A 96,009-nucleotide genomic window follows, 5' to 3' on the forward strand; every position below is an offset into this window, starting at 1 on the left:
GGAAACGCTGTTCCTGCCGCTCAAGGGCGAGCGCTTCGACGCGCATGATTTTATCGCAAAGGCGGTGGATAACGGCGCCGCGGCCGTGGTGTCGCACCGACAGAACGAAACCTATCCGGTGCCGGTTCTATATGTGGAGAACACCGCGCAGGCGCTGTTGGACCTGGCGGGCGGCTACCGCCGGCTGTGCGGCGGCAAGGTGGTCGGCGTAACCGGCTCGGTCGGCAAAACGACGACCAAGGAACTGCTTTACGCCGTGCTCAGGCAGCAGTTCTGCGCACAGAAAACCGAAGGCAACCTGAATAACGAGGTCGGCCTGCCCCTCACCCTGCTCCAAATGACTAGGAAAACCGAGGTCATGGTTGCGGAAATGGGCATGAACCATTTCGGGGAGCTGTCCCGTATGACCGCGGCCGCGCAGCCGGATATCGCGGTTATCACCAATATTGGCACCTCGCACATTGAATTCCTTGGCTCGCGCGAGGGCATCTGCAGGGCGAAGCTCGAGATTTTGGAGGGCCTCCGGCCGGACGGCTGCGCCGTGCTCTGCGGAGACGAACCGCTTCTCTGGGAGAAGCGGGACGCGCTGGGCTGCCGGACGGTTACCTATGGGATAGAAAATCCGGCGTGTGATTTAACTGCATACTTGCATGGAGACAGTGCATTTGATATAGTAAATAACGGTCTGCCGGCGGTCGAATTGCCGCAGGGCGGACGTTTTTCGGCAAAACTCAGCATACCGGGCGCGCATAATATACTTAACGCGCTCGCGGCGGCGGCGGTCGGCCTGCTGCTGGGCGAGACGCCGGAGCATATCGCCGCAGGACTTTCCTCCTATGAGGCAAGCGGCATGCGGCAGAACATTTACGAGCAGAACGGCTACTGCATCTTTGCGGACTGCTATAACGCCAGTCCGGACGCCATGGAGGCGGCGCTCAAGGTGCTCGGCGGCATGGCGGAAGGCGGGCGGCGGTTCGCGGTGCTTGGCTCCATGCTGGAGCTGGGCGGCTATGCGGAGGAGGGCCACCGCCGCGCGGGACGCGCGGCCGCGGAAAACGCCGACGCGCTGTATGCCTATGGGCCGGACGCGGACGCGATGGTCGCGGGCGCGAAGGAGCGCGGCATGGCCGCGGCGTATGCGTTTGACGACCAGGCCGCGCTTGTCGCGGCGCTGCGGCGAGATGCGGAAAAGGGCGACGCGTTGCTGTTCAAAGGTAGCCGCGGGATGCGGATGGAGCGCGCGCTCGCATGGTTCTTAGGGGAGGACGTGGAAGAATGACACCGATCAATATCCGGACTGCGCTGATTGTCTGCGCGGTCGCATTTGTGATCACAGCGGCGATCGGGCCGGCGGTGATCCGCTATCTGCGCAAGATGAAATTCGGCCAGAAGATATTGGAGATCGGGCCGAAATGGCATATGAACAAGCAGAACATCCCGACGATGGGCGGGTTTATGTTTATCATCGGCATTGCAGTGGCGGTTCTGGCGGGCAACACGCTGCTGGGAGGGGTTTCGGTCTCCTCGCTGGCGGTGCTGGGCCTTGCCGCAGCGTACGGCGCGGTCGGTCTGGTGGATGATTACGCTAAGATTCGCAAAAAGGAAAACGCGGGGCTGACGCCCAAGCAGAAGCTGGTGCTTCAAATTCTGGTGGCGGGCGCGTTCATCCTGGTGCTGTTTCTGGAGTCGGACGGACTGCCCGCCCTCTGGATCCCGTTTACCGCTGTGGCGATCCCGCTTCCCTGGCCGCTGTACATCATCTTTGCCGCGTTCGTTATCGTGGGCGCGGATAACGCGGTCAACCTGACCGACGGTATCGACGGACTGGCCGCGGGTGTGACCCTGCCGGTCGCCATTTTCTTTGTGTTTGTCGGCATTGCGCGGCAGGACGCTGGCGTGATGCTGTTCGCGGCGGCGCTCGCGGGTGGCTTGGCGGCGTTCCTGATCTATAATTTCAATCCGGCCAAGGTTTTCATGGGGGACACGGGCTCGTTGTTTCTTGGCGGCGCGGTGGCAGGTCTGGCGTTTGCCTGCGATATGCCGTTGATCCTGCTGCTGGTCGGGCTGATCTATATTATCGAAACGCTGTCTGTCATCCTGCAGGTAACATACTTCAAGGTTTCCGGCGGCAAGCGCCTGTTCAAGATGGCGCCGATCCATCATCATTTTGAGATGTGTGGCTGGGGCGAAAAGAAGATCGTGCTGATATTTTCCGGCGCGACCATTCTGCTCTGCCTGCTGGCGTATTATGTAGCGCTGGCGCCGGTTCTGTAAACTGTTTACAATTCAAAGCCCGTTCGGAGGTGTCCACATGGCAACGACAACCAGACAAGCGCGCACGGTGCGCAGGGTGACCGCAGGACCGCGGTATGCGAACCGTCCCGCCATGCGGGCGGAAGAGAGGGGCGAGACGGCGCTGCAGCCCTCCGACGGCCGGTTCCGCGAGCGGACGCGCGTGCGCGCCCATGCCTGGGACGCGGGTATTTTCTTTTCGGTCATGCTGCTGCTGGCGATCGGCTTGGTCGCGCTGTTTTCCGCGAGCTATTCGACCGGCTATTACAATTTCAAAGGCGATTCCCTGCATTTCGTTACGCGGCAGGGGATGGTCGCCGTAGCTGGCGTGGTCGCGATGATCGTTATTTCCAAGGTTAGCTATAAGCTGTACGCTAGGTTTTACAAGCCGTTTCTGGCGGTGTCGGTCGTGCTGCTGATTCTGGTTGCGATACCGGGCATCGGCACCTGGTATAATGGCGCGCGGCGCTGGCTGTTCGGTTTTCAGCCGTCCGAGCTGGCAAAGCTCGCCGTTATTGTGTGCTTCGCGTATTGGATCGCGCGCGACGCGCAGAGCGTGCGCAGCTTTAAGGGGCTGGTCCGGCCATACGGCTTCCTGCTTGCGGTATATGTTGTGCTGCTGGCGCTCGAGCCGCATACCTCGGCGATGATGATTGTCTGCGGCATCGGTGTGTGCATCCTCGTCGCGGGCGGCATGCGGCTGTGGTATTTCGTTCCGATCGGCGTGGTGGGCGCCGGAACGTTGACGGCGTTTTATTTCATGTTTTCCCATGTGCGGGATCGCTTCGCGGTATGGCTCGACCCGTTTTCGGATATGACGGATAAGGGCTTCCAAGGGGCGATGAGCCAGATCGCCATCGGCTCGGGCGGCTTTTTCGGCTTTGGGCTTGGGCAGGGACGGCAGAAGCACCTGTACCTGCCCGAACCGCAGAACGATTTCATCTTTGCCTCATGGTGTGAGGAAATGGGCTTTATCGGCGCGCTGCTGGTGATTCTGCTGTTCGCTTATCTGATTTACCGCGGGTTCCGCGTCGCGCGGGCGGCGCCGGATAAATTCAGCGCGATGCTGGCGACCGGCATTACCGCAAAGCTGGCGATACAGACATTGATGAACCTGTTCGTCGTCACAGGCATTATTCCGGTGACGGGTGCGGCGCTTCCGTTTTTCAGCTATGGCGGCACGGCGCTGCTCATGCAGCTCGGAGAAATGGGGATACTGCTGAATATATCGCGGTATATGCGGATAGACGCGCGCAACGAAGAATGAAGCGATAGGGGGAAATCAGGTTTGAAGCTGTATATCACTGGCGGCGGCACGGGCGGGCATGTGACGCCCGGGCTTGCCATCGCGCGGTATTTTGAGCAGAAGCATCCGGACACGGTTGTCCGGTTCGCAGGATCGGCGCGCGGTATTGAAAACAAGCTTGTCCCGAGAGAGGGGTATCCGCTGGATACCATTGAGATCATCGGCTTGTCCCGCTCCATGAGCCCGAAGGGGCTTGCACATAACCTGAAAGCGGCGCGGCTCGCCGTATCCGCGGTCGGCAAGGCGAAAAAGCTGCTGCGGGAGGCGCGGCCGGACTGCGTGATCGGCTGCGGCGGCTATGCATCGTTCGCGGTCGTTCGCGCGGCGCAGCAAATGGGGATACCGACCGTGCTGCTCGAGGTCAACGCACTGCCGGGCAAGGTGACGCAAATGCTGGCAAAAAAGGCGGACCGCGTGCTGGTCTGCTTTGAGCAGGCGGAAATGCTGCTCGGCGGCGGCGACAAGGTGGTCGTGACCGGTGCGCCCGTGCGCGGTGAAATTTTATCAGCGGACCGGAAAAAGGCGCGCGCCCGCTTCGGCCTGTCTGAGGACGATCAGCTTGTCGTCTCGTTCTGGGGCTCCATGGGCGCGAAATATATGAATGAGCACATGGCGGGTACGATCGCGCTGGAATGCAAAAACAATGTGCCGTACCGGCATGTACACGCATCGGGCGCGGCGGCGCGCGACTGGATGCCGCGGCTTGCGGAGGAGCAAGGCGCGGCTTTGCGGGAGCATCCCAATATCGAACTGACTGAGTATATTTATGATATGGCGGACCGCATGGCGGCGGCTGACCTGATCGTCTGCCGCGCGGGCGCGGCGACGATGGGCGAGCTGTGCATGCTGGGGCGGCCCGCGCTACTGGTGCCTTCGCCGTTCGTGGCGGAAAACCATCAGGAGAAAAACGCGCGCGCGCTCGAGCAGGCGGGCGGCTGCCGCGTGCTGCTGGAGAAGGACGCTTCGCCCCAGCGGCTGTACGACGAGATAGGGGAGCTGCTGTCCGATCGGGAACGCCTGCGGCAGATGGGGCGCGACGCGACGCGCCTGGCCGCGCATGACGCAAGCGAAAAAATTTACCGCGAGATCATGCAGGCTGTCCGCGAGCGGCAAAAATAAGGCAAAGGGGCGCTTGCATGAGACGCAGGAAGCGAAAACAGAAAACGCCGGAACAGATGAGGAAACGGGCGAACCGGCGGCAGCGGTTTTTCCATACGGTCGGCCGGCTGCTGTTTGTCGGCATACTGCTGTCGGCTGCCGTGCTCGCCCTGACGGTCTTTTTCAAGGTAGACACGATTTCCGTGGAAGGGTCCACCAAATACACGCCCGAGGAGATCGTCGCGGGCATGGATGTGAAAAAAGGTGACAACCTTTATCTTTGGAACAAGGTGAAAACGACAAATAGCCTGCTGGAGCAGTTTCCCTATCTGGAAACCGTGCAGATCCGGCGCCACTTGCCGGATGCGCTGGTCGTCACAGTGACCGAGTGCCGGGCGGCAGTGGCTGTTTCCACTAACGGCGTGTACTATCTGGTCAGCGCGCAGGGCAAAGTGCTGGAGCAGGCGGCGACGGATAACGGCCTGCCGGTCGTAGCCGGCGTGACGCTTGAGGCGGTCCGGCCGGGGCAGACGCTGGAGCCGGCTGCGGATGCCTATGTGGACGCTCTGCTGACCGTGCTGCAAACGCTGGACGCGGCGGACATGCTCTCGGAAACCGATTTCATCAACCTGCAGTCGCTCACCGATGTGCGCGTCGGCTATCTGGACCGGTTCGATATCCGCGTCGGCACGATGGAACAGCTTGCCTACCGGCTGCGCTTTGCGCAGACTGTGATCGATGGGCGGCTCTCACCCTCCGATATCGGGCGGCTGTACTGGGATGCGAAAAACAGGCTGCATTTTGTGCCGGATACTGCGGAAAATATCGCGCATTCCGCAACCGGACAGGAGACGGATGACAGCCCCATTGTCGATCCGGACGCGCTGGACGCAGCCGGCGGAGACGATGCAGGGGAAGCCGACGGCGGGGCGGACAGCGGCGCCGCCGGTTCGGAGGGTTCCGAATGACCGGCACGTCGCCCTGTCCCATTAAAAGATCGCAGCGCCCGCAAAAGGCTTTTTCACAGCGGAGGGATGCCGGATATTGGTGAAAAATACCGGCGCCGCCTTTGGTGGAAAGATACAGAAAAACTCAATATTTTTTTGAGGGATTCACTAATATGTGTTGCAAAATAGAACAAAAAGAGGTAAAATTAAAACAATAGGGGCTGTCTGTCCATTCTGCTTCCAGACAGGGACAGGCCGTTGATATTGTGTAACGAAGATAATCTGAAAGATTTTTTATCATAACGGAGGATGGCAACAATGGGTTTTGAGTTTGAACAGGGCTTGGATAATGTAGTAAATATCAAAGTCATCGGCGTGGGCGGCGGCGGCGGCAATGCGGTCAACCGCATGGTCGAAAGCGGCGTGCAGGGCGTTGAGTTTATCTCGATCAATACAGATATGCAGGCGCTGAACTTCTCTCAGGCCGGCACCAAGATCCAGATCGGCGAGAAGCTGACCAAGGGACAGGGTGCGGGCGCAAACCCGGAGATCGGCCGCAAGGCTGCGGAGGAGAGCAAGGAGCAGATCGCCGCGGCGCTGGCCAACACCCATATGGTGTTCATCACCGCAGGCATGGGCGGCGGCACCGGCACAGGCGCGGCGCCGGTCGTGGCGCAGATCGCCCGTGAAATGGGTATCCTGACGGTCGGCGTTGTCACCCGTCCGTTCGCGTTCGAGGGTAAGAAGCGTCTGGAGCAGGCGCTGGGCGGCATCGACGAGTTGAACAAGAACGTCGATTCGCTGGTCATCATCCCAAACGAGCGCCTGAAATATGTTTCCGAACAGAAGATCACGTTCAAGAACGCGTTTGAGATCGCTGACGGCGTGCTGCGGCAGGCGGTCGCGAATATTTCCGAGCTGATTACCGTGCCGGGCTTCATCAACCTGGACTTTGCGGATGTTACCTCGGTGATGAAAGACGCGGGCTATGCTCATATCGGCACGGGCCGCGCTGCTGGGAAGGACAAGGCGGCGGAGGCCGCGCGCATGGCGATTTCCAGCCCGCTGCTCGAAACCTCGATCGATATGGCGCACGGTGTTATCGTTTCTGTTATCGGTTCGGATGATATCGGCTTGGATGAGGTCGAAACCGCTGCGACGATGGTCCAGCAGGCGGCGCATCCGGACGCGCATATCATCTTTGGCGCGTTTATCGACGACACGATGGACGACGAGATCCGCGTAGTCGTTATTGCCACCGGATTCGACAACATCCCCAATTCCGCGAAGCTGAATATGGATGGAAAGGCTCCGGAGCCGGCGTCCTCCGGCTTGTTCACCGAGGCGTCGACCGCGGCGGCGGAGGACAAGTCCGCTTCCGCCAAGAGCAGCCAGTCGAACGAGCTTGGTTCGGACGACGCGGCGTTCGACGTGCTGATGCGCATTTTTGATAAGGATCACCGCTGATTCTGTTGGTGCCTGTGTAATCATGCAAAACAGCCCTGTAAAGGGCTGTTTTGGTCTGAAAAGGCCTTGTAAAGTTTGTGTAAAAGGAGTGTGATCACCGTGAGTGCGGACCCTCGAAGTATAAAAAAAATAAAAGCTCGCGGTGGCGCAGAGAGATAATTGCCGCCGCAGAAAGGCGGTAAGATATGGTAGAATTTTACAAGACGATCGACGGCCGCGTAACCGAGCTTTCGGGCTTTACGGAGGGCTGTTGGGTCAATATGGTGCATCCTAGCTCGGACGAGCTGGAGGAGATCGCGCGGGTGGCGCGGGTGGAAGAGGAATTTATCCGCGCGGCGCTTGATCCGGAGGAAAGCTCCCGTGTCGAGACGGAGGACGACCAGCTTTTGATGATCGTCGACATTCCGATGGTGGAGAAAAGCTCGGTCGAAGATGGCGGGCAGATGTTCAGCACCCTGCCAATGGGGATTGTAGTAGGGCAGAACGCGGTTATCACGGTCTGCCTGGACGACAGCATCATCCTGCGATCAATCGCGGAGGGCGCGGTAAAGGGCGTCCATACGGCGATGCGCACGCGGTTTGTGTTCCAGATCTTGCTGCGGGTGGCGGGCCGCTTTCTGAAAAACCTGCGCATGATTGAACGCGACTTCACCCGAATTGAAAAACGTTTGTATGATTCGCTTAAAAATGAAGAGCTGATCCAGCTTCTGGGCCTCTCCAAATCGCTGGTATACTTTTCCGCTTCTCTGAAGGGCAACGAAGTCACAATGGAAAAGGTGCTGCGCGGACGGGTACTCAAGCTGTATGAGGACGATCGGGATATCCTGGAGGATGCGCTGATCGAGATTAGGCAGGCGATCGAAATGGCCGGCATCTATTCGAGTATTTTGTCCGGCACGATGGACGCTTACGCGTCGGTTGTTTCCAACAATCTGAACATCATCATGAAGGTGCTGACCGTGTTGACCATCATCATGACGATCCCCAATATCATCTTTGGCTTTTATGGGATGAATATAGAGGGAGGACGGATACCGGGCGATTTTGTCTGGTGGATTCCGCTGGCGATCTCGGTTGGGGGCTGCTTTTTCGCCTGGTATATGCTGAAAAAGAAAAATCTGGATTAACCTATTGCGCCGCGGATGCGGCGCTTTTTCTTTGCTGGTTTGACGGATGGGTTCCGTCATTATATAATGAAAGGGCAGAGATAAAAACACGGTCCGGTTGGTAGTCCGGACGCGACGGGGAACCGCCGCCAGTAACCTGCCTCCTTTGGTTGTCCGTTCTCTGTGCGCAGAACCAATAAAGGAGGAATTTCTATGCGCACAGTCAATTGCCGTGTGACCGTGTATTTTGACGACCCGTTCTGGGCCGTGTTGTATGAGCGGGAGAGCGGCGACTGGTATGAGGCGAGCCGGACGGTGTTCGGCGCGGAGCCCAAGGATCACGAGGTGTATGCGTTCCTGCTGCAAAGCTGGCGGCGGCTGCGGTTCAGCCCGCCGATACCGGTGGGCGAGCGGCCGGCGCGGCCGGATAACCCCAAGCGCCGCCAACGCGCCGCCCGTCAGGCGGTGGAGAGGTCGGGAACCGGTACGCGGGCGCAGCAGGCGCTTGCCGCCCAGCGCGAACAGGGGAAAACCGCGCGCCGCATCCGCACGCGGGAGGAAAAAGCGAGGGAGGCTGCGGAACGCTATGAGAAGCACCGGCAAAAGCGCAGGGAAAAGCACAAGGGACACTGAACCGTGTCCCTTGTGCTTTTTAACGTTATAACTAGGACTCTTTTCATCACGATAACGGTTAAACGGCCCAATGTGACGGACGGCAGGGAAAAATACCAAAAAACTTAAGAAATACTTCATGGAATCCGTCTGGTTTTCTGCTATACTACAATAAATAATGTGACAGAAATACGACAAAAAAGTGTGATGAAAATTACAGAAAAAATATCTGGTTTTTTGTGCGAACAGTGAAAAATGCAAGGAGGTTGTGAATTTCCGGCAAAAACTTATTGCATAATACGGCAATAGTGCTATGATAGTACAAGAATTAGAGAGAGTAACTTTGCGAGTGGGAATGAAGGAGACGAGTTTTCGCCATGCTTCGCTTTTTAGAAAGTTTACATTTTGTTTTATTCATATTTTTTACCGCAGCCTATGCGTACCAAATCGTTTACCTGCTGATCGGCTTCTTCGGAAAAGGGAAAGGCGGGAAGCAAGCCCCCGCGCTGCACCGCTATGCGGCGATTATCGCCGCGCGCAACGAGGAGAACGTGATCGGCGACCTGATCAAAAGCCTTAAGAGGCAGGACTATCCCGCCGAACTGTTGGACGTGATCGTGATTGCGGATAATTGCACAGACCGCACGGCGGAGGTATCCCGCCAGGCGGGCGCGATCGTTTACGAGCGGTTTAACAAGGTGCAGGTCGGCAAGGGATATGCGCTCGATTATCTGTTCCGCCGCATTTTTGAGGACCAAGGCGAGCAGGCCTACGAAGGCTTCTTCGTGTTTGACGCGGACAATCTGGTTGACCCGCAGTTTGTGCGGGAAATGAACAAGATGTTCGACACCGGCGAATACGCGGCCCTGACCAGCTACCGCAATTCCAAAAACTTCTGCGACAATTGGATTTCTGCAGGCTATGCGCTGTGGTTCCTGAGGGAAGCGCGCTACCTGAACCGCCCGCGCACCCAGCTTGGGGTGAACTGCGCGGTTTCCGGCACCGGCTTCCTGGTCGCGGCGGATGTGATACGCGAGGATGGCGGCTGGCCCTACCATCTGCTGACCGAGGATATTGAGTTTTCTATTTCATGCGCGATCCGCGGCCGGAAGATCGGCTACTGCGGCACGGCCGTGATCTACGACGAGCAGCCGACCGCGTTCCGGCAGTCGTGGGATCAGCGAATGCGCTGGACCAAGGGCTTTTACCAGATCGACGCGCGCTATACCGGCGCGCTTCTGGGCGGCTGCCTGCGCGGCGGGCGCCACAGCATGTCCTGTTATGATATGCTGATGACGGTCGCGCCCGGCAACCTGGTCACGCTCGGCGTGCTGGCGCTGGCGCTGTTCGCCTGTCTGAGCAGCCTTGCGCAGCCGGCGTTTATCACATACCGCGTGCTGCGTATGCTGGGGTGGATTATTTGGATGACAATTAAGGGGATTTCGTTCAGCCTGTTCCTGTTCGGGGCGGTCACGATGCTATCCGAATGGAAGAAAATTGATGGTCCGGCATGGAAAAAGATTGTGTTTATGTTCACGTTCCCGCTGTTTATGCTGACGTACATACCGATCTCGCTTGCCGCCTTGGTGAACAAGGTGGAATGGAAGCCGATCCGGCATGGCTTGGCGGCCAAGGCGGAAAAAGGAAAAGAACGGGCATAAAGGCCCAAAAAGCCTGCTGCGGGGAACGCAGCAGGCTTTTATTATTCTTCGATGCGGTGCGGCCGGCCGCCGGCGTAAAGCTCCCTGCGGATCGCGGCGAACATGCGCTCGGCCATATCCAGATACCGCCGGATCTCGCGCTCGTCGATCTCGAAAGGGAGGTCGGTGGGATAGCGCGTTTCAATATAAAGGTCGTTGAGCGCCGCGCTTTCATCGAGGTATTCGGTAAACGTATCCGGATCGATGCGGATGGCCTGCCGGCACAGATAGGTGAGGTTGTGCCCGTCAAAGTGTCTGCCGGTGCGATAGAGCAGATAGCCCTTGAGCGCTTTTTCAATCGCCTGCTGGCAGTGGAACGCGGTGTTGTAAGGGTCGCCGCCATAGGTCAGAAGCAGGCGGGCGCACTGCAGGTCGCACAGCGCTTTGTCCAGCCATTTGTAATAGAAATGACTGTCGGAGGCCCCTTTACGTCGTCGACTCATAGATTACCTGGCCTTTCCGGGCGATCCAGGCGGCGTACGATGTTCCGTCGGCGCACAGATCTTCCCATTCCTCGGCGGTATACACGCTCAGATTGACCGGCACATCGGCCGAGATTGCAAGGTGCAGGCGTGGCCGCAGCTTACGGCAGTCCACGTCGTCCGGCACAATGACGCACAGGCTGAGCGCTTTGAGCTTGCCGGTCGCCATCGTGCGTTTTTCGGCAAAAAGGATGATTTTTTCCGGCCTACAGATCCGCAGGATATCGTCGGCCGTTTGCTTTATCAGATCGGTCATGCTTCAGGGTACCTGCCTTTCCAGAGGGGACATTGTGGCGAGCGCTTCAAAATGCGGTTTTCCATCTGCCTCGCCGCGGACGTAGCGGGCCGAGCCCACCGTGCCGCAGAGAAGTGCGAGCTGCTCGCCGAACGTGGTTTCCGCCGTGTAGTTGACCTGTAGCTCGGAGATAAAGCCCGGCTGCCGCTGCAGGTCGAGCGCGTCCGAGATCAGCTCGACGACGCGGACATTGTTGACATGGTTGTTGACATCCAGGTCGGAATATAGGACGGGGTGGACATGATGTGGTTTGACAGACGCGCAAGAGAGCTTGGGAAGCGGGTCGAATAACGCACCGCGCGCCGTATGTAGGTAATCCGCGGCCGCGGGGAAGCCGCTGGGCCGCAGGATGCGGTGGGTCTGCGGGTCAAGCGTCACCCACATGGACTGGGCCTCGCCGACCAGCTTTTCGTTGGCAAAAAACGCAAAGCAACGGTACCAGCTCGCGCCGCGGATGCCGGGACACCAGGTTTCGCAGCGGATGCGCTCGTAGGGCAGCAACGGTCGCAGGAGAGTGGCGCGCATCCGAGACAGTACCCACAGGATATGAAGGTCTGCGGGGCCGAGATGCAGGGCCTCCGCGTGTACGGTAGCCGCGTCCTGCATGATGTTCCACAGGAAAGACGGCTTTGCGATGCCGCGGTTATCAACATGGCTGTAATTGATCTCGTATTCACGGGAAAGCAGGTCGGCCAAGGGGATACGCCTCCAATCAGTTAATAAAACAGGCTGGTGATAAAGCGGGAAAGGATTTCCAGCAGGCTGCTGTGCTGCGCAGACTCGCCGGTGGCGTCTCCGGGCGGGACGCCGTCAATCTCGGTATAGTGTTTGGCCAGCATGGACGAGCAGTTGGCGGTATCGATCAGGGAGGAATAGCTGAAAAACACCTCGCCCTGCACATCGATGCTGCTTTCGATCATGTCCAACTGCCGTTGCAGTTCGGCCGTGCCATACCAGACATCGCCGGGCTGCGCCTCGGCCGCGCGGTACGCGCCGATGCCGATATAGAGGGCGACATCGCTGGTTGCCACAACGTTCTGCCACCAGTCGAGCAGGATCTCGAAGTCCGCGATCTCGTAGCCGATGGACCAGTAGAGCTGGGGGCAGATATAATCAACCGTGCCGGCCTCGATCCATTCGACCGAATCGCAGTATATCTCACGGTAGGAGGAGCGGCCGTTGGTTTCGCTGCCTTCGGGGTTGGAGGACTGGTTATCCCAGATACCGGCGGGGCTGACGCCGAAAGAGAGGTCGGGGTTAAGCTCATGCAGCGCCGTATCAAGTTCGGCGATCAGCGTGTTGACATTGTCGCGCCGCCAGTCCCCGATATCCTCAAAATCGCCGCCGTAGCGCGCGAACGAGGTGGCGTCGTTAAAATCAGGCCCTGGATAAAAATAATCGTCAAGATGGATGCCATCCACCTCGTAATTGCGGACGATTTCCTCCGCGCCGTCAATGACGAGCTGTTGCACGGCGGACAGGCCGGGGTCAAAATAGTAATTCCCATCGTACTGCACGACCCATTCCGGATGCTGCTTGGCCGGACTGCTTTCCGGCAGCGCGGCCCATTCCGCCTCGCCGTCCTTGGTGATGCGGTAGGGATTGATCCAGGCGTGGAGCTGTAGGCCGCGGCTGTGCGCGCCGTTTACCCAATAGGCGAGCAGGTCGAGGCCGCCGTCGGGCGCCTGGCCCGCCGTGCCGCTCACATAACGGCTCCAGGGGAAAAGTTCGGACTGGTACAGCGCGTCCGCGGAGGGGCGGACCTGAAAGAACACGGTGTTCAGGCCCATGGACGCAATGTTGTCCAAAATCGCGTCCGCTTCGCTTTTGAGTTCGTCCGCGGTCATGCCCTGTCGGGTGGGATAGTCGATATTATAAACGCTGGAAACCCAGACGCCGCGGATACCGTCCCTGGCCGCGCTGCCGTTTGCGGCCGAAGCGGTGGGCAGCAGCAGGGTAAGCAGGAAAAAAAGAGATAAAATACGTCGTTTCAGCATGAAAATACTCCTTTGGTAAATGCGCATAGCTTTATTCTTATTTTACCATTTTGGCCGGCGGAAAGCAAGGAACACGTCGCCCAGTTGCGTAAAGGAGCATTGACTTTGCCGGCGATCCATCGTATGATGGACAGGGAAAAGGATGTGAAAGGCTTTCATGCAAAAAAAAGTTTTGGCGCTGCACGACCTGTCCGGATTCGGGCGCTCGTCGCTCGTGCCAATCATTGCGGTGCTTTCCGCGGCGGGACATCAGTGCGTGCCGCTGCCAACAGCGGTGTTTTCCACCCACACAGCGATCCCAAACTGGGTGACGACCGACTTAACCGGCGCGATACAGGGAACAATAGAGCAGTACGACGCGCTGGGGCTGCGGTTTGAAGCGGTCTATGCGGGCTTTCTTGGCTCAGCGGATCAGATCGATCGGGTGCGGGAGGCGGCGCGGCGGCTGAAGGCCGTGGATGGGATCACCCTGATTGACCCTGTGATGGGCGACAATGGCAGGATATACGACACCTACACGCCTGAGATGTGTACCCGCATGCGGGAGCTTTGCGCAATCGCGGATATCATCACCCCCAATACGACCGAAGCCGCAATTCTGCTCGACCGCGATCCGTCCGGCAAGCCGCGCGGTGCGGAGGAGGCTTGGGAATGGATGCGCGCGCTGCGCGCGCGGTATGGCGCGCAGGTTGTGCTGACCGGACTGGATTTTGCGGAAAGGCGCATAGGCTCGGGCTGTCTGACGGCGGAGGGTGGCGCGCTGAGCCTGCACCGCCGCGTCGACCGGTATTACCCGGGAACAGGGGATCTGTTCGCCTCTGTGATGCTGGGCAGCCTGCTGAACGGGGAAAAGCTGGCTGCGGCGTGCGACCGCGCGGGCGAATATGTCAAGGACTGCATCGCCTATACGGCGGCGCAGCAGACCAATCCGATGCACGGCGTACAATTTGAAAAGCTGCTGTATCATTTGGTGGGAGGATGCGATGAAGCACAAGGAAGAACTGAAGGAGATCATTAAGGCTTACCGCGATCGGGGCATTACCTGTGACCAGAACGAGCTGATCCAGCTTTTGCGGGAGGTCCAGGCGCTGTTCGGCGGCGTCATACCGCAGAAAGCGCTGGAAAAGACCGCGGAAAAGCTGGAGCTGAAAATGACATTCATCGACGCGCTGCTCAAGCGGTATCCGTCGATACGAACGGAGGACGCACCGCATACACTGTCTGTCTGCGGCGGGAAAAACTGCGCCAAGCGGGCGGCGCTGTCGGATTTTGTGGAACGGACCTATGGCGTACAGGTGGGCGGCACGGCGGAAGCCGGCTTCCGCTACAAGGTGACGGGCTGCATGAAAAAATGCGGCAAAGGCCCCTGCGTCAAATGGGACGGCGATATCCATACAGGGATGACAGAAGAAAAGCTGCGCAAACTGATCGAGGGAGAACGTTAAAAGCGGGCGGCCTTTTCACAGGCCGCCCGCTTTTTGCGTGGAGCGAAACCGCGCGATGCCGAAAACAAAAACGCCTGTCCTTTGGACAGGCGTTTTTGTTTATTGGAGCGGCTGACGAGGCTCGAACTCGCTACCTCCACCTTGGCAAGGTGGCGCTCTACCAGATGAGCTACAGCCGCAGGCTATCGCGCTGGACTTACCAGCGCGATACTTATTATAGCAAAGACTGTACAAGCTGTCAAGAACAAATAATGAAAAAAGATGTTTTTTCATCCTGTTTTTCTGGGGCGGCACAGCACCAGCGTGACGCACAGGCATACCGCCACATACAGGGCGATTGGCACGCCTGCGAACAGTAGCACCCGTCCGAGTTGCCAGAGCGGCTGCGGCAGGCCGGTCCACAGGCGCGACAACGTCTCTTCAGGGATGAGCCGCAACAGCTGCATAAACGCGGAACAGGCCATGCGCACCGGCAGCAGCGCGACCATCCAGATATTCACGCGCCAGAAAGACCGGATAAAGCCCGCCCCCTGTATGGTGTCCGCACTGTTTTTCAAATACAGCCCGAAGCCTGTCGCTATGGTGATGGCGCAGATCTGTAAAATCATGCCGATAACCGAGGGGATCGAGCTTGCGGAAGCAAAACAGCCGTAAAACAGAAGCAGCACCCCGCACGCGCTCGCGCCCAGCGTCAGGCAGAGCAGCAGGGGAGCGCCCGCCCGCGCTTGGACGGGCGACATGTGCGCGTCCGTAACGGCATGTGTCTCGGGCGGCTCGATATCCCGCAGCAGCCAGTCGGTCGTGACGTTAAAATAGTCTGCGAGCGCGATTACCTTATCCGTGTCCGGCGTGGCGTCCTCGGTCTCCCATTTGGAAACCGCCTGCCGCGATATGCCGAGTGTAATGGCCAGCTCCTCCTGCGATAAGCCGCGCTGTTTGCGCAGGCTGATGATTTTTTCTCCAAGCGTCATGTTTGCTTACCTCCTTGCTTGATGGTCCTGATTTTACCGGAAAAAGCGGTTGCATGCCACCAAGCGGGGCTGGAAATTACGCAACCGGCGGTTGCGGACAGGAAAAAAGGCGCGTTTTTCGCAAAACGCGCCGGAAAGATCAATAGCCGAGCGGCTCGCCGATCAGCACGACCTCGCACTTTTCCATTTTGGTGGGCGGTCCCATGTGGATCACCATGGCGCGGCAGAGCTTTTCCACAATCTCCGGATCATCCTTTCCGGAAAGCCGTTTGGCGTTGAGGGGGGCGGCGACGTTTTTCGCGCGGTCGATCGCGCTTTCCAGATCGGGGCACAGCTTGTTGATGCCGCAGACAAAGATGCAGCGCTTCGGGCCGAACAGCGTACCCGCGACGCGGTTGCAGGTGCCGTCGATATTAACGATCTCGCCGTTTTCCGACAGGCCGTTGGCGGAGCAGAGATAAATGTCCGGCGTCTGGAAGAATTCACCCGGCTTGAGCCAGTGCCAGTGGACAGCGGTGTTTCCGGCAAAGGCTTCCGGAAAACCCAGCTCTTTGAGCGTCATTGAGCCGCCGAGAGAAACCGATTTGCCCGCGCAGGCGTCGGTCAGGTAGCGCTGTGCCTCCTGCGCGGTGGGGAAGTAAGTAAAGCCGAAGCCGCGCGCGGTGAAAGCCCTGCAGATCGCGTCTACCCCCGGCAAGCCGCGTTCGAACATCGGCAGCAATTCGGACGGGTCGCTTACCAATGCCTGCGCACCGGCCGCCTTTAGTTCCTCGGCCGGACGGAAGCCCCAGGTCACGCCGACAGCGGCCAGGCCGGCATTTTGCGCGGTCTGCATATCGACCGCGCTGTCTCCGATATAGAGGGCGGTCGCCGCGTCGCCGCCCAGCTCGCGCAGCAGTTGGAGCGCGCTGGTCGGATCGGGCTTGCGGGGGGTGTCCGGCCGCTCGCCGCAGGTGACCTGCACAAGATCACCGAAATAATGCCGGATCAGCCCCTTGGCGGCCAGATCGTATTTGTTGGAAAGCACGCCGACCGAAACACCGGCCTTTTTCAGCTCCTTGAGAAGTGGGAGGATGCCGTCATACGGTTGGGTGCGGTTCATCATGCGCTCGTTATAGGCGGTGCGGAAGTCGTCGAGACAGGCGTCAACCATGGCCTCCGTGCGTTTGTTTTCCGGAATGCAGCGCTCGACCAGCTTACGCACGCCGTTGCCCGCGCGCTGGCGCGTCTGCTCCTCGGTCACAGCGGGGAAGCCGCGCCGCATGACCGCGCAGTTGACGCTGTCGCACAGGTCGCCGAGGGTGTTGAGCAGGGTACCGTCCAAATCAAAGATTGCCGTGTTGATTTTCATGCTATCGCTATCCTTTTTATCTGTTTGAGTGGGCGCGGCTTCAGCCGCGCATATAGGTTTGCGTGATCTCGGCCAGCAGGGAAGAAACCGTCGGGTTGAGCGCCTCCCGCCGCACGCGCCAGCGCCAGTTCTTGCCGCCGATCGTCCCGGGCGTGTTCATATGCGCGTCCGCGCCGAGTGAGAGCAGGTCCTGCAGGGGGGTCATGGCGATGCGCGCGGGCGAGGCCCAGACGCTTTTGATCGCGCTCCAGCCCATGGCCTCGCTGTGCGAGGTGCGCAGGTACCGGTAGGCAAACTGCTTTTCCGGCTCGGTGCAGATATCCATGATCTGCTCGCATACGGTCTGGGAGTCGTGCGTGGAGGTGTAAACGATGCTGTTCGGCACGAAGTTATGCGGCAGGTGCTCATTGTCTTCGTCCGGCGTGAAGCCGAAGATCAGCACCTTCATGCCCGGCAGGCCGCTTTCCGTGAGCAGTTCGCGCACCTCGTCGGTCTGCACGCCCAGATCCTCCGCGATGAGCCGGACCGGACCGAGCGCCTGTTCGATGGCGCGGAGCAGCTCCATGCCCGGGCCTTTGCGCCAATGGCCATTGATCGCGTTTTCCGATCCGGCCTTGACCTCCCAGTAGGCCGCGAAGCCGCGGAAGTGGTCGAGCCGCACCACATCGAACAGCGCCATGTTGCTCTTCATGCGCCAGACCCACCAGGCGTAGTTCTCCGCGCGGTGTACGTCCCAGTCATACACCGGATTGCCCCAGAGCTGACCGGTGGCCGAATAGTAGTCGGGCGGCACGCCCGCGACCAGCTTGGGGCTGCGGTCGGCCTTGAGCTTGAACAGCGTCGGGTGCGTCCACACATCCGACGAGTCTGCGGAAACGTAGATCGGGATATCCCCGATGATCTGGATGCCTTTTTCATTGGCGTAGGCATGCAGCGCGTCCCACTGCTGGAAAAAGACATATTGCAGGAAGATGCGGAAGTCGATCTCGTCCCGCAGCTCGGCGGCCGCCTTTTTAAGCGCGGCAGGCTTGCGGTCGCGCACCGCCTTGTCCGGCCAAAGATAGACCGGCATATTGTGGTATTTTTCCTCTTTAAGCGCCATAAACAGCGCATAATCCGGCAGCCAGGCGGCATTTTTCTCACGGAACGCGGCGATCCTGGTGCGCAGCGTGTCGTCAACGCGGCGGTACGCCTTGCGGAACAGCGGCCAGCGGGTATCCGCGAGCTGTTCGAAATCCGTCTCGTCCGGCGATGCCTCGAAGTCGCCGGCCCTGACCTCGGCCACGGTCAACAGGCCGTCCTCCACCAGCAGGTCAAGGTCGATCAGGTACGGATTGCCCGCCGCTGCGGAAAAGCACTGATACGGCGAATCACCGAAACCGGTGTGGCCGAGCGGCAGGACCTGCCAATAGGTCTGACGGGCGGCGGAGAGAAAATCCACAAAATCATACGCGGCCTTGCCCATGGTACCCACGCCGTGCGGCGAGGGCAGAGAAGTGACGTGCGCGAGCACGCCGCTGGAGCGTTTGAACATACTGCGTTCCCCCAATTCAATATGACTCATTATAACACAGTTCGGCCGATTTCCCAAGAGTTATTCTTGCCGGCAAAGACTGGAAGCGGGCGAGGACAATAGGGGACCGCGCGGAATCCGCTTGCAAACGGCTGGCCGGCAGGCTATAATAAGAGGGCTGAAAACACAAAAAAGGGGAATATCAACGCATGAGAATGCGCAAAAAGAAAAACCTGGACGTTCGTTTTGCCGCGTGCGCGGATGTGATGGCGTTCGAGCCGAGGGAAAAGCGCGGCCGCTGGCGCGCGCTGTTCGGCAACGACCACCCGCTGCATGTGGAGATCGGCTGCGGCAAGGGGCGCTTTGCGATCGGCATGGCGGAGCAGTATCCGGAGATCAACTTTATCGCGGTCGAACGGGAGGAGGGCGCGCTCATCATGGCGGCGGAGCGCTGCCAGCAGCACCCGCTGCCCAACCTGCGGTTCGTATCCTTTGACGCGGCCGAGCTGCGCGAGGTGTTCGCCCCGGGCGAAGTGGACCGCATCTACCTGAACTTTTCCGACCCGTGGCCGCCTAACCGCCAGCGCAAGCGCCGCCTGACGTGGCGCGCGTATCTGGAGGTCTATGACGAGCTGCTGAAGCAGCAGGGCGATCTGTGCTTCAAGACCGATAACCAGCGCTTTTTTGAGTGGACGCTTGCGGAGGTCTGTCAGTACGGCTGGCTGCTCCAGAATATTTCGCTCGACCTGCACCGCTCGGATTTCGAGGGCAACGTGATGACCGAATATGAGGAGAAGTTCTCATCCGAGGGCGCGCGCATCTACCGGCTGGAGGCGCGTCGGCGGCTGCCGGAATTTTTAAGAAAATAGAGGGAGGATGAAAAGCGGCCGCAGGGCCGCTTTTTCCTATGGAAAATAAATGTTATTGACATATGCCGGAAAAGTGTTATGCTATACTTATAACCGGCATATGCCGAAAATAAAAAACGGAGGCGCAGCAATATGAAAATCGCAGTCACTTATGAGGATGGACAGATATTCCAGCACTTTGGGCATACCGCCCAGTTCAAAGTATATGAAACGGCGGACGGAAAAATCCTTTCCTCGCGGATTGTTGATACCAATGGCAGCGGGCATGGGGCGCTTGCGGGCTTCCTGGCGGCGCAGGGCGTGGATACGCTGATTTGCGGCGGCATCGGCGGCGGCGCGCAGGCCGCGCTGGCCGAGGCCGGCATCCGCCTGCTGGGCGGCGTGCAGGGCGGGGCGGACGAAGCGGTCGGGGCGTTCCTGGCCGGCTCGCTCCAGTATGATCCGGATGTCCGGTGCAGCCACCACGAGCATCACGGCGAGGGGCATGACTGCGCCTCGCACGGCGGCCACACCTGTGGCGGCCACTGCCACGGGTAAACGTGGATGCCAAGGCCGAAAAAGTGCCGCAGGGTATGCGGTCTGCCGGCCTGCCGGGAATTCGGCCCGCGCGGCATGGGCTGCGCGGGGGAGCCGGTTGTCATGGGGCTGGATGAGTACGAGGCGCTCCGCCTGATCGACCTGGAGGGCCTGCAGCAGGAGCAGGCCGCCGTGCAGATGGGGGTCGCGCGCACCACGGTGCAGGCGATCTACAACACTGCCCGCCGCAAGCTGACGGACTGCTTGGTCAACGGCAGGCTGCTGCGGCTCCAGGGCGGGGATGTGGAGGTCTGCGAGCGGCGCGCGCATTGCCCGAGAGCCGGTTGCTGCCTACGGCGAAGCTGCGATAAGGAAAGGCCGGAGGATTGATTCCCTCCGGCCTTTTTCTCTGGATGCGCCTGCGTTTGACAGACGGATGCCTCCACACGGGCTTACAGCTTGGTGTATCCGCGCGGGGTGACGATAGCGTCCAGCGGGACGCCGGCCGCGCACGCGGGGCAGTCCTTGCCGCGGACAAAATTATGGTAATGCGGGAAATCCTCGCCCGAAAACAGGCGGACGACCGGCTTGTCGTCCAACTCGGAAAGGTTGGAGAACAGCGCGGAATAGCCGGCGACCCGACCTCCGTAATATTCGATGCACTCGCGCGTCTGGGACAGGGTTTGACCGGTCGAGGCCGTGTTGACCAGCACCAGTACATTGCGGTTTTCGATCATGGGGCGGAGGTTGTCCGCGAACATGAACTGCCCGTTGACGTTGTTGTCCGGCTCGACAAGATAGACGGATTTGCCGGAATTCAGGCTGCCGATACCCGAGGAGGAAAGCTCGCGGGCCAGATAGGCGCCGATGTATTCCGTACCCTCCAGGCACAGGAGTGTGTCCACACTGACCGCGCTAAAGTGGAAAGCGATGCTGCGTGCCGCTTCAAGCGCCATGGACATATTGTGCTTGATTTCGGACATATCGACATAATAATTGATGTGCGAATGGTTTGTGGCGAAATGCCCGGGGATCGCATCCGCGTAAAGGCGCTTGTTGGCATGGGAGATGATTCGGATCGGCTGCTGCATAAGGAAACCACCTTTCTTGCGACAATATAAGAAATCACACCTTTATTATACCGCATTTTACTGTGCAGGGCAAGAAAAAGCCGAGCGCTTCGGACGGCGTTTCCAGGCGGGGGAAATAAAAAAGCAGCCGCACAGCGGCTGCCGTTCCATTGAAATGCGCGGGGCGCATGCGCCCGAAAGGTAATAAGCCCCGCCCTGCCGATGCGGCCCAATTAGTAACCTGCACGACTTGGCAGGTGGGTTTTCTGTTTGGCATGTCTGCGCTTCCAACATCCGTGTATACCCGGGAGGCCTGCTGCTCGATGCCAAAACTTTCCGAAATCCCGTACTAAAAATGTGGGTTAAAAAAAGGCCGCTGTCGCACAGGGCAGGGTGACATCCGGCAAAGCCTTGCCGGATGCCGGAAAGAAAAGGGGATCAGCCCTCTTCGTCCTCCTCCGCTTCCGCGCGTTCCATCACGATATTGAACACTGCATCCGCGATCTCGTCGTCCTCGACCGCTTCCAGCATTTCCTCGCCGTTTTCCTCTACGATCTGCATGATGACGACCTCCGCGTCTTCCTCAACGGCAAGCTCAGCCGGAATAAACGCCAGATAGGTCGTACCCTCATATTCCACGGTGTCGATGTGCTCAAACTCCACTTCGTTGCCATCCTCATCGATCAGCGTGACAAAATCGTTGCCGTACTCCTCGCTCATGGTTCCGGCACCTCCTTGTGTTTGGTTTCAGATTGGGGGAGGATTGCTCTCCCCGCTTTAAGCATAACAAATCGCGCCGGATTTGTAAAGCCAAATTATCGGGGCGGCGCCACTGTCATAGTATGCCGCCCATGCGAATTATCATACCAGCAGGAACGCAAGAAATAAAGCCTTGACTTTGCCTTTTATTTCTGCTATAGTAATACAGGTAACAAAGAAGAAGGCCGCGTCCTCACCCGCAGCGCTTGAGCAAACGGGTCAATCATTCTGCAAAGCCGCAGGGCAGCTTTGCGCTTTTGTGATGGAGGACGACCGTAAAGGGCCGGTCCTTTTTTCTTTTTGTATTTTAATCCGTTTTTGTTTGGAGGTGCTTACCAATCAGCAGCATGGAACATCAGATCAATGAAGAGATCCGCGACAAGGAAGTCCGCCTGATCAGCGACGACGGCGAACAGCTCGGCATCGTGCCTATCCAGCAGGCGCAGGACATCGCAGTGGAAAAAGGCATGGACCTGGTCAAGATCGCCCCGCAGGCAAAGCCGCCGGTGTGCAAGATCATGGACTACGGCAAATTCCGCTTTGAACAGGCCAAGCGGGAAAAGGAAGCGAGAAAAAATCAGCGTGTCGTGGAGATCAAAGAGATTCGCCTGACCCCCAATATCGATGTCGGCGACCTGAATACCAAGGTGAAAAATGCCTGCCGCTTCCTGAAGGACGGCGACAAGGTCAAGGTTTCGGTCCGCTTCCGCGGCCGTGAGGTCACCCATGCGTCGCTCGGTCAGGACCTGCTCCATCGCTTCGCGGAGCTGTGCGCGGAATGCAGCACGGTGGAAAAGCAGCCCAAGCTCGAAGGCCGTCAGATGCTTATGTTCCTGGCGCCCGCAAAAGACAAGTAAACCAAAAAGCGCGTTTTCAGCGCAAATTCAGAGAGGAGCAAACCCTTATGCCTAAGATCAAAACGCACAGCGGTGCAAAGAAAAGATTTTCCGTCACCAAGAACGGTAAATTCAAGCGCGGCCATGTTGGTAAGCGCCATCTGCTCAACGGCCACGGAAAGACCACCAAGCTCAAGCGCCACCTCCGCAAGGAAGGCTTTGCGGATTCCACCAATGTGGCGCAGCTCAAGCGTCTGCTGCCGTATAAGTAAGTAAAATCATATCTTTCATATAGGAGGCAATCACAATGGCAAGAGTTAAGGGCGCGATGATGACGCGCAAAAGAAGAAAGAAGATCCTCAAGCGTGCCAAGGGCTACTGGGGTGCGAAATCCACCCATTACCGCGTAGCCAACCAGGCGGTTATGAAGAGCCTGAAGTACGCGTATATCGGCCGCAAGCACAAGAAGCGCGACTTCCGCCGCCTGTGGATCACCCGTATTTCGGCTGCCGCCAAGTCCTGCGGCATGAATTACAGCCGCTTTATGAACGGCCTCAAGAAAGCCGGCATCGACCTCAACCGTAAGATGCTCGCGGACCTTGCGGTCAACGACAAGGCTGCGTTCGCCGCGCTGGCGGAAAAGGCGAAGGCGGCGCTTTGATCCCCAAAGGGTCGGAAGGCTCTGCGGAAACCGCTTGCTGTTTGTGAAAAAGGCCGTTTTACGGCCTTTTTCTTTTTTGGCGGCCGCGCGGCTGCGGCGGGGAACGGTGCGGCGTGTCGAAAAAATTGTTACATTTGTGTAACTTTACAGGAATTTTATTTGATTTTTTTGCATAATATGTTATACTGGATAACAGATAAATCAATAAGAGGAGGTGCAAAGGCTGATGAGACATATCCGAATCCCGCAAAAGCCCGACCGGCCGGACATCGATGATTTGATTTTCGGTGATGAGCATGAGACGCAAAGCGAAAAGTAAAACGCTTTATGGATTGGTCCACGCAGGGCGCGCATCGGGATTGAAATGCGGCCGCGTGGTTTTTTTATATTTATTTCCCGGCAATAAAAACAGGGGAGTTCCATTCTGAATATGAAAAACGCGTCTCAAAAGAAGTGATGCCCGAAGCGGTTTTCCGTTTCGGGCATTTTGTTTGTTCAATTTTCCGCCGGAATGGCCGCGCGCAGGCGGTCGAGCGCAGCCTGGAAGCGCGGCTCGTCCCGCAGGGGCGCGTACCGCTCGTCCTCCTCGATAGCACGGAGCGTCAGGCGGTGTGTTTCAATAATATCGTTCCTTGTAGGGACATGCGTCTGCACCGCGGCAAAAAACGGGTTATCACGGTAATCGAGCGTATAGGCAAGGCGCGTGTCGATATACTGCTCGAACAGGTCAAGCGCCTGCGCCTGGTCGCCCTCATCCTGCGCGAGCATGATGCCGAGCAGCAGGCCGTTCGACCGGTCAAGTCCGAACAGAGCATCGACCGCGCGGTAGGCGTCAACCAGACGGTGGGCGGCGGCAAACGCCTTTTGCCGGCGGGCGATGGTGGTCAGGCTCATCAGCGCGGTTGATACCTCGCCCACATGGGTCAGCAGCGCGCGGCGCGCAAGCTGCTCTGCCTCGGTCAGCTTTTCCTGTGCCAGGTAAAGGGACAGGCGCAGCTCATCCGAATCGATGCCCTGCTTTGGCGGCAGGCTGTCGATCAGCGCCTCGGCCTCTTCATAACGGCCCAGCATGGTGAGCATGCTGATGCGCAGGGAGCGGGAAACCTGCTTTTCGCCGGTTTCCTCGGATTGCTGTTCCCCCTGCTCAAACAGGGCGAGGCATCGCTCCGTAATATCGGACGCCGTCTGTTCCGTATCCTCCGCACGGTTGAGGGCTGCGGCGATGTAACGATAATACAGCGCGCCTGCGAGCAGCTTGATCGAGCCGCTGTGCGGGTATTCGCGCAGTACCGCCTCGACCGCCCGCACGCCCGCGTCAAAGCCCTGGTCGTCAAATACCTGATGCAGCCGGCTGGAAATGGCAAGCTGCTCCTCGCGCGCAGGGTCGCGGCGGAAATCGAGAAGTGCGTCCACGGACAGGCCGAGCGCGCGGGCCAGCGGCGGCAGCAGCGTGATATCCGGATAGCTTGCGCAGGTTTCCCACTTGCTGACTGCGGCGGCGGACACGCCTACCATGTCAGCGAGCGTTTCCTGCGTCATCCCTTTTTCGCGGCGTGTTTGCATAATGATTTTTCCAATTTGCAGTTCCATCAAGAAAACCAGCTCTCTAAAATAGGATCAAAGGGCTCTTTGTCATGCCTATCGTATCATATGACGCGCCGCCGCACAATGGAGGCGAAGTTTAACCAACGGTTGGATTATTCAACCGCTGGTTAAGCTGTGGCGCAGGCATGGGCGCCGAAGCGGGAAGGGGGACAGCTGTGTTACAGGCGAAGCCCCTTGACATCCTTGATGCGGGACAAGATAACGTGTGTTTTCACGCTGACCGTACCGTCCAGACGGTCGATTTCGTTCCGGATGAACGTATCAAGCTCGTCCTGCGAGGCGGCGACAGCATGCACATGAAGGCAGCAATTGCCGCTCATGCGGTAGATCTGGGTGACGGTGCCGCACTGATAAAGCCGGTCGATCACGGCGTTCAGTGCGTCGGGAGCCGTTTCGATCTCAAAGTAGCAGGATACAGCGCCGCTGATTTTCTGCGGGTTGATGATGGTCGTGTATTCCTCGATGATCCCCTTTTTCTCCAGCGCGTCGATCCGGCCTTTCACCGCGACGCGCGAAAGGCCGACCAGCTCGCCGATCTCGGAATAGGAATAGCGAGCGTTCTGTGTGAGCAGGGTGAGGATCTTTTGGTCGAGGGCGTCCAGACAGTCCAGATACATGGGGAAGCCTCCTTTTCAGGGTTGGATGATATAAGATAGTATAACACAGGGAAGGAACAAATAGAAATATATGATTGACGAATTGATAAAATATTGCTACTATAGTATTGCATAAAGAAAGATAATAATTACGTTTAGAAAAAAGGTGGACGTATGCGAGGCGATTTGACAGAGGGCGATATCACCAAAAAGCTGTTGCTGTTCGCCCTGCCGCTGATGGCGGGCAACCTGCTACAGCAGATGTATAACGTGGCGGATACGCTGATCGTGGGCCGCTTTCTGGGGGCGGACGCGCTGGCGGCGGTCGGTTCGTCGTATACGCTGATGGTGTTCCTGACCTCTATCCTGCTCGGGCTGTGTATGGGGAGCAGCGCGTTTTTCTCCATCCAGTTTGGGCGGAAGGATATGGAGCGGCTCCGGACCAGCTTCGCTCTGTCGTTCCTGCTGATCGGTGCGGCGGCACTGCTGCTCAACCTCCTCTCGTTTGCCGGGCTGGACTGGATCATCCGCGCCCTGCAGGTGCCGCGGGAGGTTGTCGGACTGATGCGGGAATACCTGTTCTGCATCTTTTTCGGCATTCCGGCGACCTTTCTTTATAATTACTTTGCCAATCTGCTGCGCGCGGTCGGGGATTCGGTCACGCCGCTGCTGTTTTTGGGTATTGCGGCGGTGATGAACATTGCGCTCGATCTGGTGTTCGTGATTGTTTTTCGCTGGGGCGTGGCGGGCGCGGCGGCTGCGACCGTCCTGTCGCAGTATGCGTCCGGCCTGGGGATATTGCTGTATTACCTGCTCCGCTTTCCGGAGCTGCGGGTCGCGCGGCGGCATATCCGCTGGGACGGCGGTATCGTCCGTGAGATCGCGGGCCTGTCGGTGCTGACCTGCGTGCAGCAATCGATTATGAACCTCGGCATCCTGATGGTGCAGGGCTTGGTCAACAGCTTCGGCAAGGTGGTGATGGCGGCGTTTGCCGCCGCGGTCAAGATCGATTCGTTCGCCTATATGCCGGTACAGGATTTCGGCAATGCGTTTTCCACCTTTATCGCCCAGAATTACGGCGCGGGAAAGGCGGAGCGGATCCGGCGCGGGATAAAAAGCGCGGCGCTGTCCGCGTTCGCGTTCTGCGCGGCCATCAGCCTTGCGGTATGCGCGCTGGCCCGTCCGCTCATGGGGCTGTTTGTCGACGCTGGGGACACAGCGATCATCGAGGCCGGCGTGGGCTACCTGCGGATTGAGGGGGCGTTCTATTTTGGTATCGGCCTGTTGTTCCTGCTGTATGGCTTTTATAGGGCGGTCAAGATGCCCGGGATGTCAGTGGTGCTGACGGTATTCTCGCTGGGTACGCGTGTGGCATTGGCTTACGCGTTGTCGGCTGTCCCTGCGCTGGGCGTGACCGGCATCTGGATGTCGGTGCCAATCGGCTGGGCGCTGGCCGATGCGGTGGGCGTGCTGTATTACTACAGAAACCGGACGAGCATCCTTGCCGGGGGATAGGGCGGGATGAAACACGGGAGGGCGGCATTATGCCGCCCTCCCGTGTTATTTATCGTCCGAAATAGCTGAAATGCATGTAGTCGCGCTTGCTCGACCAGGCGTTCCCACCCCATGAAAAGCCGTATTTCGTAAAAGCGTTGTATACATCCCCGCCCTCTGGGATGGAGTAGGGGTCCTCGTAGGGCGACCAGTGCGTGCCGGTGGTCGGGGTGAGCGAGCCGTCCGCGTTGATAGTAGCCTCCATGTTTTCCTCCCAGTTGATATCGATCGCGGTACCCTGCGAATGCTCGCCCGTGCGCCAGGAATAGCAGCCGACATTTTTGATCGGGAACTGCTCGTCGCCGTTATAAATTTCCTCAAAGATTGCCTCGTAAATCGGGGCGAGCGACTGATTGACCTCGATATACGCGGTGCTGGAGGTCTTGCTCCCGTCGGCCTGGAGCCGCCAGACCGGAACCGAGATCTCCACCATGTGCGCCTCGGCCTCCTCGGCGGTCTGATACTTTTCACCGCCCACACCGTAGACGAGCATCATTTTGTCCGTTTCCGTGGAGGGGAACATAAGGTCAGGATCGAGCCAGTAGTCAGGGACCGAAACAGCGCCCTCCTCGTCGGAAGGCTCCGCTTCAGGCTCCTGGTCCTCAAAGGCCTGGCAAAAGCGCTCCGCCATGATAAGGGCCTGCTCGCGTGTCGCCGTGCCGTTAGGCGCTAACAGCGTAGCCTCGTCCGCGGCGGAAATGCCGTTTACGATCGTATAATCGACCATGGTAATCATGGCGTTGACCGCATAATCGCTGATTTGCGGAACGTCGGGATAATCCTCCACGCAGGCATCGCCCGCGATGGCGGGGGCGTCGATGCCGGCGGCGTCCAGGATATTATACAGCATCACACAGAGGTCCTGCCGCTTGATGCTGGCGTCCGGATCGAAAATGCCGTCGCCGCGGCCGCTTACCAGGCCGAGCTCATATGCCGCGACCACATTGGGGTCGTCACAGTCGCGGAACGGCTTTTTGGCTGAAGCGAACACCGCCTTGCCGCTCACCGCCTTATAAGCGTTTACGGCAATGCCGCAGAATTCCGCGCGGGTGATCTCGGCCTTTGCGTTGAGCGCTTCGAGCGCGCTGGGCATCAGGCCGGCAGCCTGCGCGGCTGCGACGCCCTCCTCCGCCCAGGAGGAAATATTGGAAAGCGCGCCGGCCTGCTGGACGAACAACGCCGCTGTCAACGCCAACGCACCCGCCCGGCGGGCAAAGGGATGGGACATAGGGAAAGACCTCCTTGTGTCTCAATAAAGAGAATTAGGATATTTTATGGAATAGTTAAGCGCAAAAACCTGGGAAAAACCGTTGAAAAAGGAATTTATTCACAATACACACAGGCTTTTCCACAACCCGCCGCGCGGAAGTGGGTCAATCGGCGGCCGCACGGTCGAGCGTGCGGTACTGTAGGGCCTCGGCAAGATGCTCGGACTGGATGGACGCGCTGCCGGCCAGATCAGCGACCGTTCTCGCCACGCGCAGCACACGGTCGTGCGCGCGGGCGGTGAGGCCGAGCCGCTCAAACGCCGCCGCGAATATGCGGGAAGCGTCGTCGGACAGGGCACAGTACAGCGCCAATTGCGCGGGCGGTATTCTGGCGTTGCAGATACCGTCGCCCTGCCGCTGGTACTGGACCACGCGGGCGGCGCACACGCGGTCGCGGATCGCCGCCGAAGGCTCCTCGGCAGCCCGTCCGCGGGCAGCCAGCGCCGCATATTCGACAGGCTGTACCGCGATCTGCAGGTCGATGCGGTCGAGCAGAGGGCCGGACAGCCGCCGCAGGTACTGCTGCACGGAAGCGGGCGAGCAAGTGCAGCGGCCGCTTCCATACCAGCCGCATTTGCAGGGGTTCATAGCTGCGATTAATTGAAAATGCGCCGGATAAGTGACCTGCCCGGCAACGCGGGAGATCGTGATTTTTCCGTCTTCGAGCGGCTGGCGCAGGGTTTCGAGCACATCGCGGTGAAACTCGGGCAGCTCGTCCAGAAATAATACCCCATGGTGGGCCAGCGTGACTTCGCCGGGGACAGGGAGCCGCCCGCCGGCACCCGCGCCGCCCGCGACTGCGTTTGCGGAGGAGTTATGGTGCGGCGCGCGGAACGGCCGCTCCGCGCGGCCAACCGCTTCCTGGCCGCGGCCGACCGCCGACCAGACGCGGATGACCTCCAGCCGCTCCGCATCGGACAGAGGCGGCAGGATGGTGGGGAAGCATTTTGCCATCATGCTCTTGCCCGACCCGGGCGGGCCGGAGAGAATAATATTGTGTCCGCCCGCAGCGGCGATCTCGAGCGCGCGCTTGACCGCGTGCTGCCCCATGACGTGCGAGAAATCGAGGGGCGCGCTGCACGGCGGCGGCGCGGCAGGCGGGAGACAGGGAGAAAGCGGGCGGCGCCCGTTCAGGTGGGCGAGCAGGTCGTCCAGGCCGGCCGCCGGCAGCACGGTGACGCCGGCGGCATAGGCGGCCTCGGCCGCGTTCTGCTGTGGGACAAATACCGTTCGGAAGCCGGCGTCCCGCACGGCGAGCGCCATAGAAAGTGCGCCGCACACCGGACGCAGCTCGCCGGTCAGGGACAACTCGCCGAGAAAGACGGCGTCCTGCGGCAGGGGATCGATCTCGCCCGCGGCCGCAAGGATGGAAAGCAGAATCGGAAGGTCATAGGCGGCGCCGGCCTTTTTGGTATCCGCGGGAGCGAGGTTGACCGTCAGGCGGGAAACCGGCCAGTCGAAGCCGCGGGATTTGACTGCGGCGCGCACACGCTCCCCAGCTTCGCTGACCGCGCCGGTCGGCAGGCCAACGATATCCAAACGGGGCAGGCCGCTGGACAGAAAGCATTCGGCCGTGACGATATATCCATCGATGCCACGCAGGCCGGCTGAGAAGACACGCGATACCATGTTAAGCCCCTCCGAAACGCCAATTCTTACCGCTAATACTATACTACAAAATGTCAAATTCCGCAATGCAAAACGTCAAATGCAAACTAAATGTAATATTTATGGTACAAAAAGAGCAATTTGTTTCACGATATGAAATCGGTTCCGAAAAAGCGGAAATCGTTATGAATTTGTCATATTGGGTGTTTACAATTGGAGGGAGGAGTGCTAAAATAAATACGGTTGGTGAAGATCGCTTTTTCGGCGCAAAACTGGTGCGGAAAGGTCCTTTTTCACCCCTTCAGCATGTTATAACTGAATAGGAGGATATAAACATGGCAAGAAAGATGAAGTCCATGGACGGTAACACTGCGGCCGCGCACGTGTCGTATGCGTTTACCGAGGTCGCGGGTATCTATCCGATTACCCCGTCCAGCCCCATGGCAGACAGCGTTGACCAGTGGGCAGCCGCAGGTCAGAAGAACATTTTCGGTACAACCGTCAAGGTGATCGAAATGCAGTCCGAGGCGGGTGCTGCGGGTACGGTACACGGCTCCCTTGCGGCCGGTGCGCTGACCACCACCTACACCGCGTCTCAGGGCCTGTTGCTGATGATCCCGAATATGTACAAGATCGCGGGCGAACTGCTTCCCTGTGTCTTCCATGTTTCGGCGCGTACGGTTGCGTCCCATGCGCTGAACATCTTTGGCGACCATTCCGACGTTATGGCCTGCCGCCAGACCGGTTTCGCCATGCTGGCTGAAACCAACCCGCAGGAAGTGATGGATCTGGGCGCGGTCGCGCACCTGGCGACCATCAAGTCCCGCGTTCCGTTCATCAACTTCTTTGACGGCTTCCGCACCTCCCACGAGATCCAGAAGATCGAGGTTTGGGACTACGAGGACCTGAAGGAAATGTGCGACATGGACGCTGTCGAGGCGTTCCGCAAGCGCGCCCTCAATCCGGAGCATGCGATGATGCGCGGCTCGCACGAGAACGGCGACGTATTCTTCCAGCACCGCGAGGCCTGCAACAAGTTCTACGACGCTGTTCCGGAGATCGTAGAGGAGTACATGGGCAAGGTCAACGCCAAACTCGGTACTGACTATCAGCTGTTCAACTACTACGGCGCTGCCGACGCTGACCGCGTGATTATCGCGATGGGTTCGATCTGCGACGTGGCGGAGGAAGTGATCGATTACCTGAACGCGCACGGCGAAAAGGTCGGTCTTGTCAAGGTCCGTCTGTACCGCCCGTGGCGCGCGGACAAGCTGCTGGCCGCGATTCCGTCTACCGCTAAGAAGCTCGCGGTCCTCGACCGCACCAAGGAGCCCGGCGCGCAGGGCGAGCCGCTCTACCTCGATGTCGTCACCGCGCTGGCGAACGCCGGCATCACCGATAAGGTCGTTATCGGCGGCCGATACGGTCTCGGCTCCAAGGACACGCCTCCGGCGTCCGTCTTTGCCGTATACGAGGAACTGACCAAGGCCGAGCCCAAGCCCCAGTTCACCATTGGCATCACCGACGACGTTACCTACCTGTCCCTCGAGGAGAAGCCGGCGCCGAACACCGCGGCGGAAGGCACCATCGAGTGCAAGTTCTGGGGTCTCGGCGGCGACGGTACGGTCGGCGCAAACAAGAACTCTATCAAGATCATCGGCGACCATACCGACAAGTATGTTCAGGCGTACTTCCAGTACGACTCCAAGAAGACCGGCGGCGTGACCATTTCGCACCTGCGCTTTGGCGACAAGCCGATCAAGTCTCCTTACTATATCAACAAGGCGGACTTCGTTGCCTGCCATAATCCTTCCTATATCGTTAAGGGCTTCCCGATGGTCCGCGACGTCAAGCCGGGCGGTATCTTCATGATCAACTGCCAGTGGACCGACGAAGAGCTTGACCACCACATGCCGGCTGCTGCCAAGCGCTATATTGCTTCCAACAACATCCAGCTTTACACGATCAACGCGATCGACAAGGCGATCGAGATCGGCATGGGCAAGCGCACCAACACCATCCTGCAGTCCGCGTTCTTCACGCTGGCCAAGGTTATGCCGCAGGAAGAAGCGATTGGCTACATGAAGGATGCCGCTACCAAGTCCTACCTGAAGAAAGGCCAGGATATCGTCGATATGAACCACAAGGCGATCGACGTTGGCGCGACCGCGTTCCACAAGGTCGAGATTCCGGCGTCTTGGGCGAATGCCGCGGACGAAGCGGACAACCGCGACCTGCAGGGCCGTCCGGAAGTCGTCAAGATGGTCAAGGACGTTATGGAGCCCATCGGCCGCATGGACGGCGACTCTCTGCCGGTATCCGCTTTCGCCGGCGAGCATGTTGACGGTTCGTTCGAGCACGGCGCTGCCGCTTACGAGAAGCGCGGCGTAGCCGTTACCGTTCCGACCTGGAACGCCGAGACCTGCGTACAGTGCAACCAGTGCGCTTATGTCTGCCCGCACGCCACCATCCGTCCGTTCGCGCTGACCGAGGAAGAGGCTGCCGCCGCTCCGGCTTCTGCCAAGATCGTGGACATCAAGGCTGGCAAGGGCAAGGGCGTGTACAAGTACACGATGGCTGTTTCCCCGCTCGACTGCATGGGCTGCGGCGTGTGCGTAGGCGTATGCCCGACCAAGTCGCTCACCATGGTTCCGCAGGAGCAGGAAGCTGCCCAGCAGGATGCGTTCGATTACTGCGTAGCCAAGGTTGCCGAGAAGGCCGACATGATCTCGACTGCTTCCGTCAAGGACAGTCAGTTCAAGAAGCCGCTGCTTGAGTTCTCCGGCTCGTGCGCAGGCTGCGCCGAAACCTCTTACGCCCGCCTGATCACCCAGGTCTGCGGCGACCGTATGTATATCTCCAACGCTACTGGATGCTCGTCCATCTGGGGTGGTCCTGCTGCTACCAGCCCGTACACCGTTGACGCGAATGGCCACGGTCCGGCTTGGGCGAACAGCCTGTTCGAGGACAACGCGGAGCACGGCCTCGGCATGTACTATGGCCAGCTCGCCATCCGTGAACGCCTGATCTCCAAGCTCGAAGAGATGGCTGCGGCGGATGCGACTCCGGCCGAAACCAAGGACGCGATCGCCAAGTTCCTGGAAACCAAGGACAACGGCGCTGCTAACGCGGAGCCGGCCAAGGCTCTGGCCGCTGTGCTTGAGCAGGGCGCGGCTGCCGGCTGCGACGCCTGCAAGGAAATCGTTGCGCATAAGGAATACTTGGCCAAGAAGTCCGTCTGGATCTTCGGCGGCGACGGCTGGGCTTATGATATCGGCTTCGGCGGCTTGGATCATGTCCTCGCTTCCGGCCAGGATGTAAACGTCATGGTATTCGATACCGAGGTTTACTCCAACACCGGCGGTCAGGCCTCCAAGGCGACCAACATCGGCGCGGTTGCGCAGTTCGCGGCGTCCGGCAAGACCACCAAGAAGAAGAGCCTCGCCGAGATCGCGATGAGCTACGGCTATGTATACGTTGCCCAGATCGCTATGGGCGCGAACATGAACCAGACTCTCAAGGCGATTGCGGAAGCGGAAGCCTATCCGGGACCGTCCCTCATCATCGGCTATGCCCCGTGCGAGATGCACTCCATCAAGGGCGGTATGACCAACTGCCAGGCCGAGATGAAGAAGGCTGTCGACTGCGGCTACTGGAACCTGTTCCGCTTCAACCCGCAGCTCGCGGAAGAAGGCAAGAACCCGTTCATCCTGGAGTCCAAGGAGCCCAAGACCGAGGACTACCGCAAGTTCATGATGAACGAAGCTCGCTACTCTGCGCTGACCCGTTCGTTCCCGGATCGCGCCGAGAAGCTGTTCTCCGAATCCGAGGTCGAGTCCACCAAGCGCTATGCACACCTCAAGCGCCTGCAGGACCTGTACGCTCCAGAAGCGTAAGCTACAAAAGAATGACAAAGCCCCTGCGGATATTTATCCGCAGGGGCTTTTGTGTTACAATGGGAAAAAGGGAGGCCGGTATGAAGCAGGGGATCTTCAGGCGCTTGTGCGGCCTACTGCTGGCGGCTGTGGCGGTGTATGGACTGACATTTGGCGCGCTGGCGTTACGAGGCCTGCGCTATGTGGCGCCGGACACGGAAAGCTGGCGGATGCTGCCGTATATCGTACCCGCCGCGCGGTATGAGGAGGAAACGAGCGTTCGGTACCGGCAGGGCGTGTAAACGGAGGCGTCCCTTGCTATCCGGTGCTATGACGCGCAGGGGCGCACGATCACCGAAAGCGTTTATGCGGAGGATGGGGCGGAAACCTATCGTGCCGAGATCGTTTATCACGAGATTACCAGACAGCGTACCGAATAAAAAGGAGGATGGAACGATGAAAAGATGGATAGCGGCCGTGCTGACGGCCTGCATGCTGGCGGTTCCGGCGGGGGCCGCGGACCAGCCGAGCGACTGGGCGCTGGAAGCGGTGCAGACCGCGCGCGAGGCGGGGCTGGTGCCGGAAAAGCTGGACAGCGCCTATGACAGGGCGGCGACAAGGGCAGAGTTTTGCGCGCTGGCGGCGGCGGTTTACCGTTCGTGGGAAACTGAAGGGTTGCTGGGTAAAGTGGAAAAGGATACCGTATTGTTCACGGACTGTAAGGAGGGGGATGTGCTGCTATGCGCGTCGGTCGGCATCGTCAATGGAGTGGGAGGCGGAAGGTTCGAGCCGGGCCGATCACTCCAGAGACAGGAGGCGGCCAGTATGCTACACCGGCTGGGCGCGCTGCGGGCGGATTACGACGGCAGCGTGCAGGGCCGTCTGCCGCATGTGTTCGCGGATGGCGCGGATATCGCCTCGTGGGCGCGCAATGATATCAACTGGGTCTACCGCCACGGCATCATGACGGGGACGGGAGGCAATGCGTTTGAGCCGGCGGGAGAGTATACCCGCGAGCAGTCGATCGCAACCATGCTGCGCCTATATGCCGCGCAGTATGCGGCCGAGATCCCAAAAGAGCAAGGGGAAGCATACCGTGTCGTAGTGGACTATTCCGGCGCGGGGGTGGGCCGCGTACATATCGAGGATGCAGCCGGTAACCGTCTGCTGACCGATTTTGCGGGTACGGACGGCTATTTTTATGATGCCAGACTGTTGGGTGAATGGGCAAGCCTGCACTGGCAGCCGGATGTGGAAAGCGGATTTGCGTGCGCGTTATGCAACCTGAGAACCGGCGACACATTGGCGGATTATTATGCTGACGGCGTGGACGAGCAGTCGGGTTCGGCATGGGCGTACTCGATGGAAAAAGGCGCGGCGGACAGCCGTATCCTGTATGCGGACGGCACATACAGCACGCAAACCTACCAGTCGGTCACGGGCTGGGCAAACGGCAGGGCGATCGTCCGCGAGGGGGATGCCGTCCGCGCGATCGACCGCGGCGGGAATACCCTCTGGCGCATGAATATTTCGCTCGATCAGGTGCAGGTGTACGGCGGGATCGGCGACCGCCTTGTGATAGAACGCGACGGGGCATACTGCCTGATTACCGATGGCAAGATGGGAACGGTGAGCGAAACGCCGATGCTCCTGAACCGATGGAGCGATACTTATATCGCACAGGACAGCGGGTACTATACGCTGTATGACTTTTCCGGCCGCCGTTTAAGCGAAACCTATGCCAACGCGATGATCGAGACGGGGCAGGACATTTATGCCTGCTGGCTGTCGGACACTGAGTATGCCTATATCCGCTGCACGGAGTACGGAAATCCCCAAACTCTGTTTACGGTTTCCGTCAGCCAGCGGCCGGGGCCTCTGGCGACCGATGGCGCGGGGGTGTATGCCCTGCGGACCGGCGCGCAGACCGTTGCCTGCTTCGACCGTTTTGGGGATACGCTCGGCGCGATCGAAGTGCCGTTCGCAGTCGGGGAAGTGGATTTTGCAGACGGATGCGTCCGTATCAGGGGGGAGGCGCTTGGAACCGCTCAGCAGACCATACTCTTCTTTCCGACCGGAGAGCCGGCCGAATAAACCAAAACGCAAAACAGGGGCAGCAAGAGCTGCTCCTGTTTTGCGTTTTACCGTACGCCCGTCAGGTCCTTGATACATTCGCCCGCGAGGATCATGCCCGCTACCGGCGGCACAAAGGAAACGCTGCCGGGTACGGCGCGCCCCGCAGTGCCTTTCTGCTCGTCCGAGGGCAAGGGCGTGCGTGGTTCCTCCCTGGAGTAGACGACCTTCAGGCGCTTGATGCGGCGTTTTTTGCATTCCAGCCGGATGACCCGCGCGAGCGGGCAGACCGAGGTTTTGTAAATATCCGTAACTTCAAACCGCGTGGGATCGAGCTTGTTGCCTGTTCCCATGGAGCAAATCAGCGGCACGTCCAGCCGGTCGCATTCGGCGATCAGATGCAGCTTGGCGGTCACGGTGTCGATCGCGTCGATCACATAGTCGAAGCGGCTGAGGTCGAGCGCGCTGTCCGGCGTATAGAACATGCAGAGCGCATGGACGGTGCAGCGCGGGTTGATATCCGCGATGCGCGCGCGCATCGCGTCCACCTTCGGCTGACCGGACGTGGACGCAAGCGCGATAAGCTGGCGGTTGCGGTTGGTGAGCGCAACCGTATCGTTATCGATCAACGTCAGCTCGCCTACGCCGGCGCGCGCGAGCGCTTCGCACGCGAACGAGCCGACACCGCCCACGCCGAACACGGCGACATGGGACGCAGCGAGCGTCTGGATGGCCTGTGAGCCGAGCAGCAGCTCGGCGCGGGAAAATTCATGTAGCATAAAGAAACCTCGTAAACAGTCACGCAGCGGCACAGAACGCGCCGGTGAAAATGAAACGCACCGAGGCCCTCTGGGCGGCCTCGGTGCGGGACGGACAGATCAGCTGCGAGGTTCCGAGGCGGTCAGCTCCGCCTGGACGACCAGCCGCTGTTTGAGAGAGCCGGACGGCGTACCGGTAAACAGGGTGAGCACGGCCTCGCGTCCCTCGACAGGCTCGGTCACCCAGACCTCAGTAGGCTCGACCGTTACCGCCTGGAATACCGTATAGGTATATTGCGTGTCTTGGTCGGCGAGCAGGATGGTATCCCCTTCGCCGAGTAATTCCAAATGACGCATCAAATCGTCGGAGCGGTCGCCCGCGATCACGCAGTTGCCGGACGCACCGGGCAGCGCGCTTCCCGCGAGATGCCCTGCGCCAAGCGCGAGGTCTTTCAGATCGGTGCCTTCGACCACGTTGTCGGCGGTGCCGAGCTTGGGCAGCTTGATCACGCCAACCTGTAGCGCCTCTTCCGGAGCGGTCGCCGTGCCGTAGGCGTCGCAGTCGGTCAGGTAAACCAGATCCTCCTCGGCGGGGAGGCTTTGCTCAATCCATTGCTCGGAGACCGGCGCAGGATCCGCCGCGATCGTCTCCTTGCCGACCAGCGTACCCCAGGGATAGTTGATGCGCTCGGTCAGCAGGCCGAAAGCCGCGATCGCGATACCCGAGATTAACAGGCCGCGTTCGATGGTTGTCTTTGTTTTACGTTCCATGCAAATCACCTAATATGAGAGTATACTGAACGGCGGCGTGTTGTCAACCGCCATGCAGAAAACTGAAAAAACCTGTCCGCGGGACAGGTTTTTGGGTGGAGCGGCTGACGAGGCTCGAACTCGCTACCTCCACCTTGGCAAGGTGGCGCTCTACCAGATGAGCTACAGCCGCATATAAAATGGTGCCTCCGGGCGGAATCGAACCACCGACACGGGGATTTTCAGTCCCCTGCTCTACCGACTGAGCTACAGAGGCGTTTCGCAACGTGCTTGTTAAGTATAGTCGATTTTTGCGGAAAAGTCAACCATAAATTTTCCTTTTCTGCGGGAAGCTTGCGCACATGTTCGGGTTCATGGTATGATAAAAAGCAATGGAAGGGGAGAGTGCCATGCGCATTTGGACCGGCCGCGCGGGCAGCGGCAAAACAACGGCAATCCTGCGGGAGATCGCCGCCCGCTGTGAAAGCGGCGAGGGGCGGCAGATCTTACTTGTGCCGGAGCTGAATTCACACCGTATGGAGCGGTCGCTCGCCGCGGCGACGGACAATCGGGGCGCGCGCACCGCCGAGGTGCTGACGTTCTCCCGCCTGGCTGATCGGGTGTTTTCCGAGGTCGGCGGGCTGGCGCAGCAGATGCTGACACCGGCCGGACAGCTCCTCACCCTACAGGAGGCCGCGCGCCGTGTTCAGGGCGGGCTGTCCGTATGGGGCGGTCTGGCGGACAAGCCCGAGCTGCTCGGCGAGGCGCTGGGGGTGGTGGACGAGTGCAAGACCTGTGCGGTCGCGCCGGAGGCGCTGTTCGCCGCTGCGGAGACGTGCAGGGACACGGCGCTCGCAGCGAAGCTGTCCGATCTGGCGCAGTTATTGACCGCGTATGAGCGTCTGTGCGACGAATCCCTGCCCGACCCACGCGACCGGCTGACCCATCTGCGCGACCGGCTCGCAGAAAGTCATGTGCTGGACGGCGCGGCGGTGTATCTGGACGGCTTTCTGGGCTTTACGCCGCAGGAGCTGGCCGTGGTCGACGCCGTGCTGGCGGCGGGCGTGCCGCTGGCGGCGGCGGTCGCCTGCGATATGGCGTATCCGGAAATATTCGTCACGGGCTGCAAAACGGTCAAGACTCTGGAGCGCATGGCAAAGCGGCATAACCGGAAAGCGGAGCGCATCGAGCTTGGCGCAAGCAGGGTTGCGCGGCCGGCGGGCCTGGCGGCGGTGGAGGCACAAGGTCTGTTGCCCGTGCGTGTTCCGCAGGAGTCGTGCGAAGGGGTGCGCCTGTACGCTGCCGCGTCGCCGTTTGACGAGTGCGAGCACGCGGCGGCCTATATCCGGCGCAAGGTGCGCGATGAGGGCGCGCGCTACCGCGATTTCGTGGTGGCCGCGCGTGACATCGAGCCGTACAGTGCGTTTCTCGCCATGGCGATGGCGCGATATGACGTGCCGGTGTTCCTTGCGGAAAAGCCCGACCTGCTCTCACGCCCGCCGATGGCGCTGGTCACGGGCGCGCTGAACGCGGCGCAGTCCTATTTCAAATACGAGGACCTGTTCGGCTGTCTCAAAACCGGCTTGATGCATCTAACGCGTGAGGAGTCGGACAAGCTGGAGAATTACGCGCTGACCTGGAATATCCGCGGCGGCGCATGGGAACGGGAGTGGGCCGAACATCCGGACGGGTACGGTCAGCCGTTCGACGATCGCGCGCGGGCGCAGCTTGCGGAGTTGAACGCGCTGCGCGCGCGTTTGATCGGCCCGTTTTCCACGCTGCGCGAAAGGCTGAAAGGGGAGCAGCCGGCATCCGGCTGTGTGCGCGCGCTGTACGACTTCCTGCTCGCGGTGGACGCGCCGCGGTGCATGGCCGACCGCGCGGCCGCGCACGAGGTGGCCGGACGCCTACAGCTGGCGGATGAGTACCGCCAGCTGTGGGAGATTCTGGTGTCCGCCATGGAGCAGTTCGCATGGGTATGCGGGGATACGCCGCTGACGGCGGAGCGGTTTGCGAAGCTGTTCCGTCTGGTGCTGGGCGAATACGACGTGGGTACGATACCCGTTTCACTCGACCGTGTGACCTGCGGCAATATCGAACGCGCATGCGGGGAAAACGCGAAATACGTGATCCTGCTCGGGGTAAACGACGGGCTGATCCCCAAGGCGCCCTCCTCCGCCTCGCTGCTCAGCGATATGGAGCGGGACAAGCTGGACGCGCTGGGGGTGGAACTGAAAGCCTACGGCGTGGAGCGTCTGCTCATGGAGCAGGAGACCCTGTACCGCGCGCTTGCCTGCCCCACTGAGGAACTGCTGCTCACCTGGCATATGAGCGACGCCGTGGGTGGGGAGACGCGCCCGTCGTATTTTGTGGGCGTGGTGCGGGGGCTGCTGCCCGACGTGCTGTTTTCCACGCACCAGACGGAAACAGCGCAGGACCGCCTGCAGGCGGAGCGTCCGGCGGTCGAAATGGCCTGCGCATACCTGTCCGGCGACCGCACGGCGGCGGTGCGCGCGGCCTACGGTTTTTACCGCGACGACGAGCGGGTACACCATGCCGCGCAGCAGCGGCGCGGACGGGGGCCGCTGACCAGCCCGCATACGATAGAGGGGCTATATGGAAAAAGCCTCAACCTGACCGCCTCGCGCGTGGACACATTTTACTCCTGCCGGTTCGCGTTTTTCATGCAGTACGGCCTGAAAGCCAGGCCGCGCCGTGTGGCGCGGTTTGACGCGCTCGAAACCGGCACGTTTATCCACTATGTGCTGGAGCATGCGCTGACTGCATTGGGGAAAGGCGCGGGCGGCGCGGCGGCTGCGGAGGAAGCGGCGGTCCGGCGTGCCTGCCGCACGGCGGTCCGGCAGTATGTGCAGGAGGAACTGGGCGGCATGGAGAACAAGACCGCGCGCTTTCGCTATCTGTTCGGGCGGCTGACGCGCACGGTTGAGCAGATCTTGGACAATGTGATTGACGAGCTGCGCGTTTCCGACTTCGCGCCGATCGATTATGAGGTGGATTTTTCGCGCGGCGGCGACCTGCCGCCCGTCCTGTGCGCGGAGGGGGAGGTTTCAGTGTCCCTCTCGGGCAAGGTGGATCGCGTGGACGGGTATATCAAAAACGGGCGGCTGTACTTGCGCGTGATGGACTACAAAAGCGGTAAAAAGTCGTTTTCCCTGTCGGATATCTGGTATGGGCTGAACATGCAGCTCGTTATCTACCTGTATGCACTTCAGCAGGAGGGCTTGGAGCGCTACCGTAAGCGTCTGACCCAAACGTTCAACGAAATCGTACCCGCGGGCGTTTTGTACGTCCCCGTGCGGGACGAGCTGCCCGACGCGGCGCGCGATATCGACGAGGACGCGCTCCGTGCTCTGCGCGACAAGGCGCTGCGCCGCAGCGGCCTGTTGAGCGACGACATGGAGCTGCTCGAGGCGATGGAGCACGGGCTGGAAGGAGACGGACGGTTTATTCCGGTCACGATCAAGGTGAAAAAGGGGGAGGACGCGCCCTCGCTCGCGGCGAAATCCGCGGTGGCCGACCTGGTGCGGTTTGGAAAGCTGGCCAGGTATGCGCATGATAAGCTGCTCGAAATGGGGCGCGAGCTGCGCGCGGGCAGTGTGGCCGCAAACCCGTGCAAAAAGGATAAAGCATCGAGCTTTTGCGACTGGTGTGACTTCCGCGCCGCCTGCCGCTTCGATGAAACGGCGGGCGACAAGGCGCGGTGGCTCCGGCACCTGTCGGACGAGGAGTTCTGGCAGCAGGTAGGGGGTGAATGACATGCCGCAATGGACCAAAGAGCAGGAAACCGCCATCCATGACAGGGGCGGCGCGCTGCTGGTGTCGGCGGCGGCAGGCTCGGGCAAGACCGCGGTGCTGGTCGAGCGCGTGCTCGCACGTCTGACCGACCCGACCGATCCGGTGGATATCGACCGTCTGCTGCTCGTGACCTTTACCAACGCGGCGGCAGCGGAGATGCGCGAGCGCATCTCCGCTGCGCTGGGCGAGGCGGCAGCGAAAGCGCCGCACGATACGCGCCTGCGCCGTCAGATGTTTCTGGTACACCGCGCGAAGATCACGACCGTACACGCGCTGTGCCTGTCGCTCGCGCGCGAGCAGGCGGCGGCGCTCGGCATCGCGCCGGATTTCCGGCTGATGGATGAGAACGAGGGCAAGATCTTGCGCGCCGAGGTGCTTGAGGAGGTGCTCGACGCAGCATATGAGCGCGGGGATGAGGGCTTTTTCGCGCTCTGCGACCTGCTCGCCGCAGGGCGGGACGACAAGAAGCTGGGCGAGGTCATCCTTGGCACTTACGAAAAAATACAGGCGCATCCCGACCCGCGCGCTTTCATGGAGGAGGTGCGGCAGGGGCTGTACGCGCGCGGGATGGATACGCCGCACGGGCGCGTCCTGCTTGCGCAGGCGCGCGCGGCGGCGGAGCACGGCGCGGCGTTTCTGCGCATGACGGCGGCTGCGGTGACCGGCGTCGACGGCCTGGCCGATGCTTACCTGCCCGCGCTGACGAGCGATCTGAATCGCGCCGAGCGCCTGCTGGAAGCCCTGCGCGGCGGGGAGTGGGATGCCTGTGTGGAGGCCGCGCGGTCGATCACGTTCGACCGGCTGGGAGCCGCGCGTAAATTTGAGGACAAGGCGTTCCTTGAGGAAGTCAAGGCGATGCGCGAGGAGTGGAAGGACGCCGCTAAAGCCATCCGCGGCAAATGGCTGACCGTTACGGCGGCCGAGGCCGAATACGACCGCGCCCTGACCGCGCGCGCGCTGTTTTCGCTGATCGACATGGTAAATGCGTTTGACGACGCCTTTTCCGCGGCCAAGCGCACGCGGAACGCGGCGGATTTCAACGATTTGGAGCATTTTGCGGTGCGCCTGCTGTACGAGGGGAGACGGCCCTCCGCACTGGCCGCAGCGCTGTCCGAAGGTTACGCGGAGATCGCGGTGGATGAATACCAGGACACCAATGCCGTGCAGGACGCGATCTTCCGCGCGCTGTCCCGCGATGGGACCAACCTGTTTATGGTGGGCGACGTCAAGCAGAGCATCTACGGATTCCGGCTGGCCGACCCCTCCATCTTCCTGTCCAAATACCGGACCTTTGCCGAGGCGGGGGAAGCGGATGCGGGACAGCCGCGCCGCGTAGTGCTGGGGCGGAACTTCCGCTCGCGCGCGGCGGTGCTGGATGCGTGCAACTATCTGTTTGCCGCCGTGATGGGCGAAACGGTGGGCGGCTTGGCGTATACCGATCGGGAAGCGTTGCATCTGGGCGCGGACTATTATCCGGACGCGGACGACCCGCGCTATCGGACCGAGGTGTTGCTGGTGGACGCGGCGGGGCTTGGCGAGGACGACGACGCGCCCGACAAGACTGCGCTCGAGGCCCAGCTCGCCGCGCAGCGCATCCGCGCGCTGCTGGACGAGGGCTTTCCCGTGCTGGATAAGGAAACGGGCGCCCTACGTCCGGTTACGCCGGGGGATATCGTGATCCTGCTGCGCGCCACCAAAACCAAGGCGCGCACGTTCATCGCCGCGCTTGAGCAGACGGGCGTTTCCGCGAGCGCGGAGGAGCGCGGCGGCCTGTTGGAAACCGCCGAGGTGGGCGCGGTGGTTTCGCTCCTGAACGTGATCGACAACCCGAGGCAGGACGTGGACCTGATCGGCGTGCTGCGTTCGCCGCTGTTCGGCTTCACCGAGCAGGAGCTGGCGGATATCCGGCTGACAGACCGCAAGGCAAGCTATTACGACGCGCTTATACAGTCGCGCGGCGCTTTCCCGAAGGTCGAGGTGTTCCTGCAGCGGCTGGACTTCCTGCGCGGCTTCGCGTGCGACCAGCCGGTGTACCGTCTGCTGTGGGAGATCTATGACCAGACGGGAGCGCTCGGCCTGTACGGCGCGCTGCCCAACGGCGCGCAGCGGCAGGCCAACCTGCTCGCTTTCTTCGAGCGGGCGCGGGCGTTCGAGGGGCAGGGCTTCCGCGGTTTGTTCGCGTTCGTGCGCCTGCTGCGCGGCATGCAGGAAACGGGCGAGGACTTCCAGACGGTTGGCGCAGAGGCGTCGGGCGGCGCGGTGCGCATCATGAGCATCCACAAATCCAAGGGGCTGGAATTTCCGGTCGTGCTGCTGGCGGACTGCGCGAAGCAATTTAACGAAGCGGACCTGCGCGAGCCGGTGCTGGTGCATCAGTCACTGGGGATTGGCGGCAAGTGCCGCGACCGGAGCCGCGGCGTACAGTACGACACAGCCGAGCGCACAGCGGTCGCGGTGCTGCAGCGTCGCGAGATGGTAAGCGAGGAGCTGCGCGTATTGTATGTTGCGCTTACGCGCGCGAAAGAGAAGCTCATCCTCACCTGCGCAAGCGGGACGCTGCAGCGGTCGCTGGAAAAATGGGCGCGGCTGGCCGCGTTGGACGAGCTGCCGCAGTATGCGATGGGCGCGGTGCGCGCGCCGCTGGCCTGGATACTCGCGCCGCTGCTGCGGCACCCCTGCGCGCGCGCGCTGAAAGAACAGTATGGCTTGTCGGTGCCGGAGCGCGGTACGGATAACGATGCGTTCCTCCTGCGCGTGTACCAGCCGGACGAGCTGGCGCTGCCGGAGCGGGAGGTGCTGCGCTATGTGGAGACGGACACGGCGGGATACGAGGTCAAGCCTTACCTGAGCTATCCGCGCGCTTATCTTTCCGAGCTGCCCAGCAAGCTGACCGCGACCGGCGTGGGCCGCGGCTACCGTGCGGACGAGGCTGCGGAGGAGACGGCGCCCCCGCGCCGCGAGCCGAAGCTGCGTGCGCCACTGTTCGAGCAGGAGGCGCGGCGCCTCACGCCCGCTGAGATCGGCACGGCGCACCATCTGTTTATGCAGTTCTGCAATTTCGCGGCGGCCGCCGCGCCAGGCGGCGTGGAGCGCGAGCGCGACCGGCTGGAGGAAAAGCGCATCCTGTCGCCGCAGCAGGCGGCGGCGATTGAGCCGGAAAAGATTCGGGCGTTTTTCACCTCGGCACTGTACCGCGGGTTGATGGCGGAGCATTCAGTGCGGCGGGAGTTTAAGTTCTCAGTGCTGGTGCCAGCCGCACGGTATTTTCCAGTCGCGGCCGACGCACCGGAGGAAAAGGTGCTGCTACAGGGCGTGATCGACTGCCTGATCGACACACCGGAGGGCTTTGTGATCGTGGATTTCAAAACCGACCGCGTATCAAAGGACGGGCTTGCCGCCCGCGCGGCGCGGTACCGCCCGCAGCTTGACGCGTATGCGGATGCGGTGGAGGCGGTTTTCGGTAGGCCGGTGAAACAGCGCGTTTTGTACTTTTTTGATACGGGAAATACCTGGGAAATGGGGGAATAGCGGTTAAGGATGCGTTAAGAAAACGCCGATCGGGTTGACAAGGCCGCGGATAGATGGTAGCCTGTTATCAGCAAAAGAGAGCAACCCCATCGGCGGAAAACGCCGCAAGTTTTTAAGTAGACCACAACATTCATTCCTCATTTCTAATAGAAAGAACCGCAGCAGATCTGCTGCGGTTCTTTCTATTGTCCGCATCGCTATTGCGCGCTTTGTATAAGCGGGCCGCGCCAAAAACCTGCAAAATCTGCTATATGCCTGCTTTACTTTACCTGGTAAAAAGGATATAATAAAAAGCAATATACAATCTGGAAAAACAGGAATGAAAAAGGAGAGGAAAACGTATGGCGTATTATTTTAGCGAGCCTTCGCACACGTTCAACGAATACCTGCTCGTACCCGGTTATTCGTCCGCGGAATGTATTCCAGCGAACGTCAGCCTCCGCACCCCGATCGTCAAGTTCAGAAAAGGACAGGAGTCCTCCCTGTATGCGAACATCCCGATGGTTTCGGCCATCATGCAGGCGGTTTCGGACGACCGCATGGCGATCGCGCTTGCGCAGGAGGGCGGCATTTCCTTTATTTACGGCTCGCAGACCATCGAGAGCGAGGCCGCGATGGTGTCCCGCGTCAAAAGCTACAAGGCCGGCTTTATCGTATCCGATTCCAACGTCAAGCCGGATCAGACGCTGGCGGATATCCTCGACCTGAAAGCGCGGACCGGCCACTCCACCGTTGCGGTCACGGACGACGGCACGGCTACCGGCAGACTGCTCGGCATCGTCACCAGCCGCGATTACCGCGTTTCCCGTATGGAAACCAACGTGAAGGTGTCCGAGTTCATGACCCCGTTTGAAAAGCTGATTACCGCGCCGGCGGACACCACGCTCAAGATCGCCAACGATATCATATGGGATCATAAGCTTAATTCGCTCCCGCTGGTGGATGAGGAGCAGCATCTTGTTTATCTGGTGTTCCGCAAGGACTATGACAGCCACAAGGCAAATTCGCTCGAACTGCTTGACGAGCATAAGCGCTATGTTGTGGGCGCGGGCATTAATACCCGCGATTATGCCGAGCGCGTACCCGCTCTGGTCGAGGCCGGCGCGGATGTGCTGTGCATCGATTCCTCCGAGGGCTTTTCCGAGTGGCAGAGCCGTACGCTCGCGTGGGTGCGCGAGAATTACGGCGACACGGTCAAGGTCGGCGCGGGCAACGTCGTCGACCGGGAAGGCTTCCGCTTCCTCGCGGACGCGGGCGCGGACTTTGTCAAGGTCGGCATCGGCGGCGGCTCGATCTGCATTACCCGCGAGCAGAAGGGCATCGGCCGCGGTCAGGCGACCGCGCTGATCGAGGTTGCCGCGGCGCGCGATGAATATTACCTGGAAACCGGCGTATATGTGCCGATCTGCTCGGACGGCGGCATCGTACACGATTACCATTGCACGCTGGCGCTGGCCATGGGTGCGGACTTCCTGATGCTGGGGCGCTACTTCTCCCGCTTTGACGAATCCCCGACCAACAAGGTCAACATCAACGGCAGCTACATGAAGGAATACTGGGGCGAAGGCTCGGCCCGCGCGCGCAACTGGCAGCGCTACGACATGGGCGGCGACAAGAAGCTGTCCTTTGAGGAGGGCGTGGATTCCTATGTGCCGTACGCCGGCTCGCTCAAGGATAACTTGGGGCTGACGCTGAGCAAGGTGCGTTCGACTATGTGCAACTGCGGCGCGCTCTCCATTCCGGAATTCCAGAAGAAGGCGAAGATTACGCTCGTATCCGCCACCTCGATTGTCGAGGGCGGCGCGCATGACGTTGTGCTGAAGGAAACCTCGACAACGTCCAAGTAATACGGTTTTTGACCCTAAGATTGCCCCGTAGAAGACTGCGGGGCAATTCTTATCGGAAAGGAGGCAGACATGGATACGGAAAAGTGGATGGACGCGTTCACACAGGCGGTGCTGGAAGCGTTCGGTGAAAGGGTGTGCTGCGTTGGCCTGCAGGGCAGCCGAGCCCGCGGGGAAGCGGGGCCGGACGGCGACATTGATGTGGTCGTGATCCTGGATGCATGGCACATGGAGGACTGGCCGCGCTATGAGGCGGTGCTGGAAAGCCTGCCCGCACGGGACAAGGTGTGCGGCTTTGTATCCGGCTGGGAAGAACTGCTGCACTGGGAGCCGTCCGAGCTGTTCGGGTTCTACTATGATACTAGGGTGTGGTACGGCAGCCTTGCGGCGCTGCGGGAGCGCTTCGGTCCGTCCGACGCCCGCCGCGCCGTGAGGATCGGCGCCTGCGGGATCTACCATATGTGCGTACATAACCGCCTGCACGAAAAAAGCGGGCAGCTCCTGCGGGAGCTGTATAAATCCGCCTTTTTCGTTCTGCGCGCGGTGCATTTCTGTCGGACGGGCGCGTTTGTTGTCCGCCGGTCGGAGCTTCTGCCGCTATTGCAGGGGGAGGAACGGCTGATCCTGACGGCGGGCATGCCGCATCAGGAGGGGACGGAACCGTTTGCAATCCAATCCGAGCGGCTTTTGCAGTGGGCGGGTAGCCTGATCCGGTCTTACACTTGAGGGTTTTGAGGAATGAGGGAGAGTGTGGGAATGGAATGGGAGTACTGGAAGAAGCAGGCGAAAAACGCGCTTATCTTTGCGAGATGGTGCGTGTTCGCGGTTGTGATCGGCGTTGTGGTCGGGGTGACCGGCACGGCGTTCCACCACGCGCTCGACTGGGCGGGGAGGATGCGGGAGCAGCATGACTGGCTGCTGTACCTCCTGCCGCTCGCGGGTGTGTTCATCGCGTTCTGGTATAAGAAGAGCGAAATGCCGCTGGAACGCGGTACGAATTTCATTTTAACATCGGTGCGGGAGAACCATCCGGTCCGCCTGCGGCTGGCGCCGAGCATTTTCGTCACCTCGATGCTGACCCACCTTTGCGGCGGCTCCGCGGGACGTGAGGGCGCGGCGCTTCAGCTCGGCGGTTCGATCTCGGGCAACATCGGACACTGGATGCGGCTGGACGACCGTGATTCACGCACGATTACCATGTGCGGCATGGCGGCGGGCTTTGCGGCGCTGTTCGGCACGCCGCTGGCGGCGACCGTATTCGCGATGGAGGTCATCAGCGTGGGTGTGATGTATTATGCGGCTCTGTTCCCGTGTGTACTGGCGTCGCTGATTGCGCATGGCGTCGCCGTCGCGCTGGGGGGAGAAACCACGCGCTTCGCCCTCCATGCCGTGCCGGATCGGCTCGACGCGCCTCTGATCGCGCGCCTGGTGCTGTTTGGCGTGGTATGCGCGGTGCTGAGCGCGGTGGTCTGCATCCTGTTCCACCAGATCGGGCGCTTTTTGAAAAGGAAGATCCCCAACCAGTATATCTGCATTGCCGCCGGCGGCGCGGCTGTCGCAGCGGTGTCGCTGCTGCTCGGCACACGGGACTACAACGGCGCGGGCATGGCGGTGATCGAACGGGCCATTGCGGGGGAGGCGCACTACACGGCGTTTTTTATTAAGCTTGTGCTGACCGCCATCACGATCGGCGTGGGGTATAAGGGCGGCGAGATCGTGCCGGTGCTGTTCATCGGGGCGACGTTCGGCGCCGCTTACGGCGGGTTTTTTGGTCTCGCCCCTTCCTTCGCCGCCGGACTTGGCATGACGGCGGTGTTCTGCGGCGTGACTAACTCCCCGTTGACCTCGATCCTGCTGGCCTATGAGCTGTTCGGCGGGCAGTCGCTCGGCCTGTTTGCGCTTGTGATTTCCATTGCCTATATGCTCAGCGGCTATTACGGCCTGTACAGCGAACAGAAGATCCTGTACTCCAAGATGCGGCCGCAATTTATCGACAGAAAAACCAAGTAAGGCGGCGCGTCCGCCGGTATTCCCCGGGAGGAAGAGAACCAATGCACGATTTCAAAGGCGCAATTTTCGATATGGATGGCACGCTGCTCGACTCCATGCCGGTATGGAAACGGCTGACACAGGGGTACCTGAGCCAGTTCGGCCTGCACATCACGGATCAGGACTATGCGGTGACCGAGGGCTTTTCCCAGCCGCAGGTGGCGCAGTATTTCATCGAGCGCTATCCAGAGCTGCCGATTGACGTGCAGAGCATGATGGACGGGATGGACCGCCTGATCACCGCGCGCTATGAAACGATAGCCAGGCCGAAGGACGGGGTGTTCCGGTTTCTGGAGGGACTGCGCCGCCGCGGCGTAAAAATGGCGATCGCCACGCTGACCGCGCGGCGGCATGCGGAAAAGGCGCTGCGCGACCGCGGGATGATGAATTATTTCGCATTCATGCTGACGATCGAGGATGTCGGCATCTCCAAGCACGAGCCGGATATCTACCTGCGCGCGGCGGAGCGGCTGGGGCTGCGCCCTGCGGACTGCATCGTGTTCGAGGACGCGCCCTACGCAGGCGTAACCGCAAAGCGGGCGGGCTTTCGGGTATGCGGCATGGCCGAGCCGGCCTATGCGGCGGGGGAGGCCGAGCTGCGGGCAGCCAGCGACTTCTTTGTGGAGGCATCCTTTGACGAACTGGCAGGAAAGTTGTAAAAAAAACTTGCAATATCAACGATTATCCCGTAAACTATAAGTGAGGATAAATTTGAGCTGCGCCGGACAAGCTCCGGGGCGGCTTCGTTGTCGTTAGGGGGAATGAAATTGGAACAGGAAAACAAAATGGGTTCGGCGCGCATGGGGCCGCTGATTTTCTCCATGGCGCTGCCCGCGATGATCTCCATGCTGATTAACGCGCTGTACAATATTGTTGACAGCATCTTTGTCGCGCAGTATTCGCAGAGCGCGCTGGCCGCGGTCTCGCTGGTTTTTCCCTTGCAGCAATTGGTTATTGCGATCGGCGTGGGAACGGGCGTGGGCGTCAACTCACTGATCTCGCGCCGTTTGGGTGAAAAGCGGCAGCTACACGCGGATTCCGCCGCGGAGCATGGCATTGCGCTGGCGGTTATCGGCGGCCTGGCGTTCGTTGTCGTCGGCTTTGTGCTGGCGCCGCCGTTCCTTGGCGCGTTCGGTTCCGCGCCCGATGTATATGAGCAGGCGGTGCAGTATTCGCAGGTCGCGGTCGGGATGAGCTTTTTCGTCATGATTTCCATGATGTGCGAGAAAATACAGCAATCCACCGGCAACATGATTATCCCGATGTGCCAGGGATTGACCGGCGCGATCATCAACATCATTCTTGACCCGCTGATGATCTTCGGCATCGGCCCGTTTCCGGAAATGGGCGTATACGGTGCGGCCGCCGCAACTGTGATTGGACAGGTGTTTGGCATGCTGATCGGGCTGTGGGGCGTCTTTATCCACCAAAAGGTGCTCAGGATAAAGATGCGGGAGTTCAAGTGGCGCCTGCAGACTGTGAAAGACATTTACCGTGTCGGCCTGCCGGGCATCGTTATGCAGAGCGTGGTTTCGGTGATGACAGCCGGCATGAACGCCATCCTGATCAGCTTTTCGCAGACCGCGGTCAACGTTCTGGCGGTTTACTTCAAGCTGCAGACATTCGTGTTTATGCCGGTTTTCGGCCTGAACCAAGGCGCGCTGCCTGTTATGGGCTACAACTACGGCGCGCGGAATAAGGGACGCCTGTTCGGCGCCTACAAGATTGCGCTGACCGCGGCGGTGGTCATTATGGGACTGGGGCTGGTGGTGTTCCAGGCGATTCCGGAAACCATGTTGATGATGTTCGTCGACCGCACGGACGCGGCCGCGGCGCGGGAGATGCTCGAGGTTGGCGTTCCGGCGCTCAGGATCATTAGCCTGTCGTTTATTGGCGCGGCGTTCGGCATCATCAACTCGACGCTGTTTCAGGCGACCGCACGCGGCCTCAACAGTCTGATCGTGTCGGTGTGCCGCCAACTCGTTATTATCCTTCCCGCAGCCTGGCTGCTGGGCAGATGGTTCGGACTGGGCGCGATCTGGTATTCGTTCCCGATTGCGGAGATCGCGGCGTTCTTTATCTCCTACGCGCTGCTGTGGAAGGAATACCGCACCGAGCTGCGTTTTTTGGGGATTGAAAAGGAGGGCAAGGCTTGAAACGGATCGCAAGCTTCGAGGTAAACCATGATAAGCTCAAGCCGGGGATGTATACCTCGCGCATCGATGGCGACGTGACGACCTACGACATCCGCATGGTGCATCCCAATGCGGGAACCTATATCGAGCCCGCGGCCGGTCACACGTTCGAGCATCTCTTTGCAACGTTCGCCCGCAATTCAGATTTTTCAGAAAAAATTATTTACTGCGGTCCCATGGGCTGCCAAACCGGATTTTATTTTTTGGTGCGGGATATGGAAGCGGCCGACGCGATCGCGCTGGCGCAGCGGACGATGGCGTTCATCGCCGGCTATGAAGGCGGGATCCCGGGCGCGAGCCGCGTCGAGTGCGGCAATTACCGGCTGCACGATCTGGCGGGCGCAAAAAGGCTCGCTGCGTCCATGATTCCCGTGCTTGCGGGCTGGACCGAAGAAAAACTGGTATATGAAAAATAATGCTTGCATTTTGGCGGTTGCTGTGGTATCATAATTTTACGACTGTAAGAGGTTTAATGCGACTTACCGTGGAAAGAGGTGAAACAACATGAAACAGGGCATCCATCCCGAGTACAAGCAGACCACGATCCGCTGTGCCTGCGGCAATGTCATTGAGACCGGCTCCACCAAGGAGAACATCGTCGTTGACGTTTGCTCCAAGTGCCACCCCTTCTTCACGGGCAAGCAGAAGCTGGTAGACACCGGCGGACGTGTTGATCGCTTCAAGAAGCGTTTCAATCTGGATAAGTAAAACGGGAAACCATCGAAACCTTTGTGTTCGATGGTTTTTTGTTTCGTTATGCGGAGAGGAGGAAACCGTATGACCGAAAACCAAATCGAAAGCAGGGTGGAGCGCGCGGTGCTGGTCGGCCTGTCCTGTCCGGGCTTTACCGCCGAGCAGGACGCGGACGAACGCACGATGGCAGAGCTGAAAGCGCTGGCCGAAACCGCCGGAGCCGAGGCGGCAGCCATGACGCTGCAGCGCAGGCCGGCGCCGGACGCGCGTACGTTCATCGGGGAGGGCAAGACCGAGGAGGTGCGACAGCTTGCAGAAGCGAACGAGGCCGCGCTTATTTTGTTCGATAACGAGCTGTCGCCTTCCCAGATGCGGAACCTGGAGGAGCTGACCAAATGCACGGTGCTCGACCGTTCGGCGCTGATCTTGGACATCTTCGCGCAACGCGCCCGCACGGGCGAGGGTAAGCTGCAGGTCGAGCTGGCGCAGTACCAGTATATACTGCCGCGGCTGGCCGGTATGTGGACGCATCTGGTGCGGCAGACAGCCGGCGGCGGCAAAAGCCCGATCGGCACGCGCGGCCCCGGCGAAACCCAACTGGAAACCGACCGCCGCCATATCCGCCGCCGCATCGACAAGTTGAAAGAGGATTTGGAGCAGGTGCGCCAGGTGCGTGCTGTGCAGCGGCGCCAGCGCAAAAAGACCGAGATGCCGCTGGTCGCGATTGTGGGTTATACCAACGCGGGGAAATCCACGTTGCTCAACGCCCTGACCGGAGCGGGCATTCCGGCAAACGACAGGCTGTTTGACACACTTGACCCGACAACGCGCAAAAAAAGGATATCGGACACACAGGAGATCCTGCTGTCTGATACGGTCGGCTTTATCCGCAAGCTGCCGCACCATCTGGTTTCCGCATTCAAGGCGACGCTTGAGGAGCTGGCCTATGCCGACCTGCTGCTGCATGTGGTCGATGTTTCGGACGAGGACTGGGAGCAGCAGGCAGAAACCGTGGAAAAGGTGGTCGCCCAGCTCGGCGCGCAGGATATTCCGCGCGTAATGGTATATAACAAGGCCGACAAATGCGCGCCGGATACGCTTCCGTTTTACCGGCCGGACGAGGGCGTCGCGATCTCCGCGAAAACCGGAGAGGGGCTGGATGCGCTGCTCGCGGCGATCGAGCGCGCGCTCGGCCGCGGCAAGCACAGGGTGTGCCTACGCATCCCGTACAGCGATGGGGCGGTGCTGGATATGTTGCACCGCGAGGCACAGGTCGAAGCGGTCGAATACGCAGCAGACGGCACGGTGGTCCGCGCGGTCGTGGATGACAAGACCTACGGCAGGGTAGCGGAATACCTGGCAGAGGAATGATGCAGGTGATGGGGATACCCAACCGCGCACGGGGATAGAAGTATGGGAAAAGACTACTTTGTGCCGTTTTCCGAATACGGCGAGGACAAGTTTGAAGAAAAGCATTCCAAATTCACCGGCCGCCTGTGGCGCGTGGAAAGCGCGGAGCAGGCGGTGGCACGGGTCAAACAGATGCGTGATGCGCACTGGGATGCTACGCACAACTGCTGGGCCTATATCATACGGGAAGGCAACCTGATGCGCTACTCGGACGACGGGGAGCCGCAGGGTACAGCGGGGATGCCTATTTTGGACGTGTTGCGGCACGAAAAGCTGGAAAACGTCTGCTGCGTGGTCACGCGGTATTTCGGCGGGATACTGCTCGGCACCGGCGGGCTGGTGCGCGCCTACACCAAAGGGGCGCAGCTTGCAGTCGCGGCGGCGGGCGTCCAGCGGATGAGCCTGTACAGCGTGCTGCTGATTGCCTGCCCGTACCACTTGTATGAGATGGTGACGCACCTGCTGCCGGACTATGACTGCTCGATTGAGGAGACGGATTATGGCGTGGACGTCACGCTGACCTGCACGGTGCCGGCGGGCGGGGAGCAGGCGCTGAACGAGGCGCTGGCCGAGGCTACTGCAGGTTCGGTCTACGCCGAGGTGGTGGAAACCAAATTCATGGGCCGGCGAGTCCGATAGGGCGCCGGCGGCTTGGATTTTTCTAAAAAAAATTTTGAAAAGAAAGAGGAAAACGCAGTTCCATCTGGTATTTTTATTATATAGGCAATTCAGGCAGGGAGAGTGGAGCGTATGACTGTTCGTGAACAGCAGCAGGAAAGGGAACGGCTGACCTTGGCCAATTGGGCAACAAAGTCCTACGCTTCCAGGGGCCGGCAGCGGCCGATGGAGGAATGCCCGTACCGCACCTGCTTCCAGCGCGACAGGGACCGCATCATTCACTCCAAGGCGTTCCGGCGGCTGTCCAACAAGACACAGGTATTCATTTCGCCGGAGGGCGACCACTATCGGGCGCGGCTGACGCATACGCTGGAGGTGGCGCAGATCGCGCGGACGGTCGCGCGGGCGCTGCGGCTGAACGAGGATTTGACGGAAGCGATCGCGCTGGGGCATGACCTGGGGCATACGCCGTTCGGGCATGCCGGCGAGCGCGCGCTGGACGAGGTCTGCCCGTTCGGGTTCCGGCATAATGAGCAGAGCCTGCGTATGATCGACCGGATTGAGGACCTGAACCTCACCTGGGAGGTGCGCGACGGTATCGTGTGCCATACGGGCGGCAGGAAGGCGGATACGCCGGAGGGCCGTATCATCCATTTCGCGGACCGGATCGCCTACATTAACCACGACATCGACGACGCGATCCGCGGGGGACTGATCCGCGCGGCGGATATTCCGCGCCGCCTGCTCGACAGCTTGGGCGATACCCATGGGCGGCGCATTGACACGATGGTGACCGCCATGATCTCCTATGGGCAGCAGCATCGGGAGATTGGCATGGACGAAAAGACGCACCACGAAATGCTCGAGCTGCGCCAGTTTATGTTTGACTATGTATACCAGGGGACAGAGGCGCAGAGCGAGGAGCAGCGCGCGAAAAATATGTTGCGCAGCCTGTATGAATATTTTGTCGAACATCCGGACGAGCTGCCGAGCGATTATTTTGTCCTGATGACGCAGGGCGATCCGCTCGAGCGCGTTGTATGCGATTATATCGCCTGCATGACCGACCGGTACTCGATTTCCACCTATAAAAAATTATTTATTCCGAAAAGCTGGAATAAGATTGAAGATTGACGAAAACGGTTAAGATAAAGGGAAGGAGGGGGCGCAATGCCGTTTGACCGCGTGTTTTTGGACGAGCTTTCCGCGCGGAATGACATCGTGGATATTGTTTCGCAGTACGTGCAGCTGAAAAAAAGTGGCGCAAATTATTTCGGTCTTTGCCCTTTCCACAATGAAAAGACCGCTTCGTTTTCTGTTTCTCCGGACAAGCAGATTTTCCACTGCTTCGGCTGTGGCGCGGGCGGGGGCGTGATCACGTTCGTGATGAAAGCCGAGGGGCTGGAATTCCCTGATGCGGTGCGCTTCCTGGCCGACCGCGCGGGCATGCAGGTACCCGAGCAGGGGGAGGCGGAACGGAAAGCGGCGCGCCACCGCGAGCGGCTGTATGCGCTCTGCAAGGATGCGGCGCGGTTCTATTACCAGACGTTATGGCAGCCGGAGCATCGGGCGGCGCAGCAGTATTTCATTGGCCGCGGCCTGCACCGGCGCGTTATGAATCAGTTCGGGCTGGGCTATGCGCCCGACTCCTTCCACGCGCTGATCGACGCAATGACCGCCAAGGGCTATACGCGGGAAGAACTGATGGATGCCGGACTGGTCAGCCGTAGCGAAAAGGGGAGGATTTACGACCGCTTCCGGAACCGCGTCATGTTCCCGATCATTGATGTGCGCGGCAATGTGATCGCGTTCGGCGGGCGGGTGATGGATGATTCCAAGCCCAAATACCTCAATTCCCCTGAAACGCTGATTTTTCATAAAAGCCGCAACCTGTTTGCGCTGAATCTGGCCAAGACGACGAAGAACGGGTACTTTATTCTCGCGGAAGGGTATATGGATGTGATCGCGCTGCATCAGGCGGGCTTCGACTCCGCCGTGGCCTCGCTCGGCACATCGCTGACCGAGGAGCAGGCGCGTATCATCGCGCGCCACACGGATCAGATCGTGATTTCCTATGACGCGGACGGCGCGGGACAGGCCGCCGCACAGCGCGCGATCGATATTCTGAAAAAATGCGACCTGCAGGTTAAGGTGCTGAAAATACCGGGCGCCAAGGATCCGGATGAATTTATCAAGGCCAAGGGGGCGGACGCGTTCCGCGCGATCATTGATCGGAGCGAAAACCACAACGCCTACCGGCTGGAGCAGATCGCGGCCAAATACGATCTGGAGGACGACGAGGCGCGCGTACTGTTCCTGCGGGATGCGGCGCGTATGCTCGCGGGCATCGAAAGCTCGATCGAGCGCGAGGTATACGCGGGACGCGCCGCCAAAATGGCGGGCGTAACGGCGGAGGCTATGAATATCGAGGTGCGGCGGGAGCTTGGTATCCGGCGTAAGCGGCGGCAGGCCGCGGAGCGCCGCGAGATCCGCTCGCCGGTCGGCATGGCGCAGCCAAAGGACCGGACGCTGGCCTATACGGATGTAAAATCCGCGAAAGCGGAGGAAAATGTGCTGCGGCTCCTGTTCTCCGATCAAAAGCTGATCGCGGGGATGGAAAAGGAAGTGCCGCCGGCATGGTTTTCCGCGCCGGTACTGCGTAAGATATATGAGCGGGTGCTGGCGCTCGATCGGGAGGGGCAGATTGTCGACGTACTGCCGTTCGAGGGTTGGCTTGAGCCGAATGAAATGAGCCTTTTATCTTCGATTCTGGAGCAGAGCCTGCCTGCCGGCGAGCAGAGGCAGGCGCTGCACGAGTACATAGATACCATAAGAATGCAGCGTGTCAGGGATGGTACGATTCAGGAAGCGGGCGAGGACCCGCTGCTTACCTTTGGACGCATTAAAAAACAAAACGCGGGAGGACAAACGATATGACGACAATGGGCAATGGCAATGCGCCGGAGCAGGCGGTGGACCAGCAGCAGGTGGTGAAGGACCTGCTGGCGCTCGGCAAAAAGAACGGGAGGCTGACGCTCAAGGAGATTGCGGACGCGCTCGGCCAGTTGGATATGGAAAGCGACGACATCGATAAGCTGTATGAAACGCTGGAGTCGATGGGGATCGAGATCGAGACCGAGGGCGTGCTTGAAAAGGCGCTGGGCGACGATGATGACGAGGTGTTCGAGCCTGAGGACGTCGAGGAGGTGCCGGAGGAAGAGCTGGTTGATACCTCGGCAATGGCGGAAGCCTTTGCGATTGACGATCCGGTGCGCATGTACCTGAAGGAGATCGGTAAGGTCGACCTGCTCAGCCCTGAGGAGGAGATCACGCTCGCCGAACAGATGCAGAGGGGCAATGAGGCGATCGAGCGCGTCCGCAATGAGGGGGACGCGATCCCACCGGAGGAGCGCGCCGGACTGGATAAGGACATCAAGGCCGGCGAACGGGCGAAAAAGCGTTTGGCCGAAGCAAATCTCCGTCTGGTCGTTTCGATCGCAAAGCGCTATGTCGGCCGCGGGATGCTGTTTTTGGATTTGATCCAGGAGGGCAACTTGGGCCTGATCAAGGCAGTGGAAAAGTTTGATTCGACCAAGGGCTTCAAATTTTCCACCTATGCAACCTGGTGGATCCGGCAGGCCATCACCCGCGCGATCGCGGATCAGGCGCGGACGATCCGCATTCCGGTACACATGGTAGAGACGATTAACAAGGTCATCCGTGTTTCCCGCCAGCTCCTACAGGAGCTGGGACACGACCCGAGTCCGGAGGAAATTGCCAAGGAAATGAATATGCCGGTCGATCGTGTGCGCGATATCCTCAAGATTGCGCAGGAGCCGGTTTCGCTGGAAACGCCGATCGGCGAGGAGGAGGACTCTCATCTGGGCGATTTCATTCCGGATGATGACGCGCCCGAACCGGCTGAGGCGGCTTCATTCATGCTGCTCAAGGAGCAGCTGGTCGAGGTACTCAAAACCCTGACCCCGCGCGAGGAAAAGGTGCTGCGGCTGCGGTTCGGCATCGAGGACGGTCATACCCGCACGCTCGAGGAGGTCGGCAAGGAGTTCAACGTCACCCGTGAGCGTATCCGCCAGATCGAGGCCAAGGCGCTGCGCAAGCTGCGCCATCCGTCGCGTTCCAAAAAGCTGAAAGACTTCCTGAACTGACGCGGGCTGCTGCCCGGCGTTCAGGGATAACGCGCACTGCGGTTACATCAAAAAAGCACCGGAAAAGCTTGTTTCCGGTGCTTTTTGCCTGTCGGTGCAGAGGGAGAAAGGGATAGGCGCGCGGAACGACGAGAGGCCTTAAGCTGTCAGCAGCGCTCAATCAGCCAATGGAACAGGGGAAGGTGGTTCGCGCCCGCCACATCTTCGCAGAAGGGCGGCACCATGCGTTCGGGATGCCACTGCACGCCAAGGATAGGGGCGGTGGCGTGCATAAGCGCCTCGATGATGCCGTCGCTGGCACGCGCGGCGGTTTGGAGGCAGGGCGCGGGCTGATCGACCGCCTGGTGATGGTAACTGTTGACCGTGGGGGCCGGCCCCACGAGTGCAGAAAGCGCGCCGGTACAGCGGATGCCGTGGCAGCCGCCGCTGTGCGCGGGGATATCCTGATGCAGCGTGCCGCCGAGAAAGACGTTGATCACCTGGACGCCGCGGCAGATGCCGAGGATGGGCTTGCGGCGGCGGTAAAAGTCCTCGAAGAGTGCCCGCTCCTCCTTGTCACGCACCGGATCAACCGAAAGCGCGGCGTTTTGGACGCTTTGCCCGAAACAGGAGGGATGGATGTCACCGCCGCCGGCGAGCAACAGCCCGTCGCAGCGGGCGGCAAGGCAGGCGGATGGGCCACCTGTATACAATACGCCCGCCGCGCCAGCGCCGCCCAGACAGGCGCCGTACAGCGCGGATTGCTGTCGTGACATGGATAAATTGCCCATTACGCGGCTGCTGGAAATTAAAATCAGTGGATGTTGCACAGCTTTCTCCTCCTATGCCTTTTTTCGTTGACAGGGCAATATAGAATCATTATACTTAAATTGTATGGGAAAAATAAAAATGAAGTTAAGGGTATGTGAAACGGAGGAAGCGCATGGAGTTCAATGTGCTGTCGGTCGTACAGTTGGTAGGCGGCTTGGCGCTGTTTATTTACGGTATGACCACCATGGGAAAGGGTTTGGAGCGCGCGGCCGGCTCTAAGCTTGAAAAAACGCTGGAAAAAATGACCGGCAATGTGTTTAAGGCGCTGCTGATGGGGATGGTAGTCACCATGGTCATCCAGTCCTCTTCAGCGACGACGGTCATGGTGGTCGGCTTTGTAAACGCTGGCATAATGTCTTTGCGGCAGTCTGTCGGTGTTATTTTGGGCGCGAATATCGGTACCACGATCACCGCGCAGATTCTGCGGCTGGACAGCGGCGGCGAGATAGGCGGCAATCTGTTCATGCAGATGCTCAAGCCGAAAAACCTCGCCTTTCTGATTGTCCTGGCCGGTGTTATCATTATGATGCTCGCCAAAAAGCGCAGGACCCGTGATATCGCGGATATCTTTTCCGGATTCGGCATTCTGTTTATCGGTATGTCCACGATGGAAAGCGCGGTCGCGCCTCTGGCTGATCTGCCCCAGTTCGCACAGTTGTTCGCGACGATTGCAAACCCCGTGCTCGGCGTCTTGGTTGGCGCGGGCGTAACGGCGATCATCCAGTCCTCGTCCGCATCGGTCGGTATTTTGCAGGCGCTGTCCACAACGGGCGCGATCACCTATGCCGCCGCGATACCGATTATCCTAGGTCAGAACATCGGCACCTGCATCACGGCGTTCCTGTCGTCGATCGGCGGTTCCAAAAACGCCCGCCGAACCGCGATGGTGCATTTTTACTTCAACCTGATCGGCTCGATCGTGTTTTTGGTCGTCATTTATTCTATCCAGTACACGGTCGGCTTCTCGTTCTGGAATTCGGCGATCGATAAGGGCGGCATCGCCAATTTCCACACGCTGTTCAATGTCACCTGCACGATTCTGTTCCTGCCGTTTACCAAACTGCTGGTGCATCTGGCGGAATGGAGCGTTCCGTCGGGCGAGCAGCAGGAGGACCCACTGGCGCGTTTGGAGCCCCGCTTCCTGACGACGCCGTCGCTGGCCCTGGAGCAGGCGCAGCGCTGCATTGCGGATATGGGCGATGCGGCCAAGCAGAACCTGCAGCTGGCCACCGAGCCGCTGTTTGACAAAAGCGCGCCGAACGAAAGCCTGTTCAGGGAGCATGAGAGCTTTTTGGACCGTGCCGAGGTAGAGGTCGCGCGGTATCTGACCAATATCCACAATATCCGTTCGGTCGACCAGCGGCGCCAGTTAGCGGAGATGATGCACTCGCTGTCCGATTTCGAAAAGATTGGGGACTACGCGCAGAATATCTTTGACCGCGCGGAGGAATTCCGGCAAAGCGATCTGTCGTTCTCGGAAACCGCGGCGCAGGAGCTGCATACCATGTGCCAAGCGGTCGGTGAGGCGCTTGACCTGACCGTTGAGGGGTATGTGACGCGGTCGGTTTCTATCGCGCGCACGGTCGAGCCGGTGGAAGAGGTCGTGGATACGCTCAAGGAGCGGCTGAAAAGCAACCACATTCAGCGCTTGGGGAATAATGAATGCACGATGCAGATCGGCATCCATTTCCTTGATATCGTGCATGATCTGGAAAAAATCAGCGACCATTGTTCGAATATTGCGATTTATACGATCCAGCTTGGCGAGGGCGCCGAGGAGTTCGATACGCATGAATACGCCAAGGAGGGCTACCGGTCCACGCCGCAATTCGCGGAAAAGCTGCGCTATTATCAGCAGAAATACCTGACGCAGATCCAGGCGGCACAGGAAAAGGCCTAAAGCAGTATATGAAAGCGCCGCGTTCGTTAGAACGCGGCGCTTTTGTCATTCCTCAGAGACGAATACCCCATATATGGCGGAAAAGAGCTTTCTGAAAATGTTCCCGATGCGGGCGAGTACACCCTCGTCGGCCTGCTCTTGGTTCGCGGCGGCGGTTCCTTCATCATCGTCGAGCGATATCTCATGGGTGCGCAGGATAAACTGAAGGCTGGCCGGCGTCGGGTTCTGGCTGCTGGTCACGGACTGAAGCTCGGCTTGCGCATCGATGTTGAGGACATTGGTATCCTCTTCCAGATCCTTTTCCGCGTCGTCCACCGCGCTGTGGATCGAATCGGTTGCTTTCTGTAGGCTGCTGGAGCTGTTGGAGCGCGCGGCCTTATCCAGAACGTCCAGCAGTCCGTCGATCGATGTTTGCAGGCTGGCGTCCGCCTGGCCGCGGACCGAGCGCAGGATGCCGTTGGCGGAGTCGAGCATGTCGTAGGAGGCGGACAGCGCTTTGGTAAGCGCAACCATCAGCTCCTCGCCCTTGTCCGCAGCGGAAACCGCCTCGGTCGTGATCTGCTGCAGGCAGGTGGACAGGGCGGGGATATCGGCCACAAGCTGATTGACACGCTCGAGCGAGGTGTTCATCAGATCGGCGAGCTTTTTCCCCTCCGCGGTGAAATCCTGCGGCAACCCCTCGTAATCATCCAGCACATCCGCGATATCCGCAAGGTTTTCCAGGATGCCGTCCGAGGAGGACAGCATGCTCTCCAAGCTGTCCGCGGCGTCCGACAGCGTGCTCAGCGTTTTTTTGGACGCTGCGATCGTTCCGGACAGGCCAGAGGGGAGGGCGGACAGCATATCGCCTAACGCGGCCGCTTCTTCGGGGGTGATGATGCCAGCGGAAACCAGATGCGCCAAATCGAGCTGGATCAGTGTGATGAGCGCGTCCTGGATATCCTCCAATGCGGAAAGGGAATTCCTGAGGGAACTCAGGTTGGAGGACAGGCGGCCCATATCGTTTTTTAGGTCGTCCACAGCGCTCCGCAGCTGGTCGATATAAAATCCGTCAATATCGGCGGCGTCGTCCAGGTCGTTGAACATATCCTCCAGGTTATCCAGGGATATCTTGACTTTGCGGAGCAATTCCTGATATTCGAGGATATCGGCGCCGGATTCCTCAAGCGTGCCGAGCATGCTGTTGACGGTAGCGTTGAGCGTGACCAGTATGGTTTTCATGGCGTTCAGCTCGGGAATCAGGGAGTCGGATTTGCCGGCAAGCGCTTCCAGCGCGTCAAGGGCCGCGTCGGTTTTGGGGTCAAGGGTGCCGCGGTCCGCGACAAGCTGCTTGCGCACCTCGTTGATGCCGGATACGCCGTGTGACAGCGTATTAAAGCCGCTCTGCATGCTCTGCAGCGTTTCCAGCATGCTGCTGAGCCCCTCATACAGGTTGTCGCCCGAGTCCCCGAGGCGGTCCTTGATATCCTTCATATCCGCGAGGATATCGAGCGAGGAAAGCGTGGCGGGCGCCAGGAAAAGCAGAAGCCCCATGCTTTCAAAGCTGTTTGAGCCGATCCGCACGGTAAAGGTGCTTTCCTCGCCTGGCAGGCCCATGAAAAAGACGATCTTGTAGGTTCCCATCGACTGCACCTGCGCGCCGGGCGCTTCGATCGAGAGTGCTTTGCTCATGTCGATGCCGGTGCCGCAAATGAGTGTCATATTGTTTTTGTAATACTCGCTTGCGGCTTCGTTCGGTACGGCGTGAATGGTCATTTCGATCAAACCGGACGCGCCCGCGCACGTTTCCGCTTCGACGGGTACGCCGTTAAGCTGATAGGATACATCGAAATTCCACGGAAGCTGTATAGGCTCCTCCCCGTTGGGGATGCATTCATAATAGAAGCGCTGCTGTCCGTCGTCCGCGATCTCCCAGGTGACCGAACCGTCGCTGAGCGCAGGCTCGTCATAGGTGGACATGTTATATACAGCGCTGTAATCGCCATAGTCGGTAAACGAGGTATGGCCGTTCAGGTTCACGCCCTTGACGATGCGGGTATCCTCGGGCATGCCATAGTAATCCAGGTTGATATAAACCGCCTCGTCGGTTTCCACGACAGGCGCGGCGGCAACCGCCGCCTGGGGCAGCAGGAGCGCTGGCAGAAGCGCGCAGGCGGTCAGGCGGCATAGCTTATTTGCGAACATGGTTGTTTTCCTCCTCTCGGTCGGCCTTATCCGGTGTATCCGCCGGCTTTTGCGGATGGAGCAGGCGCATGAGCCGGTTCCGGATGGCCTTATGTCGGGCGCGGCGGTTTTCGCGGATTTGTTCCTGCAGGCGCAGACGCTGCTCATGCAGCGCGCTGAGCGTGGGCAGCGTTAGCTTTTTGTCGCGAATGCGGTTCATCCTGGCGTGCTTTTTCTGCGCGTAATCCGGCTTTATGATCCAGCGGTCGAACAGCATCAGGCACATCGGCAGCAGGAACAGCACAAGGATCATGGAGATCAGCGCGCCGCGGCCGATCAGTTGCCCCAGGCCTGACACCGCCTCGACCGAGGTGAGGAAGAACAGGCCGTAGGCGACCGTCATGATAATCAGGCCGGAGGTCAGGATGGATTCCGCGCTAACCGTGACCGCGCGGATGGCAGCCTCCCGTTTATCGCCCTGCGAACGGGCGTCCAGATAGTTGCCGGTCAGCAGGATGGAATAATCGATTGTCGCGCCGAGCTGGATACAGCCGACGATAATAAAGCCGAGGTACATGGTGCGCTGTCCGTAGATGTAGGGCAGCGCGGTGTTGATGTAAATGGCGCATTCGATCGGGATCAGCACGACCAGCGGCAGCAGCAGCGCCTTATAGGTGATTGCCACCACCAGCGCGACGCCCAGCAGCGAGACGATGTTGACTCGGTTGTTATCCGGCACGATGATTTCCTTGATATCCTGTGTAGAGGGAGTTACGCCGACCAGATAGGTCTGCTCATCCGGATAATACCGGTCGATGACGGCGCGGATCTCATCCGCATATCGGAACGCCGCGTCGCTTTCGCCGGCGGAACGGACGTTGATGATTACGCGCGCCCAGTGCTCGGAGTGCAGGATGCCGGTGATGCTCTCCGGCAAAAAATCCTCCGGTATGCCGGAGGGCAGGACCGAAGCCAGGCCGAGAGAATATTTGACATAGGGCAGGCTGTCCAGTTCCTCGCTCATGGCCTTTTCCGTGACGTTGCTGTCCAGCGGGACCAGGGCGAGCATCATATTGCTCTGTCCGAATTCCGCGTTCATCCGTTGCTCAGCCTCATAGACCGGCGTGCCGGGGGAGTTGGCGACCGCCTCATTGCCATAGGTGAAATCGGCCATGCCCTGCGCGACATAGCAGGGGACGATCAGTACCATCACCACGATCAGGATCGGCTTGCGGACTTTGTACACAAACTCCCCGAAGCCGCGCCACTGCTTGGGGACGAACGGCCGGTGTTGGGTCTTCGCTACGATATTCTGGCTGCGCAGGATCAGCGCGGGCATCAGCAGCAGCACGGTGACAAGGCTCAGCGCGATGCCTTTTGCCAGCACCAGCCCCATATCCGGACCGATGCCGAAGTTCATCAGCACCATGGCGGCAAAGCCGACGATGGTTGTCGCGCCGGAGGCGCCGATCGAGGAAACGGCCGAGCGCAGCGCGTTGGCCATGGCCTGCTCGGGTTCGGCGCCGTTGGCCCGTTCCTCGGTGAACGCATGCAGTAGGAAAATGGAGTAGTCCATCGAACAGGCGAGCTGTAGGACCGCGCCCACCGCGTTGGATAGGAATGAGATCTCGCCGAATATGATGTTGGAGCCCATGTTGATGATAATGGCGATGCCAAGCACCGAAAGGAACAGCACAGGCTCAAACCAGGAGGTTGTGGTGAGCGTCAGGATCAGATAGATGATGATGACCGCAAGCACCATCACGCGCGCGACCTCCGCGTTGATCGTGGGGCCGAGGTTGGTGTCTGACACCGCTGAACCGGCCACCAGGCCGCGGTCCCCGACGATCTGCTCGATCTCCCGAACCGCCTTGTGCGTCCGGCTGGACGAATCCTTCTCCAAAAAGATGACGTCCATATAGGCCTTTCCGTCCTTGTAGTAATCCTCGATGTCCGTGTAGTCGATAAATGCGCTGGAACCGTAGATGTTGGTCTCCAGATCGCACCACATGACCATATCGACGCCCTCTACATCGGCGATGCGGTCCTTGACGTTTTTCGCCTCGTACAGCGTGACATCCTCCAGCATGACGCGCCCCATGCCGGGATAGGTGAATTCGTCCTCCATGATATCGAGCGCCTGCGCGGATGGACTGGAATCCGGCAGGTATTTTGTCAGGTCGTAGTTAACGCCGACCATTGGGATACAGATCAAACTGAAAATGATAAGTACGGTAAACACTTTTTCGATCAGCCTGCGGCTGTGAATGATCAGGTCAACAGGACTATGTCCCTTTCGTTTCACAAAGAAAAACACCATCTTTCTTGAAAATAGACATTGCGTACGATTTCTTTTCATGTTATAGTATAGTACATAAGGATAACATACACAATAATCAAATCTATTCATAATGAATGATAATAAACAAAATATATTTTAATGTATGTTATCTTTGGAGTAATGGACAGGAGGGAGTCCTGATGGAGGAGCGGGAGGACAAACGCATCAGGCGCACGAAAAAGCTGCTGCGGCAGGCATTGACAAGGCTGATGCAGCAAAAGGATTTTCAGAGCATCACCGTGACCGATGTGGTGCGGGAAGCGGATATCAACCGCGGAACGTTTTATGCGCATTATCGGGATGTTTACGATCTGCGTGAAAAAATAGAAAGCGAAATGATCGCGGACTTTCGCGGAATGATCGACGATATCCATTTGAACGGCGGCGGCTCCCTGCATCCGGTGCTCATGCGCGCGGTGGATTATCTGGAGGAGAATCGGGAGATTGTGACCACGCTGGTCCGTGTGAGCGGAGCGGAGGGGTTCAGCAAAAAGCTGATCCATGTGATTGAGGAATGCCGCATGGAGTCCGTGCCGTGCAGGGGCGTGGAGGATGTTTACGTCGCGCGCTTTATTGCGACCGGCGTGGTAGGGATGCTCGAACGGTGGGTCGCGGAATCGCAGCCGCTGCCGAAAAATGAGTTGATCGCGCTGATGGAACATATCCTTTCCCCCATGCTGCAGTCGGCCAGGGGATAAAAAACGCATGCTTTTCAGCATGCGTTTGATGGTTCATTCCATTGCAATACAAAATCCGCGAGCCGTTCGGTTGCATCCGGATGGGCGACCGCCTGCATGGTCTGGCGCACGGTCGCCAGACGGGCGGGGTTGCGGAACAGCTCGTACACGGCCTCGTCGATCGGGAAATGCTTGGTGATCTGCGCCGCCATCCCGTTGTTGACCAGGAACTCCACGTTGCGCTCCTCATGGCCGGGGATCGGGTCGACAAGCAGCATGGGCAGGTTTTTGGCAAGCGCCTCGGATACCGTCAGGCCGCCGGGCTTGGAAACGATGCAGTCCGCAGCGCTCATCATTACCTCTACGTTGTGGACAAAGCCGTATGGCTTGATCACACAGTCGCCCTGATAGCGGGAGGCGAACTGTTCAACCTGTAGAAACTGCTTTTTGTTGTTGCCGCAGACCACAAGAAGCTGCAGCGGGAAGCCGAGCGCGGTCAGCTTTTCCAGCGTTTTTACATGGTCGGCATAGCCCATGCTACCGCCCATGAGCAGGAGCGTGCGCTGCTGCGGGTCAATGCCGAGCTGCGCCGCAGCGTCCGCCCGCGACAGCTTTTGGTTGAATTTCGGATGCACCGGTATGCCGAACGGCAGGATGCGGCGCTCGGGTATGCCGCGCTTGACGCAGCGGAAGGTGAGCAGTTCGCTTGCCGTTACAATATACTGTACATGCGGCACGTCTTCCCAGTAGGGATGCAGGGTGTAGTCGGTCACGATGCCGATGGTTTTGATATCGTCAAGCTTTTTTCGCTTTTTCAGCTCATCCACCATCTGCGCGGCGAAAACGTGCGTGCAGAGGATTACATCGGGCGCGTAGCCCGCAATCACCCTGGCGAACTTGGACGCCCCGAGGGCATTGATGATGTTGATAATGCTGGGGCCAGCGGTGAAATAGCCCGCGCCGCCGTTTTCCGCAAGCTGATAGACCAGACGGTACAGCGTCTGCATGTGCTTGGAGGAAAACAGGTAGCCCTTGTCAATGGTTGCCCTGATCAGGTTGCTGATGTAGGCGTAAACGTCCAGCGTATGCACATCGGCGCCCTTGCTGGTCAGCATGTCGCCCACGGCCTTTGCGGTCGCATGGTGTCCAAAGCCTGCTGTGACAGATAAAATCAATACTCTCATACCGGTACCTCTCCTTGTATAAGAGTTATTGTACATCAAAACAGGAAAAAAAGCAAATTACTGTATAAACGCCGCCTTATAGGCGTCCAGCACCCTGTGCTCCAGCTCGTCGCGCAGCGCGTTGCCGACCGGATGCGCGATATCGCGGAAGCGCCCGTCCGGCATCCGGCGGGACGGCATGGCGAGGAACAGCCGGTCATGTCCGTCGATGATCTTGATGTCATGCACGGCGAACATATCGTCGAAAGTGACGGATACCAGCGCCTTCAGGCGGCCGTATTCTTCCACATGGCGGAATTTGATGTCTGTGATTTCCATAGTGTACTCCTTTTTTCTGATTGGTCGTTTTAATTTTGTCTGTTTGCCTATTTATATTTTGACAGGTTTGTACTATAATATACCTTGTCTGGCAAGAATAGCAGTACAGGCAAAGCCCTCTCGGCTGGAACCGCGGTTTCGCCCGAAGACTGAAGATTATAGCAGGAGGCTTAGGGGAATATGGCCCTTTCAATCAAGCCCTATATTGAAAATAAGGAAACCATCCATCTGATTGGCATTGGCGGCGTATCCATGAATTCGCTGGCCGAGCTGCTGCTGTCAAAAGGGGTGCCGGTCACCGGCTCGGACCGGCTGGGGACTGACGTTACCGCGCGCCTGAAGGCGCGGGGCGCAAAAATCAGCTATGAGCATAAGGCGGAAAATGTGCAGGGCGCTTCGCTCGTCGTCCGCACTGCCGCGGTACATGACGATAATCCGGAGGTCGTCCGCGCGCATGAGCTGGGCATACCGGTGATGGAACGCGCGGAGGCCTGGGGCCACCTGATGCGGGATTACGATAATGTGGTCTGCCTGGCCGGCACGCACGGCAAGACGACCTCGACCTCCATGATGGCGCTGATCACCATGGAGGCCGGCCTGGACCCGACGGTCATGGTCGGTAGCAACCTGCCCGCGATCGGCGGCACGCTGCGCATCGGCGGCAAGGGCTGCTTTGTGGCGGAAAGCTGCGAATACTGCAATTCCTTCCTCAAATTCGCGCCGACCGTCGCGGTGGTACTCAATGTGGAGGAGGACCACCTTGACTTTTTCAAGGATATCAATGATATCATCCACTCGTTCCGCGCGTTTGTCGAGCTGACGCCGATGAATGGGCTGGTGGTCGCCAACGGGGACGATCCCAACGCCATGCGGAGTGTCGCGGGACTGGACCGGCGTATCCGTACGTTCGGCATGGCGCCGGACGCGGACGTGCGCGCCGAAGACGTGCGGGATGTGAACGGATATTACCAGTTTACCGTCCTGATCGGCGGCAAGCCGTATGCACGGGTCAGGCTGTCCGTTCCCGGGCGGCACAATATGCTCAACGCCTTGGCGTGCTGCGCGGCGGCGGAGTTTTTGGGCGTATCGGGCGCGGCGGCGGAACGCGGACTGAACCAGTTCACCGGCTCGTCCCGCCGGTTCCAGTTGATTGGCAAAATGCCGTGCGGCGCGACTGTGGTGGACGACTACGCCCATCACCCCAATGAGATGAAAGCGACCCTGACGACCGCCAGAGAGATGCGGTTCGACCGTATCCTGTGCGCGTTCCAGCCGCATACCTATACCCGCACCAAGGCGCTGTTCCCTGAATTCGTGGAGGCGTTGAAGCTGTGCGACCAGGCCGTGCTTGCGCCGATCTACGCGGCGCGGGAGCAGAATACGGTCGGGGTGTACGCGAGCGACTTGGCGGAAGAAGTGCCGGGGGCGGTAGCCTTTGACAGCTTTGCGGAGATCGCGGCCTATCTGCGCCGCGAGGCAGGGCCGAACGACCTGGTGATTACCATGGGCGCGGGGAATATCAACGAGGTAGGCCCCATGTTGATCCGATAAAAACAGAAAAGCCGCAGGACGCGCTCCTGCGGCTTTTTTCTGTTACGGCTGTCCGCTGTAGGGAGGACGCGCGGGGATAAGCTGCCTGAGATATGCCACGCTCTGTTCCGCCCAATCCTCCTCCTGCGAAAGGGTCTGTTCCAGCGTGGGGCAGCACGCCATCCAGCTTTCCAGCACCGTGCTGAAATCGCGGGGCGCCTCCCGCTTCAGGTAGTCGAGTATTTTGGGGATGGGCTGACGCCCCTGCCCGGCGGGCATGCCCGTGATGGCCAGCCCGACGCCGGAATTGCTGCGCTGGATCGTGTAATCCTTGACATGGAAACAGACGCAGTACGGCGCCATATACTGCAATACCTCGTCGATCGGCTCCTCAGTGGAGAGCGAATTCGTGCTGTCCACGACCAGGCCGACGAGCGGATGGCCGATCTGCGCGATCATTTCGGCGTATTCGTGCGCGAGGAAACGGTCATGGTTCTCAATGCCGAGCGTCAGGCCGTGCCGCTCGAGACGGGGCAGGACGCCGCGCACGACGCGGATGGTTTCCTCCATCGGCGGCTCGTAGCCTGCGGCGTCCGTGATGCCGCGCAGCATGCTGACGCCCAGACGGGCGGATATATCGATATACCGTTCGAGCCGCGCGGGCGTCATGCCCTTCATGCCGGCCTCGAGCAGGATGCCGCGCTCCTGCGCATAGACGCGGATCTCGTCCAGGGTGGCGTCGCTGAAATCGTCAAACGGCAGGTTGTGCGAATACTGCACGCAGCCCACGTCGAGCGCGACCGCCTTGTCGATCAGGCCGAGCGGCGTGAGCGGCTGCGCCGGCCGCTGCGCGGGATTGACGCCGGATAAAAACGGATAGGTAAAGGAACTGATGCCAAGCCAGGTCTGCGCCATAACAAGCCTCCTTTTTTATGAAAAAACAATAAAAGCCGCGGCTATCTTCTTGCCTTTATTTTGCACGGGGAGAAAGTAATTGTCAACGATTTCTCGCAATTCAAAAAAACATCAGATTTTTACTTGACAAAAATCACGAAATGGTGCATACTGAACATACAAAGAATTATGCAATTTGTATAATTTCGTAACAGTGAGGAGGGTGCGTTATGAATAACAACTTAATCATCACCATCGGCCGTGAATACGGCACAGGCGGCCGTGAAATCGGCCAGAAACTCGCGCTCCGCCTTGGCATTTCCTTTTATGACCGCGAGCTGATCACGCGGGCGGCCAAAAAGACCGGCTTTGATGAAAAGCTGTTTGAACAGTTGGATAAACGGGCGACAAACAGCTTCCTGTACTCGCTGACCATGTTCGGCTCGGTCGGGCTGAACGGCATGAGCCTGACCGACCAGCTTTATCTGGCACAGGCGAATGTGATCCGTGAGATTGCGGAGGACGCGCCCTGCGTGGTCGTCGGCCGCTGCGCCGACCATGTGCTGCGGGACTTCCCGAACAAGTTCGATTTCTTTATCCACGGCTCGATCGAGGATCGCATTAAGCGGATCCAGAGCTGCGGGGACTATGAGATCGAGGGCAAGACGCCGCAGGCGGCGTTGGAAAAAATGGATAAGCAGCGCTCTACCTATTACAACTACTATACCGGAAAGGTATGGGGCAAGTGTGACCATTACGATATGTGCATCAACGCCGGCCGGCTGGGTGTGGAGCATTCTGTGGATATTATTCTGGAGTATGTCAACCGGTTGAAAAAATAAGCTCGTTTCTTCATGGGGAATAGAGGAAAAGAGAGGGAGGAAAGGCCGTATCCATTCGGATACGGCCTTTCCTATAGCGCGGAACAAAACCGCTGCGCGAACGTCAGAACAGGTAAAAGGAGGGAATGACAATGAAGCGATTGCTCACAGGCGGGCTGGCTGCCATGCTGGTGATGCTGCTGCCGGGCTGTGGAGATCAGACAACTGCCAAGCCGGTGATTTACCTCTATCCGGAGGAAGTCACGGAGGTGCTGGCTCAGTTGGATTACAACGGTGAATTGGCCGTCACCTATCCGGCGTATGAGGATGGCTGGGCCGTGACCGCCCATCCGGACGGCACGCTGGTCGATGCGGAAGGAAAGGAGTACTCGTACCTGTTCTGGGAGGGTTCCTCGGATACGGAATACGACTTTTCCGAAGGGTTCTGCGTAGCCGGGAAGGACACGGCGGCATTCCTGCAGGGGACGCTGGCGGAGATCGGTCTGACGCCGCGGGAGTACAATGAATTTATCGTGTACTGGCTGCCGAGGATGCAGGGGAATGCCTATAACCTGATCTCGTTCCAGTCCGACCGGTATACCGAGACGGCAAGGCTGACCATCGAACCGGAGCCGGACAGCGTGCTGCGCGTATTCATGGCCTGGAAGCCGCTGGAGGCGCCGCAGGAGATTACGCCGCAGACCTTTGCGCAATTTGAGCGGGATGGCTTCACGGTGGTCGAATGGGGCGGCTGCGAGCTGCCGTGAATGGCAAAAGCGCCGGTGCAATACGCACCGGCGCTTTTGCGTCATACCGTTTTGGCTTTACGCATCGTGCCGCTGACCGGCTTCCAGATCAGCAGCGAGATCGCGTAATCGATCATGGAATGCACAAACGAGCCCACGCCGACCAGCAGGACGATCAGCCGCAGCATCTCCTGCATCGGCATCGCCATGGCCGCATAAAACGGAATGACGATCAGCGCTTCACAGACGGCATGGACAACGCTTGTCCAGCAGCCGAGGCTGAGCAGCCGGAGACCACGGTTGGAGGTCGCCTGCCGGAAATCCAGAAGCTCTGGATGCCGCTGGAGGTAAATGGCGCCAAGGGCGACGAATATGATATGGGACAGCGCGCGCAGGACAATGGGAAGCGAAAAACCGCCGAGGAAAAAGCCGAGCGTCGTACCCAGCGCGACGGCTGCACCGACTGCGGGGGAGATGAACATGGCCAGAAAGACCGCGACATGGCTCGCCAAGGTAAAGCTCATGGGGTCGATGCGGATTTTAATGGGAGAAAACATGGGGATAATAATGCCGATCGCGCAGAGGACGCCGGCAAGCACCAGATGGTACAGACTTTTGCTTTTTGTCATGGGTGTTCTATTCCTTTCCGATCTTTTGTCAACGGTCAAAAGTATACTGCAATGTGGAACATATGTCAAGACATATGTAAAATAAAATGCGTGCTTGCCGAAACGGCGCCGGATATGGTATAGTTAAGGCGAAAGGAAGATAGCATGATTTCCATTGACCGATTTGAAGAAATACTGGAGGCGCTGGCGGAGGAGCTGCCGGAGCAGTTTTATGAGGAGCTGAACGGCGGCATCTTGGTAGATACCGGACACCCGCTACACCCCGCGGACGAGCATGGCGACCTGTATATCATGGGGGAATACCGTGTCGATCCAGCCATGGGGAAATATATCGTGATGTTTTACGGCTCATTCAGGCGGGTGTTCCGCGGCCTGGATGAAGCCGCGCTGACCGAGGAGATGCGCAAGGTGCTGCGGCATGAGTTCCGTCACCATGTGGAGGGGCGCGCGGGAGTGCGCGACTTGGAGGTCTTGGACGAAGCGCAGATCGCGGCCTATCGCGCGCAGAGCAGGGAGGAGGACGAAAAAGGGCAGGGCGCGTGAGCGCCCTGCCCTTTGTGCGTTCAAAGCGACGGCGGAAGCAGGCCGATACTACCGCTCCTCGGTGAGCAGAAAGCCCCCGTCCTTCAGCCCCCGCACGACGCGGCTGAGGGTTGCCTCGTCCGCGGCGCGTAGCGTATGCAGATGGATGCCTCCCGTCAGGTCGCAGAGCGGACGGGTGCCGGGGTTTTGTATTTTTTTGCAGAACGCGTCCGCGTCAAAGCGGGAGAAAATGTGCAGCGGCGCGCAGATCTGGCCATAAACCGGATGCTCGACGGTCACGTCGATCAGCGCGCCACCCAGATCGACGACCGTATACAGCTCGTCACGCAGGCGCTCGTCCCCATGATGGCAGACGACACGGCGTTCCGCGTAGACCGGCGCGGCGGGGTTTTCCAGGATGTAGCCGCGCGGCGTGGCGAGCACCGCCAGGCCGCCCGCGCGCAGCAGGGCCACGTCGCCCACGATGATCTGGCGGCTGACGCCGCACTGAGCGGCCAGCGCGGTTGCGGAAACGGGTCCGTCGGACTGCGCGAGCAGATGGGTGATTTTGATACGCCGTTCGGCAGCATTCATAGTCGTCACTTCCTTAACAACCCTATCATAGCAAAAGAAAAAGGACTATGCAAGCATAGCCCTTTTGAAAAAACACTTAGCCGAGAAGATAAACGTTTGCATATTGTACGCCAAGATCGTAAGCACGGTCATGGGAAGAAACAAATACGTCGATCTTGTTATTTTTGATTGCGCCGCCGGTATCCTCTGCGATAAACACGCCATAGCCCTCAATATAAACGCGGCTGCCCAGCGGAATGACCGAGGAATCCACCGCGATCGTGCGGCCCTCGGCCGCGATCGTACCGGAAGCGGTCTTGCCGCTCGAGGTGCCGTTGCAAACCGCGCACGGGCAGTAGAACGTCAGCTTGTAATTGCCCAGCGAGGTGGCGTTGCTCTTGATCGCGTCGCTGGCGAGCAGGGAGGACGAGTAGGCTACCGTCTTGGTCGAAACCGGCGCGGTCAGCAGGCTGTTGTACTCGGATTTCTCCGCAGCAGCCTTGGCTGCCGCGGCTTCCGCCTTGGCCTTTGCCTCCGCTTCCGCTTTTGCCTTGGCCGTTGCTTCGGCAAGGGACTGCTCGGCGGTCTTGATTTCGTCTGCGGTCAGGACCGTGCCGACCGAGGAATTGAGATTGGAAGAGAGTACCGCAACTGGCTGATCCAGAGCAGCAGCGCTGGCCGTTGCCATCGCGCTGACAGCGAGTGTCGCCGCGAGGAGTTTGGCCATATGCTTTCGCAGGGAAATAGACATTTGTGTTACACTCCTAAAAAATCGTCGTGAAAACCCGCAGGACTGCGGCTCGGTGTTACCGATTTGTTTTCAGGTTGTTACTGTTTTGTTTTCGATCTGTTTCCGATCTGTAACCTCATGATACTGCATTTTCGCGGATTTGTCAAAGCCTTTTTTTGAATTCTGTGCAAAATGACCAATACATTGCGTATAGAGCATATAAGTCTGTATAGTGTTCTAAAAAAATCAGCATATTTGACAAGAAGACCATAGGGATTGTGTATGTCCAAAGGGTTACAAACAAGATATACGGTACGGCGTCTTCCCCAAAATCCAATATGCAGGAAAGCGTTCTTTGCGGCGGGAAGCGTCTGCGCAAACCGGAACGGGCGGCAGGCCGCGGAAACGGCGGCGGGGACACGCGGGGATTGGTCAAATTTACGAAGATCTGCGGTATAAGCGGTGCGGGGCTGTGGATACTATAGGATATGGTAAGACGATGCGGATAAAAATTGCTTTACAGGCGTGCCGCACTATGGTATTCTAATAATAAGTGTTTGCGCTCCGCGTGGGGATGCGCCGCTTTTTCCGCGGCGAAACCGGACCGCGTCGTCACTGTTTTTTTGAGGTAAAGGCATCCAAAAACGGGATAACAGGGATGCCTTTTGAAAAGAACGGGCAGGAACCCGTGTCAACACAAAAGAAAAAAATCTGATGAAAAAAGGAAAGTGATATCGATATTATGAAAGAAAAACTGAAAATCATACCGCTGGGCGGCCTCAACGAGATCGGCAAGAACATGACCGTGATCGAATACGGGAACGATATCGTTGTGGTGGACTGCGGTGTCGCGTTTCCGGACGACGACATGCTGGGCGTGGATCTGGTCATACCGGATACGACCTACCTCAAGCGCAACCTGAACAAGCTGCGCGGCTATGTCATCACGCACGGTCATGAGGATCACATCGGCGCGATCCCGTATGTGCTGCGCGAATGCAACGCGCCGATCTATGCGACGCGGCTGACCTGCGGCATCATCGAGACCAAGCTCTCCGAGCATAAGATGCCGCAGAAGGTGAAGCTCAACCATGTGCGGGCGGGCGATTCGATCAAACTCGGGTGCTTCAGGGTGGAATTCATCCATACCAATCACTCGATCGCGGATTCGGTCGCGCTGGCTATCACCACGCCGCTGGGGACGATCCTGCACACAGGCGACTTCAAGATCGACCTGACGCCGGTTTCTGGTGAGATGATCGACCTGGTGCGCATCGGCGAACTGGGGAAAAAGGGTATCCTGGCACTGATGAGCGATTCGACCAACGTCGAGCGGCCGGGCTATACGCCGAGTGAAAAGATCGTCGGCAAGTCGCTGGAGAAGTTTATCACGGAAAGTGACCAGCGTATCATCATCGCGACGTTCGCCTCCAATGTGTCCCGTTTGCAGCAGATACTCGACATTGCAGCCAAAGCAGGGCGCAAGGTCGCGGTCTGCGGGCGCAGCATGGAGAAGATATCCAAGGTTGCGACCGAACTGGGGTACCTGAAGGACTCCGGCAAGGTGATGATTGATATTGCCGAGATCAAGCGCTATCCGCGCAGCCGGTTGATTATCGTTTCTACCGGCTCGCAGGGCGAGACCATGTCCGCCCTGTACCGCATGGCATACGGCAGCCATAAGCAGGTCGAGGTCAACACAGGCGACCGTATCCTGATCGCTGCTTCTGCCATCCCGGGCAATGAGAAGTCGATCAACAATATGGTCAATGAGCTGTATAAGCAGGGTGCGGAGGTCATTTATGACCGTTCAGCCGCGATCCATGTTTCCGGCCATGCGTGCCAGGAGGACCTCAAGCTGATGCTGGGCCTGTGCAAGCCGAAGTACTTCATCCCCGTACACGGCGAATACCGCATGCTGATGCAGCATGCAGGGCTGGCGCGCGAAATGGGCGTCAACCCGAAGAACATCCTCATTACCGAGATCGGCCGGCCGGTCGAAATCAGCGAGAATTCCGCGCGTTTGGGCAATCCCGTGCCTGCAGGACGCCTGCTGGTGGACGGCCTTGGTATCGGCGACGTTGGCACGGCGGTGCTGCGCGACCGCAAGCATCTCTCTGAGGACGGCCTGCTGGTCGTCGTTGTGACGGTAGACGCAACAACGGGCGTGGTCATTGCAGGGCCGGATATCGTATCCCGCGGCTTTGTGTATGTAAAGGAAGCCGAGGATCTGATGGAGGAGCTGCGCAATATATCCCAGATGGCACTCGACCGCTGCGCGGCGGAGAATCTGCGCGACTGGAACAGTCTCAAGTCCGCGATCAAGGGCGATGTGAGCGATTACCTGTTCAAAAAAACAAAGCGCAGCCCGATGGTGCTGCCGATTATTATGGAAATCTGACGTGGGAAAGCGGGGGGCGCTGGCAGCCCGTTTCCACGAAACAAAAAAACGACCGCTCAAAGCGGTCGTTTTTTCGTTTGCTTTCTATAGCCCGCGCAGAGGAAAGGCGCGGAAATGGCGATTGTCCGCCGATGGGCCGCTGTGATATAATAGCCGTGAAACACACATTAAATACATCATTATACCATCAGCGGCACTTAGCGGCCGACTCAGGCAAAAAAAGTGCGGGCCGCTGTGGTATAATAGAAACAAAGCGGGCAAACCGAAAGGCCGCGTACGGAGGAGAATCGGATATGAAGAAATGGTATGACGAGGAGTATGCGTTTGAGATCGAGGTAACCGGATTCCTGCGCGGCGACCATACGGAGCGGTACTGCAGGAACGGCGAGGAGGTCGGGGACAAGTACACCTGCACCTATGGCTGCCCTGTAAACGGGCAGGGGCAGGGAATCTGTTCCAAAACCATGATGATGCTGTTCCCAATCATGGAGGCGGTCAGGAGCGGAGGCGATTTGGAGAATATCGGCGGTAGCGGCAGATATACCAAGGATATTGTGTGTCCGGACGGCTGCGTGCTGTTTCGGCTGACAGCGGAAAAGCTCGGGAATGAGAATTTCTTTAAGGGGAAGTTTTTTGACTGATCCGGGCGTTACAGCGCCCGCAAAAGAGACAAGGAGGGACAAAGTATGAAAACGGAACGGGTATGGAAGATGTATTGGAGCGCGACGGGGACGACAAAAACCGTCGTATCCGCGATAGCGGACCGGCTCGCGGCAGAGCTGGGGCTTGCTGTGGAGACATATGATTTTACGCTGCCGGCGGCGCGGCGGACCGCGCCGGAGTTCGCGGCGGGGGACGTGGTCGTTTTCGGTACGCCCACCTATGCGGGGCGCGTGCCGAACGTACTGCTCAAATACCTGGAAACGGTAAAGGGCGGCGGCGCGGCGGCAATTCCGGTCGTGACATTCGGCAACCGCGCGTTTGACGACGCGCTGATCGAGTTGCGCGATATTTTGACGGATAACGGTTTCCGCCCGTTTGCGGGGGCGGCGTTCGTTGGGGAGCATTCCTTTTCGAAAACGCTGGCGGCGGGACGTCCGGATGTGGACGACCTGCTGCTTGCGGCGCAATTTGCCGGACAGGCGGCCGCGCGGCTGGCCGGGGTGGATGGGCAGACGCCTCCGGTCGAAGTGCCGGGCCGCGCGCGGGAGGCGCGTACCTATTACCAGCCGCGCGACCGCGCGGGCAATCCGGTGGACATCCGAAAGGTAAAGCCGCTGACCGGCGAAGCCTGCGACCAGTGCGGAATTTGCGCCGCGGTATGCCCGATGGGGTCGATCAATCCGGAAAACGTGCGGGAATACACGGGCATCTGCATTAAATGCGGCGCCTGCGTCAAAAAATGCCCGCAGGGCGCGAAATATTATGACGACGCCGGTTACTTATACCATAAGACCGAGTTGGAGGAGGGCTACAAACGCCGCGCGGAGGTCAGGCTGTTTTTCTAAAGCCAATCATAAAAGGCTGACGCATAGCGTCAGCCTTTATACATGCCGATTTTTTGCAGCTCCTTTATCATGTCCGGAACCGTCTGGCCCGCGATTTCCAGGCGCGAGGCAGACCCCGGGTACTCGGCCGAGAACGTATCCCACGCGGTGACAAGGTGCGCGGTCGGAACGGCGCCGAACTGCTCGAGCAGCGCTTCAAAGCGGCCGTTTCGCGGGCTGTAAAGAGACAGAACCTTGTATTTCTGCACGAAAAGCTCCTCCTCGGTTGCGAGCGAGCCAATAGCGAACGCGGAAAGCCCATCCTGATAGAGCAGCTCTCCGTATCCGTCCAGGATCAGGGTGAGCTGCTTTTTGGTCATGCCGTCCAGATACCACACCTCGTCGGATTCCGCGTCCGGATGGATGGCGAGGAACAGCGGCTCCTCCAGCTCCGCATAAAACGAGCGGACAAAATCAGGCAGCTTTTCAAAGCTGAGGTTGCAGGTCAGGGTGTCGCTGTTCCGCTGGTATTGCTCGGACAGCTTTTCGGGGAAGGGGACGGTAACGCCCGCGGCGGTTTGAAACATGGCGGATACTCCTTTTTATCGATCAAATAGGCAGGGGTTACAGGCGGATGCTGATCTCACCCGAGGACAGCGTGCGCACGGCGCCCTGCGCGTCACGGACAAGCAGATGTCCGTTTCCGTCAAGGCCGGTGCAGTCGGCCTGGTACTTTCCGGCGGGGGTGATGACGGTGACCGGTCTGCCGATGCAGCACAGTCGGCTCCGGTACCGGTCAAGCAGCTCAGCCTCGCGGCCGCTCTCCAGCAGGGTGTAGGCGCGTTCGAAGCGGGACAACACCGCCGCCGCAAAGGCGGCGCGGCGCGGAACTGCGCCGAATTCGCTCAGGGCGCCCGCCACCTGTCGCACCTCCTCCGGCCAGGCCGGATTGGGGCGCAGGTTTACCCCGATGCCCACGACCAGCGAGCTGACCGTACCCGTCTCGCCTTCGATAGTGGCTTCGGTCAGGATGCCGCACAGCTTACGCCCATGCATCAGGACATCGTTAACCCATTTGATCTGCGGACAGAAGTCGGCGGTGCGCTCGATCGCTTCGGCCACCGCGACCGCGGCCGCTATGGTGACGAACTGGATATGCGACAGCGGGAGCGAGGGATGCAGCAGGATGGTCTGGTATACGCCGGTACCCGCGGGGGCGGAGAATGAGCGTCCCAGCCGCCCGCGTCCGCCGGTCTGCGCCTCGGCAAGCAGGGTGAAGCCGTGCGGACGGTGGAGGTACCGTTCCTTGAGCACGGTGTTGGTAGAGGTGAGCGAGGGGAAAACCAGCATGTCGCGTCCGACAAAATCCGTGTCCAGCAGAGCCTGGACGCCGGCTGCGGTCAGGCTGTCGTCATCCGGCGCAAGGCGGTAGCCTTCGCCGGGGACCCCGTCGATTGCAAGCCCTTCGCTGCGCAGCACGCCGATCGCCTTGTGTACCGCCGCGCGCGACACGCCCAGCCGCTCCGCGAGCATACCGCCCGACAGACGTTCTCCCCGCGCCTGTTCCAGCGCCCGCAGCACCGCGTCCTTGACTGCCAACCGAATCATCCCCCTGTACCTGATGAGTCATGTTCTATATTGTGCCGTCCGCTTTTTATGCGGGACACGCGTTCCTTTCTATTGTAAACGAAAAGGGGAAAGAGTACAATAGAAAATAGCTTAGGAAAAGTAAGAGAGGGCATAATGTGAAGAGCAAACAGGAGATACTGGCCGCGCTCGCGCGGTCGAACGAAGAACGGCTGTTGCTCGCGGGGCTGCTGGACAAGGAGCAGACCTGCGTGTCGCGCGGCTATCTGACGCATACCAAATTCCTTGACCCGAACGAGCGCGCGATCTGCGCGGAGGCGGTGCGGCTGAGTGGTGCGGCGGGGCATGCGCTGTTTTGGGGCGGTTATGAGGACGCCGAGCGGGGTGTATACCTGTTTTATCCGGACTATCTGGATGGGGACGGCGCCAGACAGGCCGCGCCGCTCGCGCTGCTGCGCGCGCACAAGCGCAAAGAGGATGCGCTGACCCACCGCGACTATCTGGGCGCGCTCATGGGGCTGCAGATCGAGCGGGCGGTCGTCGGCGATATTCTGGTACATGACGAAGGGGCGGACATCCTGGTGCTGGAGGAAATGGCGGATTTCATTCTGCTGCATTTTTCCAAGGCTGGCAGAAAACAAATTTCGCTTACCAGGGAGGTAATCGGGAACCTCAAGGCGGCTTCCGTCGTCGAAAAAAGCGGAAGCGGATCGGTCGCGTCGCCGCGGCTGGACAGCGTGGTGGCGCTGGTGTTTGGCTTGCCGCGGGCAGAGGCGCAGGCGCGGATTGAGAAAGGGCTGGTGTTCCTGAACCACATGCCCTGCCTCAAGCCGGAGCGTCAGGTGGACGAGGGCGACCGGCTGACCGTGCGCGGCCTAGGCCGCGCGCGGATCGAGGCGTTCGGCGGCACCAGCCGCAAGGGAAGGCTGTTTATCAATTTTGTTAAAACGGTATGAAGAGAATGCCTGTTGTCAAAACCGCCTCGGTATGGTACACTGATGACAACAGCAATAAGGGGTGTTTAGATATGAAAAAACGATGGTTGTCTTTTCTGCTGAGCGCGGCCATGCTGGTCGCGATGCTCCCAACGGCTCTCGCAGCGTCCGATATCGAGTCGCATTGGGCAAAAAGCTACATCGAATATCTTGACCGCGAGGGCGTGATCAATCCCAGCGCGACAACAGGCAATTATGAGCCCGACCGCGATATGACACGCGCGGAGTTTATGCGGTATATCAACCGCGCGTTCCATTTCACGGAGAAGACCTCCATTTCCTATACGGATGTCCCATCGAACGCCTGGTATTATGAAACCATCCAGATAGCGGAGCGGTATGGTTACATCAACGGCACGGGAAACAATAAAATGGAGCCGGAGGGTAAAGTGACCCGCGAGCAGGCCGCGGTCATCATCGGCCGTCTGTTCAAGGCCGACCCGGGAAACGTTTCCCCGTCCGACCTGACGTTTACGGACAAGAGCCAGGTGTCCGACTGGGCCGCGGGATACATCAAGGCCGCGGCGGACAAGGGCTTTATCGCGGGCTACAGCGACGGCACGTTTAAGCCGGGCAAGGTTGTGTCGCGCGGCGAGGTCGCGAAGATCCTGTATTATTATCTGGGGACGTCGCTTTCCACGGCCGGCAAGGCTTACACCGGCGCGGATCTGAAAACCGATACCACCAATGTGACAATATCGGAAAACTGCACGCTGTCCGATGCGGCGATTCAGGGAGACCTGTACATCACCGAGGGTCTCGGCTCGGATGCCGTGACGCTGACCAATGTTACGGTCAACGGTTCGATCATCGTGTCCGGCGGCACGGTTACAATGGTAAATACGACGAGCGACCATATGATTGTTTCGTCTCCGATGGGGCGCCTGATGCAGGTAACTGCAACAGGCGCTACGCACATCAAGCAGACCGAGGTGCAGACCGCAGCTACTCTGTATGAAAAAGGGCTGACAACCACGGGGTATGAGGGATATGCGGATGTTGTTGTGAACGGCGGGGAGCGCGTCTCGCTGACGTTGGACGCGAACGTGACAAACCTGACGCTCGAGGACGAAGCCACGGTCAGCACAACTGCGGGCGCAGCGGTTTATCACCTGACTGCGGATAAGGCCGCGTCCATCACGGGCTATGGTTCGGTCTATCAGGCGGATATCAATGCGGACGGGGTCAGCTTCGCAAGCAGCGTCACGGTTTCCGGCTATACGCTCGGCCGCGGGGTGACAGCCACGATCGGCGGGCAGTCGGTCAGCGTTTCAAGCACGGCGGGCGTGGAGCCGGCAAGCATCAGCGTCGATCTGAACGACCTGTCCGCGCTGGGCAGCGGGGTAAATATTTCGCTGCCTTCCGGAAAATCGGTATCCTCCGTGACATGCGACGGCGCGACCCTGTCCCCGTCGGTCGCTTACAACACGAGCGGCTCGGGGATCCGGCTGCTGACCTCCTATCTCGGCACGCTGACGCGGGGCAGCCATACTCTGGTGCTTACGCTTTCGGACGGCAAGCGGTCGAGCATCGCGGTCACGGTAACCAATTCCTCGGCCACCGCGGACGCGGAAGAGCTGGTATTCGACCGGTACTATAAGTCGTCCGGCTTCAAGGACCTGAACGTTAAGCTGGACGGGGTCGGCGCGGAAAGCGATATCGTGCGCGTTGTGCTGGGGCTGTCAGGCATCGATTATGGGTTTAACAATTCCACGCGGGCGCTGGTGCTGCGGCGCGGCCTGCTGGCCCAACTGCGTGCGGGTACATATACCGTGGCGGTGGACCTGGCGAACGGGGAACAGCGGACGATCAACCTGACGGTGGAGGATTCCACACCCGAGGGCGTCAACATCTTTGTGGCGGAATATGACACCTATGTGCCGAGCGAGCCTGACTTCGCGCTGCCGCTCAGCCGGCTCACTGTCCGCAACGTCACCGCAGTCAAAAACAGTTCGGTGCAGACGCTGAAGGAGGGGACGGACTACCAAGTATCGGATAAAGCCCTGACCCTTACCAAAACCGCGCTCGAGAACTTCCGCCGTTCGAGCGGATATGTGGAATTTTCCGTGACGATGTCGGACAATTCGGTATATACGCTGGTCATCGATTACATTTAAGCAGCGGACAAAAAAAAGGCCGCCGGTTCCGCCGGCGGCCTTTGCCTGTTTGGAGTTATCGCTCGCACTGCCAGAAAAACGCCGAATAAGGGGGCAACTCGCTGCCGCCGCCGAAATCGTGCGGCGCGCCGGTGATCAGATCGACCGCCCGACCGCATTTCGCGTCAAAATGCGCGGTGTAGGGGTGGTCGTCAATGTTGACCGCCACAAGAACGCGTTCACCCTCGCAGGCGCGCTCCCAGATGCACTGTCTGTTGGTCAGGACGACCTGTCTGAAATCGCCGTAACACAGCGCCTTGCTGCCGCGGTGCGCCTTTGCCAGCGCGGTGATCCAGCCGGTCAGCTCGTTCCACTCCGGCGCATCGAACGCGGGACGCAGTGCGTCGTCGCCCTCGCGCTTTTCGCCCTTGGCGCCCCATTCGCTCCCATAGTAGAGGCAGGGGATGCCCGGCATGCCGAACAGCAGCGCGTAAATCAGCGGCAGGTGCCTGGGGTTCTGCAGGATGGACGCGGCGCGCGTGACATCGTGATTGTCCGCAAACCCCAGCAGATGCTTGCCGCGGTAGAGCGTCCAGTTTTCCGGACCGAACTGGCGCAGCAGGGAATGGGTGATCTCGAACAGGTTCATGCTGTTCAGGGAGGAATACAGGCCCTTGTAGCATTCATAATTGGTGCAGGAATGCAGCATGCCCTCTCCCACGAACTGGTTATAGTCGCCGTGCAGCAGCTCGCCGACGAGGAAAAAGTCGGGCTTGAGCGTGTCGCAGAACGCGCGAAGCTGGCGGAGGAAATCCTTATCCAGGCAGTAGGCCACGTCAAGGCGCAGCCCGTCGATATCGAACTCGTCTACCCAAAGCCGGATGCAGCCGAAGATATGCTGTACGACCGCGGGGTTTTTCAGGTTGAGCTTGACCAGCTCATAGTGTCCCTCCCAGCCCTCGTACCAGAAACCGTCGTTATAGCCCGAATTGCCATCGAATGAAATATGGAACCAGTCCTTATAGGGGGAATCCCATTTTTTCTCCTGCACGTCGCGGAAAGCCCAGAAGCCGCGGCCGACATGGTTGAACACGCCGTCGAGCACGACACGGATGCCGTTCTGGTGCAGCGCGGTGCAGACCGAGGCAAAGTCCTCGTTCGTGCCCAGGCGGCAGTCCACCTTGCGGAAATCGCGGGTGTCGTAGCCGTGGCTGTCGGATTCAAAAAGCGGGGAAAAATATACGGCGTTGCAGCTAAGCCTGGCGATGTGCTCCGCCCAGCGGCCGGCTTTCCGGATGCGGGGTACGGTTTGGCCATCGTTGACGCGCGGCGCGCCGCAGAAGCCGATCGGATAGATCTGATAGAATACGCTTTCATAAGCCCACATAGGTGTAAGCTCCTTTCTGCTCCCTCTGGGGATATAGTAATAGTATACACGATGGACGCGGCAAAACCAAGCGAAAGCGGAAACTTTACATCTGCACGGCGGAACCGTGCAAATAATAATAAAAAATGCTTGCAAAGGGAGGTGCGATGTGGTATTATTAATCGGTAACACGGGCATTCCTCTGCTTATTTTCAGAAAATAGGGCAAGAATGTCTAAGACGAAAGGATGACAGAAAAATGGATCTGGTCAAAGTACTGTCCGAGCAGCAGCTCAAGAGCGACCTGCCGGAGCTCAAGATCGGCGATACCGTTAAGGTACACGCGAAGATCAAGGAAGGCAACCGTGAGCGTATTCAGGTGTTTGAGGGCATCATTATTGCCAAGAAGCACGCTGGTGTGAACCAGACGGTTACCGTGCGCCGCATCTCTTACGGTGTAGGCGTTGAAAAGACGTTCCCGGTACACTCCCCGAACGTAGCGAAGTTCGAGGTTGTGCGCAGCGGTAAGGTCCGCCGCGCCAAGCTGTACTACCTGCGCGGCCGCGTGGGCAAGGCTGCCAAGGTTGCCGAGAAGGTTTGAGAACAACCAAATACAAAAACGGGGAGCGTCATGCTCCCCGTTTTTGTATCAGCGGCGGATGGTCTTCTGTCTGCGGAGCCGGCTGAGAAGCCCTTGAAAGCGCAGGCGCGGAGGATTTGGGCTTGCATAGCAGGCGATATATAGCTATAATAAAATCGTATGTTTATCTTTTTGGAGGAATTATTCATGCAGGAAACGCAGACCGAAGAGAAAAAGAAGGCGGAGGGTCGTTTCTCCAGCGAGCTGTTCAGCTGGGGAGAATCCCTGATGACTGTGCTGATATTTTTTGTCGTCGTATTCACCTTTTTTGTGCGCCTGATCGGTGTGGACGGGACATCGATGTACCCGACGCTGGAGGATCACAGCATCATGCTGGTCAGCAACCTGAATTACACGCCGGAAAAGGGTGACATTGTCGTGCTGCGCAAGGAGGGCTTTTATGGGGACCAGCCGATCGTCAAGCGCATCATCGCGACCGGCGGCGATACGGTGGACATCGATCCGGTCACGGGGGATGTGCTGGTAAACGGTGAGGCGCTCGACGAGCCGTATATTGCAGAAAAGATTAACACGCTGGAGAAAATGGGCGACATGACCTATCCGCAGACCGTGCCGGAAGGCTGCATCTATGTGCTGGGCGACAACCGTAATTACTCGACCGACAGCCGTTGGTCCAGCCTGGGCATGGTGGATGAGCGGTATATCCTGGGGCATGTGCTGAGCGTGGTATACCCGTTCAGCGCATTTGGATCGGTGGCGTAACGCGATGAATATACAATGGTATCCCGGACACATGACAAAAACCCGCCGGCAGATGGCGGAATATATCAAGCAGGTAGATGCGGTGTGCGAGGTTGTCGACGCGCGCATCCCCCAAGTCTCGCGCAATCCCGATATGGATCAAATCGCGGCGGGAAAGCCGAGGCTGATGGTGCTGAACCGGATCGATCTGGCCGATCCGGCGATGACTGCCGCGTGGGCGAAACATTTCCGCGCGCAGGGCATGGCGGTCATTGAAACCGACAGCCGCGCGGGGACGGGGACGCAGGCGTTTGCAGGCGCGGTGCGCTTGTTGCTCGCGGACAAGATCGCGGCGTGGAATGAGAAGGGGCTGGTCGGGAAGGCGGTCCGCGTGATGGTGGTTGGTATTCCGAACGTGGGCAAGTCCACGTTTATAAACCGTATCCTCGGGCGAAAGTCCGCCAAGGCGGCGGACAAGCCGGGCGTGACGCGCGGCAGCCAGTGGTTCCGTGTGGAAAACGGCATCGACCTGCTCGACACGCCGGGCATCCTGTGGCCGAAGTTTGACGATGAGCGGGTTGGCATCCTGCTGGCGTGTACCGGAGCGATCAAGGACGACATCCTGGATGTGGAAACGCTCGGCTGCAGGCTGATGGAGCTGCTCGCGGTGCAGGCGCCGCAGGCAATTGCTGGCCGGTATGGCGTCGTGATGCCGGAGGAAAGCGATTCCTTGGGCTACGACCTGCTTCAGCAGGCGGGCCGGCGGCGCGGTTTTCTGCTGCGCGGCGGTGAGATCGATACCGAGCGCATGGCCCGCATCCTGCTCGACGAGTTTCGGGGCGGGGTGCTGGGGAGGATCACGCTTGAGTGCGCCGAATGAAACCACGGTTTCATTCGCGGGAGGACGCACCGCGCGGCGCGGATGCGTCCAGGGCCGCGAAAAGCGCGTCCAGAGGACACACTTTTCTCCGCTTTTTTATGATAATTCGGACGTTGCTTCGCGGCATCTGAATTATCTGCTCTATGCGCGCTGCGGCGTGGGGAGCTTTCATTATCCATTCCAAAGAGGTCGTTGTGATGACGTGGGAATTTGAGCAAAAGGCATGGGCGGCGGGCTATTCCGCAGTCTGCGGCGTGGATGAGGCGGGCCGCGGCCCGATCGCGGGGCCGGTGTGCGCGGCGGCGGTTATCCTGCCGGGCGGCGTCCAGATCGAAGGGCTGAACGACTCGAAAAAGCTCAGCGAGAAAAAGCGGGAAGCGCTGTTCGACGTGATTACGGAGAACGCGCTCGCTTGGTCGGTTTCGTTGGTGGATGAAAAGACGATCGACGAGATTAACATACTGCAGGCCACCTATCGCGCGATGCGGCAGGCGGTCGAGGGCCTGACCCGTCCAGCCGACTTCGCCTATGTGGATGGCAACCGCTCCGAGGGGCTCGGCTTGCCGCATGAATGCGTGGTCGCGGGCGATGCGAAGATCCCATCGGTCGCGGCGGCCTCCATTCTCGCCAAGGTGACAAGGGATCGGCTGATGCGCCGGTTTGCGGAGCAGTATCCGGCATATGGTTTTGAAAAGCATAAGGGGTATGAGACACGGGCGCACGACCAGGCGCTGCTTGCCAACGGGCCATGCCCGATCCACCGGAGGACCTTCCTGAGAAAGTTTTACCAAAAGCATCCGGAGGCGCCGCGATGAAAGGCGCGTGGGGGGAGCGCGCGGCGCGCGCCTTTTTGGAGCAGCGCGGCTACCGCACGGAGGCGACCAATTTCCGCACCCGCTTCGGGGAAATCGACATGATTGCGCGGGATGGGAAATATATTGTATTTATCGAGGTCAAGACGCGGAAAAACGACCGCTTCGCCGCAGCGCGCGAGCATGTGACCGCAGCCAAGCAGGCGCGCGTCATCGCGGCGGCGGAGGCCTGGCTGCAGGCGCATCCGTCCGGCCTTCAGCCGCGGTTTGACGTGATAGAAGTTTATGGCGAGGAGGGCGCGCCAGTCCCACCGCGCATCAACCATCTGGAAAACGCCTTTGGAGGGTGAGTATGAAGCTGTTCGACCTGCACTGCGACACGCTGTACGAGTGCTGCGAAACCGGCAGGCGCCTGCGGGAAAACGACCTGCATGTGAACCGCGCCGCCGCACGGAAATACCGCCACTACGCGCAGTTTTTCGCCCTGTTTTGCGGGGCGCGGGCGCCTTCGGAGACGCTGGCGCGGGAGCGGGACTGCCTGCTTGACACGCCGGCGGACCGCCGCTTGGAACGTATGCTGGAAACCGCGCGGCGCGAGTTCGCGGATAATGCGGATTGGCTGTCGTTCTGCCGCTCGGCGGACGATTTGGCGGAGGCGGCGCGGGGCGGCAAGGCCGCAGCCTTTTTGTCCATCGAGGGCGCGGAACTGCTGCCGGACCGTCCGGACGCGCTGGATAACGCCTACGAGGCGGGCGTCCGGCTGCTTACCGTGACGTGGAACTACCGCAGCCGTTTCGGCTGCCCCGCGACGCTCGATCAGGAGGAGGGGTTGACGAACGCGGGGCGGGAGCTGGTGCGCGGCTGTGCGGACAGGGGGATCATCGTTGACGTGTCGCATTTGTCCGAGCAGGGCTTCTGGGACGTGTGCGAGACGATTGACGGTCCGTTTGTGGCGTCGCACAGCGATTCGCGCGCGCTGTGCCGGCATCCGCGCAATCTGACTGACCGGCAGTTTGCCGAGATCACGCGGCGCGGCGGGCTGGTCGGCATCAACCTGTACACGCCGTTTTTGGTGCGGCAGAGCGATTCGACCATCGAGGATGCGATCGACCATATCGAGCATTTTCTGGGGCTGTATGGGGAGCGGACAGTTGCGCTGGGCTGTGATTTCGACGGATGCGACGAATTGCCGGCCGGTATAGACGGGCTGGGCGACCTGTACCGCCTCGCGGACCGGATGCTCGCGTTGGGGTACCGGCAGAGCACGGTGGACGGCCTGTTTTATGATAACGCATTTGCGTTTGTACAAAAAATGTTGTAAAAACTGCGGAGGTTTAACAATATGGATTATGTAAGCACAAGAAACAAAGCGGCTAGGGTGACCGCAGCCTATGCAATCGCCAACGGCATCGCGCCGGATGGCGGCCTGTACTGCCCAACCGGCTTTCCGGCACTTGCCGCGGAGGACTGGGAAGCGCTGGCGGGCATGGACTATAAGGGGCGCGCGGCATGCATCCTCGGCAAATTCCTGACGGATTTTTCGGCAGAGGAGCTTGCGGACTACGCGGCCAAGGCCTATGCGGATGAGAAATTCGGCGGCGCGGATACCGCGCCGGTCGTGGCGCTCGGCGGGGGCAGGAATATGCTCGAGCTGTGGCATGGGCCGACCTGCGCGTTCAAGGACATGGCGCTGCAGATGTTGCCGCATCTGTTGACCGCCTCGCTGCGCAAAACGGGCGAAACGCGTACAGCCTGCATCCTAGTGGCGACATCGGGCGACACGGGAAAGGCTGCGCTCGATGGGTTCCACGATGTACCGGGAACCAAAATCATGGTTTATTATCCGGTGGATGGCGTGTCCCCCATGCAGAAGCTGCAGATGGTCACGCAGGAGGGCGGAAACGTCGAGGTGGTTGCCATCCGCGGCAATTTCGATGACGCGCAGAGCGCGGTCAAGCGCATCTTCACGGATGAAAAAACGCGCGAGGAGCTTGATCGGGACGGGATGATGCTGTCATCGGCCAATTCGATCAATTGGGGCCGTCTGGCACCGCAGATCGCTTACTATGTGTCGGCTTACTGCGATATGGTCAAAAGCGGCGCGGTGGAAATGGGCGAAAAGATCAATATCTGCGTCCCGACCGGAAATTTCGGCAACATCCTGGCAGCGTATATTGCAAAGCGGATGGGGCTGCCGGTGAACAAGCTGATCTGCGCCTCCAACCGCAACAATGTGTTGACCGACTTTTTCAAAAAAGGCGGCGCGTATGACCGGAATCGGGATTTTTACACCACAACCTCCCCGTCAATGGATATCCTGATCTCCTCCAATCTGGAACGCCTGCTGTTCTTTGCTTCGGATTACGACGACAAGCTGGTCGCGGAGCTGATGGACAAGCTCGCGCGCGGCGGCAGCTATCAGGTCGCAAAGGATGTGTTTGCGAAAATCGATGCGGACTTCGACGCGGGCTGCTGTGACGACCGTGCCGCCGCGGAAACTATCCGGACGCTGTGGGAGACCGAGCATTACCTATGCGATACGCATACGGCGGTTGCGGTGCGGGTATACGAGGATTACCGCGTCCGCACGGGAGATGAGACGCCGGTTGTGATCGCGTCCACGGCGTCGCCGTTCAAGTTCTGCCGTTCGGTTATCGAGGCGCTCGGCGGGACGCTGGAAAAGGACGACGTGACCCAGCTTGACGTACTGACCGCGCTGACGGACACCCCGGCGCCCTCACCGCTCGCCGCGTTGGCGGGCAGGCCCCCGCGCTTTGAGCGCGTGGTGGACAAGGCTGATATCCTTTCGACCGTCAGCCTGCTGCGGGATCTGTAAGCATGGCGCTGTATACGCTGGCCGACCTGCATCTGGCCACGGGTGTGGAAAAGCCGATGGATATTTTCGGCGGCCGCTGGCAGGGACATACGGACAAGATCGTAACACATTGGCGCGCACTCATCGCGCCGGAGGATACCGTTGTGCTGGGAGGGGATATTTCCTGGGGCATCAGCCTTGCGGAAGCAAGGGGGGACTTCGCCCTGATCGACGGGCTGCCGGGCAGAAAGCTGATACTCAAGGGGAACCACGACCTTTGGTGGGAGACCGCGGCAAAAATGCACCGTTTTTTAGGGGAAAACAGCTTTTCCACGATCGATTTCCTGCATAACAACTGTTTTTTCTATGGCGAAACCGCATTGTGCGGTACGCGCGGCTGGCCGTTTGAGGAGGACTTCTCCGACCCCCATAACGAGAAAATATTCCGGCGCGAGTTGCTCCGACTGGAGGCATCGCTCAAGCTGGGCGCGGCGGCGGAGCCGGAGGAGATCATCTGCTTCCTGCATTACCCGCCGCTGTACGCGGGTTTCCGCTGCGGGCCGATGATCGAGCTGATGCAGCGGTACGGCGTCAGGCGGTGCATTTACGGCCACCTCCACTCGGAAAGCCTGCGCTACGCGGTCGAGGGTGTGCATGAGGGGATAGAATGGCGGCTGGTTTCGGGAGATCATGTGGATTTCACCCCGATTTTTCTGAAAAAGTAGAAAAAAGTATGGAAATCCTTATAATAATCTGGTAGAATAACTTAGATACAACAAAGTATTCAAGTAAGGAGTTTGGCAACATGGAACTGAAAAATACGGAAAAGCAGGAGCACAGCGTTGTCGCGCTGACGATCGAGGTAACCAAGGCGGAGTTTGAGGCTGCTAAGGACAAGGCGTTCAAGAAAACCGGCAAAAATATCACGGTCCCGGGCTTCCGTAAGGGCAAGGCGCCGCGCAAGATGATCGAAAAGCTGTACGGCGAGGGCGTGTTCTTTGAAGAGGCTTTTAATATTGTATATCCGGAAGCGATGGATATGGCCGTGGAGAAGTCCGGTATCAAGCCGGTGGGCCGCGCGGACGTTGACCTGGGCGACCCTGCGGAAGAGGGCGGCCTGACCATCATCGCCAAGGTGCCGGTCGAGCCGGAGGTCGAGCTGGGCGAATATAAGGGCATTGAAGTGGAAAAGGAAACGGTCAAGGTCCTCGCCGCGGACGTCAAGGCTGAGCTGAACCGTCTGGCGCAGCGCAACGCGCGCACGGAAACGGTTGACCGCAAGGCGAAGAAGAACGACACAGTCGATCTGGACTTCGAGGGCTTTGTCGACGGCCAGCCGTTTGACGGCGGCAAGGCGGAGCATCACGCGCTGACGCTCGGCTCGGGTTCGTTCATCCCAGGCTTTGAGGACCAGTTGATCGGCTGCAAGGCGGGCGACGAGAAAGACGTTGTCGTAACCTTCCCAGAGGAGTACCATGCCAAGGAGCTGGCCGGCAAGGAGGCTGTGTTCAAGTGCAAGGTGCATAAGGTTGAGGAAACCATCCTGCCGGAAATGGACGACGAGTTCGCCAAAGACGTGTCCGACACCTGCGAAACGCTCGACGACCTGAAAAAGGAGATCAGCGACCGCCTGAAGGCGCAGCGTCAGGAAGCGGCCGAGCACGATTTTGAGGATAAGCTGATCGACGGCCTGATCGCGGTTATGAAAGCGGACATCCCGCAGGCCATGATCGAGAACCAGATCGACTCCGCCGTACAGGATTTCGGCTACCGCATGCAGATGCAGGGCATGGGGATGGAGCAGTACCTCAAGATGACCGGCACGGATATGAACACGTTCCGCGGCATGTTCCGCGAGCAGGCGGAGCGCCAGGTCAAGACCCGCCTCGCGTTGCAGAAGCTCGCTGCGCTGGAGAATATCGCAGTTTCCGACACGGAAGTGGATGAGGAATATGGTAAAATGGCGGAGCAGTACGGCATGGAGGTCGATAAGATCAAGGCTGCCGTTAATGCGGAGGCGCTGCGCGAGGATCTGAAGATCTCGAACGCGCTGGAGTTCCTCAAGAAAAATGCCAAGGTGAAAAAGCCGGCGGCCAAGAAAAAGTCCGCTGACGAAGCCGAGGCTGCGGAAGATGCGGCGGAGTGATCCGCTTTCCGCGCAAAAAGTATAAGGAGTGCGGGGCGGACGTGCAGCCGCCCCGGTAAAAAAGCCGCGGCACCGCGCGGCTCTTTTACGCTGGAACCCGCAGGGAGGAACCGGCGGCCGCCGTCTTTCTGCATGCGGGACGGAGGAGCGGGTGTTTCCGCGCCCTGTATCCCGCCGGATGGAAGCGCGCCGCATCCACCTCTCTTGGAAAGGAGTCTTAACGTGAGTTTAGTCCCAATGGTTATCGAGCAGACCGGACGCGGCGAGCGTTCGTTCGACATTTATTCCCGCCTGCTCAATGACCGCATCGTCATGCTCTGCGAGGAGGTCAATGACACGACCGCGTCGCTGGTCGTCGCTCAACTGCTGTATCTGGAGGCGCAGGATCCGGATAAGGATATCTCGCTGTATATCAACAGCCCCGGCGGTTCGGTCACGGCGGGCATGGCGATCTACGACACTATGAATTATATCAAATGCGATGTTTCGACCATCTGCATCGGCATGGCCGCCTCGATGGGCGCATTCCTGCTGTCTTCGGGCGCGAAGGGCAAGCGCTATGCGCTTCCCAACGCGGAGATTATGATCCATCAGCCCTCTGCGGGTACGCAGGGCCAGATCACGGATATGGCGATCCATCTCAAGCGGTTGGAGATCATCAAAAAGCGCATGAACAAGATCCTGTCGGAAAATACCGGCAAGCCGATCGAGGTCGTGACTGCGGACTGCGAGCGCGACAATTTCATGTCTGCGGAGGAAGCGGTAGAATACGGCTTGATCGATAAGGTGTTCGACAAGCATTGAGGAAACACAAAAAGGCAATTAGCCGGATAGAGGTGCCATATGCCGAATTATGATGATGAAAAAACGCTGAAATGCTCTTTCTGCGGCAAGCCGCAGAATCGGGTGCGCAAACTGATTGCCGGTCCGGGCGTGTATATTTGCGACGAGTGCATCGGCGTATGCACCAGCATTTTGGACGATGAGCTGGATTTTTCCGCGGACGAACGCGAAGAAACCACGATGATCCAGCCCGAGCGCCTGCCGACCCCGCAGGAGCTTAAGGCCGTGCTCGATGAGTATGTCATCGGGCAGGACCGCGCGAAGGTCGCGCTGTCCGTTGCGGTATACAACCACTATAAGCGCATTTACCATCCGGATACCGAGGTGGAGCTGCAAAAATCCAATATTCTGATGCTGGGGCCGTCCGGTTCCGGCAAGACGCTGCTCGCACAGACGCTGGCCAAGACCTTGCAGGTCCCGTTCGCCATTGCGGACGCGACCACGCTGACTGAGGCCGGCTACGTGGGCGAGGATGTGGAAAACATCTTGCTCCGTCTGATACAGGCAGCGGATTTTGACGTGGAACTGGCGGAGCACGGTATTATCTATGTCGATGAGATCGACAAGATCGCCCGTAAGAGCGAAAACCCCTCGATCACGCGCGATGTGTCGGGCGAGGGCGTGCAGCAGGCGCTTCTCAAGATGCTGGAGGGTACGACGGCAAACGTCCCGCCGCAGGGCGGCCGCAAACATCCGCATCAGGAGTTTATCCAGATTGATACGACCAATATCCTGTTCATCTGCGGCGGCGCGTTCGATGGGATCGAGGGTATCATCCAGAGACGCATCGGCAAGCAGGGGATGGGCTTTGGGTCCGAGGTGAAGGGCAAGCAGGAGGATCAGACCGACCGCCTGCTGGCGCAGATCGAGCCGCATGATCTGATGAAATACGGCCTGATTCCCGAGCTGATCGGCCGCCTGCCGGCGATCGTGTCGCTGGATACGCTGGACGAAGCGGCGCTCGTGCGCATCCTGCAGGAGCCAAAAAACGCGCTTGTCAAGCAGTATGAGACGCTGTTTGCGATGGATGGCGTCGCGCTCTCGTTTGAGCCGGAGGCGCTCGCCAAGGTGGCGGAGATCGCGCTGCAGCGCAAGACCGGCGCGCGCGGGCTGCGTGGCGTGCTGGAAAGCGTGATGACCGATATCATGTTCCGTATACCGTCCGATGAGACGGTCAACCGCGTCACAATCACCCGCGATGTGGTAGAGGGCAAAAGCGAGCCGCTCCTGGGATACGGCGCGCGGCTTGCGCTGCCGCCCGCAGGGAAAAAGGACGCCGATGTCGAAAAACTGGCCATGCCGAATATAAGCGCATAAAACGATGAAAAATGTGGGCGGGACGTTCGTTTCGCCCGCTTTTTTGCTTTTTTGACAGTATGCGGCGCTTTACAAGCGACAAAAAATATACTATACTGACTTTATTCAACTATTTTCCGCAAGGAGAGGAACTATGATAGAAACAATCGGGACAACGCTGACGCGGCTGCCAGTGCTGCCGCTGCGCGGGCTGACAGCGTTTCCTCAAATGATTATTCATTTTGACGTGGGCAGAATGATGTCGATTCGCGCGCTGGAGGCGGGGATGAAGAACGGGCAGATGATTTTCCTGACCGCCCAGCGCGAGCTGAAAACCGATACCCCGTCGCCGGGCGACCTGTACCAGATGGGGACGGTGTGCATGATCAAGCAGATTCTGCGTCTGCCGGGCGACAATATCCGCGTTCTGGTCGAAGGGCGCAGCCGCGCGCTGGCGCACCAGTTCGTCAATCCGACGCGCGACGACGGCTGCATTTACGCCGAAGTGGAGGAACTGGAGGATTATTTCGAGGGCGTCACCGAGCGGCGTGCCCAAGCGCTCGTCCGCACGGCGCAGGAGCGCTTCGCCGAGTATGCGCAGCACGCGGCGCGCATTTCGTCCGATGTGGAGATGACGGTCGCCGCAGGCGGCGCGCCGGGCTGGCTGGCGGATTATATCGCGCAGAACCTCGCAGTCGACGTGTCCGCCAAGCAGGAGATCCTGGATGAGCTGAATGTGACGCGGCGCCTGGCCATGGTGATTCGCCTGCTGGGCGAGGAGACTGAAATCCTCAAGATCGAAAACGAGATACAGGACGAACTGAAAACGCAGATCGACAAGAACCAGCGGGAATACTATCTGCGGGAGCAAATCAAGGTCATCCAGGGGGAGTTGGGCGAACAGGACGCCGCTGCGGAAGCGGAGGAATACCGTAAGCGTGTGCTTGCCCTGCACCTGCCGCAGGAATGCGAGGAAAAGCTGATGAAGGAGGTCGACCGCTTTGCAAAGCTGGGTGGCTCGAACGCGGAGCAGGGCGTGGTTCGCACCTATCTGGATACCGTGCTGGAGCTGCCGTGGAACGGCAAAAGCGAGGAGCGGCACGATCTGCGGGCTGCGCAAGATATCCTTGATCGGGACCACTATGGTTTGAAAAAGGTCAAGGAGCGTATCATGGAGTTCCTGGCGGTCAAAGCGCTTGCGCCTGAGCTGAAAGGGCAGGTGCTGTGCCTGGTCGGACCGCCGGGTGTGGGCAAGACCTCAATCGCCAAATCGGTCGCGGAAGCGATGGGGCGCAATTACGCGCGCATGAGCCTGGGCGGCGTGCGGGACGAGGCGGATATCCGCGGCCACCGCAAGACCTACATCGGCGCGATGCCCGGCCGCATCATCGACGCGCTGCGCCGCGCGGGGACCGCCAATCCGCTTATCCTGCTCGACGAGATTGACAAGATGGGCAGCGACTTTCGGGGCGATCCGGCATCGGCCATGCTGGAGGTGCTGGACACCGAGCAGAATGTTGCGTTCCGCGATCATTACATTGAACTGCCGTTCGACCTGTCCGACGTACTGTTCCTGACAACGGCAAACGACCTGTCCACTGTGCCGCGCCCGCTGCTTGACCGCATGGAGGTCATCGAGCTGTCCTCCTATACGGAGGAGGAAAAGCGCCAGATCGCGCTGCATCACCTGCTGCCCAAGCAGATGAAAAAGCATGGCCTGCAGAAGTCCCAGCTTACGCTGAGCGAAAAGATGCTGGGAACGGTGATTGCCGGATATACGCGGGAAGCCGGCGTGCGGCGGCTGGAGCAGTTGCTCGCCAAGCTGTGCCGTAAAGCGGCCAAGCATGTTGCGGAAGGTGGGAAGCGGCTGATTGTATCGAGTAAAAATATGGAGAGCCTGCTCGGCGTGCCGCCCTACAAGGATGACGTGGTGAGCAAAAAGGATGAAGTCGGTATCGTCAACGGGCTGGCGTGGACAAGTGTCGGCGGCGAGATGCTCGAGGTGGAAGTGGCAGTCGTGCCGGGTACGGGCAAGATTGAGGTCACGGGCAACCTGGGTACAGTCATGCAGGAGAGCGCAAAAGCGGCGGTCACATTTGTTCGTTCGCGCGCGCAGACGCTGGATATCGACCCGATGTTCTACAAGGATAACGACCTGCATATCCATTTTCCAGAGGCCGCCGTCCCGAAGGACGGGCCTTCCGCAGGCGTGACGATCACGACCGCGTTGGTTTCCGCGCTGACCGAAGCGCCGGTGCGGCATGATGTCGCCATGACGGGCGAGGTAACACTGCGCGGCCGTGTGCTGCCGATCGGTGGCTTGCGGGAAAAGACTATGGCGGCGTACCGCGCAGGCATTAAGACGATAGTCATCCCCAAGGAGAACGAGCCCGACCTGCAGGATATC

General features: G+C 59.4%; 84 protein-coding genes, 3 tRNA genes, 1 other RNA gene and 1 pseudogene (2 of these 89 running past the window's edge). 58 read left to right on the forward strand and 31 right to left on the reverse strand.

All coding sequences use genetic code 11. From position 1 onward, the window contains the following. From DBQ51_RS14500 to DBQ51_RS14540, 9 genes are all read left to right on the forward strand, one after another. A protein-coding gene (locus DBQ51_RS14500; RefSeq protein WP_107631911.1) for a UDP-N-acetylmuramoyl-tripeptide--D-alanyl-D-alanine ligase crosses the window boundary here: on the forward strand, window positions 1-1,279 show its 3' portion. The gene continues 104 nt to the left of window position 1, outside the view; 1,279 of the gene's 1,383 nt are visible here — the last part of the coding sequence; its start codon lies off the left edge, out of view; the stop codon is at window positions 1,277-1,279. Continuing rightward, window positions 1,276-2,274 carry a phospho-N-acetylmuramoyl-pentapeptide-transferase gene (mraY, locus tag DBQ51_RS14505; protein WP_199855202.1) on the forward strand — a complete coding sequence of 333 codons (999 nt, stop codon included), beginning with the start codon at window positions 1,276-1,278 and terminating at the stop codon, window positions 2,272-2,274. Before DBQ51_RS14500 ends, mraY begins: the two co-directional genes overlap by 4 nt. A 37-nt stretch (window positions 2,275-2,311) precedes the next feature. Next, a complete protein-coding gene (ftsW, locus tag DBQ51_RS14510; protein ID WP_107631912.1) occupies window positions 2,312-3,559 on the forward strand; it encodes a putative lipid II flippase FtsW in 1,248 nt (415 codons plus the stop codon). Between the two features lie 21 nt (window positions 3,560-3,580). Further along, a complete protein-coding gene (gene murG, locus DBQ51_RS14515) occupies window positions 3,581-4,717 on the forward strand; it encodes an undecaprenyldiphospho-muramoylpentapeptide beta-N-acetylglucosaminyltransferase (RefSeq protein ID WP_054327166.1) in 1,137 nt (378 codons plus the stop codon). A 17-nt stretch (window positions 4,718-4,734) separates the two neighbouring features. Then, window positions 4,735-5,664 carry a cell division protein FtsQ/DivIB gene (locus DBQ51_RS14520; protein ID WP_054327167.1) on the forward strand — a complete coding sequence of 310 codons (930 nt, stop codon included), beginning with the start codon at window positions 4,735-4,737 and terminating at the stop codon, window positions 5,662-5,664. A 297-nt stretch (window positions 5,665-5,961) separates the two neighbouring features. Then, window positions 5,962-7,110, forward strand: coding sequence for a cell division protein FtsZ (ftsZ, locus tag DBQ51_RS14525; RefSeq protein WP_107631913.1), 1,149 nt, complete (start codon window positions 5,962-5,964; stop codon window positions 7,108-7,110). 185 nt (window positions 7,111-7,295) lie between these two features. After that, entirely contained in the window at window positions 7,296-8,237 is a 942-nt protein-coding gene (locus DBQ51_RS14530) for a magnesium transporter CorA family protein (RefSeq protein WP_054327634.1), read from the forward strand. 192 nt (window positions 8,238-8,429) lie between these two features. Further along, entirely contained in the window at window positions 8,430-8,849 is a 420-nt protein-coding gene (locus DBQ51_RS14535; RefSeq protein ID WP_054327633.1) for a YjdF family protein, read from the forward strand. Between the two features lie 356 nt (window positions 8,850-9,205). After that, window positions 9,206-10,489, forward strand: a complete 1,284-nt coding sequence (locus DBQ51_RS14540; RefSeq protein ID WP_107631914.1) for a glycosyltransferase family 2 protein — start codon at window positions 9,206-9,208, stop codon at window positions 10,487-10,489. A gap of 41 nt (window positions 10,490-10,530) precedes the next feature. Here DBQ51_RS14540 and DBQ51_RS14545 read toward each other — a convergent pair whose 3' ends face one another. Genes DBQ51_RS14545 through DBQ51_RS14560 form a run of 4 tightly spaced genes read right to left on the reverse strand, consistent with a single transcriptional unit; the run spans window position 10,531 to window position 13,302 of the window. Next, complete coding sequence (locus DBQ51_RS14545; protein WP_054327631.1) at window positions 10,531-10,971, reverse strand: HEPN domain-containing protein; 441 nt, start codon at window positions 10,969-10,971, stop codon at window positions 10,531-10,533. Continuing rightward, complete coding sequence (locus tag DBQ51_RS14550) at window positions 10,955-11,266, reverse strand: hypothetical protein (RefSeq protein ID WP_054327630.1); 312 nt, start codon at window positions 11,264-11,266, stop codon at window positions 10,955-10,957. The genes DBQ51_RS14545 and DBQ51_RS14550 overlap by 17 nt, the downstream gene beginning before the upstream one ends. Before the next feature lie 3 nt (window positions 11,267-11,269). Then, a complete protein-coding gene (locus DBQ51_RS14555) occupies window positions 11,270-12,001 on the reverse strand; it encodes an acyl-[acyl-carrier-protein] thioesterase (protein WP_054327629.1) in 732 nt (243 codons plus the stop codon). Window positions 12,002-12,021: 20 nt separating this feature from the next. Continuing rightward, on the reverse strand, window positions 12,022-13,302 hold the full coding sequence (locus DBQ51_RS14560; RefSeq protein WP_159068200.1) for a glycoside hydrolase family 10 protein: 1,281 nt from the start codon (window positions 13,300-13,302) through the stop codon (window positions 12,022-12,024). Between the two features lie 157 nt (window positions 13,303-13,459). Between DBQ51_RS14560 and DBQ51_RS14565 the strand changes: the two genes are divergently transcribed. Together DBQ51_RS14565 and DBQ51_RS14570 are read left to right on the forward strand one after the other, a co-directional pair. Next, on the forward strand, window positions 13,460-14,320 hold the full coding sequence (locus DBQ51_RS14565) for a pyridoxamine kinase (RefSeq protein ID WP_107631916.1): 861 nt from the start codon (window positions 13,460-13,462) through the stop codon (window positions 14,318-14,320). Further along, entirely contained in the window at window positions 14,286-14,747 is a 462-nt protein-coding gene (locus DBQ51_RS14570; RefSeq protein ID WP_159068201.1) for an NAD(P)H-dependent oxidoreductase subunit E, read from the forward strand. The genes DBQ51_RS14565 and DBQ51_RS14570 overlap by 35 nt, the downstream gene beginning before the upstream one ends. Before the next feature lie 103 nt (window positions 14,748-14,850). On the opposite strand, the gene DBQ51_RS14575 is transcribed toward DBQ51_RS14570, so the two are convergent. The 4 genes from DBQ51_RS14575 to malQ all read right to left on the reverse strand — a co-directional run bounded on the left by DBQ51_RS14575 (window position 14,851) and on the right by malQ (window position 18,603). Beyond that, window positions 14,851-14,926, reverse strand: a tRNA-Gly gene (locus DBQ51_RS14575). A gap of 90 nt (window positions 14,927-15,016) precedes the next feature. Continuing rightward, complete coding sequence (locus DBQ51_RS14580; protein ID WP_107631917.1) at window positions 15,017-15,718, reverse strand: helix-turn-helix domain-containing protein; 702 nt, start codon at window positions 15,716-15,718, stop codon at window positions 15,017-15,019. Window positions 15,719-15,857: 139 nt separating this feature from the next. Continuing rightward, window positions 15,858-17,069, reverse strand: a complete 1,212-nt coding sequence (locus tag DBQ51_RS17290; protein ID WP_107631918.1) for an HAD-IA family hydrolase — start codon at window positions 17,067-17,069, stop codon at window positions 15,858-15,860. Window positions 17,070-17,109: 40 nt separating this feature from the next. After that, on the reverse strand, window positions 17,110-18,603 hold the full coding sequence (gene malQ / locus DBQ51_RS14590) for a 4-alpha-glucanotransferase (RefSeq protein WP_107631919.1): 1,494 nt from the start codon (window positions 18,601-18,603) through the stop codon (window positions 17,110-17,112). Between the two features lie 188 nt (window positions 18,604-18,791). On the opposite strand from malQ, the gene trmB reads away from it, so the two are divergent. The 3 genes and pseudogenes from trmB to DBQ51_RS14605 all read left to right on the forward strand — a co-directional run bounded on the left by trmB (window position 18,792) and on the right by DBQ51_RS14605 (window position 20,357). Continuing rightward, complete coding sequence (gene trmB / locus DBQ51_RS14595; protein WP_054327623.1) at window positions 18,792-19,451, forward strand: tRNA (guanosine(46)-N7)-methyltransferase TrmB; 660 nt, start codon at window positions 18,792-18,794, stop codon at window positions 19,449-19,451. A gap of 99 nt (window positions 19,452-19,550) precedes the next feature. Then, window positions 19,551-19,988 (forward strand): annotated as a pseudogene (locus tag DBQ51_RS14600) (NifB/NifX family molybdenum-iron cluster-binding protein); the annotation flags it as partial. A gap of 6 nt (window positions 19,989-19,994) precedes the next feature. Next, the gene (locus DBQ51_RS14605) at window positions 19,995-20,357 is read left to right on the forward strand and encodes a DUF134 domain-containing protein (protein ID WP_107631920.1); all 363 of its coding nucleotides are present in this window, start codon (window positions 19,995-19,997) and stop codon (window positions 20,355-20,357) included. 62 nt (window positions 20,358-20,419) lie between these two features. Here the strand turns inward: DBQ51_RS14605 and DBQ51_RS14610 are convergent, their stop codons facing one another. From DBQ51_RS14610 to DBQ51_RS14620, 3 genes are all read right to left on the reverse strand, one after another. After that, window positions 20,420-21,058, reverse strand: a complete 639-nt coding sequence (locus DBQ51_RS14610; RefSeq protein ID WP_107631921.1) for a type I phosphoribosyltransferase — start codon at window positions 21,056-21,058, stop codon at window positions 20,420-20,422. Between the two features lie 183 nt (window positions 21,059-21,241). Next, a non-coding RNA gene (gene ssrS, locus DBQ51_RS14615) (6S RNA) lies at window positions 21,242-21,435 on the reverse strand. Window positions 21,436-21,475: 40 nt separating this feature from the next. Next, on the reverse strand, window positions 21,476-21,757 hold the full coding sequence (locus tag DBQ51_RS14620) for a DUF1292 domain-containing protein (RefSeq protein WP_107631922.1): 282 nt from the start codon (window positions 21,755-21,757) through the stop codon (window positions 21,476-21,478). Between the two features lie 386 nt (window positions 21,758-22,143). Here DBQ51_RS14620 and infC point away from each other — a divergent pair, with 386 nt between their 5' ends. The 3 genes from infC to rplT are packed head-to-tail and all read left to right on the forward strand — an operon-like array spanning window position 22,144 to window position 23,293. Further along, complete coding sequence (gene infC, locus DBQ51_RS14625) at window positions 22,144-22,653, forward strand: translation initiation factor IF-3 (protein ID WP_054327618.1); 510 nt, start codon at window positions 22,144-22,146, stop codon at window positions 22,651-22,653. 47 nt (window positions 22,654-22,700) lie between these two features. Then, on the forward strand, window positions 22,701-22,904 hold the full coding sequence (rpmI, locus tag DBQ51_RS14630; RefSeq protein WP_054327617.1) for a 50S ribosomal protein L35: 204 nt from the start codon (window positions 22,701-22,703) through the stop codon (window positions 22,902-22,904). A gap of 35 nt (window positions 22,905-22,939) precedes the next feature. Next, window positions 22,940-23,293: a 50S ribosomal protein L20 gene (rplT, locus tag DBQ51_RS14635; protein WP_054327616.1), complete on the forward strand. Its 354-nt coding sequence runs from the start codon at window positions 22,940-22,942 to the stop codon at window positions 23,291-23,293. A 495-nt stretch (window positions 23,294-23,788) separates the two neighbouring features. On the opposite strand, the gene DBQ51_RS14640 is transcribed toward rplT, so the two are convergent. Beyond that, a complete protein-coding gene (locus DBQ51_RS14640; protein WP_159068202.1) occupies window positions 23,789-24,856 on the reverse strand; it encodes a helix-turn-helix domain-containing protein in 1,068 nt (355 codons plus the stop codon). A gap of 200 nt (window positions 24,857-25,056) precedes the next feature. After that, entirely contained in the window at window positions 25,057-25,515 is a 459-nt protein-coding gene (locus DBQ51_RS14645) for an Lrp/AsnC family transcriptional regulator (RefSeq protein WP_054327614.1), read from the reverse strand. Between the two features lie 153 nt (window positions 25,516-25,668). On the opposite strand from DBQ51_RS14645, the gene DBQ51_RS14650 reads away from it, so the two are divergent. Next, window positions 25,669-27,009 (forward strand): MATE family efflux transporter, encoded by a 1,341-nt coding sequence (locus tag DBQ51_RS14650; protein ID WP_107631924.1) that lies wholly within the window; start codon window positions 25,669-25,671, stop codon window positions 27,007-27,009. A 49-nt stretch (window positions 27,010-27,058) separates the two neighbouring features. Here DBQ51_RS14650 and DBQ51_RS14655 read toward each other — a convergent pair whose 3' ends face one another. Both DBQ51_RS14655 and DBQ51_RS14660 read right to left on the reverse strand, forming a co-directional pair. Continuing rightward, entirely contained in the window at window positions 27,059-28,276 is a 1,218-nt protein-coding gene (locus tag DBQ51_RS14655) for a M15 family metallopeptidase (RefSeq protein ID WP_107631925.1), read from the reverse strand. Window positions 28,277-28,421: 145 nt separating this feature from the next. Beyond that, window positions 28,422-29,945 carry a YifB family Mg chelatase-like AAA ATPase gene (locus DBQ51_RS14660; RefSeq protein WP_107631926.1) on the reverse strand — a complete coding sequence of 508 codons (1,524 nt, stop codon included), beginning with the start codon at window positions 29,943-29,945 and terminating at the stop codon, window positions 28,422-28,424. Window positions 29,946-30,259: 314 nt separating this feature from the next. On the opposite strand from DBQ51_RS14660, the gene nifJ reads away from it, so the two are divergent. The 3 genes from nifJ (at window position 30,260) to DBQ51_RS14675 (ending at window position 35,893) form a co-directional block, all read left to right on the forward strand. Next, the gene (gene nifJ / locus DBQ51_RS14665) at window positions 30,260-33,820 is read left to right on the forward strand and encodes a pyruvate:ferredoxin (flavodoxin) oxidoreductase (protein ID WP_107631927.1); all 3,561 of its coding nucleotides are present in this window, start codon (window positions 30,260-30,262) and stop codon (window positions 33,818-33,820) included. Window positions 33,821-33,900: 80 nt separating this feature from the next. Further along, window positions 33,901-34,101 carry a hypothetical protein gene (locus DBQ51_RS14670; RefSeq protein WP_107631928.1) on the forward strand — a complete coding sequence of 67 codons (201 nt, stop codon included), beginning with the start codon at window positions 33,901-33,903 and terminating at the stop codon, window positions 34,099-34,101. A 154-nt stretch (window positions 34,102-34,255) separates the two neighbouring features. Further along, window positions 34,256-35,893: an S-layer homology domain-containing protein gene (locus DBQ51_RS14675; RefSeq protein WP_054327608.1), complete on the forward strand. Its 1,638-nt coding sequence runs from the start codon at window positions 34,256-34,258 to the stop codon at window positions 35,891-35,893. 47 nt (window positions 35,894-35,940) lie between these two features. On the opposite strand, the gene DBQ51_RS14680 is transcribed toward DBQ51_RS14675, so the two are convergent. The 4 genes from DBQ51_RS14680 to DBQ51_RS14695 all read right to left on the reverse strand — a co-directional run bounded on the left by DBQ51_RS14680 (window position 35,941) and on the right by DBQ51_RS14695 (window position 37,657). Beyond that, the gene (locus DBQ51_RS14680; protein WP_107631929.1) at window positions 35,941-36,651 is read right to left on the reverse strand and encodes a tRNA threonylcarbamoyladenosine dehydratase; all 711 of its coding nucleotides are present in this window, start codon (window positions 36,649-36,651) and stop codon (window positions 35,941-35,943) included. A gap of 99 nt (window positions 36,652-36,750) precedes the next feature. Continuing rightward, window positions 36,751-37,401 carry a sortase gene (locus tag DBQ51_RS14685; protein ID WP_107631930.1) on the reverse strand — a complete coding sequence of 217 codons (651 nt, stop codon included), beginning with the start codon at window positions 37,399-37,401 and terminating at the stop codon, window positions 36,751-36,753. Window positions 37,402-37,497: 96 nt separating this feature from the next. Next, window positions 37,498-37,573 (reverse strand) — tRNA-Gly (locus tag DBQ51_RS14690). A gap of 8 nt (window positions 37,574-37,581) precedes the next feature. Beyond that, window positions 37,582-37,657: transfer RNA gene (locus tag DBQ51_RS14695), tRNA-Phe, on the reverse strand. A gap of 133 nt (window positions 37,658-37,790) precedes the next feature. Here DBQ51_RS14695 and DBQ51_RS14700 point away from each other — a divergent pair. The 14 genes from DBQ51_RS14700 to rpoD all read left to right on the forward strand — a co-directional run bounded on the left by DBQ51_RS14700 (window position 37,791) and on the right by rpoD (window position 57,699). Beyond that, on the forward strand, window positions 37,791-41,156 hold the full coding sequence (locus tag DBQ51_RS14700; RefSeq protein ID WP_107631931.1) for a PD-(D/E)XK nuclease family protein: 3,366 nt from the start codon (window positions 37,791-37,793) through the stop codon (window positions 41,154-41,156). 1 nt (window position 41,157) lies between these two features. Then, window positions 41,158-44,724, forward strand: coding sequence for a helicase-exonuclease AddAB subunit AddA (gene addA / locus DBQ51_RS14705; RefSeq protein ID WP_107631932.1), 3,567 nt, complete (start codon window positions 41,158-41,160; stop codon window positions 44,722-44,724). 341 nt (window positions 44,725-45,065) lie between these two features. Continuing rightward, window positions 45,066-46,571 carry an IMP dehydrogenase gene (locus DBQ51_RS14710; protein ID WP_107631933.1) on the forward strand — a complete coding sequence of 502 codons (1,506 nt, stop codon included), beginning with the start codon at window positions 45,066-45,068 and terminating at the stop codon, window positions 46,569-46,571. 69 nt (window positions 46,572-46,640) lie between these two features. After that, window positions 46,641-47,294: a nucleotidyltransferase domain-containing protein gene (locus DBQ51_RS14715; protein ID WP_054327595.1), complete on the forward strand. Its 654-nt coding sequence runs from the start codon at window positions 46,641-46,643 to the stop codon at window positions 47,292-47,294. Between the two features lie 30 nt (window positions 47,295-47,324). Continuing rightward, window positions 47,325-48,578, forward strand: a complete 1,254-nt coding sequence (locus DBQ51_RS14720; RefSeq protein ID WP_242977948.1) for a chloride channel protein — start codon at window positions 47,325-47,327, stop codon at window positions 48,576-48,578. A gap of 41 nt (window positions 48,579-48,619) precedes the next feature. Further along, window positions 48,620-49,276, forward strand: coding sequence for an HAD family hydrolase (locus tag DBQ51_RS14725; RefSeq protein WP_107631935.1), 657 nt, complete (start codon window positions 48,620-48,622; stop codon window positions 49,274-49,276). 102 nt (window positions 49,277-49,378) lie between these two features. Beyond that, entirely contained in the window at window positions 49,379-50,773 is a 1,395-nt protein-coding gene (locus DBQ51_RS14730) for an MATE family efflux transporter (protein ID WP_054327592.1), read from the forward strand. Next, window positions 50,770-51,228: an S-ribosylhomocysteine lyase gene (locus tag DBQ51_RS14735; protein ID WP_082397200.1), complete on the forward strand. Its 459-nt coding sequence runs from the start codon at window positions 50,770-50,772 to the stop codon at window positions 51,226-51,228. Before DBQ51_RS14730 ends, DBQ51_RS14735 begins: the two co-directional genes overlap by 4 nt. An 88-nt stretch (window positions 51,229-51,316) precedes the next feature. After that, window positions 51,317-51,520, forward strand: coding sequence for a 50S ribosomal protein L31 (gene rpmE, locus DBQ51_RS14740; protein WP_031475830.1), 204 nt, complete (start codon window positions 51,317-51,319; stop codon window positions 51,518-51,520). Window positions 51,521-51,589: 69 nt separating this feature from the next. Continuing rightward, entirely contained in the window at window positions 51,590-52,876 is a 1,287-nt protein-coding gene (gene hflX / locus DBQ51_RS14745; RefSeq protein ID WP_107631936.1) for a GTPase HflX, read from the forward strand. A gap of 42 nt (window positions 52,877-52,918) precedes the next feature. Next, window positions 52,919-53,554 (forward strand): YigZ family protein, encoded by a 636-nt coding sequence (locus DBQ51_RS14750; RefSeq protein WP_054327591.1) that lies wholly within the window; start codon window positions 52,919-52,921, stop codon window positions 53,552-53,554. A 111-nt stretch (window positions 53,555-53,665) separates the two neighbouring features. Beyond that, on the forward strand, window positions 53,666-54,667 hold the full coding sequence (locus DBQ51_RS14755) for a deoxyguanosinetriphosphate triphosphohydrolase (RefSeq protein WP_107631937.1): 1,002 nt from the start codon (window positions 53,666-53,668) through the stop codon (window positions 54,665-54,667). A gap of 36 nt (window positions 54,668-54,703) precedes the next feature. Next, window positions 54,704-56,470, forward strand: a complete 1,767-nt coding sequence (gene dnaG, locus DBQ51_RS14760; protein ID WP_107631938.1) for a DNA primase — start codon at window positions 54,704-54,706, stop codon at window positions 56,468-56,470. Beyond that, window positions 56,467-57,699 (forward strand): RNA polymerase sigma factor RpoD, encoded by a 1,233-nt coding sequence (gene rpoD, locus DBQ51_RS14765; RefSeq protein ID WP_054327588.1) that lies wholly within the window; start codon window positions 56,467-56,469, stop codon window positions 57,697-57,699. Before dnaG ends, rpoD begins: the two co-directional genes overlap by 4 nt. Window positions 57,700-57,845: 146 nt before the next feature. On the opposite strand, the gene DBQ51_RS14770 is transcribed toward rpoD, so the two are convergent. Beyond that, the gene (locus tag DBQ51_RS14770) at window positions 57,846-58,508 is read right to left on the reverse strand and encodes a gamma-glutamyl-gamma-aminobutyrate hydrolase family protein (protein WP_107631939.1); all 663 of its coding nucleotides are present in this window, start codon (window positions 58,506-58,508) and stop codon (window positions 57,846-57,848) included. A gap of 113 nt (window positions 58,509-58,621) precedes the next feature. Here DBQ51_RS14770 and DBQ51_RS14775 point away from each other — a divergent pair, with 113 nt between their 5' ends. Beyond that, window positions 58,622-60,409: a Na/Pi cotransporter family protein gene (locus DBQ51_RS14775; RefSeq protein WP_054327586.1), complete on the forward strand. Its 1,788-nt coding sequence runs from the start codon at window positions 58,622-58,624 to the stop codon at window positions 60,407-60,409. A 45-nt stretch (window positions 60,410-60,454) separates the two neighbouring features. Here the strand turns inward: DBQ51_RS14775 and DBQ51_RS14780 are convergent, their stop codons facing one another. Together DBQ51_RS14780 and DBQ51_RS14785 are read right to left on the reverse strand one after the other, a co-directional pair. Further along, complete coding sequence (locus DBQ51_RS14780) at window positions 60,455-62,593, reverse strand: hypothetical protein (protein WP_107631940.1); 2,139 nt, start codon at window positions 62,591-62,593, stop codon at window positions 60,455-60,457. After that, window positions 62,580-64,877 carry an efflux RND transporter permease subunit gene (locus DBQ51_RS14785; protein WP_242977949.1) on the reverse strand — a complete coding sequence of 766 codons (2,298 nt, stop codon included), beginning with the start codon at window positions 64,875-64,877 and terminating at the stop codon, window positions 62,580-62,582. Before DBQ51_RS14785 ends, DBQ51_RS14780 begins: the two co-directional genes overlap by 14 nt. A 176-nt stretch (window positions 64,878-65,053) precedes the next feature. Here DBQ51_RS14785 and DBQ51_RS14790 point away from each other — a divergent pair, with 176 nt between their 5' ends. Further along, a complete protein-coding gene (locus DBQ51_RS14790) occupies window positions 65,054-65,611 on the forward strand; it encodes a TetR/AcrR family transcriptional regulator (protein WP_054327580.1) in 558 nt (185 codons plus the stop codon). Window positions 65,612-65,625: 14 nt separating this feature from the next. Here the strand turns inward: DBQ51_RS14790 and DBQ51_RS14795 are convergent, their stop codons facing one another. Beyond that, window positions 65,626-66,774: an MGDG synthase family glycosyltransferase gene (locus tag DBQ51_RS14795; RefSeq protein WP_054327579.1), complete on the reverse strand. Its 1,149-nt coding sequence runs from the start codon at window positions 66,772-66,774 to the stop codon at window positions 65,626-65,628. A 57-nt stretch (window positions 66,775-66,831) separates the two neighbouring features. Further along, a complete protein-coding gene (gene spoVG, locus DBQ51_RS14800) occupies window positions 66,832-67,092 on the reverse strand; it encodes a septation regulator SpoVG (protein ID WP_054327578.1) in 261 nt (86 codons plus the stop codon). A gap of 180 nt (window positions 67,093-67,272) precedes the next feature. Between spoVG and murC the strand changes: the two genes are divergently transcribed. Continuing rightward, window positions 67,273-68,643, forward strand: a complete 1,371-nt coding sequence (gene murC / locus DBQ51_RS14805; RefSeq protein ID WP_054327577.1) for a UDP-N-acetylmuramate--L-alanine ligase — start codon at window positions 67,273-67,275, stop codon at window positions 68,641-68,643. 42 nt (window positions 68,644-68,685) lie between these two features. On the opposite strand, the gene DBQ51_RS14810 is transcribed toward murC, so the two are convergent. Continuing rightward, window positions 68,686-69,537 carry a sugar phosphate isomerase/epimerase family protein gene (locus DBQ51_RS14810; RefSeq protein WP_107631942.1) on the reverse strand — a complete coding sequence of 284 codons (852 nt, stop codon included), beginning with the start codon at window positions 69,535-69,537 and terminating at the stop codon, window positions 68,686-68,688. Between the two features lie 209 nt (window positions 69,538-69,746). Here DBQ51_RS14810 and DBQ51_RS14815 point away from each other — a divergent pair, with 209 nt between their 5' ends. Further along, entirely contained in the window at window positions 69,747-70,358 is a 612-nt protein-coding gene (locus DBQ51_RS14815; RefSeq protein WP_107631943.1) for a cytidylate kinase-like family protein, read from the forward strand. A gap of 131 nt (window positions 70,359-70,489) precedes the next feature. After that, window positions 70,490-71,104 carry a hypothetical protein gene (locus DBQ51_RS17295; protein WP_242977950.1) on the forward strand — a complete coding sequence of 205 codons (615 nt, stop codon included), beginning with the start codon at window positions 70,490-70,492 and terminating at the stop codon, window positions 71,102-71,104. 41 nt (window positions 71,105-71,145) lie between these two features. Here DBQ51_RS17295 and DBQ51_RS14825 read toward each other — a convergent pair whose 3' ends face one another. Then, window positions 71,146-71,712, reverse strand: a complete 567-nt coding sequence (locus DBQ51_RS14825; RefSeq protein WP_054327573.1) for a hypothetical protein — start codon at window positions 71,710-71,712, stop codon at window positions 71,146-71,148. Between the two features lie 144 nt (window positions 71,713-71,856). Here DBQ51_RS14825 and DBQ51_RS14830 point away from each other — a divergent pair, with 144 nt between their 5' ends. Then, complete coding sequence (locus DBQ51_RS14830; RefSeq protein ID WP_054327572.1) at window positions 71,857-72,255, forward strand: metallopeptidase family protein; 399 nt, start codon at window positions 71,857-71,859, stop codon at window positions 72,253-72,255. A 48-nt stretch (window positions 72,256-72,303) separates the two neighbouring features. Here DBQ51_RS14830 and DBQ51_RS14835 read toward each other — a convergent pair whose 3' ends face one another. Further along, window positions 72,304-72,828, reverse strand: coding sequence for a transcription repressor NadR (locus DBQ51_RS14835; RefSeq protein WP_107631944.1), 525 nt, complete (start codon window positions 72,826-72,828; stop codon window positions 72,304-72,306). 76 nt (window positions 72,829-72,904) lie between these two features. After that, window positions 72,905-73,558 carry a 3D domain-containing protein gene (locus DBQ51_RS14840; RefSeq protein WP_054327571.1) on the reverse strand — a complete coding sequence of 218 codons (654 nt, stop codon included), beginning with the start codon at window positions 73,556-73,558 and terminating at the stop codon, window positions 72,905-72,907. A gap of 721 nt (window positions 73,559-74,279) precedes the next feature. On the opposite strand from DBQ51_RS14840, the gene DBQ51_RS14845 reads away from it, so the two are divergent. From DBQ51_RS14845 to DBQ51_RS14855, 3 genes are all read left to right on the forward strand, one after another. After that, complete coding sequence (locus DBQ51_RS14845; protein WP_054327569.1) at window positions 74,280-75,938, forward strand: ribonuclease J; 1,659 nt, start codon at window positions 74,280-74,282, stop codon at window positions 75,936-75,938. A gap of 293 nt (window positions 75,939-76,231) precedes the next feature. After that, window positions 76,232-76,579: a TIGR04076 family protein gene (locus DBQ51_RS14850; RefSeq protein ID WP_054327568.1), complete on the forward strand. Its 348-nt coding sequence runs from the start codon at window positions 76,232-76,234 to the stop codon at window positions 76,577-76,579. Between the two features lie 45 nt (window positions 76,580-76,624). After that, window positions 76,625-77,446 (forward strand): 4Fe-4S dicluster domain-containing protein, encoded by an 822-nt coding sequence (locus tag DBQ51_RS14855; RefSeq protein ID WP_107631945.1) that lies wholly within the window; start codon window positions 76,625-76,627, stop codon window positions 77,444-77,446. 29 nt (window positions 77,447-77,475) lie between these two features. On the opposite strand, the gene DBQ51_RS14860 is transcribed toward DBQ51_RS14855, so the two are convergent. Both DBQ51_RS14860 and DBQ51_RS14865 read right to left on the reverse strand, forming a co-directional pair. Then, window positions 77,476-78,012: a hypothetical protein gene (locus DBQ51_RS14860; RefSeq protein WP_107631946.1), complete on the reverse strand. Its 537-nt coding sequence runs from the start codon at window positions 78,010-78,012 to the stop codon at window positions 77,476-77,478. A gap of 37 nt (window positions 78,013-78,049) precedes the next feature. After that, complete coding sequence (locus DBQ51_RS14865) at window positions 78,050-79,033, reverse strand: biotin--[acetyl-CoA-carboxylase] ligase (RefSeq protein ID WP_107631947.1); 984 nt, start codon at window positions 79,031-79,033, stop codon at window positions 78,050-78,052. 137 nt (window positions 79,034-79,170) lie between these two features. Here DBQ51_RS14865 and DBQ51_RS14870 point away from each other — a divergent pair, with 137 nt between their 5' ends. Both DBQ51_RS14870 and DBQ51_RS14875 read left to right on the forward strand, forming a co-directional pair. Beyond that, entirely contained in the window at window positions 79,171-79,968 is a 798-nt protein-coding gene (locus tag DBQ51_RS14870; protein ID WP_107631948.1) for a YlmH family RNA-binding protein, read from the forward strand. 71 nt (window positions 79,969-80,039) lie between these two features. Then, entirely contained in the window at window positions 80,040-82,124 is a 2,085-nt protein-coding gene (locus DBQ51_RS14875) for an S-layer homology domain-containing protein (protein WP_159068203.1), read from the forward strand. A 55-nt stretch (window positions 82,125-82,179) separates the two neighbouring features. On the opposite strand, the gene DBQ51_RS14880 is transcribed toward DBQ51_RS14875, so the two are convergent. Beyond that, window positions 82,180-83,490 carry an alpha-amylase family glycosyl hydrolase gene (locus DBQ51_RS14880; protein WP_107631950.1) on the reverse strand — a complete coding sequence of 437 codons (1,311 nt, stop codon included), beginning with the start codon at window positions 83,488-83,490 and terminating at the stop codon, window positions 82,180-82,182. Window positions 83,491-83,727: 237 nt separating this feature from the next. Here DBQ51_RS14880 and rplS point away from each other — a divergent pair, with 237 nt between their 5' ends. The 12 genes from rplS to lon all read left to right on the forward strand — a co-directional run. Beyond that, window positions 83,728-84,069, forward strand: a complete 342-nt coding sequence (gene rplS / locus DBQ51_RS14885) for a 50S ribosomal protein L19 (RefSeq protein WP_054327561.1) — start codon at window positions 83,728-83,730, stop codon at window positions 84,067-84,069. A gap of 186 nt (window positions 84,070-84,255) precedes the next feature. Then, a complete protein-coding gene (gene lepB, locus DBQ51_RS14890) occupies window positions 84,256-84,831 on the forward strand; it encodes a signal peptidase I (RefSeq protein ID WP_054327560.1) in 576 nt (191 codons plus the stop codon). Between the two features lie 4 nt (window positions 84,832-84,835). Further along, complete coding sequence (gene ylqF / locus DBQ51_RS14895; RefSeq protein WP_054327559.1) at window positions 84,836-85,690, forward strand: ribosome biogenesis GTPase YlqF; 855 nt, start codon at window positions 84,836-84,838, stop codon at window positions 85,688-85,690. Between the two features lie 197 nt (window positions 85,691-85,887). Further along, window positions 85,888-86,505, forward strand: a complete 618-nt coding sequence (locus DBQ51_RS14900) for a ribonuclease HII (protein ID WP_054327558.1) — start codon at window positions 85,888-85,890, stop codon at window positions 86,503-86,505. Further along, window positions 86,502-86,852: a YraN family protein gene (locus DBQ51_RS14905; protein WP_242977951.1), complete on the forward strand. Its 351-nt coding sequence runs from the start codon at window positions 86,502-86,504 to the stop codon at window positions 86,850-86,852. Before DBQ51_RS14900 ends, DBQ51_RS14905 begins: the two co-directional genes overlap by 4 nt. 2 nt (window positions 86,853-86,854) lie before the next feature. Continuing rightward, entirely contained in the window at window positions 86,855-87,823 is a 969-nt protein-coding gene (locus DBQ51_RS14910) for a dipeptidase (protein WP_107631951.1), read from the forward strand. Window positions 87,824-87,844: 21 nt separating this feature from the next. Then, a complete protein-coding gene (gene thrC, locus DBQ51_RS14915; RefSeq protein ID WP_107631952.1) occupies window positions 87,845-89,338 on the forward strand; it encodes a threonine synthase in 1,494 nt (497 codons plus the stop codon). A gap of 2 nt (window positions 89,339-89,340) precedes the next feature. Continuing rightward, window positions 89,341-90,042 carry a metallophosphoesterase gene (locus DBQ51_RS14920; protein ID WP_107631953.1) on the forward strand — a complete coding sequence of 234 codons (702 nt, stop codon included), beginning with the start codon at window positions 89,341-89,343 and terminating at the stop codon, window positions 90,040-90,042. 80 nt (window positions 90,043-90,122) lie between these two features. Then, on the forward strand, window positions 90,123-91,463 hold the full coding sequence (tig, locus tag DBQ51_RS14925; RefSeq protein ID WP_082397187.1) for a trigger factor: 1,341 nt from the start codon (window positions 90,123-90,125) through the stop codon (window positions 91,461-91,463). A gap of 222 nt (window positions 91,464-91,685) precedes the next feature. Beyond that, a complete protein-coding gene (clpP, locus tag DBQ51_RS14930) occupies window positions 91,686-92,267 on the forward strand; it encodes an ATP-dependent Clp endopeptidase proteolytic subunit ClpP (RefSeq protein WP_054327555.1) in 582 nt (193 codons plus the stop codon). 39 nt (window positions 92,268-92,306) lie between these two features. After that, window positions 92,307-93,623: an ATP-dependent Clp protease ATP-binding subunit ClpX gene (gene clpX, locus DBQ51_RS14935; RefSeq protein WP_054327554.1), complete on the forward strand. Its 1,317-nt coding sequence runs from the start codon at window positions 92,307-92,309 to the stop codon at window positions 93,621-93,623. 133 nt (window positions 93,624-93,756) lie between these two features. Then, on the forward strand, window positions 93,757-96,009 hold the 5' portion of the coding sequence (gene lon, locus DBQ51_RS14940) for an endopeptidase La (RefSeq protein WP_107631954.1). 165 nt of this gene lie beyond the right edge of the window; only the first 2,253 of its 2,418 coding nucleotides appear in the window; it begins with the start codon at window positions 93,757-93,759; its stop codon lies beyond the right edge, outside the window.

The sequence above is a fragment of the Agathobaculum massiliense genome, from assembly GCF_900291975.1.
Taxonomy (GTDB): Bacteria; Bacillota; Clostridia; order Oscillospirales; family Butyricicoccaceae; genus Agathobaculum; species Agathobaculum ammoniilyticum.

What these genes read in the sequence shown, in the direction of transcription:
- DBQ51_RS14570 (WP_159068201.1), top strand. Translation starts at nt 14,286, where the DNA reads ATGAAGCACAAGGAAGAACTGAAGGAGATCATTAAGGCTTACCGCGAT.
- DBQ51_RS14865 (WP_107631947.1), bottom strand. Translation starts at nt 79,033, where the DNA reads ATGATTCGGTTGGCAGTCAAGGACGCGGTGCTGCGGGCGCTGGAACAG.
- hflX (WP_107631936.1), top strand. Translation starts at nt 51,590, where the DNA reads ATGACCGAAAACCAAATCGAAAGCAGGGTGGAGCGCGCGGTGCTGGTC.
- clpX (WP_054327554.1), top strand. Translation starts at nt 92,307, where the DNA reads ATGCCGAATTATGATGATGAAAAAACGCTGAAATGCTCTTTCTGCGGC.
- DBQ51_RS14640 (WP_159068202.1), bottom strand. Translation starts at nt 24,856, where the DNA reads ATGCAAACACGCCGCGAAAAAGGGATGACGCAGGAAACGCTCGCTGAC.
- DBQ51_RS14905 (WP_242977951.1), top strand. Translation starts at nt 86,502, where the DNA reads ATGAAAGGCGCGTGGGGGGAGCGCGCGGCGCGCGCCTTTTTGGAGCAG.
- DBQ51_RS14920 (WP_107631953.1), top strand. Translation starts at nt 89,341, where the DNA reads ATGGCGCTGTATACGCTGGCCGACCTGCATCTGGCCACGGGTGTGGAA.
- DBQ51_RS14855 (WP_107631945.1), top strand. Translation starts at nt 76,625, where the DNA reads ATGAAAACGGAACGGGTATGGAAGATGTATTGGAGCGCGACGGGGACG.
- addA (WP_107631932.1), top strand. Translation starts at nt 41,158, where the DNA reads ATGCCGCAATGGACCAAAGAGCAGGAAACCGCCATCCATGACAGGGGC.
- DBQ51_RS14830 (WP_054327572.1), top strand. Translation starts at nt 71,857, where the DNA reads ATGATTTCCATTGACCGATTTGAAGAAATACTGGAGGCGCTGGCGGAG.
- DBQ51_RS14685 (WP_107631930.1), bottom strand. Translation starts at nt 37,401, where the DNA reads ATGGAACGTAAAACAAAGACAACCATCGAACGCGGCCTGTTAATCTCG.
- rpmE (WP_031475830.1), top strand. Translation starts at nt 51,317, where the DNA reads ATGAAACAGGGCATCCATCCCGAGTACAAGCAGACCACGATCCGCTGT.
- lepB (WP_054327560.1), top strand. Translation starts at nt 84,256, where the DNA reads ATGCAGGAAACGCAGACCGAAGAGAAAAAGAAGGCGGAGGGTCGTTTC.
- DBQ51_RS14670 (WP_107631928.1), top strand. Translation starts at nt 33,901, where the DNA reads ATGAAGCAGGGGATCTTCAGGCGCTTGTGCGGCCTACTGCTGGCGGCT.
- DBQ51_RS14660 (WP_107631926.1), bottom strand. Translation starts at nt 29,945, where the DNA reads ATGGTATCGCGTGTCTTCTCAGCCGGCCTGCGTGGCATCGATGGATAT.
- DBQ51_RS14680 (WP_107631929.1), bottom strand. Translation starts at nt 36,651, where the DNA reads ATGCTACATGAATTTTCCCGCGCCGAGCTGCTGCTCGGCTCACAGGCC.
- DBQ51_RS14790 (WP_054327580.1), top strand. Translation starts at nt 65,054, where the DNA reads ATGGAGGAGCGGGAGGACAAACGCATCAGGCGCACGAAAAAGCTGCTG.
- rpmI (WP_054327617.1), top strand. Translation starts at nt 22,701, where the DNA reads ATGCCTAAGATCAAAACGCACAGCGGTGCAAAGAAAAGATTTTCCGTC.
- DBQ51_RS14900 (WP_054327558.1), top strand. Translation starts at nt 85,888, where the DNA reads ATGACGTGGGAATTTGAGCAAAAGGCATGGGCGGCGGGCTATTCCGCA.
- DBQ51_RS14550 (WP_054327630.1), bottom strand. Translation starts at nt 11,266, where the DNA reads ATGACCGATCTGATAAAGCAAACGGCCGACGATATCCTGCGGATCTGT.
- DBQ51_RS14530 (WP_054327634.1), top strand. Translation starts at nt 7,296, where the DNA reads ATGGTAGAATTTTACAAGACGATCGACGGCCGCGTAACCGAGCTTTCG.
- DBQ51_RS14910 (WP_107631951.1), top strand. Translation starts at nt 86,855, where the DNA reads ATGAAGCTGTTCGACCTGCACTGCGACACGCTGTACGAGTGCTGCGAA.
- DBQ51_RS14875 (WP_159068203.1), top strand. Translation starts at nt 80,040, where the DNA reads ATGAAAAAACGATGGTTGTCTTTTCTGCTGAGCGCGGCCATGCTGGTC.
- DBQ51_RS14540 (WP_107631914.1), top strand. Translation starts at nt 9,206, where the DNA reads ATGCTTCGCTTTTTAGAAAGTTTACATTTTGTTTTATTCATATTTTTT.
- DBQ51_RS17290 (WP_107631918.1), bottom strand. Translation starts at nt 17,069, where the DNA reads ATGAAAATCAACACGGCAATCTTTGATTTGGACGGTACCCTGCTCAAC.
- trmB (WP_054327623.1), top strand. Translation starts at nt 18,792, where the DNA reads ATGAGAATGCGCAAAAAGAAAAACCTGGACGTTCGTTTTGCCGCGTGC.
- infC (WP_054327618.1), top strand. Translation starts at nt 22,144, where the DNA reads ATGGAACATCAGATCAATGAAGAGATCCGCGACAAGGAAGTCCGCCTG.
- malQ (WP_107631919.1), bottom strand. Translation starts at nt 18,603, where the DNA reads ATGTTCAAACGCTCCAGCGGCGTGCTCGCGCACGTCACTTCTCTGCCC.
- DBQ51_RS14650 (WP_107631924.1), top strand. Translation starts at nt 25,669, where the DNA reads ATGCGAGGCGATTTGACAGAGGGCGATATCACCAAAAAGCTGTTGCTG.
- DBQ51_RS14835 (WP_107631944.1), bottom strand. Translation starts at nt 72,828, where the DNA reads ATGAATGCTGCCGAACGGCGTATCAAAATCACCCATCTGCTCGCGCAG.
- rpoD (WP_054327588.1), top strand. Translation starts at nt 56,467, where the DNA reads ATGACGACAATGGGCAATGGCAATGCGCCGGAGCAGGCGGTGGACCAG.
- nifJ (WP_107631927.1), top strand. Translation starts at nt 30,260, where the DNA reads ATGGCAAGAAAGATGAAGTCCATGGACGGTAACACTGCGGCCGCGCAC.
- DBQ51_RS14710 (WP_107631933.1), top strand. Translation starts at nt 45,066, where the DNA reads ATGGCGTATTATTTTAGCGAGCCTTCGCACACGTTCAACGAATACCTG.
- DBQ51_RS14620 (WP_107631922.1), bottom strand. Translation starts at nt 21,757, where the DNA reads ATGAGCGAGGAGTACGGCAACGATTTTGTCACGCTGATCGATGAGGAT.
- DBQ51_RS14860 (WP_107631946.1), bottom strand. Translation starts at nt 78,012, where the DNA reads ATGTTTCAAACCGCCGCGGGCGTTACCGTCCCCTTCCCCGAAAAGCTG.
- ylqF (WP_054327559.1), top strand. Translation starts at nt 84,836, where the DNA reads ATGAATATACAATGGTATCCCGGACACATGACAAAAACCCGCCGGCAG.
- DBQ51_RS14535 (WP_054327633.1), top strand. Translation starts at nt 8,430, where the DNA reads ATGCGCACAGTCAATTGCCGTGTGACCGTGTATTTTGACGACCCGTTC.
- DBQ51_RS14580 (WP_107631917.1), bottom strand. Translation starts at nt 15,718, where the DNA reads ATGACGCTTGGAGAAAAAATCATCAGCCTGCGCAAACAGCGCGGCTTA.
- rplT (WP_054327616.1), top strand. Translation starts at nt 22,940, where the DNA reads ATGGCAAGAGTTAAGGGCGCGATGATGACGCGCAAAAGAAGAAAGAAG.
- rplS (WP_054327561.1), top strand. Translation starts at nt 83,728, where the DNA reads ATGGATCTGGTCAAAGTACTGTCCGAGCAGCAGCTCAAGAGCGACCTG.
- DBQ51_RS14815 (WP_107631943.1), top strand. Translation starts at nt 69,747, where the DNA reads ATGAATAACAACTTAATCATCACCATCGGCCGTGAATACGGCACAGGC.
- DBQ51_RS14845 (WP_054327569.1), top strand. Translation starts at nt 74,280, where the DNA reads ATGAAAGAAAAACTGAAAATCATACCGCTGGGCGGCCTCAACGAGATC.
- DBQ51_RS17295 (WP_242977950.1), top strand. Translation starts at nt 70,490, where the DNA reads ATGAAGCGATTGCTCACAGGCGGGCTGGCTGCCATGCTGGTGATGCTG.
- ftsW (WP_107631912.1), top strand. Translation starts at nt 2,312, where the DNA reads ATGGCAACGACAACCAGACAAGCGCGCACGGTGCGCAGGGTGACCGCA.
- DBQ51_RS14795 (WP_054327579.1), bottom strand. Translation starts at nt 66,774, where the DNA reads ATGAGAGTATTGATTTTATCTGTCACAGCAGGCTTTGGACACCATGCG.
- mraY (WP_199855202.1), top strand. Translation starts at nt 1,276, where the DNA reads ATGACACCGATCAATATCCGGACTGCGCTGATTGTCTGCGCGGTCGCA.
- thrC (WP_107631952.1), top strand. Translation starts at nt 87,845, where the DNA reads ATGGATTATGTAAGCACAAGAAACAAAGCGGCTAGGGTGACCGCAGCC.
- DBQ51_RS14730 (WP_054327592.1), top strand. Translation starts at nt 49,379, where the DNA reads ATGAAATTGGAACAGGAAAACAAAATGGGTTCGGCGCGCATGGGGCCG.
- spoVG (WP_054327578.1), bottom strand. Translation starts at nt 67,092, where the DNA reads ATGGAAATCACAGACATCAAATTCCGCCATGTGGAAGAATACGGCCGC.
- DBQ51_RS14840 (WP_054327571.1), bottom strand. Translation starts at nt 73,558, where the DNA reads ATGTCTATTTCCCTGCGAAAGCATATGGCCAAACTCCTCGCGGCGACA.
- DBQ51_RS14725 (WP_107631935.1), top strand. Translation starts at nt 48,620, where the DNA reads ATGCACGATTTCAAAGGCGCAATTTTCGATATGGATGGCACGCTGCTC.
- DBQ51_RS14520 (WP_054327167.1), top strand. Translation starts at nt 4,735, where the DNA reads ATGAGACGCAGGAAGCGAAAACAGAAAACGCCGGAACAGATGAGGAAA.
- DBQ51_RS14645 (WP_054327614.1), bottom strand. Translation starts at nt 25,515, where the DNA reads ATGTATCTGGACTGTCTGGACGCCCTCGACCAAAAGATCCTCACCCTG.
- DBQ51_RS14750 (WP_054327591.1), top strand. Translation starts at nt 52,919, where the DNA reads ATGGGAAAAGACTACTTTGTGCCGTTTTCCGAATACGGCGAGGACAAG.
- murC (WP_054327577.1), top strand. Translation starts at nt 67,273, where the DNA reads ATGGCCCTTTCAATCAAGCCCTATATTGAAAATAAGGAAACCATCCAT.
- DBQ51_RS14700 (WP_107631931.1), top strand. Translation starts at nt 37,791, where the DNA reads ATGCGCATTTGGACCGGCCGCGCGGGCAGCGGCAAAACAACGGCAATC.
- DBQ51_RS14675 (WP_054327608.1), top strand. Translation starts at nt 34,256, where the DNA reads ATGAAAAGATGGATAGCGGCCGTGCTGACGGCCTGCATGCTGGCGGTT.
- DBQ51_RS14610 (WP_107631921.1), bottom strand. Translation starts at nt 21,058, where the DNA reads ATGCAGCAGCCGATCCGAATCATCTCCCATGCCAACAAGCGCCTTTAC.
- DBQ51_RS14655 (WP_107631925.1), bottom strand. Translation starts at nt 28,276, where the DNA reads ATGTCCCATCCCTTTGCCCGCCGGGCGGGTGCGTTGGCGTTGACAGCG.
- DBQ51_RS14605 (WP_107631920.1), top strand. Translation starts at nt 19,995, where the DNA reads ATGCCAAGGCCGAAAAAGTGCCGCAGGGTATGCGGTCTGCCGGCCTGC.
- DBQ51_RS14755 (WP_107631937.1), top strand. Translation starts at nt 53,666, where the DNA reads ATGACTGTTCGTGAACAGCAGCAGGAAAGGGAACGGCTGACCTTGGCC.
- DBQ51_RS14560 (WP_159068200.1), bottom strand. Translation starts at nt 13,302, where the DNA reads ATGCTGAAACGACGTATTTTATCTCTTTTTTTCCTGCTTACCCTGCTG.
- DBQ51_RS14715 (WP_054327595.1), top strand. Translation starts at nt 46,641, where the DNA reads ATGGATACGGAAAAGTGGATGGACGCGTTCACACAGGCGGTGCTGGAA.
- DBQ51_RS14720 (WP_242977948.1), top strand. Translation starts at nt 47,325, where the DNA reads ATGGAATGGGAGTACTGGAAGAAGCAGGCGAAAAACGCGCTTATCTTT.
- DBQ51_RS14880 (WP_107631950.1), bottom strand. Translation starts at nt 83,490, where the DNA reads ATGTGGGCTTATGAAAGCGTATTCTATCAGATCTATCCGATCGGCTTC.
- DBQ51_RS14850 (WP_054327568.1), top strand. Translation starts at nt 76,232, where the DNA reads ATGAAGAAATGGTATGACGAGGAGTATGCGTTTGAGATCGAGGTAACC.
- DBQ51_RS14825 (WP_054327573.1), bottom strand. Translation starts at nt 71,712, where the DNA reads ATGACAAAAAGCAAAAGTCTGTACCATCTGGTGCTTGCCGGCGTCCTC.
- DBQ51_RS14810 (WP_107631942.1), bottom strand. Translation starts at nt 69,537, where the DNA reads ATGGCGCAGACCTGGCTTGGCATCAGTTCCTTTACCTATCCGTTTTTA.
- ftsZ (WP_107631913.1), top strand. Translation starts at nt 5,962, where the DNA reads ATGGGTTTTGAGTTTGAACAGGGCTTGGATAATGTAGTAAATATCAAA.
- tig (WP_082397187.1), top strand. Translation starts at nt 90,123, where the DNA reads ATGGAACTGAAAAATACGGAAAAGCAGGAGCACAGCGTTGTCGCGCTG.
- DBQ51_RS14565 (WP_107631916.1), top strand. Translation starts at nt 13,460, where the DNA reads ATGCAAAAAAAAGTTTTGGCGCTGCACGACCTGTCCGGATTCGGGCGC.
- DBQ51_RS14775 (WP_054327586.1), top strand. Translation starts at nt 58,622, where the DNA reads ATGGAGTTCAATGTGCTGTCGGTCGTACAGTTGGTAGGCGGCTTGGCG.
- DBQ51_RS14545 (WP_054327631.1), bottom strand. Translation starts at nt 10,971, where the DNA reads ATGAGTCGACGACGTAAAGGGGCCTCCGACAGTCATTTCTATTACAAA.
- dnaG (WP_107631938.1), top strand. Translation starts at nt 54,704, where the DNA reads ATGCCGTTTGACCGCGTGTTTTTGGACGAGCTTTCCGCGCGGAATGAC.
- DBQ51_RS14780 (WP_107631940.1), bottom strand. Translation starts at nt 62,593, where the DNA reads ATGTTCGCAAATAAGCTATGCCGCCTGACCGCCTGCGCGCTTCTGCCA.